Genomic DNA, 115343 nt, shown 5'->3' with positions numbered 1-115343 from the left:
GGGCCAATCGAGGCCGACGCGTTGTTGTCCTTCGCCTTGCCGAGCAGCAGTGCACTCCGGCCTTCGAAATCCCGAAGGTTGACGTCGTTCCCGAGCGCGGCGCCGACGATTTCCGCCCGGCTGGTCACCGCCAGCACGATTTCAGGCTCCGGGTTATTCCACTGCGAATTTTCATGAATTCCGATTTCGCTGCCGGTGCCCACAGCGGACATGGGTTGCGCTTTCGTGAAGATCTCCGCATCTGGACCGATGCCGACTTCCAGATACTGCGACCACATTCCTTCCTGAATTAGCACCTGGCGCACCGCGTCGGCTTGCTCAGACCCCGGGCGAACACTTGCGAGCCGATCGCCCAGCGCCGACATGACGCGCGCGCGCACTTCATCGGCCCGGCTCGCGTCGCCTCCCGAGCGCTCCTCGATCACCCGCTCCAGAAGGCTTTCGACGAAGGTCACACCGCTCGCCTTGACCGCCTGCAGGTCACATGGCGCGATGAGCCAGGGAGTGGAAGGATCGCGTCGATCGAAGGCGGAATTGGCAAGAACCGAGTCTAATCCCGCAAGCCTCGGCAGGTTCGCGGCGGCCTTCTTCAGCCGAAGTCCGATTTCCGGTTGCTCAAGCAGCGTGCTGGTCGTCAGCGCGGCCGGCGACACATCCAGCAGTTCGCCGCCGATAACAGCAACAGGACGCGGCGCGCCGAGATCGGGGCACCACGCGCGCCCGACGAGCACCGCCTGCTCCAGATCGTCAGGCAGCGCGGATCGATCATTTAATAGCATCTCTTTCTCCAACCTCGTATGGGTTATTTGCGGGCGTCGGTGCGGTACATGCTCCACCTATGTTGGACACCGGCTGCTCACATAATTGCGCTGATCTGCCAGGGGACGAATTCGTTTTGTCCGTAACCGTGCTGCTCACTACGGGAACGTGTCCCGGAGGCCACGTCGAGCAGCAGTTTGAACAGCACCGCGCCAAGTTGCTCGATCGTTGTGCTCCCTTCCAGCACTTCTCCGCAGTTCAGGTCCATATCGTCGGACTGACGTTGCCAGAGTGCCGTGTTTGTCGCGAGCTTTACCGACGGCGAGGGCGCGCAGCCGTAAGCCGAACCACGTCCCGTCGTGAAGCAGATCAGGTTCGCACCGCCGGCAACCTGGCCGGTAGCCGACACCGGGTCGTAGCCAGGGGTGTCCATGAACACCAGACCGCGCGCCCTAACCGGCTGGGCGTACTCGTACACCTCGACAAGGTTCGTCGACCCTGCCTTTGCGATGCCGCCCAGGGACTTCTCGAGGACGGTCGTCAAGCCACCGGCCTTATTGCCCGCCGACGGATTGTTGTTGATCTGCGCCCCTTGCCGTTGCGCGTACGCTTCCCACCACCTGATGCGATCGACCAGTTTCTGTCCCACTTCGGGCGTTACCGCGCGGCGGGTCAACAGGTGCTCGGCGCCATATATCTCCGGCGTCTCCGAGAGAATCGCCGTGCCGCCGTGCCGCACGAGCAAATCGACGGCTGCACCCAGCACGGGATTGGCCGTGACGCCCGAATATCCGTCCGACCCACCACATTGAAGGCCGATGGTGAGATGACTTGCCGAAACCGTTTCGCGCTTGACGTCGTTCGCGTAAGGCAACATCTGCCGGATCAGTTCGATACCCTTTGCAATTGTCAGCGTCGTGCCACCAGTGTCCTGAATCGTGAAGGTACGCAAGCGATCGTGTTCTTTGAGTCCCTGGGTTTCGAGCAGTCGCGAAATCTGATTCGTTTCACAGCCCAGGCCGATAACCAGCACGCTCGCGAAGTTGGGATGGCACGCATAGCCGCCAAGCGTGCGCTGGAGCATCGCGAGACCGTCGCCCTCGGAGTCGATGGCGCAACCCGAACCATGGGTGAGCGCGACGACGCCGTCCACATTCGGAAACGCGGCCAGCGCTTCGGGACGAATGTCACGGCGAAAATAGTCGGAAATGGCTCGCGCGACCGTCGCCGAGCAATTCACCGAGGTGAGAATGCCGATGTAATTGCGCGTAGCCGCACGGCCGTCTTCACGCACAATGCCCTGGAAGGTGGCGGGCTCGGTCGACGGGACGGTGGCACGCACGCCTTGACTGAATGCGTAGTCACGGGCGAATTCGCCCATCGCAAGATTATGCGTATGAACATGCTGCCCGGCGCGGATCGGCTGGCTCGCAAAGCCGATGATCTGGCCATACCGATGCACCGCCTGACCCTCGCCGATGTCCCGTGTCGCCACCTTGTGACCGGGTGGGATCAATCCCGAGACCGTCACCGCTTCCCCATCCAGCACCGTGCCGGACATAAGCTGATCGAGGGCGATGACGACATCGTCAGCGGGATTGAGTCGAATGACGCGAACCGGTCTGACCGCGGTCGATGCACCGGGCTTGCCCGCAACAGGGGACGACATGGAACTACTCCTTCGTTTCTCAATGCTTGACGACAGTTTCAGGACCGGCCGACCGGCGTCGCGCGACACGGGCTGCAGGCGTGTTCAGACGACATTTCATCCGGCGCTCCACGGCGTCTTGCAACGCGTGTACTCCAGTTGATAGAGCGTGGAGTCCGGGGCAACCGCACCGCTCGCCTGCAAAGCAGCGAGTCCGGCAATGAAAGCGTCTACCGCTGAGCGGACATAGTCGACGCGGCATCCTTCGATCATCACGATCCATGTCGGCACCTGGGTGCCTTCCGAACGCGCCTTCTTCTCCGCGGTTTCCACCTTGCTGACTGCCTCATCGGCCAGACACAGGTGCACGCCCGTGATGCCGCGCCGGTCGGCGAGCGGCGGCAAGACCTGCTGACGCAATCCCTTCACGACATTGTCTCGTGCCGACGAAGGCACATCAAAGCGCACCGTCGCGAGATTGGCGCCCTGCCCGACACCGTCCGAATACGCCACATGGCAGATCGAGCGGGCCACGCTGCGAAACGACGGAACGACCTGCTTCGTCCATGGCGTCGGCGAATTGAGCCGAAGCAGGTAGTCCTGCGCGCCGAGCACCTCTACGGTGTCGGCTTCATACAGATTGAAGTACTCGGGGCCCGCATCCAGCGCAATGTAGCGGCGGCCGCGCCTGAAGCCGGGAATTCCGGCGCGCTCCGGCATGTGTTCGCGGTTGTGCCACTCGTAGAATTCATCCTTCGCTTCCGGCAGCAGGTCATGCCAGATTGCGACCACGCCCGTTCCAGCAAGGCTCATATCTCCTCCTTCTATAGATCGAATCGTTTTATCGTGCCAACGGATATTCGCCGCGGCCCCACGCCGCGCCAAGCGCATCCGCGTACGGCAAGACCTTCTGGCTCTGCTCGCCGAGTGCGCTGCCGCCGAGGGTCATGGTGTCGCCCGCTTTCAGAAAGACGGGCGGCTTCTGACCGAGCCCGACGCCGGGCGGCGTCCCAGTGATAATGACGTCGCCAGGCATGAGCGGCATGAAGCGGCTGAGATATGCCACGATATGCGCGACGCTGAAAATCATCGTGCGTGTATTGCCCGTCTGACGACGCGTGCCGTTGACGTCGAGCCACAGGTCGAGCACCTGCGGGTCGGGCACTTCGTCACGCGTCACGAGCCACGGGCCGAGCGGGGCAAAAGAGAAGCCGCTTTTGCCCTTGGTCCACTGACCCTCGCGTTCGAGCTGATACGCGCGTTCGGACACGTCATTGGCAAGGCAGTAACCCGCCACATGATCGAGGGCGGCGGCTTCATCGATCTGCCAGGCGGGTTTGCCGATCACCACGCCCAGTTCAACCTCCCAATCCAGCTTTTGCGCGTCTGCCGGCAGGATGACCGGATCGTTCGGACCGCTGATCGAACCCGTATGCTTGTTGAACACGACGGGTTCCCGCGGTATCGGCGTATCGGTTTCAGCGGCATGGTCGGTGTAGTTCAGACCAATGCACACGAGGTTACGGACATTGCCGATACAGGCGCCAAGGCGCGTGCCCGCTTCCACGACGGGCAGGTGATTCAGATCGAGTTCGCTCAGCTTTGCAAGGGCCGCTGGGGAAACAGTCGTTCCATCGATGTCGTCGACGATGCCGGTCAGATCGCGGATCGCCCCTCTCGAATCGATGACACCGGGATGCTCCTGACCAGGCTGGCCGAAACGGACGAGACGCATTTGAAGACTCCTATCAAGACAAAAAACGTATGGGCAACGTGCCGAGATCACCAAAGCCGATCTGCAACTCGCTGCCGGTCGGCAATTCGAGTACGCCCGCGTAAGAGCCCGTGATCACAGCCTGGCCGGCATGCAATCCAAGGCCGCGGAGGCGGAGAAAGTTGGCGAGCCACACGATCGGCGCGAGCACGCTGCGATCAGGGTGGCGGCCTGCAAAGCTGACCGTGTCCTCTCCGGCGCGAGCCAGACTGACGGTGAATTCGACAGGGAGATCGGCCGGCGTCGCGCCCTCGCGCATCTCGACGCGCGGCCCAATGACGAGACCTGCATTGAACAGGCCGTCCGCCAGCAATTCAGGAAACGTCAGCGATTCCGGATGCGCATAGCGACTGCCCAGCAGTTCGAGCGCGAGGTGAACATTCCCGAGGGCGTCGAGCACCTCGGCTTCGCCATAGGCTGCGCTGCGTGGCGGCAGATCGCGAGCTAGCAAACAGGCGAGTTCCGGCTCTGCCCTTACACAGGACTGCCCGGGCACGGCGCGAATGCGGCATTGGGCGCCTCGATGGATAACGGCGTCATAGATTGGCGCAGCGATGAGTTTGCCCGCCGGCGGCAGCGCGCATTTCCACGCGCCGGCCTGCCAACCGAGCTGATCGCCCACTTTTCGCTGGATCGCGAAACCCTCGTCCAGATTCGTGGGCCGCAGTTCGATGGGAAGACGCTCCGCGAGCGTGCCTTGCCGGCGCGCCGCGACGAGAAGACGTGCTGTTTGGTCTTCCAGCGCGGGGAGTCGCTCGAGAGCCGGAGCTGCGGCCGGCGTGTTCATGCCGCCTCGCTCGCATGCGAGCCGACGCTCTGGCGCGGCCACACGGCACCGAGCTTCTCGGTTGCTTCCTGGAGTAGCGCGTAAAAAGCCTCATAACGGTCCGGCTGAACCCGCATGACCGGTCCGGCAATACTCATCGTGCCGACCACCGCGCCGTCAATCAGCGAACGCACCGGCACCGCGAGAGCCACGACGCCGGGCTCGGCCTCTTCGACGACAAGCCCGTAGCCACGGTGCCGGGTCCGCTCCAACTCCGGAATCAGCTGCTCGACGCTGCTGATGGCCTTCGGCGCATACACGCCGCTGGCGGCGGGTTTGCCGAGTCCACCGCGCAGTGCGTGTTCAATCGCCTCGTCGTTGGACATGGTCGCCAGCCATACCTTGCCGTTGGCCGTGGCGTGCAAGACGATGGGCTTGTCCATAGACGGCGAATACATCAGACCAGGCGCCGCACCTTGGGACGACGCCAGCCACGCGAGCGTTCCTTCGTTGACGACCGTCAACCGAACCAGTTCGCGGCACTGAGCCGCGACTCCGTCCAGGATCGGCTGCACCAGGCCCGGCAGACCGAGCCCATGCAGATACCGCTGCCCGAGCAACGACAGCTTCAGGGTCAGCCGGTACTGGGACGTCTGTTCATCCTGTTCCGCCCACCCCTGCTCGCACAGTTGCGCAAGCACCCGGTGAGCGGGCCCTTTTTCCAGCTCGAGTTCGGCGGCGATATCGGACATACGCATCCAGCGCGCCTCACGTGCGAGCAACTCAATCGCCTGAAGCGACCGGTCAACTGCTCCCTTGACAACTCTCATAATTGACGTAACATGATTCTTATTGGAACGGTGTTACAACAATAGACAAGAAACACCGGAAAGTCAATCACAAATGGAGACAGGCATGAACCCTAGTGCACCGGCGAGGCCCGACGGCAAGCGCCAATCGAAGGTTGCAGCAGCCAGCGGCTGGATCGGCTCGGCGCTCGAGTACTACGACTTTTTTATCTACGCGACCGCAGCCTCGTTGCTGTTCCCGCAACTCTTCTTTCCCTCTGACAATCCGACGGTGGGCATCATTGCTTCACTGGCGACCTTTGGCGTGGGCTACGTCGCCCGACCGATTGGCGCCATGGTGCTCGGACACATTGGCGACCGACACGGCCGCAAGACAGTGCTGATCTTTTGCATGTTCCTGATGGGCTTTGCAACGATGTGTGTGGGCCTCTTGCCCACTTACAAGCAGGTCGGTGTGTGGGCTCCGGTGTTGCTCGTCATCCTGCGACTCATCCAGGGGTTTGCAGTCGCAGGCGAGATGTCCGGCGCCAGTTCCATGATTCTTGAACATGCGCCATTCGGACGGCGGGGATACTTTGCGAGCTTCACCCTTCAAGGGGTGCAAGCGGGGCAGCTCCTTGCGGCAGCTGTCTTCCTGCCGCTCGCGCATTTCATGCCCAAAGACCAGTTTGCATCGTGGGGCTGGCGCATTCCGTTCCTGCTGAGCATCGTCGTGATCATCGCCGGCTACATCATTCGCCGTCAGGTAGATGAAACCCCCGCTTTTTCCGAAGAGCAGACACACGGGAAAGTTCCGGCCTCGCCGGTCATCGAGGTCCTTAGCGAGAGTTGGGGCGACGTGTTACGCGTCGTCGGCATGGCGCTCGCCGCCGTCACCGCGCTCCTTGCGACCGTGTTCGGCGCCACCTATGCAGTCCAGCCGGCGTACGGGATCGGCTTTCCTGCCGGCGTCTATCTGTGGGTGCCGGTCCTCGGCAACCTTTGCTCAGTGATACTGATCCCCATTGTCGGCAACCTCTCGGACAAGATTGGCCGCAGGCTCCCGATTCTGGTCGGTGTTGTGAGCTCCGGGATCCTCTCTTTCGGCTACCTGTACGCCATCAGCGTCCACAGTATATGGCTCTCACTAGTCTTCTCGGTGCTCATGTGGGGCGTCGCTTACCAGGGCTTCAACGGCGTGTTCCCGAGCCTCTTCCCCGAACTGTTCCGCACGCGCGTGCGCGTCTCCGGCATGGCGATCGGACAAAACGTCGGGACGACTTTGTGTGCCTTGCTGCCGTCGCTTTTCGTCGCACTCGCGCCTCCGGGGTCCGCCCATATCCCGCTGAAGATAGGTTTTCTCACCTTCGGCATTTGTCTGGTTGCCGCGTTCGCCGCGTTCACTACACGAGAAACGTACCGTATTCGCCTTGACGATCTGGGCGACCGCAATGCGGTCCCCGTACCGAAGGCCGAATATGAACGCCTGCGCAGTGAAGCTATCGCTCGGACGATCAAGGATGCCGATGCAGGCGAGCTTGCCAATGAACTGCGGTCTTAGCCGCCGCGACCGCCGTATTCGTCGCGCCGCGCGCGGGGCGCAAGTCACGCTGGGCCGTCGAGCCGCGCGATTTGCCATCCGCAATTACTGTGAGTACCCGAAGCAATGGAGGAGAAAGGCACATGCACAACGAAGGCACGCCGCGTTACAACGGCCCGCGTGAACTCGCGCAGTCCCTAAGCGCGTTGTCGCAAATCAGCGCGTCCGAGAACCCCTGGACTCAGGAGGGCCTGCGCGCCGACTCAGAGTATCGCGACCTCGGGCTCGCCACCGCCACCAACGGTCGCATCGGGGCGAAGCATATTCGCGCGCTTGAGCCGTTCACCGCACCCACTGGCTGGCACTGGCATGACATGACCGCGCACTACCTCTACGTGCTGCGTGGATCGATCACGTTCCGATTTGCCGGGGTGGACAGCGATGTCACGCTCAGCGCCGGTGACGGCCTGTCCCAGCCCGCCGGCGTTCCGCACAACGTGATGTGGCGCTCGGATGACCTCGAAGTGATCGAGATCAACGAGCCGGCGGTCTTCGGAACATGGGATCTGGCTCAACCGCCGGCACCATGGAAATAGCAAACAGGCGCATCGAGCTTTCGTGAATGCGGGCTTTCTTCATAACGCACGTTGTACGTCGCAACAGGTGGACACCTCGACGCTGTACGCCGTAGCGAATGTGCAGGAATCGACCTTCGTTTTACATTGGATATCAAGCCGCAATGCAATTACATATCTCTGGCACAACGCGACTCTATGGATTGGTAGGCGACCCGTTGAGCGCGGCGAAATCGCCACAATTGTTGAACCGGCTGTTTATCGAGCAGCACGCCGACGCGGCCTGCGTCCCCTTCTGGGTCAAGGGAGATAACCTGCCGGCCTTCGTCGGCGGTGCACGAGCGATGGGCAATCTGTCCGGCATGCTGGTCACCATGCCTCATAAGGAACGGATGCTCGCATTTGTCGACGAGCTCGATGCGACTGCTCGTCAGGTGGGCGCGCTCAACGTCATTCGCTGCGAAGCAGACGGACGCTGGGTCGGCGCGATATTTGACGGCGTCGGCTGCGTCCTTGGAATGCAGTGGGAAGGCAACCATCCGGCAAATAAGTCGGTGCTTCTCGTTGGCGCGGGAGGCGCGGGCCGAGCCATCGCATTCGCCGTCGCCTCCGCGGGCGCTAGCAGGCTGACCATATCGGACGTCGATAAGCGTCGGGCCGACGATCTCGCGGCAGCTGTCGCTGTTGCGACGGGCTGCGATACACGCTCGGCCCCCGCCGATCCACACGGCTTCGAGGTCGTGATCAATGCAACGCCGCTTGGCATGAAAGCGAACGATGCCATGCCAGTCGATCCAGAGCGGCTTGCGCCCGGTGCCATCGTCGTAGACATCGTCAATTCGGCGGAGCCGACGCCGCTTCGCCTCGCCGCGCACGCGCGCGGGTGCCGCACTCAGGATGGCGGTCCGATGCACCAGGGACAGGCGCTGTATGCCTTGCGCTTCCTTGGATTCGACTACCGTCCCGATGGACGATCACTACCGAACGGCGCACTACGATGAATGCCGAGTCAGGCGACATAGCTGACGACGGTGCGGAACATAAGGAAAGCGCCAAGGCTGGTTATCAACTGACTTCTGGTGGAACAGTCGCGAGATATCTCAAGGGAGAATACGTATGAGAGTTGCATTGATAGAGGCTAGCCATTGGCATGTCCCACTTTACCTTGATGCGCTTGAAGCGCCAGGAATTCAGGTCGTTGCAGTGTCGGATGCCGAGCACCTGAAGGGTGAGGCGATTGCCGCACGATTCGGAAGCAGGTTGTACTCGTCGGCCTATGAGTTGCTCGAGCGCGAGGAGGTCGATTTCGCATTTGTGTTCGGTCGGCATTCTGAAATGCCGGCGCTCGCTGAGGCGGTGATCGCACGCAACATTCCCTTCGCACTCGAAAAGCCGTGTGGGATCAACATGTCGCAAGTCACCCGGCTTCGCACCCTGGCCGAGGAAGCCAATCTCTATTGCGCGGTACCGTTGATCTTCCGGATGAGTGAGTTGCTCCGCTCGCTCGAAGATGCGGAGGGCCGCATACCGTCGGATTTCAACTTCATGTCGTTCCGCTTCGTTGTGGGTCCGCCCGATCGATACGAAGCGGCAGGCGCCGGCTGGGCGCTCGATCCCGTCTATTCCGGCGGCGGTTCGACAATCAACGTGGCCACGCACTTCATCGACTTGTTCAGATTGCTCACCGGCAAGGAAATCGCCCGCGTCTCCGCCATCATGAACTCAAGAACCCATCGGGGTGCCGTAGAAGACTATTCGCTGCTGACCATGCAAACCGAAGACGGCGTGATTGGCCTGGTGGAGACGGGGTACAGCTTTCCCAGTACCGTTGAGGAGCAGCGGGAATTTTCTTTTACCCTTGCTTCCGATCGACTGTATGTGAAATCCGGACCGGACCGAATCGAGATTCGTGACAGGAACAACCTTTCGGCCGGCACGCGAAGCCGCCGCCTCCAGCTAGAGACCGACGTCTACTACCCGCTCTTCGTCAAGCGGGTGCTCGCCGAAAGCCAGAGTGGCGCGAAACCGATCGCGTCGTTACGCGATGCGGAGCTGATGATGCAAGTCATGGACGCCGCCTACGCTTCGGCCCGGCAGGGCGGAGCACTTCAGACGTTGAGGCCAATTTACGTGTGACTGAGCCGTCGGATCGTAGTGTTCTAGGCCAAAAAGGATTGCCACACAGGGCACAACTCAGCTCCGTGTGAAAACATCCTGGGAACGCCATCCCGCCACATATCTCGCGCTACGGCCTCCGTCGCGGTGCGAACGTTGCGGCTTTTACGGTCAACGGAAGGATGCAGCTTTCCATCCACACTTTCGGAAATTTTCAAGCTGGATGTCGCCTCAACGGTTTAGATTCAGGCGGCTTTTTGCTCCTCTTGGCGTAGACCGTATTAAAGCTGTCACCGTCGCGTCAATAAAAGTGTCAACAGGCGACCATACGGATCGCTGACGGCGGCAGAGCCTGACTGAGCAACCATTTGCACCGTGCGAAATAAATTTGTAGGCAAACCAGATCCGCGGGCTGACCTCCGAGTACGGCATCGTGGCGCCCAGAGAGATTCTCCAGTTGCGCCGAGCTGTTCCTGTCTGGCCGGAGGATGTAGACAGCGGTCTGAGCGACCGTTTCCGACGTCTGCTCAAGGGGTTGTGGGAGGATCTGCGTTCCCTGGACGACCGGATCCCCGAACTCGACCGCGAAATTGCCGCAATTGCGGCATCCGATCCAGTCGCCAGGCGTTTGCAGCAATTACGTGGCGTCGGACCGATGGTTGCAACCGCGTTGATCGCAACCGTGGGTAATGCCCGACAGTTTGCAAGCGGCCGGCAGATGGCCGCATCGCTCGGATTGACGCCCAGACAAAACAGCTCCGGGGGCAAAGAGTGGCTGCTAGGAATTAGCAAAAGAGGCGACGCTTACGTGCGTTGCCTGTTAATTCACGGTGCGCGCGCAATGATCCAGATGGCCAGACGACGGACCGATGCACTAAGGCTGTGGGTCATGCGTATTGCGGGCAAGCGGCATCCGAATGTCGCCGCCGTAGCGCTAGCAAACAAGACTGCCAGAATCGCCTGGGCGATGATCACGCGGGAAACGGACTATCAGCCGGAACTTGCCGCACATTGAAACTGTAAGTAACCAGCAGTACCTTCATCCACGGTTGCAAAACAAGCCGCACGATGGCCAACAGGTCGAACCTGCGCTGATCAAACCCGTGACTGACCGAGGCCTCGAGCCCGTAGGAGCGATTGGGAGTCAGCGTCAGGGGGCGCAATGCCTCTCGCTATGTCTCCGCCTCGGCCTTACCTGCACGCGTGATAGGCCTTCTTGCGCTTCCTGCTGGCGGGAGAGCTTGCGCACTAGAATGCGTATGCGGGCGGCCTCTGGACGGTCGAGCTAAACTCGCACCACAGGTTGCAGTTGCGTTCGAATGGCGCCGCTATGCGGTTCGTTCTACCCGCCCGCGGTATCTACGACAATGCAAGGTGAACCATGCACAAACTTCGCAATCTAGCCGGGCCCCTACGCGTTTTCGATGCGGTATGCCGCGAGGGCGGGATCATAAAAGCGGCCAACGCGCTGCATGTAACTCCGGGGGCCGTGAGTCAGCAAATCAAGTCGCTAGAGTCCAACTTAGGCATCGTCCTCCTTCGCAGGCAGGGGCGCGAAGTCGAACTTACAGAATTAGGAGAAGCGCTTGGCCTGCGAGTTGCCGATGCGTTCGACAGGATGGAAAAGGGCATTCGGGACGTATGTGCATCGCCGAGCGCCCGCCAGCTTCATCTTAAAGTAACCCCGAGTCTGGCAATTCGATGGTTGCTCCCGCGATTGCCAAGCTTCTACGCGCAGTGTAGCGATGTCGACCTGGTGATTCAGTCCTCGTCAACGCCTGGCGACTGGGGCCTTGACCAGGCTGATTTTGTGGTTCGACACGGGATGGGTGATTGGGAAGGGATGCTAGCTGTTCATCTTTTCGACGACGCATTGACACCGGTATGCGACCCGGAAACAGCAAAGCAGTTACGCAATCCGGAGGATCTTGGCAATTTTAAGTTGTTGCATTCACTTATGAGAGCGGACGCCTGGGACACATGGTTTCGTTCGCTTGGCATCGACCACCGTCCTCCTACCACGAACCTGTCGCTCGCCAATGCGGTGACAAGCTATGAAGCGGCCGCCGATGGACTGGGCGTTGCCATCGCCCAGCTGAGTTATGTCGAAGGCGATCTCAAGACGGGCCGTCTTGTTGCGCCCTTCGATCATGTAGCAAGGCTGTCTTCTGGTTATTACCTAGTCAGCGACCTGTCGCGCGTCGAGACCCCGCCTGTGAAAGCTTTTCGCAAATGGGTGAGTTCGCTCAAGTAAGTTACAACAGTTTAGAAAAACTAAACGGAGGCAAAAACAAATGAAATGACGCGGATGCCAGTCCATTGGAATATGTCTCATGAGGTAGCAAGCCGCTACCACCTATGATTGAGGAGACATCTAATGGCTTGGGCTTTGCAGGACCGAACGTGTTTGGTCGGTGTTGGCACAACAGCGTATGGCTCGTTCCCTGAAAGTAACTCTGACGGCCTGGCCGCGACTGCACTTCTGGCTGCAATTGACGACGCCGGGCTGGACGTGTCGCAGATCGATGGCATTATTGGAAACAGGATACCGTCCACAGAGCGCTTCTGCGAGATGGTCGGGTTGAAGACACGGTTTTCGCTGCAGACCGAGGCACCCGGCCGATTCTCAGCGATCTCGCTCATGCTTGCGGCCCAGGCGCTGCAAGCTGGTGAAGCCAACTATATTGCGCTGGTCTACGGCAACCACGGGCGCTCACAGAAGATGGCCTATGGCGGCGGCGATGGCGTCTGGTCACCTTGGGGCATGACGTCTCCAGGCGCGATTCACGCGATGATGTGGCAACAGCACATGCACCGGTACGGAACGACGTCCGAAGACCTCGCGCACGTCGCAGTCGCGTTTCTGTCGTCGGCGACCTGAAAGTCGTCAAAAACTGACGGTGTGAAAGTGTCTTTTCTTCCTGGTTTTTCTTCTAAGTCGTCTCTCTAAAGGCTGGCTTTTCTTCGGCGACTTCAGTCCCTGTTTCTCCTTGCCTTCCATTGTGGCTGTTCTTCGTGCGATCGGCACGGGGCATTGGCGCGTCGCATGATCGGCCCCAGGGAGGGCCGGTCCATGAAGCGCCAGCAAAGAAAGCGTAAGTGCCTGAATTGCGGAGCGTGGTTCGAGCCCGATGTGCGCAATGTGCGGCACCAGCGGTATTGCTCCGAAGCCGCGTGCCGTCAGGCGAGCAAGGCTGCCAGTCAACGCCGGTGGCTGGCCAAACCCGAGAACCGCGACTATTTCCGCGGCGCCGAGCAGGTCGCGCGCGTGCAGTGCTGGCGTGCCGGGCACCCGGGGTACGGGCGTCGTGCCGGCGCTGCCACGGCTGCTGCGTTACAAGATGACTGCCCTGCGCAAGCGATTGAAAAACAAGAGGAATCGGCGTGTCTGGCAGGAGATGCGTTACAAGATGTCTTGTCGGCGCAACCGGCCGTCCTGATTGGGCTGATCGCGCATCTGACCGACAGCCCGTTACAAGAAGACATCGTCCGCAGCACCCGGCGGTTGCTACAACTGGGACAGGACATCCTGAATGGCAGAGGTGAGTATGCCGATCAAGCGCGTCATCTGCCCTGAGCGGCTGCGGCAGATTCCGGCGCACTTCAGCTGGGTCGATCACCGGCTGGTGCGCGAGCGGTACATCGATCGCTGTGACGCCTGTGCGGCGGCGCTATACCTGTTTCTGGTCACCGTCGCCGATGCCCAGGGCCTGAGCTACTACGCCGACGCGACGCTCGCGCGGCATCTGTCGATGGCGCCGGCGCGTCTGGAGATGGCCCGCAGGGATCTGATCCGCGTCGGCCTGATCGCCTGGCAACTGCCGCTCTACCAGGTGCTGTCGCTGGATACGCCAGCGCCTGAGCCAGCGCCGCCCCCGCAGCCTCAGGTGGATGTGGCGACACAGATCGAGCGGCTGCATGCGGCCCTGGGCAGGCGCCATGCTTGATTATGAAACGTACTGCAGGATCCGCGACTGTCATGAGCGAGAGCACCTGACGATCACGCAGACGGCACGCGCGCTCGGGCTGCATCCGCAAACGGTGTCGAAGTGGCTCAAGGTCGAGCAGTACCGGCGACGACAATCGCCCCCGCGCGCCAGCCGGCTCGACCCCTTCAAGGCGCAGGTGGTGCGCTGGCTCGATGCGCACCCGTACAGCGTGCAGCAGATCTTCCAGCGCTTGCGCGAAGCCGGCTTCGACGGCGGCTACACGATTGTGCGCGACTACGTGAGCAGGATCCGGCCGCCGCGGCATGAGGCGTTCCTGAAACTTGCCTTTGCTCCCGGGGAGTGCGCCCAGGTTGACTGGGGCGAATACGGCTCGATCGCCGTGGGCTCGACCCGGCGGCGGCTGTCGTTCTTCGTCATGGTGCTGTGCTACAGCCGACTGATGTATCTGGAATTTACGGTCTCGCAGACGATGGAGCACTTCCTCGCCTGCCATGAGCACGCGTTCGCGGCCTTCCATGGCTGCCCGCGCAAGGTCATGGTAGACAATCTGAAGTCCGCGGTGCTGCAGCGGCTGGTTGGCCAGGCGCCAGTATTCAATCCACGCTACCTCGATGCCGCGCGCCACTGGGGATTCGACATCGTTGCCTGCAACGTAGGCAAAGGCAACGAGAAAGGCAGGGTGGAAAATGGCGTGGGATACGTCAAAAAAAATCTCCTCAACGGGCTTGAACTCCCCGAGTTCAGTGCGATCAACCCCGCGGTCCGAATCTGGCTCGATACCATCGCGAACGTGCGCGTCCACGGGGAGGCGCACCAGCGCCCTGTCGATCTGTTCGCCGCCGAACAGGCCCATCTGAAGCCGCTCAATCCGTCAGCGTATGACGTTGCCCGCATTGTGACGGTGCGCGCGAGCAGTCAGTTTCGCGTGGCGCTGGACACCAACCACTACTCCGTGCCGGCGCGCTATGCGAATACCCGCGTGACGCTCAAGGCGTGGCCCGATCGGGTATGCATCTACCACGACAGCCTGCTGATCGCCCGCCATGTACGCAGCTACGATCGCCACCAGGATATCGAGGACCCCGAACATCCGAAGGCCCTGCTCGCGCAACGCCGCAGCGCCCGCGAACAACGGCTCATGCTGCGCTTCCTGAGTCTTGGTCCTCACGCCCAGGCCTATTACGAAGGGCTCGAGCAACGGCGTGCCAATGCGCGGCAGCACATGCGCAAGATCATCGCGTTGAGCGAGATTTACGGCGTCGAGGCCGTCGCGCGCGCCCTGCAGGATGGGCTGACGTTCCATGCCTTCAGTTGCGAGTACATCGCCAACATCCTCGAGATGAAGGCGCGGCCCCTGGCGGAGCCCGGCGCGCTGCACCTGCTCCGCCATCGGGATCTGCTGGACATCGAACTGGCGCAACCGGATCTCTCGCGCTACGGACCGGAGGACCCCCATGACGAAAACGGAACGTAACACCACCGTGCACGAGAGCGAAGCCGACACCGATCCGTTACGCACCCAGCTCGCGGGAATGCACATGAGCTACGTGCTGCAACATTACGAGGACGTGGCCACTGAAGCGGCGGCCCAGCACTGGTCGCATGTCGACTATCTCGCCCACCTGATCGAAGGTGAAGCGCAGCGGCGCGAGGATCGCAGCATCGCCCGGCGGGTCGCACTCGCCCGGTTCCCGGTGCTCAAGACGCTCGATCAGTTCGAATGGAACTGGCCCAGCAAGATCAACCGCCTGCAGATCCAGAACCTGTTTCGCCTGAACTTCATCGAGGAGCGGGCCAACGTGATCTTCCTCGGTGGCGTCGGGTTGGGCAAAACCCACCTGAGCATTGCACTCGGCCATACCGCCTGTCTGCGCGGCCATTCGGTGCTGTTCGCCACGGCGATAGATATCATCAACTCGTTGAATGCCGCATACGCGCATGGCGGGCTTAAACGCGAACTGCGCCGCTACGTCAAGCCGCGTGTATTGATCGTAGACGAACTCGGATATTTGCCCGTCGACAAACAGGGCGCCGACGCGCTGTTCCAGATCATTAGCCAGCGCTACGAGCACGGCCCGACCATCATCAATTCAAATCGCGCGTTCAAGCACTGGGCAGAGATATTCAATCACGACAGCACACTGACCTCCGCGCTGCTCGACCGGCTTCTGCATCATGCAGAGACCGTCGTCATCGAAGGCAAAAGCTACCGCATGAAAGACCAGGACGGCACCGATCCCGCTACCCTGTGAGCGCCTTCGCCATGGTGAGTTTCAAACCGTCCGTTTTAGACGAAATTCACGCCGCTGCTAACACGTGGGGCGTAACTCTCCGCAACGCGTGCCTTATGGCCTGTACGCAGAACAACTCTCAGGGACTTCATTCACGGCGCCGCGTCATAACAATCGGCGTTCGTGGTTGTACCGGATCCGGCCAGCGGCCATGCTCTCGCCATTCCAGCGTATCGAGAAGTCGCGCCTGTTGAGCCGCCTCGACGAAGTACCGACGCCACCGGATCAGTTGCGCTGGGATCCCCTTCAGATGCCAGATGCACCGACCGATTTCGTGGCTGGTCTTGTAACCATGGCGGGCAACGGCGCGCCCGATGTAGGGCGAGGATGCGGTATCCACCTGTATGCCGCGAACTGTTCCATGACCGACCGGCCTTTACAAGCATTCTGGATTGACAGATTTATTGCGTTCTACGGTATCCCGTCCTGCTGCCAGACGGGGTTGCGGCGAAGCCAGGCGCGAGGCCGCCGGTGCTTGACGGTTAGTTGCGTCGCGAGCGCCGGACGCCTTGAGTACACACGGGTCGCTGCCCTATCTCTGGCGCGTAGCTGAAACGGAGAAACCGACGGACGTTGCCACTGGGCCTTGTACTGAGCCGTTCGCCTGCGACGATAAGCTGCCGTGAAAAAGGTCCGTTGCGGGGCCTATGAGTCTATGAGCGATGCACCGCGATGCGTCGCGTTCGCATGGCGTCGACTGGATATCTGCGTCTGCCCGTCAGCAGGCTGAGGCGGAGCACATTTCGGTTTTTCTGAAGGACGGTCATCGAGGCCGTGACGGCTTTGCGCGTGACGCCGACGCGCAGACGAACCACCTATTCCTCCCTGAACGATAGCTCTATGCCAATCCCACTCCCTGCCGACGATCGCGTTTCTCGCGATTCGGAGGGCGGGTAGCGGAGCAGTCCGGTCCTCGGCGCCAGCTTCCCGAGTGCGGCATTTCGGCCAGAGCCGTCATTCGTGCATCCGTGCCGGTCAGGCAGGTATGGGGCGCTTTCCTGCCATTCGCAGGTCGGTCGTGGCGAATGACCGGTCCCGCCGAAAGCGAATGAGTACTTGCGACCCAATCCGGTCACAGGATGCGGCTCCAATTGATCGGCCGCTTCCAAGGTGCTTCAGTCGTCCGCGCGCTGCCTTCCCGATCAATTCTAACGAGGTGGGTATCGTGCCGGTCCGGGAAAGCCTTGAGAGTAGCAAGATGACCAGGCCACCTGCGGTCGCGGCGGCCTTCTGGAATGGGTGGCTCAGATGGTCAACCGGCCAGTGCGTTCGCAACACGGACGTATCACAGCGTCCGTCGGGCAGTCAAAGAAGATAGTCTGGGGTTCGGACTTATACCTTGACTGGCCCCGCATTGCTTCAGATTGGCGGTCCCTGTGCCAGGGTCGGTGGCAAGAAGGGGTCTGTCGGTATGAACACCTGCGTTGCGCCGCTCTGCCCATCGAGTACTTCAAAGCCCACGATGACTTTGCACTGCGGTGCCAATACAGACGGCGGTGCGATGCGTTGCACGAGGGGGCGCAACTGTGTCGGACTCACTGCGACCAGGGCCGCGACCGAAACGCCGCCGTGAATGATTTCTCCGGGAGCGTGCACATCCAGCGTCGAAGAAGCGCCCGGAGCCAGCGAGACGTCTGTCACGAGTGGTTGACCATCCGGGTTCAGCGCCGGTTGACCTTGGGCGTCGACGTATTTCAACTGTATGTGGCAGGTGTCATTGGGCGCGGTAGTCGGCGACAGGTTGGCAGCTGTTAGCCGCGCGACCTGACCCGGGCCAACGGTTTTGATACCGTAGAGATTCACCAGGCTCAGTTGCCCCGGAGGAAGCGTCGGGTCCTGCGGCTGCGCGACCACGGAGGCGCCAGAATCGCTCCTGAAGACATCTGCGCTCGCATGCAGCTGGCAGCGCACGGAACTGCTCGTGACCACGGGACGAATCATCGCGCGGTTCTGGGCGCCTACTGCCGTGGTCGGCGCGGGCAGGTCGATAAATGTCAGTGCCCCCGGTGCGAGGGTGACTGCGCTCGACGCGGCGCCGTTCACCGGTATCGGTCGACCCTGATCGTCGGCAAACCCCAGCGTGGCGGTACAGGGCGTACCGGGAATGACCGTCGGGGTGTTGTTGACTACGGTCACGCGCATCGTCTGCCCGGCTATCAATCCCGTCGGCGCGAACGCCACCGGATACGGAATAAACGGGTCCTGCGGCTGGAAGGTGGCTCGCGGCACGGTAGGGTCTTGCGGCGAGAACACCTGCGTCGCTCCGCTTGAGCCATCTATGACCTCGAAGCCAACTGCGAGGTGACATTGGGGCGCCAGGACGCCGGGCGCCGCAATTCGTTGCACGACGGGGCGCATGGCGAGCCTCGAAGCCGGATTGACGTCGCTGGGCGCGCGCGTGAGAAGCGACGTCGAGCCGCCAGGCGCGAGTGCGACCTGAGACACCAGCGGCTGGCCATCGGCGTTGGTCGCGGGCTTGCCGTCTGCGCCCACGAGACTCAGCTGCACCTGACAAGGGTCGCTTCGAGCAGCACTGGTCGAGACGTTTGCGACAGTCAGCATGGCCACCTGTCCTGCTCCGAGCCACTTGACTCCGTACGGGCTAAGTGGCCCGAGTGGCCCCGGAGGAAGCGTCGGGTCTTGGGGCAAAGCAACAAGCGACTGCCCCGAGCCACTGTTGAACACCGTCGCGCTTGCCCTGAAAAGACACAGCGAAGAGCCTCTTAGCACAACAGGACGCACGGCTGCCCGGTTCTGTACACCGCCGACCGCCGCATCAGGGGCCGGCAGGTCAACGGATGTGGAGGCGCCTGAAGTTAAGGAAACGGCGGTTGTTGGCGCTCCATTAACGGGAATCACGCTACCCTTGTCATCGACAAAACTCATTGTCGCCACACAGGGTGCTTTCTGGATCGATGTCGGCGTGACATTGACGACGCTTGTTCGCATCGTCTGTCCGGCGACAATACCAGTCAGCGGAAATGGAAAGGGCGAGTCGTCACTGGCCGCTGCGTGCGCTTGTCCGAATACGACAGACAGCGCAAGCACTACCGTGTAGTTCAGCGGTCTCCTACCGCGCGTTTTGCGAACCACGGATCGAGCTGATCTGGACATAGTTGACATTCCTCTGAATGTCTGCGACGCGAAAGCCGCAGCATTTGAAAAACACGGGTCCACTAACAAGACAACGGGGGGAGTGCGCGAATAACACTGTGGCGATTGCCTAAAGCCCGCAGCGTAACGCTCTTGCCTACGCGCCGTCCCCGACTCTCAAGTCAACTGCAACCGCGAAATTTGCCTATACTTTCGAGCAATTTGCGTCGGCCTGACACTCCCATTTGGGAGGGAAATGGACCTGAGGTAGGAATCGAAAATGACGCGCGTTGAAGCCATCCATCGAGCGATTCGACACATATACGGGGCCGTGCTCGCACCCAACGACTGGCCGGCTGCGCTGGGCTCGATCACGGAGGCAATCGGTGCGCAGAAGGTGATGCTAAATGAAACGGCTGCCGATGCTGCCGGTTTGGCGGTTTCCATAGGCATAGACCCCGTCAATTTGGTGCGACTTCGGCGCGAATTCGAAACCCGTCTCCCGGACTGGATTAAAACCATACCGGTTGGCACACCGTTGCGACAATCGTCAGCGATTTCAGATGCGGACTTCAGACGCTTAGATATCTATAACGAGGTCGTTCGCCCAGAGGGCGGGTTCTATTCAATCGTCGCGCCGCTTGCCCGGTCGCCTCGACGGCAGGCTCATTTTTTGGTGGGCCGGGAGCTAGGTGCGATGGATTTCAGCGACGTCGATCTTGATGCGGCGAATCTGATCGTCCCGCACCTGATGACCGCGCTGGAGGTTCAAGGCCGCCTGGCTGCCGCCGATTTGCGGGCCCAGGGTGCGCTCGACGTTGTCGCTCAGCTGAATGTCGGCGTGATCCTGCTCGACGCGGCGATGCGTCCGGTTTTCGTGAATCCTTGTGCCGAGGCACTCGCCGCACGTAGAGACGGCTTGCTGTTGAACAGGGAAACGGTCATTGCTTCCCAGCATTCCGATACGCAGGATTTGCGCCGCGCCATCGCGACTGCGGCCCGCTGGCACGACGTTAGCCGGGACGGTCGCGAAATGGCGATACGGCCCGCAGTGCCAATGCGTTGCTGTCTGTCGCGCCAGCCACCACGTCCCCCGCTCATCGTCAGCGTTGTGCCTGTCTGTAGGGCCGGTATTCTGGGTGAACGGAGTCCTGCAGCGCGCGTGATTCTTTTTGTGATGGAACCAGACAGAGCGTCCGACATCGATCCGATCGTTCTCGTCAAGACCTTCCAGCTTACCCGGCGCGAGGCTGCGCTTGCCAACCTGCTTGCGGGTGGTATCGACCTTGCGGACGCAGCTTCGCGACTGGGAATCGGCATCGGAACGGCAAGGGGATATCTTAAGCAGATACTTGCCAAGACCTATACGCATAGGCAGGCCGAACTGGTTGCGCTGCTCCTGCGTAGCAGCACGCAACTAACTCAATGAGCCGCTGTGCTAATCAACGCGTAATTTGCAGGCCGCCACGTAACAACAGAGATACGAGTTCAGCCTGCCGGTGGGTGTCGGTCTTCGCCAGAATCTGCTTGAGATATCCGCGCGCCGTTCCGATGCCTATGCCGGATCGCGAGGCTGCTTCAGCCAGTTCCATCCCTTGAGCGAGCAGCGCGGCCAGCGCCGCCTCACGTCGCGTGAGATGAAAAGTCGCGGCGAGGACAATCGGCTCGATCCCTACCGGCTTGTCCAGTTCAATCACGAACAGGACCGCACGGGTGCCCGCGCTGATTCCTTCCCGCACGTCTGATTCACTGACAGGCAAGACGCGCACGACAAGGGGCAGACGTGGTGGTCTGCGAGCCAGATAACAGCGCATCGGCACCTGAGCTCGCATGGCAGTTTCGCTAACGTCTCGGCCGGAGTTGTTCAGGCCAATCGCCGTTGCGATCGCGTCGCGCAGATTTTTAGCATCGGAAGGGCGGGCTGCAGATACACCTTGTCCGGTGAGCAGCAGGCCATCGCAGGAGCGAGCCAGCGCTTCAGCGCAACGATTGGCAAAGATGAGGCGCATTGCCGCATCGAGCAGGATCACGCCGATATTCAATTGTGTAATCACGTCGTACGCGCCCTTCGCTCGAAGGTCCGCTGCGGCAAGCCGATTTCGGACCTGCAGCGCTGTCGTCAAATGCGGGACGATCAGGCTGGCAGCGGCGAGATCGTCGTCACTGAAGTCCGCCTTCCCAAGATCACGCCCCATCGAAAAAAGAACCTGTTGATCCGGATGACGAATTAGCGGCGCGACTATGCCGTAAAAGCCGCCGGCTGGCCGGATTGCTTCCCTATAGATATCCGAACGTCTGAAGTCCGCATCCGATATCGCCGAAGTTTGGCGCAGCGCCTTGCCCACCGGGATGGTCTTGATCCAGTCGGGCAGGCGGTTTTCGAATTCCCGCTGCAGGCGCCGAGCCTCATCGGCATCAAAGCCAACCGAGATCGCAAGAAATGGCATCTCGCCTGCCTGTGCATGCAGCATCGCCTTGTGCGCACCACATACCTCTGCGACAGAGTCGATGGCGCTCATCCAACCGTCCGGCTCGAGCGCTGCCTCATAAACGTGTCGAATCGCTCGATGAATGGTCTCGACGCGCGTCATGCTCGCTCCCTTCCAAGACGTATTTCCCTCCCAAACGGGAGTGCCGGGCCGACGTAGGTTAGTCGAAAGTATAGGCAAATATTCCAGCTGCGCCTTGATTGAACGAGTTGCAGCTCACGCCTCGAAAACGGATCGTGGACGCGTCCATATGGCCGCTGCCGGTTCTTTCTGCGATTTCGGAGTTGCGAGACGCTGTAGCTCGAGGAGAAAAACGATGGCTGGATTACGTCGTCAAATTTCACTGTCCGGTGGAACGGCGCTGGCAGTCGGTATGGTTGTCGGTTCGGGCATATTCGGACTGCCGGGATTGGCATTGCAGCTCAGTTCGCCTCAGATCGCAGCGCTTGGCTGGTTGGCATGCACCATCGCATGCTTTCCGTTGTTATGCATTTTCGCCATTTTAGGTACCCGCTATGCCTCAGCCGCAGGTATCTCGCGATATGCCGAGGTCGCGCTTGGCCCGCGAGCCGAATTTGCAGTCACAGCCGTTCTATGTGGGACGTTCCCCCTGACGGTGCCAGCACAGTCGCTGATTGGGGCGAGTTATGCACTGATCGCGTTCGGGCTCAAGCACGAGGCATTGCTTCCAGTCGCCGAATCTTTTTTGCTGGTTGCCGTGTTGTTCAACCTTGGTGGCATTCGGACGGCCGCACTGATCAACACTTTTGCGTTAGTGTTAATCGTTGCGACCGTGCTCGCTCTTGGTGCAATGCATCCATCCGATCTTCTTCGCGGTATGCGGTTATGGGCTCGCCCCGACTGGTCCAGCATCACGTTCGCTCAGCTATGGAAAGTGAGCGCGCTGATTTTCTGGGCGTTTCTCGGCTGGGAGAACGTGTCGTTTTGCCTCGAGGAGGTTAAGGATCCTCAGCGAACGATCAAACGCGTCTATATTTCAAGCTATATCGTGGTGATCGTGCTCTATTTTTTGTTGGCTGCAACCATGAACGGTGCGTCAGTCGGAGACCCCAGCGTGAACGTGACGGAAGGCATTGCGAATCTGGTCTCACCACGCTGGCGGACCATGTTTTCTCTCATGACAGTCGCCGTTATTCTGGCAACCGCAAACGCCTGGGTTTTCAGTGCAAGCCGCCTGTTTTATGCCGCCGGACGCAACGGCCTGTTACCTGAGGTTTTCGCCAGACTGGACCCTAAAGGCAGCCCGCGCAATGCGGTGTTTCTCGTGGCCGCGTGCTTCGCGATTGTATTGGCCGCGGCGACGTTCCTTCACCTGAGCGCGTCGGATCTTGTGCTGCTCTCGAATCAGAACTTCCTGATTCTTTATCTGGTGTGCATCTGCTGTTCGTGGAAGATCGGGCACGGACTCTCCCGCTGGCTTTTGACACCAGTCGCGCTTCTGGCATGCGGTTTCCTGCTCGCCGGGTTCAACTACCAGGTCTTGTATCCGATCGTCCTTCTGGCGCTGGGCAGCGCATGCTGGCGATCGCGCGACGGACGCCAGATTGCGCACATGGCCGGAAACGATCCACCGCCTGGCTAAGCGGATCCGAAAGCCTTAAGTCGCGATGCCTGAAAAGCAGGTATAGCGGAAGAGCGGTGGCGTTTGCCCTGCAGTCCGCTCCGTTGCACTTCGAGTGTTGCAGCTGCGGCGCCCATCTGGCACGTTTGGTCAGAGTCAGTGCGTGCCAGACACGGACAGATCACAGTAGCCGTGGGTCAATCAAAGGAGTTAGCGCGGCGATCGGACTCATACCATAACGGTCCCCGCGTTGCTTCAAATTGGTGGTCCTTGTGCCAAGGTCGGTGGCAAGAAGGGGTCTTGCGGCATAAACGGTTGTGTTGCCCCGCTCTGCCCGTCAAGTACTTCAAAGCCGACAACGACTTTGCACTGGGGCGAAAATATAGACGGCGGTGCGATGCGTTGCACGAGGGGGCGCAACTGTGTCGGACTCACTGCGACCAGGGGCCCGACCGAAATGCCGCCGTGAATGATTTCGCCAGGTGCATGCACGTCCAGCGTCGAAGACGCGCCCGGCGCTAGCGAGACGTCCGTGACGATTGCTTGACCATCGGCGTTCAGCACTGGTTGACCTTGAGCGTCGACGTACTTTAGCTGGATGTGACAGGTGTCATTGGGCGCGGTGGTCCGCGACAGGTTGGCAGCTGTTAGCCGCGCGACCTGACCCGGGCCAACGATTTTGATGCCGTAGAGATTAACCAGGCTCAGTTGACTAGGAGGAAGCGTCGGGTCCTGCGGCGACGCGACCACCGACGCATCCGAGTCGCTCCGGAAGACATCCGACCTTGCGCTTTGCGAACCACATACCCAGCTGATTTGGACATAGTTGACATGCCGCTGAAGTTTGCAACACGTATGCCGCAACAGTTGACAAACACCCGTCCACTAGCAAGACAGCGGGAGTGCGAATGATCTGAGGCGATTGCATAACAATGCCGCAGCGTAACCCCCTTGCCGATCACTTTCGCGACCGGCGCCCGAGTCAACTGCAACCCAGATATTTACCTATACTTTCCACTAAGTTGCATACGCCCAACACTCCATTTGGGACTGAAAGCTGGCGCGGAAAGGAGGCGAGCATGACGCGGGTTGAAACACTCCACCGAACGATTCGGCACGTTTATGAAGCTGCGCTCGTACCGGCTAACTGGTCTCCAGCATTGGCCGAAGTTGCCGGATCACTGGGTGCGCAGCACGCATCACTGATCGTCCAAGTCGACGGCGCTCCGAGCCTGACAGTGTTCACCGGGCTTGAACCGAAGCATGCGCGCCATCTTCAGCATGAGTTTGAAACCCGCCTGCCGGGATGGATAAAGGCGATCCCGGCAGGAACGCTGCGGCGCCAGACGACGGAAATATCTGAAGCAGATTTTCAACGAACAGATATCTATAACCAGGTGGTCCGCCCGGCTGGTATGTTCTATGGAGTTGTCGCGCCGTTGGTATGTCTTCCCGATCAGCAGATTCACTTTTCCGCCGGCCGTGATCTCGGATTGACTGATTTCAGCGATGATGATGTCGACACGGCCAGTCTGATCATCCCGCATCTAACGACCGCTGTGCAGGCGCGCAATCGTCTTGCTGCTGCAGAACTTCGGGCTAAAGGCGCATACGAAGTGATCGCGCGACTGGATTTCGGCGTGATCCTGCTCGATGCGCGGATGCGCCCGATCTTCGTCAATCCCCGCGCCGAGGTCTTGGGACGTGCCGGCGACGGCCTGTCGCTCAAACGCAACGAAGTATCCGCCATGCTGCAATCCGAGGCCAAAGGCCTTCGCGATGCGATTTCAATGGCCATAGGCATGAACGCGGCCGGTCGGGACGCAAGCGAAGCCGCCATGGCGCGTCAGGCGTCGATGCGTTGTTATCTGTCCCGCAGACCGCCACGCCGGCCGCTCGTCGTCCGTGTGTTGCCCGTTGATGCAACAGACTTTCCCGACGGAATCAGTGTGGCCACACGTGCGATCCTCTTCGTGATGGAACCGGACGGGCCGTCAGGGATCGATCAGATGGCCTTGGCCACGACCTTTCATCTGACGCGCCGCGAGGCGGTCCTTGCAACACTGCTCGCCCGCGGAATGGATCTCGCTGAGGCCGCAACACAACAGGGTATCGGCCTAGGGACAGCGCGCGGATACCTTAAACAGATCTTGGCCAAGACCGACACGCACCGGCAGGCCGAACTGGTATCGCTACTTCTGCGCTCAGGCATTCAAATCGTGTCTTGACCATCGGCGATCGCTCGAAATCAGTGAAAGCGGCCGACGACACGGTGACTTTGGCTGCCGCGTGGCCGGCTGCTTGTTGATGTAGACCCGACATCTGAGAGTCCAGCCACGCGCTTGGTCCGACGACTGGTGTTGGCCGGCTTGCGCCTGCCAGGAATCGGCGGCACGCGACCCACTGCCGCCGGTCGCGCGGTCGGACATCGAAGGGCAGCTTAAGATGTGGTCCAGTCATCCGAGCCGGCGGCACGTGGTCAGTTTCTGCGAGCCTGAACGGCGCCCCCCGGCGTAGGCCTACGTTCTACGACGAGAGACCCGACCGCTTCTGCAGCGCGGCCAGCTCGGCATCCCGTTTGGCCTGAACCGAAACATAACCACTCGACTTCATCTTTTGGCCCTCGGCTAGCTCCTTCAGCACGGTGCCAGGTATTGCGCCAATCAGGAAGCTGATGACGAAGAAGGCGAACGACGGCTCCTTGTTCGCCGGCAGTGACAGAAGCAGGAGGGCCGAAACGATAGCTCCGCCCATCAGCCAGAAGACGTAAAAACGCGGTACGCGCGAGAGAGTGGCAAGCTGCGAGGCGTATTTATCGAAGATCGCCTTGCGGGAAGCCTCATAGGCTTCCTTGCGTGCTTGTGCCTCCAGCTCTTGTCGAAGCCTCTGTTCGTTCTCTCGACGCCACTGCTCGTGAACAGCGCGCTGGCGTTCCTCCTCGACGGCGCGGTCTTTATCCGCCTTGACCACGCTGCCTGCAGCCGCCTTAACTGTCTCGATGGCCTTTGTGCGCGAGCACTGGAACCACTCCCGGTTCTGGCTGACCCTGAGGGACGCCAGCCGCCGGTGAACCTCGCGCTCGACGACAGCGGCATGGTCAACTAGGACCGAATATTCGACGACTGACGGATAAGGCAGCGCGGTCCCGCTAAGTTCCGCGGCCCGCTCGTCCGGCGAGCGCGTGGTAAAACCGACCTTGAGAAGATCCGGCATGGCCTTGTTCGAGATGATATAGACGTACCCCTGCATGCAATCCCCCGATTTGGTCGCCCTGCCTCGTGCGGGGCAGTCACGGGAGTTTAGCGGGTGTGCGTGCAAGATTCCCTAGTGGACACAGGCAAAATGTTCACCGCCGAACAAAAACGCGGTCCTGGGCGAGCGGTCCATCACGTCGCGGGGGCTTTTTTTTGGCTAGGCGCATGGACGTTCCGGCCTCCCCCAATTCTGGCGGCCGCGGTAAGCCGTCGCATAGATCGACGTGGTATTGCGGCCTCTTGCCCCACGCCTCATCGCGCCGCTACCTGCCGCTCACGAACCGCCTCAGGCCAACGCTGCCGTGCTCATTCCTCGCTCGGGCTCGCGCGAACACTCACGTCGAACATATGGCGGGTTTCGGAGTCGACAAGTCGTTCTAGCGGCAGCTCTATGCGACGGGCGAGCTCAGAAAATGGCCGACCTCGGTCGGGCGATGAATCGCCGAAGCGCTTGTGCCGTTAATGCTTTCACTACGGTCAGCAGTCGACCCGTTGCGGCCACCGAGCGTAGACTGTCTTGGGTCCCCTAACGGCTCATAAGCAGACATCGACTCGTCTAGGTTACGGCGACAAAATCAAACGGCTCTTTCTTCATTTCAGCCGCAATGAAATCCACAAACGTGCGACCCGCCATGCGAGTCGTGCGCCCCATTGGAAAATAGGCATGCACGGGCAACTCGGCCATTTTCCATTCGGGCAGCAAGTGTACGAGCGTCCCTTGGTCGACCTCGGATCGGCACGCCCATGAAGTCGTCGAGACAATGCCCAGACCGGCGACGGCCGCTGAAAGCGCGCCTGACGTGTCGTTAGTCGACACGTGAGGTTGTACGTCGACCGAAGTCGTCTTGCCATCGCGCTGGAATTGCCACGAAGACGGTTGCGCCCCGGCGGGTCCCCCGACGACGCGATGCGTCGCGATGTCCTCCGGTATCGCCGGCATGCCATGCCGGTCGAGATAAGCCGGCGATGCCACGACGACGCGATGCATTTTGCCGATCAATCGCGCTGTACCTGCCGAGTCCGGCAGACTGCCCACCCGGATGCCGACATCGACCGCTTCACGAATCATGTCCTGCCAGCGGTCGTCGAGCATGATCTCCAGCCTGAGCAAGGGGTGATGTTCGGTAAATGCTGAAAGCCGTGGCATGACCACACGCATGGCCATGGTCGAAGGCATCGCAAGACGCAACACGCCGCGCAGTTCTCCTGTTTCGCGGACACTATTCTCCGCATCGTCGATCGCCGCGAGGATCGGCTCCATGCGGCCGAGAAATTCCAGCCCAGCTTCAGTGGGCACCACGGCGCGCGTTGTGCGCGTGAGCAGGCGAGCGCCGAGAGACGCTTCGAGCTCGGCGATCATCCGCGAGACTTGCGATTGCGCCAGCCCACATTCCCGTGCGGCCGCCGAAAAACTGCCCAGCCGGGCAACGCGGGTGTAAAGCCTGAACGTCAGGACGTCTTTCAAGCACCCTCCTTGTTTCAGCGGACGACAAGCCCGATAAGGCGCAGCGTCACCGTCATCCCATCGATGCTCGGTCAGCATAAATCTTAGCCGAATTCGATGGCTACCCAGCCGTAAGCGAAACCGCGACATTAGCGCCGTGGCCTGGCATCAGAAGCCGACCGTGATCGGAACCATGCAAGGGCATTGGCTCCGATGCCTCGATAGCCCTGCAACTGAAGCCCGGCGCTACGAACGAGCCGCAGCTTTATATCTGGAGAATGATATGACCACAATAGTCCTCGTAACCGGCGCATCTGGCGACACGGGCCGGCCGACCGTCGACCGCCTGCTTGAAAAAGGTTTTCATGTGCGCGCGCTGGTGCGCAAAGACGATCATCGCGCGCAACAGTTGCGCAACCTAGGCGCCGAAGTGGTAATCGGCGACATGATGAGCTTGCGCGACATCCGTCTTGCCATGGCAGGCGTTCAGCGGGCTTACTTCTGTTTTCCTCTCGCTGAAGGACTCGTCGAAGCGGCCGTGATCTTCGCTCAGGCTGCAAAAGAGCAGGACCTGGAGTTGATCGTCAACATGTCGCATAAGCAGTCACGCCCGGCCGCGCGCAGCAAGGCGACGCAGAACCACTGGCTGTCCGAGCAGATTTTCAACTGGTCAGGCGTGCCGTCGGTGCACCTGCGAGTCACATTCTTTGCCGAGTGGCTGCTTTATATCGCGCCTCAAATCCGCTACGGACGGTACGTCATGCCCTATAACAAAGAGAGCCGCTTCGCGCCCATCGCCGGTAGCGACATCGCACGCATCATCGCGGGTGTAATCAGCAATCCGGCCCCACATGTCGGTAAGGCGCTGGCGCTGCACGGCCCGGTTGAGTACAGCCATGAGGAACTGGCCGCTGAAGTGGGTCGCGTACTCGGCAAGCACCTTCCCTACGAGCACGTCACCGTATCGACTTTCCTGGAACTGTTCGGTTTGCAGAATGCCGATGCCATGCGGCGACATTTCGAGGCTGTCACGATCGACCAGCAAGAAGGCCTGCTGGCCGGCACCGATAGCACCGGAACCCAAATCATCGGCCAGCCGTTGACGACGGTCGAGCAATTCATCAAGGCGAACCTGTCCAGATTCGTCATCGAGTATCCGCTGGCGGCGTCAAGGCACTAATCAGGGGCAGCAGACTGGAAGCGGAAGTTCGTCTTCCGGTCGACGCTCCAAACTGATCCATGCTGTTCGAAGATAGGTCATAGCCTGAAACGAGGACTACCGGGCAGACCCGCAATACATGATAGTGAGAACAACGGAAACGAACCGGCGATTGCGAAGGAAGCGATATTCGAGGTTGGCCGTTGCGACACGTGACGTTCTCCGGTTGTAGACGGAAATACTTCGACATCGTTAAAGCTCATTTACTAAGGAATATTAATCATGTTCAAGAAAGTTCTGATTACTGGCGCTACCGGCGATACGGGTCGCGCAGCTGTTCGCGAGTCCATCGCGCTGGGTCTCGACGTACGTGCGATGGTGCATAAAAAGGATGACCGCTCCGCCGCATTGGAGGCGCTGGGCGCTGAAGTGGTGGTCGGCGACCTGCTCGAGATCAACACCGTCCGCGACGCCATGAAAGACGTGGATGCTGCGTACCTGGTATGGCCCGTGCAACCCGGACTGATCAACGCGACGGTGAACTTTGCGCAAGCTGCAAAGGAGACAGGCGTCAAGACGGTCATCAACCTCTCGCAGCGCTCGGCTAACCGCGAGTCAAGCAGCGATTCCTGCCGCGATACCTACCTTGCCGAGGAAGTTCTCAACTGGTCGGGCCTTCCCGTCATTCATCTTCGTCCCACCTATTTCCTCGAGTGGTTGCTCTACCCGTGGCAATTGCCGTATCTGCAACAAGGCGTTCTGCGCATGCCGGTTGGCAAGGGCCGTCACTCGCCGATTTCAGCGGACGATCAGGGCCGGGCCATCGCCGCGCTGTTGAAGAGCCCGGAAGCGCATATCGGCACGACGATCCCGCTCTCAGGTCCGGTCGAGATGGACCATGAACGGATGGCCGCTGAATTATCCGAAGCGCTTGGTCGCAAGATCGTCTTTCAGGACCTGCCGATCGACGAGTATTGCGACTCGATCACGGCAATGGGTGTGCCGCCCTACATCGTCCAGCATCTGCGCGGCGCCATGGCCGACTACCAGACGGGTCACATGTCCGGCGCAGACACCAACATCGAAAAACTGACTGGCCGCAGGTCGATGACCGTTGGTGAATTCGCTCTTCTTCACGCCGACAAACTCAACGGCTAATGACATGTGTCGGATCCGGTGACTCGTCGCGAACCAGATCCGACACCTCTCTCTCATCAAATTCAAAAGGACATCATCATGGAAATCTCTAACTCTGTCGCGCTCGTTACTGGGGCAAACCGTGGCATCGGGCGGGAATTCGTCGCCGAATTGCTGAACCGTGGCGTGGCGAAGATCTACGTTGCGGCGCGGGACACCGCTTCGCTGAAAGACCTTCTCAAGGATGGCGACAGCCGGCTCATTGCATTGCCGCTCGATGTCACTGATCCTGATCAGGTTGCCGCCGCAGCGAAGATTGCAGCGGATGTTACGCTGCTGGTCAACAACGCGGGCTACGCGGCCTTCGAAGGTGCGATCGCCGCACCCGACATGGACGACGCCCGCCGTGAGATGGAAGTCAACTACTTCGGCACCCTGTCGCTGACCCGGGCCTTCGCACCGGTATTGGCAAAAGCGGGCGGCGGCGCATTGGTCAACATGCTGTCGATGCTCGCGCTAGTCAGCTTGCCGATGGCCGCGACGTACTCGGCTTCCAAGGCAGCGAGCCTCTCCCTTACCCGGAGCCTGCGTGCCGAATTGTGTGCACAAGGCACGCAGGTGGTGGGCGTGCTTGCAGTTCAGACGGAGACGAACATGGGTGCAAAGCTGCCCGAGCCGCGCATGACGCCGCAAGAAGTCGTCACTGACGCACTCGATGCGATCGAAGCCGGCACCAACGATGAAATCGTCGCCGGCAACCAGACGCGGGCCATTCACGAGGCGTTCGTCGCCGATCCGAAGGGGCTACAAGAGAAGATGTCTGCACGCTTGCCGCAACGCGCCTAATCCACTTTCTCACGTTAAAAAATAGAGGTCATCATGGACTTTCTTGAAGCTCTTGCTAGCCGCAATGCCGAATTTACACAAAATGGTTTTTCTGCCGATCTGAAAATGATGCCGTCGCGCAAAACGATGATCATCGGCTGCGTAGACCCTCGTGTCGATCCGATGGATGTGCTCAAGCTAGAGCCAGGCGAAACGGCAGTGATCCGCAACGTTGGAGGACGCGTGAATCCGGCGCTGCTTGAAACGATGGCGCTTCTTGGTGCCGTTTCGCGAGCGGCGGGACAGCCAGTCGGTGACGGCTGGAATCTGGTCCTCCTCCACCATACCGATTGTGGGATCAATGGTTGCTATCATCACGCCCCGAAGCTGCTGTCGAAGTATATGGGTGTCGCGGATGACAAACTCGACGATCTCGCGATCACCGATCCGTACAAGGCAGTCGCGATCGACGTGCAGGCGCTCAGAGGCAACCCGAATCTTCCCGGTGGCTTTACAGTGACCGGTCTCGTGTATGACGTGAAAACCGGCCGGATCGAGACTGTCGTCCAGCCTGTCACGCTGCGGCCCGAATAGGGTCATAGGCGATACGATATGGCGAGGGCGCTGCAATGCAGCTTCACATGCGAACGGCAGAGCGAAGTTAGTGTCCGTCACTTTCCGAACGGCCGTTGTTAAGTTCGTAAGGGACGCTGATAGATGTGCGCCGGGTGACTGCAGTTGGCCGTTTGCACGCCTTGACCCAAGTCGTCTGCCGTCGGCGCAGGGAGAACGGTTTCGACTGGCGGCTTCCGGCGAAAGGCTGAAGGACAGCCACTCCGATCGGGCAGATGGACTCAGTTAGTTCGACCTCTTTGCGTTATCAAGGCTCGGGCAGGAACCCGACGTCTCCGTACCAGGCGCGCGTAGTAGTACCGGTATTATCGGTATCGGTCAGCAGCCCGTAGCCGGTGATTCGTCCAGGCGGTTCGTGAAAGACCCGTTCGTAGTCTTGCACGATATTGCGGCGCAGGCTTTGCCAGTGACCCGCATCGCTGGACAGACCAGAGACCACAATCATCTGTACGCGGTTCGTGTGAGGATTGGCAATGACGGTGCCTGGCGCAGCGGTGGTTGACCAGATATACATCAGCGTGGCATAGGGCAGCTCTTCGCCACCCAGGCGCTTTGCCAAGTCCATCTTGGCCCTGTCAAAAAACGATAGCTTGCTTTTATCGCCGTCAAACAAGAACACCAGTCGCGCTGGCGCGTCTTCCTTTGATCCGACGCGGTTGTCGGCACCCTCGATCGCTCCTTTTGCTTTCCAGCGCCACGCCGCGACGGGTGTGCGGACGAGGTCGATATTACCCTCGTGCATGAGCGCCGAAGCAGAGCGGTTCGCGTCCGCCTGCAGGACGGTGGTGTTGCCGTCGTGAACGAGCGTGTACTGCGTCAGGGGCTTGCCGTCCGCAACTGGCAGGTTCTTCCAGCCTGCGGGCAGTGGTTCGCCGGGTTCGATTGCGGAAAAGGCAATACCCGGTTTTTCGTCCTGGGCAACGAGGGCTGCCGGCAACAGTAGGAGCGCGACGCACGCGGCGAGCCAGACTGGCCGTGCTGTTCGCTTCCGCGCTTGATGGATTGAGGTAAGAGGCATGGCTGGTCGTATTCGTCTTTTGGCCAGGATCCATTGTAGTCGGCTCAGCCGACGGCATTGCAGCGGAGCCTTTACGCCGGCGGTTAATCGAGCAAGCGGGGGCCGAAGATGCGGCATTCACTTTCGTGTGTGGAGCGGCCGCTCATCGATGCGCAGCTGCCGCTCGGGCGGGCACATGCGGGCGACTTCGAACGGCTGGAACTGGCCGAACCCCGTCCCGCAGTCAACGGGCCAGGCCGGGATCGATCTCATTGCGTGTCACTACTGTTTCGCAACCACCTGCGCGCGAAGCGGGCGTAGTCGTCACGCCGCTTCGTCGAGCAGGGAAATCAGATGGCGCTGCAATTCCATACGGCACGCCATGAAACCGGCGACGATCTGGTCGACCATCGCGATCCGCACATAGGTCTTCGGGTTATCCAAGACCTTGACGTTCTTCTTGACCAGTAGGAGGTCATACCTGCCGTCGCTCGCGTCGATGGCAAGGTAGAACGCGCCTACGTGCTGCACGAAGTTTCGGCAACTGGACAACTGCACAATCCACTTCGAATCGATGCCCTTCTGCCGCATCCAGTCGTTTATCAGACGCTTGCGTTGCTCATCAGCGATTGGCTTGCCAACGTGCTCGTGTATTGCGTGCATGAACTTCTTCATTGCGTCGATGCTGGCATCGAGCTCCGAGACAAGGGTGTGCAGGTCTGCGATCACCAGGTACTTCAGGTCGTTGTCGACTGGCAGGGCGACGCCCTCGTGGTCGTGCGTGAATATATGCTCGTCCTTCACGTTGGCAATGATGTCCTTCGCCAGTGCGCCGAAATCATCTTGTAGGCGCTTCGTGATACGCGGCAGCAGGCTCAATCGGGTGCTGATGGCAAGCCCAGCGTCGCCAATCGTGGACGGAAGTGGCGGCATGCGCTTCTGATCGGCAGCCCGATGCCATGCGGCGTAGATCGGCAACACCCACTGGTCGCTGCCAAGTTCCTGGATATGCAGCCACTTCGTAATCTTCATGTCTCTCAGCCCCTGGCTCCTTACGGTCGAAGTGTACTTCGTGGGCGCAGTTCCGTTCCGAGTCTTGCCCCTACAGGCATCAATCCCGGGGTGCCGTCAATAAAGGATTTTTTCGTACGCCAGGCGCGGGTAGCAACTCAGCCACTGTCGCCATTCGGTCCTCGACGCTCTATAGTGTTGTCCACAACCAAGCATAGGCGAGCACGGGGATCAAAATGAGAAAGCTAGTTGTATGCTGCGCGGCAGTGCTGGCCTTGCAGGGGTGTGCCACCTATGACCTATCGTTGATGCCGCGCGGAGCGGGGCCGATGGCACATGGCATGGCCAAGCAGATAGACAAGTCTGTTTCAGTCACCTTGGACGGCGAAACCTACTTCGGCCACTATGTTTATGTGCAGGGCGGCGCTTTCTCCCTCGGGACGGCCTTTGGAAGCGGGCAGGTGGCGACAGGTAGTGCCATCGGCGTTAGCGTTGTTGGTAACGGCAACGTCCTCGCACAGTCCGCTGACGGCCAGCACAACCTGCGATGCGTATTTAATTTCAGCGGGTGGACGCAACAGGGCACAGGCGCGTGCCTAACCGACAACGGCAGTATGTACGATTTGCAAATAACGCGGTAGGCGACCTCTTCGGGGGCGCCCATGCGGTTCATGGAAATCGTCTCGCGCATCACCGGGTTCACCGTGCCGGTGTTTTGGCATCCAGTGGAATCCCGGCGAGGCCGAGGGAGCAGTAGCTCGCCGCGTCCTGACATTCCTGGACGATCGGCGCGTGTTGCACTCGCCATCGCAAATTTGCGCAAGCTCACGGCACACACGTGCGGCCATTCGCCTCGGCGCATCGCAAGGCCAGGCTGACGAGCAACGTCCAAGGGATCAAATGAACAGTATTCAAATAGCCGCAGCGTCCGCGCTCCTCGCCATCTCCGCGTTTGCACACGCAGAGGATTGGAAAATTCTCGGGAGTGGCCCCAAAGGCGCAATCGCATACGACGCAACATCAGTGCGCCACGACGGCCAGTACGTATCGGTTTTCATGCGCACGACGTACACATCGCCCCAAGCGGGGAGTGGCATAGCCCACGACATGAGTATTTGGCCGTTACGCATCAACTGCGGGGACGGTTCCATTCGCGTAATGAACGCTTACGATTATCTTCGCGGTAATTTAGTTTTCACGGCTAACGCTTATCAAGACCTGGACGCGGGGGTACCTGGATCCCCTATGTATGAGGTTACCCAAGCCGTCTGCCCACGCCCATAGATGCCCCTCGCTTAGTCGGCCCAATACGGGTACTCGCTGTCTGTCGTCCGTCCTTTGTTTTGATGATTATCACAATGTCTTTATCCAGTGAAGTGGATATTTTCGACATCGTGATCAATAACGCCGCCGACCATCCGGTCGAGTGGCCGCACAACTTTCACATCGGTTTCGAGCTGGCGTCCCTCGACGAGGTTCGCGCGCTATACGAACAGATGGCCGGCGCCGGCGTCGTGATGAAAAGCGGCGTGTTAATCTTACTGTGTCATAAAATAAAGACGTCTTCCCAGCCTTCGGCAGCATGGACAGGCGTCGAGCCCCGCGACCAGTCGCACCGTAAGTTCGTAGCGGATGGTGGCAATCGAGTCAGCCGTGTGGCGCTGTGCGCGTCGGACTTCCCCGCGCAATGTAATCGTCGGGAACCGCAGGTGTCTGGCGTGCTGCGAAGTTTTTTTTGGCGCTGACCGGGGTACCGGTAGCGAGACGCTCTGAGAGAAGGAACCCGTAGGCCGCGATCGCCAGTGCAGCGTGGTGGTGAAACCCACGCCATCCCCGGCCTTCGTAGTGTCCCAGCCCCAGCTCCTGCTTCAGATCCTGGTAATCACGTTCGATACGCCAACGCATGTGTGCATGCGCCACGAGTTGCTCCAGCGCAGTATCAGCCGGCAGGTTGGACAGATAGTATTTCAGCGGGTCAGCGTCGCCGGCGGGCCACTCGATGAGCAGCCATTGCTCGGGGCGCAATCTCGCCTTGCCGGTATTGCCGCCCGCGTGACGCACGCGCACCGCGGCGAAACGTCCGCTGAGCGTTTCGTTCGACCCCTCCCGCCAACTGAGCGTGGTGAAGGCAGTAGCAGGCAGTGAATGCGCCAGGTCCTTCACGTTCACCGGCTGTCGGGCGCGTGTGCGGCGCGGTACCACAGGCGGGCGGCCCATGCCGCCATACGGTTTGGGCGGCAATGGTTCGACGCCCGGTGGCCAGACCACGAGAGCCGATGTGATGCCGACCACATAAGACAAGCCCAGATCGTCCAGACGTTGCCGGAAGGCGTTATCTATTCCATAGCCTGCATCGGCCAGTACGCAATGTCGGGGCGCACCCGCAGCCAGCAGAGCCTCAATCTGTCGCAATGCAATCTGCGCCTTCGTCTCAAACCCGATCTGCGCGGGAATGCCGGCTTTCTCGCGCCGCTCATCATCCTCTGCCCATTCACGCGGCACATAGAGCTGCCACGCAACCGGAATGCTGGCCTGCTCGCAGGCCAGTGACACACTGACCGCGACCTGGCAATTATCCTGTTTCCCCAGCACCCCGCAGTATTGACGCGCCACACCTACGGAATGGCGGCCCTTCTTTGGAAATCCCGTGTCGTCCACAATCCAGAAGCCGCCGCCGGAAAAATCCATCCGCGGCACGACCCACTGGCTGACCCGGAGAAGTAGCTCGTCGTCTGACCAGTCGGCTTTGGCCACAAAGTGGTGCAAAGCCTGATGCCGGGCGCTGGCGTGAAGCGGATCCACGCTTGCGGCCATCGGCTCGACGCTCTTGCGCGTCAACGGCAACATCAGGCCTGTGCAGTAGCCCCTCAGTCCTGAGTGGCGATCCGCATGACCCAAGCCGCCAGACAAATGCTCAATGTACTGCTCAAACCGCATTTGTGCGTCCATTGCTTCTCGCTCTATGCCTGGGTATCCTCATTATATGAGGACAAACAAAGCAATATCGCTATTGTTAGTTTTGTGACACAGTAAGATTAAGGAAGGTCTGCACAACCCGCTTTTTGAAGCGTTATCTTTCACATCCTGCGCGGCCTCGGCGTTCAGATTTTTGTCGGTGAGTTGATTGCCGGAGTTTTTTCCGCGCACCGGAGCGCTCCAACCAGATATATGGCCTTCATCGGCCCGGTGTTTCAAGCTTTGCGCAAAGCTCTACGTGCCATCCATAGATTGCCCAAAGCAAACAGCGTGGTGATCTGGGCGGTGTTCTTCATCAAACCACGATAGCGGGTCTTCATGTAACCGAACTGCCGTTTGAGGATGCGAAACGGGTGTTCGACCTTGGCCCGGATACCCGCCTTCAGGCGTTCGATCTGATCGTATATCGCGTCCAGCGAATCACTCAGATCCAGTTTCCTTCGCTTTGCCGGTCGCATTGCAACATGCCAACGAACCGCGTCAGCCTCACATCGCTTTTCGATACCCAGATATCCGGCGTCCGCGTACACATCCGTTTCTTCACCATGCAGCAACGCCTGGGCTACCGTGATGTCGTGAACATTGGCCGCCGTTCCAATGACCGTATGGACAAGGCCCGAGTCGGCGTCCACGCCGATATGCATTTTCATCCCGAAGTACCAGTTACCACCTTTCTGCGTCGATTGCATTTCAGGATCGCGCGTGCCGGAGCCATTCTTTGTCGAACTGGGCGCGGCAATCAGGGTGGCGTCGACTGCCGAACCAGCCTTGAGCATCAGGCCTTTCTCCGTCAGGATTTCATTGACCAGCGCCAGCATTTGCACCGCCAGTCCGTGCGTTTCCAGCAGATGGCGGAACCGAAGAATCGTGCTTTCATCCGGCAAGCGAACCATCCCGCCGTCGAGACCCGCGAACTCGCGATACAGCGGCACGTCATAGAGTGCCTCTTCCATAGCAGGGTCTGACAAACCGAACCATTGCTGCATGAAATGAATCTGCAGCATCGTCGCAATCGGGAACGGCGGCCGACCGGTTTTGCCCGTGGGATAGTGCGGCTCGATCAGCGCAATCAGCTTCAACCAAGGCACAACGCGTCGCATCTCATCGAGAAATTCCCGCTTGCGCGTGCGCTTCGTTGACAGATCCAGACCAAGACCAAGTTGCGTCATCACACTGCTCCGCACCCAATTAGCTCTGTTTCCAGGATAGCTCAGCAGCAACACAATGCCAGGACTTCTGCAGACCTTCCTTAATCTTACTGTGTCATAAAATAAAGACGTCTTCCCAGCCTTCGGCAGCATGGACAGGCGTCGAGCCCCGCGACCAGTCGCACCGTAAGTTCGTAGCGGATGGTGGCAATCGAGTCAGCCGTGTGGCGCTGTGCGCGTCGGACTTCCCCGCGCAATGTAATCGTCGGGAACCGCAGGTGTCTGGCGTGCTGCGAAGTTTTTTTTGGCGCTGACCGGGGTACCGGTAGCGAGACGCTCTGAGAGAAGGAACCCGTAGGCCGCGATCGCCAGTGCAGCGTGGTGGTGAAACCCACGCCATCCCCGGCCTTCGTAGTGTCCCAGCCCCAGCTCCTGCTTCAGATCCTGGTAATCACGTTCGATACGCCAACGCATGTGTGCATGCGCCACGAGTTGCTCCAGCGCAGTATCAGCCGGCAGGTTGGACAGATAGTATTTCAGCGGGTCAGCGTCGCCGGCGGGCCACTCGATGAGCAGCCATTGCTCGGGGCGCAATCTCGCCTTGCCGGTATTGCCGCCCGCGTGACGCACGCGCACCGCGGCGAAACGTCCGCTGAGCGTTTCGTTCGACCCCTCCCGCCAACTGAGCGTGGTGAAGGCAGTAGCAGGCAGTGAATGCGCCAGGTCCTTCACGTTCACCGGCTGTCGGGCGCGTGTGCGGCGCGGTACCACAGGCGGGCGGCCCATGCCGCCATACGGTTTGGGCGGCAATGGTTCGACGCCCGGTGGCCAGACCACGAGAGCCGATGTGATGCCGACCACATAAGACAAGCCCAGATCGTCCAGACGTTGCCGGAAGGCGTTATCTATTCCATAGCCTGCATCGGCCAGTACGCAATGTCGGGGCGCACCCGCAGCCAGCAGAGCCTCAATCTGTCGCAATGCAATCTGCGCCTTCGTCTCAAACCCGATCTGCGCGGGAATGCCGGCTTTCTCGCGCCGCTCATCATCCTCTGCCCATTCACGCGGCACATAGAGCTGCCACGCAACCGGAATGCTGGCCTGCTCGCAGGCCAGTGACACACTGACCGCGACCTGGCAATTATCCTGTTTCCCCAGCACCCCGCAGTATTGACGCGCCACACCTACGGAATGGCGGCCCTTCTTTGGAAATCCCGTGTCGTCCACAATCCAGAAGCCGCCGCCGGAAAAATCCATCCGCGGCACGACCCACTGGCTGACCCGGAGAAGTAGCTCGTCGTCTGACCAGTCGGCTTTGGCCACAAAGTGGTGCAAAGCCTGATGCCGGGCGCTGGCGTGAAGCGGATCCACGCTTGCGGCCATCGGCTCGACGCTCTTGCGCGTCAACGGCAACATCAGGCCTGTGCAGTAGCCCCTCAGTCCTGAGTGGCGATCCGCATGACCCAAGCCGCCAGACAAATGCTCAATGTACTGCTCAAACCGCATTTGTGCGTCCATTGCTTCTCGCTCTATGCCTGGGTATCCTCATTATATGAGGACAAACAAAGCAATATCGCTATTGTTAGTTTTGTGACACAGTAAGATTAACTGGTCCCACGTCTTACCGTGCTTGTAGTAAAGTGTACTGAGCAAGTCGGTTGCTCGGGCCACTCGAGAGAATTTATATGCGCAATGACCTATCCGTCTTCAGGTTCCGGTAATTCAGGACCGTCCGCTTCTCTTACGGACATATTCGAGAGCTGCTGAGCTATCGTCACCCGGAGCAACTGCTGGGGGAGGCAGATGTGGGGGCTGGCAGAGAACCGGTGGCAAGCGTGCTGCGGTTGAAGCCCCATCTAATGACTTCAGGATGTCCTCGAACTGAACCTTGTCCTCTATTTTGTGAACGAGGACGGCTTCGATAGCATCGAGTGGAAGCGCGATACGTTCTCCCGAAGTGCGTAGCCCTCCCGTAAAGCCGTGTTCTCCGGCTATACGCCACTCGGTTTCAATGAGCTGGTTGCGCCCTTGTACGTACGCGAGCAAATCAAGGATTGGCTTCAGAGTGTCGTCGTTGAATAGCAGTTCACCGCCGTCAGCGTGTATTCCTGCGACTTGGTGATCAATGAAGAGACGGTGCAGGCGCTGAGTGACGGCAGAGTTGGGACCTGTGTAGAGCACACGATCCCCGCCGTTTGACTCCAGCCATGCTCGGCTAACGACCACGCCATAAGTACCGAAATTCAGATAGTGAGCAAGGAGGTCGCGCCCCGCCTGTACTTCGCTGAAACAGATCATCGGGATCTTTCCCGATATCAGGCCCATCCCGTAGGTCAACTTGTTAAGATTAAGCTCTTTCGTAGCACCGAGAGCCTCCGCCCGCTTCAAAACCGCGGTTAGAAAATAATCATGCATTTCCAATGCGGCGGCGTCGGTGAAGTCGATCGGACCGAAGGTCACTGGGTGGTCGGTGAGCATCAGCCCCTCTCTAAGCGCCTGCTCCAAGTAGGTTCGATCTCTCATGACATGGAGAAACTGGATGCTAGTAGTCATTGCGTGATTTGCTGTCGAAAAATGGGGGTTGACCTTCGCCATGCCAGCGTAAGAAGCGGGACCGCACCGTCGAGTGCCCCTTCATGGCTGATCCGGCAGCGTGTCGCCTATGCGGGCGGATGATATCAGCAGAATGATCGCATTAAGGGTTGCCGCTGACGCTTGAATATCACGAAGGACCTTCCCGCAAATGGCTCATGCTTGGCCGCACACTGTCTCACGCAACTCGCAATGGCGGCGCGTTCTCTACTGGTTTTGATCGACGACACGCGCCCTCGAACAGACTTCCACGTGCCGGTAAACGGATGTCCGTTTGCGAGAGGTACAGCGGCGGTAGGGCCGTCGATGTTGTCGGTGGTGCACGTCACTCAAGGAAACTCACTGGTGAGTCGGCCGGTAAGTCGGATGCGGCTGGGGCGGCGGTTGATATAACGGTACGCATACTTATCTCGCGGCGACAGATGCCCGTGCAAAGATCGGCGTATCGATCGACCAACATCAACATTTTCGTGCTTGCAGTCCGCCCGTTGGGGTGACTACGATTACACACCCAGCGGAGATCACAATGAGAACGACCTACAAAGCACTACAGGCAAACGTGCGGGCGTCGCACGGGCGCGTCATGTCGTCGTGCTGGATCGCTCATCGAAAGGTAGTGAGCGGACTGCCGGAGAATTCCCGGCGTACAGGCGAGCGGCGAAAACCCTCCCCGCCACAATGGGAAACCGTGATCGACCACGCAATGAGGGAACTTGGATGGCTCTGACGGGCGTAAGTAATCAACCTCGAACGGTGCCCATCGCATGACGGACACGAAAACCATTCAAGTGGGTAATGCATCCGATTCGACGTATGTGGCCTTCGGCGACGATTGCCAGTTCAACGACATTTGCGGATACGTGCTGATCGGCCTGCGGCGCTCGCGTATCGGGGTAATCACCCGGGAGCTAGATCGCATAAAGGACGGCTTCAAGATACCGCGTAGCACGCCGCTTCATTGCCGCGTACTCTTTGGATTTCATCAACGGGAGAAGGCTGGGCTAGGCCATCTCACGCGGGAAGACGCGCAGAACACCGTGCTTCGCTGTTTGCTGTTGCTGAACAACTACGGCATGCACGTGAAGTTCGCTCACGCACGTCCTAGCGAGTTCTCCGCAAAACTGGGCGATACGCTAACGCTATCTGATCAACAACAGGCGAATCCAATAGACCTTGCGGTCCACCACGACCCCAAAGGGCTTATTAGCCTACTCTCGCAAACGTCCATGATTGTTCCCTGGGCTGATCGCAAGTTGTCGAGATTCAATGCCGTGGAAATCGTTGCCTCAGCGGATAAGACACAAGCAAAACTCTTTGGCAATGGCAGTAGGCAGGCGCACAACCTGCTGCAGGGCTTTTCCGACATCGGAGCCGCGCCTGGTTCAGTGTTTCAGTTTTCGCCACGAATCAGTACTACCGCTGAGGATCCGCTGTTGCAACTTGCTGACGTGGTGGTTTATGCGTTGTGTCACCAGCTTGACGAAGAAAAAGGTCAGTCGTTTTGGCGCACGCAACTGCCTCCCATCAAAAATCTGCAATCTATCCCGTGGGGTTACCCGCCAATCGCGAATGGCTGATGTCGGAGCCGAAGCCGCCGCACAAACGGCCCGCCGATTGCACTGGCGACCGTCCTTTCCTGGCCGATTGGGTGAGGTCGCCAACGGCCGCTTAGTGGCACTCCCGTTTGCAAAAACTGAATTTGGCTGACTGACCGGTTTGGAGAAAGTTGTCTGACCGGAGTGGGTCGAGAAGACTCATTCACGGACAGGGACAGCCGACATTCGCCGACGCCGGTTAGCGAAAGTCAGCAATGTGATCTACAGCAGCCGAACGACTCCGATCGGCGAGCGTCGGCTCTGGCCGAGAAAGCGCGTTCGTCTTTGATAGCCGGATGGCCGGTTACAGGGTGCACGTGACACCTGACGTCCGATCGAAACGCATGTGAGCGGCGGGTTGTGGCCGGTCCTTGCCGGTCGATGGCCAGCGGCGCCCGACCCTCAACGGACCGTGGGGGCAGATGCGATCAAATCGGCAGTTTCGAGGGGCGCGTCTGCCGCAACCTCGAGCGGGCGAGCGCGCCGCTGCGCCAGCGCAAGCCGCGCGCCGGGCGGCCTGCGCAAACCACAGCGGCAAGCGTCGACTTGTCCAGTCCGTCCGCCTAACGGAATCCGTAGGCGAGCACCTTTTTGCCCTCGAAACTGATTTGCACCGCTTCGGAGCACGGGTTCCCACACGTGCCATCGACGGTGGGAGGCGCAGCAGCGAAGGGGACCGTCTCACTGGTCATTTCGCCGATCACCAGTGTCGCATCCGACGAGATAACGATATTCACGACGAGCACCACGCCAGCGGGACTCGCTTTCGTGCCGTAGTTGATCGTCATCGTTCCCGTGCAATCGCTATTTACCTTGTAGGTGCCGAACTGCACGGAATTGAAGGCGCCGCCCGTTTTCGGCAAGCCGCCGACATTGCCCGCATCGTTGCGCGTGAAATTGCCGTTACCGTCGAAGACGACGACAGCGACGTCGTTGAGCAGCAGCCTCGACTTCGCGTAGTGAACCGCACCATCCGTGCCGATGATGCCGAGTATTTCGCCTTGGGCGCTAAATCCATACAGGCCTCTCAGCGTTTCATTGGAACAGGTGGGGCCGTTGGCATGCGCCGCACCGCTCAACGACAGAAGGGTGGCCGCAACGGCCGCCGCACAGGTCAAACGCTTGCTTTTCATGTTCATCTCCTTGTCATTGACCGTGGCCGCTTCGCTGGCGTGCGCGTGATGTCGGGGCGCATGCACGGGCACAGAGCGTCGGGCAGAGGCTGGCCAGCGGCGGCGCACCGCGCCGCTCACGTTGACCTGTTTCATGGTGTCAGAAGCGCGAGCCAGTGCCATCGACAGAACATGAAGAAATCGTTAACCGTGCGTCGACGGTATGCGGAAAAAATGGCGCGCATCGGGCGGGCGGCGCACATCGCCCTGGTCGCCTGCGTCAGCCTGCCCGGCCCGCGCGGGAGGCGCGGTGGAAACGAGGGAAAGCGCGTCGCCACGTGCCAGAGCTGCTCGCTTGACGACAGCACTCATCAGCGACCGTGATGTTTCCGCACGGCCCACGCAAACGATGCGCAAGTTTGTTCGAACATTTGGAATGGACGCGGAATCGGACTTTGGCGCCGATAATGCGAAAGGCTTATCTTGGCCCGACCCACGTCTGAAGCGGTCGGTGTTGATTTGCACGGAATCCTGACCCACCCTACGCAGTAATCGTGGGTCAGGATTCCGTGCAAATCAACATCTCGCGGTCATCGAATCTGCGTTTGCCGTCTGCGTTGACGCCTATTACTCGCAGCGGCAGGAAATCGTCCAGGTTGTCCTGCATGAGGGTGTGCCCACTGATTTGGTTGCGGACACACATGCTGCGCTTTCGGCTTACGAGAAACTACGTGTGCGAGAAATCGCGCTTACACTTGACGCACCAGACGGCGCTCTATGTACGGGTCGCCCTGGAACAGGTACTTTCACGACTGCCCGCAGGCCGGCGATCGCCCGTACCATCCGGCCACGCCGGACCAACTTCGGGGAGCGCCAGCATGGACGATGTAGAACAGTTCAGGGACGACCTCGAAAACAGCGCGGACTGCCTGATGGGCGGCAGCCGCGACGACTTCATTGAAACGCTGGGCGAAGCGGTGTATGCGCGCGTGGGCAGTGACCAGCAGGACCGCATCATTGCCGCCTACACAATGGAGCGTGCCAAGCGTTGTCTGTTCGACAGCGGCAATACATACCAAAGTCGAATGGCAAGCAACGCCCTGAGATGGCCGCGGGACGAAGATCGTCCCGCGCGCGGTGGTGGGGACGGGGGCTGAATGTGATCTGCCCGAGGAGGAGTTTCTCGAGTTCGGTCGCTTTCCGGCCAAAGGGTCGTTCGCTACCGCCCTAGTTCGGACATCCGGACGTCAATTCATCACCGCAAGCGGCCGCGTGGCTTCCTTTGACGGTCTTGGTCAACACCTGTGTCAGGCGGCCGTCTGTAACGGTTGGACCTCGACGGTGACATGAGACAAACCCATGAAGCGCCCAAGCACCGCATGATAGAAGCGAGAGTCTCGCTGGGTTTCACCTGTTGCCACTGACACCACCGCGCTCATGTGACCGGGGCCCACCCGCCATACATGCAGGTCAACCACCTTGTCGCCGAGGTCCTCGATCGCGTGACGAACATTCTCTGCCATCCGCCGGTCGCAGTTCATGTCTAGCAGGATTGCACCGGTGTCCCGCATCAAGCCGTACGACCAGTTTGCAATCACCAGCGCACCGATGATGCCGGCGAGCGGGTCCATCCAGAGCCAGCCAAATGCGCGTGCCAATACGAGGCCGATGATGGCCAGCACGGAGACCGCCGCATCCGCCATCACATGGATGTACGCGGCCCCGATGTTATGGTCGCGAGTCGCTGCTTCATCCGCGTCGTCGTGGTGTTCATGTTCTTCGAATTCGACTCCGAACTCGCCGTCCGGCATCCGAACGATGGCTTTGAAGGAGTGTGGCTCCGGAATGTCTTCCTTCGATTCCAGATAGTCTCCGCGGTCCGCCAGCGCGAACACTTGTTGTGTCCCATCGGGCTGCACCGTGGTAACGGACACCGCAGTAGCGTCCAGTCGTGAAGTCTGCGTCGCTGGCGTAATGCGGAAAACGGGTGGCACGCCGTCCTCGAAGATGGAAACGGCAAACACGCCGGATGGGGCGAAAATCTTCTGGACTTCCTCCTCATGAGCGTGGTCATCATGACCATGATCGTGATCGCCGCCGTTCAATAGCCACACGCTCGCCAGGTTGACAAACAGGCCGACCGCCGCGATGGGAATTGCCTCACCAAAATGGATGGGTACCGGCGACAGGAAACGCGATGCCGCTTCGTAGCCAATCAGAAGCGCAATCATCGCGAGCACGATGGCACTCGTAAAGCCCGCAAGATCGCCGAGCTTACCTGTACCGAACACGAAGCGGGAGTCGGTGGCGTGTTTGCGCGCATAGCTGTACGCAAGGGCTGCAATGAGCATTGCGCCGGCATGCGTCGACATGTGCAGACCGTCGGCGACAAGCGCCAGCGAACCGAACATACTGCCGCCGACGATCTCAACAAGCATCATAGCGCTGCACAATGCGATCACGGCCCACGTCTTGCGCTCGTTCTTTTCGTGACCAACACCCAGAAAGATGTGGTCATGTCCTGCGCCGAATGCGGCGTCTTTGAAATCAACCATTTCTGACTATTTGAAATAGCTGTGAACAACTTCGATGAGTTGTTCCGTCGCGGTGGCACCATCCTCCTCGCCGTTTTCCGCGTCGATGAGGTGGTTCCTGATGTGGTCTTCCAGCACAACCGCGAGAAGACCGTTCATAGCCCCGCGACAACTCGTGATCCGTTGCAGCACGTCCGCGCAGCCGTGCTCTTCCTCGAGCGCCCGCTCAACGGCTTCGACCTGTCCCTTGATACGGCGGACCCTATTAAGCAGTTTCTGTTTTTCCTGAACCGTGTGACTCATAGTGTTCTCCATATACCCCTTGGGGTATACAATTTCAGGAAGTCTATCATAGGGGGTAGGGGTATCGAGCACTATCGCAGATTTTAGTGCCAGCGGGGTTGCCAGCTATTTATCGGTACGATGCGAATACGACGGGTATCGTGGCACGGCGGCCGGGTGGCCACTCAATCGGATCCATCACCGGATCAGGACAGCGGGAACCAATGCATGCGCTCCAATGACCGTTTTGACCGTCGGCGATTACTCCAGCTTGGCTTTCTCCTTTTTTCCATCGTTGCGTTCTTCATCTTCCCGGCGAACGCTCAGGCTGCAGCCCCCGATTGCAGCGCTGGAACCGCCGTTACTGTCGTCGCACACCTCGACGACGACCTGCTCTTTGTCGAACCAGCAATCAGTGAGCGGTTGCACGCGGGATGGTGCGTTACGGTCGTCCATCTGATCGGTGGGGCGAACGGCGCAAGCTTTGACTACGTGCAGAAACGCGAGGAGGGAACGCGGCTTGCCTATGCCCGTTTGGCGGGCGTCGTCAACGACTGGGACGAGTCGACCATCCGGATTGCCGGCGAGCCGGTATTCGAGCTCCGGCTGAAACAGCAGCCGCGCGTGCGGCTGCTTGAACTACGCCTGCCAGGCGGTGCTGTCCGGGGCGGCCGCGTCCCGCTCGGGCTGCTGTGGGACCAGGGCGCAACGCTTACCACCTATCCGATGGGACACGGCGAGATTGCGCCTGGTCGCTACACGCGCGACTCGCTTTCCGCGACGCTCAGATCGATCCTCGAAGGTGCCACGCGCATCTACACGCTTAATCCTGATACGGTCCCCTTCATCGAACACCCGGATCACATATACGCCGCGCGCATTACCCGGCACGTCGCCCAATCCCTTGCTCACGCCGTCCCTATCTCGTATTTCGTCACCTATCCGACGGGAAACTGGCCGGTCAACCTGTCGGGAGAAGATGCGCAACGCAAACGTGATGTGGCCGCGACCTATTTCTCCGTCGACGGTGGGGATGTGGCGCAGGTGTTCGGCGAATACGAGTGGAATGGCGATTGGGTGCAGCGCCAGTACGCGCACGACGACTCGACGGCGCATGTCAGGCCGGATTTCGTCGGCACGCCGTCAGTACTCTTCAACGCCGCATCGAGCCGGTGTCTGGCCTCAGCAGGCAACGGGCGCGAGCCGGTTCTCGCACCATGTAATGGTTCGATGCAGCAGCAATGGACATGGGAACCCAGAACGACCTATCCGGGCAACGAGCACGACGCCGCCCTTGTTTCGGCGGCGACAGGACAATGTGTTGCCGAGCACGACGGCACGCTCGCCGAAGCGAGGTGCGAGCAATGGGAACCGTCACAACGGTGGACGCCATGGGACTTCGGTCTGATCTTCACGCCTTCGCGGCGCTGCCTCGGAGAAGAAGACGGGCGGCTGAACCTTCGTGGCTGCGCATCGCTGACGACGCGATACCGGTGGTCGGCGTTGCGACCAGCGTGGCCCACTGATCTGCGACTCACCGGCGCAATGTATGAGGACGTGACCGGGCAGGGCGCACCCTCCGCCGTGTATGTACAGCGGCGAGCCGACGGCCCGGGCTTCGACGTCTACGTGCAGAAATTGCAGGCCGGAGAGCGGCCTGTACGCTGGTATGCCAATGCTGTCCCGTTCGACAGCCGGGCGATCACTGCAACCTGTGGCGAAGACACGCTGTGCTTCGATAGCGCCCGGTTCGTGCTCGGAGATTTCGACGGCGACGGCCGCGCGGACCTGATGGTTATCACGCCGCGCCTGGGCGGCACTGCGTTCTGGTTGCTGCGAAGCACGGGCCGCGATTTCGAAGCGCCGGCACTGTGGTTTCAGAGTGACCAGCGGATACCCACTGGACGCACGCAGCAGTACATCGCGTTCTCGAACAATGCGCAAATGCGGCGGAGGATACTGCTCGCGATGCAAAAGTCCGACAAAGGCGCCGAATTGTGGGCGGTAGGCGACGACGGGACCGGCCACATTCAACAGGCAAGGGTGCTGGAAGATGATCGGTTCCGGTTCGATCTGCGTCTGCTCGCGGTGCGCGCCCAAGGGACGGATTCGGCATCCTTTCTCGCCGTCCAGCCCGCCAGCGAGGGGGCGCGCATCGCCGTCATCCCGTTCGGCTTTTCCAATGGACACTGGCATGCTGGCAACACGTCGCTTTTGCCGCCGGTATTCCAGCCTGCCACAACGAAGTTCTCTACTGACCACCATCCGGGGGACGCGAACAACGCAATTGTCATGACGGTGCCCCGCTTTTCTGAACCGGGCGGTGTCGACGTATGGGAATCGTCCGACATCGAAGCAGCGCCAGTTCTGCTTGTTTCCCTGCCCGACGAGCCGTGGCAGGACTCGAGTCCCGCCCTGCTTTACAGCGGCAGTCATACGACGCTGGCCTTCTACCGGCGCACAGACGCGATACTCGACAATACGCATTTTTCCGGTGGCCAGGCGACGCTTTTGCAATACGACATCGATCGACGTGAGGGCAATGACCGTCCGGAAGCACAGTTGCAGCTACCCGCCATCTACTCGGAAACGCTGTGGCTCGAGCGGCTCAGTCAATGACGCGTCACAGACAACCCTCGTGCGCGCCATCGATACAGACATGTTGTCAATTGGCACCGCGTGTTCATTCGCGGTTCTGGCGAGGCGATAATGCGGCTGCTCCCGTGCACCGCTTCGCTCCGGGTGGCATCGGCACACGAAAGGCTCTTCAAAGTCTGCAACGCTCCCTGGCGCGACACATGACCCGACCCTTACGATTTCCTGTATCGACGATCAGGCACTGGCTGGCGATGCTTGCCATTCTGAGCGCATCGGCTGCCGTGGCGCACCCCCACGTCTGGATCATGTACAACGCAAAGATCCGCATGCGGGGCGTGACGATTACCGCGATAACGGAGACCTGGCGTTTTACCGAGGGCTTTCCGGTCATGCTGGTCGGGATCGATCATCTGCCGTCAAGCGGCCCGCTGGGGCCGGCGCAAACGGCGATTTTCAAAAAGCAGGCGTTCTCGTCCCTGGGACCAGCCGACTACTTCAGCCATCTGCTCGTTGACGGCGAACCGCAGCATTTCGCGGAGCCTTCGGATTTCAGGGTATCGGTGGAAAACGGACGGATCGAATACACCTTTACACTGCCACTGGTGAAGCCGGTTACGGTCGCAGGAAAGCGGGTGCAATTCGGAGTCTGGGACGAATCGTTTTACGTCGACTACGACCCGGGGTCGGATCCTGCCGTTTCGCTCGACAGCGGCGCTGCCTTGACGTGCAGGACCCGGAACTTCGCCGACCAGCATCACCCTGTCTTTTATGGAACTGTCGTTCCCCAGGCCACGGCACTCACATGTTGAAGGCTATCTGTCGGATTTATGCGGCCACTTGCGTCGCGCTGCCAATCCGGGGCGCAATCGCCTCCGTGATTTTTCTCTGCGTCGCTGTGCCGGTTGCGTCCCAGGCCCAAGGCATCGATGTCTTCGGCCAGCCGATTGCAGCGTCAAGGGCCGCTGCTGCGTCACCCGTATCACCACAGGGATCCGTAGCGCAAGACACCGATGTCAACCCGGAACGGGACTGGATTCCGGGTCCTGTGCGGCATGCAGTCCTCGCCGCCGTCCGTCTTCAGGGACGCTGGAACGCCCGTATCCAGGATATGACGGTGCGCCTCGGCACAGAGCGTGATCCGGCTTTATGGATGGTACTGCTCGGACTGTCTTTCGCGTACGGCGTGCTACATGCACTCGGGCCAGGTCATGGCAAGCTTGTGGTCGGCACCTTCCTGGGATCGCGCGGCGCACGTCTTCGCGAGGCAATACTCCTGAGCGGCTGGACCGCCGCTGTGCAGGCTGCCAGCGCGATCGTCGTGGTCATGGGAAGCATTCTGGTAACGCGGGAAGGCGCTCAGGGCATACTCGCGCGCGCTGTTTCGCTTGAACTGGTCAGCTACGTGATGCTTTGCGTCGCCGGAAGCTGGACCGTCTGGTCGATCGCCACGCGGCGCGACTGCTGCTCCGGCGGCCGCAAGGTCGTGCTGGTTCCGCGACGCTCGAGCACCATGAATGACCAGGGCGATCACGACCGCGGTTATCTCGGCCACCGGCTGCCGGTGCACTTGCGCCCCGCACTTCGTCTGCCCGTGCAGGCGAAGGCAACTCGCATCCCGAAGACGAATGGGATGCTATCGCAGATCTGCCTGACCGGGCTGGGCGCGGGCATGCGGCCGTGTGCGGGAGCGATCTTTGTGCTGGTCGTCTCGGTGGGCGCGCACGTGCCGGAGGCAGGCATCTCAGCCACAATGGCCATGGCGCTGGGCGTCACGGTGACCGTCACGCTTGTCGGTCTTGGCGCATCCGGGCTGAACCGGGGCGTTGGGCGCCTAGCACTACGTTATGGCCCGCGCGTCGCGGACGTGCAGCGAAGGGCGGCTCTGCTCGGCAGCATCGCTATCGTCGCGTTTGCCGCACTTCAGATCGCTTTGCAGATCGGCGGTGTACTGACGCCGTCCCTGTCGTAGGAGCGGCGGCATCACCAAACATCGCTGGTCACAAGTGCGAATTGATTCCTGCCGCCTTCCGGCTATCTGTTTTTCTGTTCGGTGTTAATGCACGCGTCGAGTCCCTGCCTGAGAAGGTCCTGGGGCAACTGCCGACCAATAAAGACAATCTTTGTCTCCCGGGTTTCGTCGGATCGCCACGGCTTGCCGACGTCGGCGCCAAAGATCATATGGACGCCCTGAAAGATCATCCGGCACTCCACTCCAGCGAGATTCAACACGCCCTTGTAGCGCAGCATGGCGGCGCCATAGATCTGCACGATCGAGCCAAAGAACTCCTCGAGCCGGTCCGCATCGAGCGGGACTGTCGAGCGGTAAACAAAGGACGACACGTCATCATCATGTTCGTGGGACACGTCTTCAAGGAAATCCGGCTCAATCTCGAGGATTGCATCGAGATCGAAACTGCGGATATCAAGCAGCCTGCTGATATCAGTCCTTCCGAAATCTGAATGCTTGATGGGTGCACGCGCGTTCATCTGGCGAAGACGTGCGGTAATGGCCTCTGCATCGTCGGGCGTGACGAGATCGGTCTTCGACAAAAGGATACGGTCAGCGAAACCAACCTGTTCCTGCGCTTCGTGATGTTCGTCGAGCTGTGCATTACCATGCCTGGCGTCGACGACCGTAACGATCGCGTCGAGCAGGTAGTTCTCCTGCACTGTCTCGTCGACGAAGAATGTCTGGGCAACGGGAGCAGGGTCGGCGAGTCCGGTCGTCTCGATGATCACACGGTCGAAATCAAGCTCGCCTGTGCGACGACGTTCGGCAAGCGATCCCAGGATCCGCACAAGGTCGCCCCGCACCGTGCAGCAGATGCAGCCATTGTTCATCTCAACGATCTGCTCGTGGCCGTCCTGCACGAGCAGTTCATTGTCGATACCCGCTTCACCGAATTCGTTTTCGATCACAGCGACGCGTCCGCCATGATGCTCCGTCAGAACGCGGTTCAGCAGCGTGGTCTTGCCGCTGCCGAGGAACCCGGTAAGGATTGTCGTCGGGATACGGCCTTCATTTGAAGCAAGCCTGGTCATGATTGATTCCCTGTCAAATAAGGTTGCTCGGCCCTGCGGGGTATAACGATCAGACCGCCTTCGCGCATCGTGTCGTCCAGCGCGGAGAAGTGCGCGGCCTCGGCTGCCGGACAGCGAACGTGATGACTCTGCACGCAATGTCAGCCGCCACCGTCGTCGACGATGGACGGGAAAGAGCGCGGCCCGGGCATCAGGTGAGCGGATCTGTAGCCTTCAAGAGGCTAGCGCTTCAGTGCGGCTGACAATGCGTCGAGTTGCGAACCCATCCACTGCTGGAAATCCTTTCCAGGGGGTAAAGTCTCGGTCACGCTGATCGCTGGTACGTGCGAGTTGCTCGCGAGCTTGAGCATGTGCCGGGTCATTGCACTGCTCGCCTGGCTGTTGTATATCAGGACGTGTACGCGGCGAGCGGTCAAATCCGTCTCGAATGACGCGATATCCGCCGCACTCGGCTCTGTATCGTTCATCGTTGCAAGCTGGAAGCGCTCGTTGCGCATGTCCAGACCGATTGCACTGGCCATGTAACCGAAAACCGGCTCCGTCGCTGTCACCGGCACGTGCTCGTAGTGCGCTTTCAGGGCAGCGACCTTGTCGTCGACCGGTTTGAGCGAGTTGAGAAAGCGGTCCAGGCGAGCATCGTAGTCACCTTTATGCGCCGGATCGGTGGTTACCAGATACGTATTCACCGCCTTCGCGACGGCGGGCATCGTCTTCGGGTCGTACCAGAGATGCGGGTTATCGCCGGACTTTCGTCCCGTGAGTTGTGCCGCGACAATTGTCGTGCGGTCCAACCTTTTCGAGGCCGCCAGCAGCTTTTCCATCCACGGGTCGTAATCAGCGCCGTTGTACACAACGAGCGCCGCATTCTGCAGCGCCCGCGCCGTCTTCGGACTGGCTTCAAACAGGTGCGGATCCTGCTCGGGATTGCTCAGGATGCTTGTGACCTGCACGTGGTCGCCGCCGAGTTGCCTGACCACGTCACCGTAAAAATTTTCTGCCGCCACGACCGGGACAGGTACCGACGGTGCCGCTGCCACCGTTTGGCCGCAGACGCCAAGTGCAAGTGCAAGCACGACCGGGTACAGCACGTTAACAAGCCTGTTCATGAATTTCCTTACTCATAGATGTAAAAGAATGCCGGTGCTTTGGCAGAATCATCTTGTCGGCGGCCGACTCGGATCGCTGCCGTCACGTCAGCCGCGCAGTGCGCGCAGCAGGAAAAGATTCTCGACCGATGCAGCAATCACGTTAAGGCTGCGTTAGACGAACCGAGCCTATGCCTCGATTGCATCGCTGTCCGTGCGGTCACTTTCCGTCGCGCCTTGCGTCGGCCAGACAGGAAACGGATCGTCATATTTTTCCCACTCATGCGAACCCGCGCTCATCTCGGCATCCGTCAGAAGACACGCATCGAACGCTGCACGCAGCGCAGCTTCGTCGATGCCGGTGCCGATGACGACCAGTTCCTGCTGGCGGTCGCCAAATGGCGCCGACCAGCGCTCCGAGATCATCGCGCGGCTTTCAGCATCCTGCGGCCAACGGCTTTGAGGTACCGCGGCCCACCATCTGCCGGCCAGACCGTGTCGGGAAATCGCTTCGGCCTGAGACCAGGTCCCGACCAGGTCGTTGCGCGATGCGAGCCAGAAATAACCTTTCGAACGTACTACACCCGGCCACTCCATCTTTATCCAGTTCCAGAACCGCGCTGGATGAAAAGGCCTGCGCGCCCGATATGCAAAGCTCGTGATACCGTATTCATCACTTTCGGGGATTCGTTCGCCGCGCATCTCCGTGAGCCATCCGGGTGCCTGCGACGCAGCGTCGAAGTCAAAGCAGCCGGTCCCCATCACGGTTTCAAGCGGTACCTGACCAAACGACGAGATGACGATTTCCGCGCGAGTATTGAGGCCGCGCAGTACGCCCTTCAGTTGCGTCAGCTTCTCCGGCTGGACGAGATCCGCCTTGTTGAGAAGGATCACGTCGGCAAATTCGATCTGCTCGGTAATGAGATCCACGACGGTGCGCCCGTCCTCATCACCCATCGTTTCGCCCCGGTCACGCAGGTGGTCGTGTGAGCTGTAGTCGCGCACAAAGTTGTACGCGTCGACGACGGTGACCATGGTGTCCAGTTGCGCCACGTCGGAGAGGCTAAGGCCGCTCTCATCACGGAACGTGAACGTCTCGGCAACCGGTAGCGGTTCCGATATACCCGTCGACTCAATCAACAGATAGTCGAACCGTCCTTCCGCTGCCAGCCTCCTTATCTCGACCAGCAGGTCTTCCCGCAGGGTGCAGCAGATGCAGCCGTTGCTCATTTCCACCAGCCGCTCCTCGGAGCGCGACAGCTGCGCGCCACCTTCGCGTATCAGGCGAGCATCAATGTTCACCTCGGACATGTCGTTGACGATGACGGCAACGCGTCTTCCCTCCCGGTTATTGAGCACGTGATTGAGCAGGGTTGTCTTGCCGGCGCCGAGAAATCCCGAAAGGACCGTGACAGGAAGTTTGTTCATAACGGATCGCGCGAGTGATTTGGTAGTTATGTTATAACATTGCACATATCTCATGTTGTTTTTTTACTTCCACACATACCGCTAATGCGACATTTGCGACCATCGAGAGTCGGCAGGCACACAGCAGCGAAGCCCTCGCGGTTCACGCCTCTGCGACAGCTGGTGCTGGGGCTTCTGAATGCCCGCGGAGGATCTGCAACAGCCTATGAGCTACTCGAAGATCTACACCGGCAGCGTCCGCATGCCGCGCCACCTACCGTTTATCGCGCATTGCAGTTTCTGATCAGGGAAGGTCTGGTCAGTCATGTCTCAACCACAAGCACCTTTCGCATGACTGAACAGAACGGCGGCCGCCACGAGATCCTCGCCGTCTGCACCCGCTGCCATTCCGTGCGCGCACTGCATGACGCAACGCTCGAGCAGGTCCTGCTCGGTGCCGCACAGACTGCTCACTTCCGCGTGGACGGACAGCAAACCGAGATCAAGGGCGTCTGCGAGGACTGCGCGGCGCTCGCGACGGATCGTACCGTCGGCAAAAAGTAACGGTATGTTTCAATCTGTTGCGTAATAATATAACATTGCATTCGATGTGCAAGGTTTATCGCCGCGACCCGCATGAGTTGCCATCACGGCAGCACGGCCCGCTCGCCTTTGCCCACGCCTGGAGTTCGTCGCCCGAGCAGCAACTACCTGCTGCGGTGAGGTTTCTGATTCGTAGACCTAACAAATACCTGACAAGATGAGACATCGTCACCGCCTCGCCCACGCCGCGCTATGGTCATTCGCGCTTGCCGCCCGCGCTCACGCCGCCCCGGCCGACGCTTCGGTCGGCGGCACCATCGCCGACAGCGCAGGCCAACCCGTTGGCAACGCCAAGGTCACTCTTCAGGATTCAGCGGGCGCGTCTGTCGGGGAGGGAGACACTGACGCGATCGGGCATTTCACAGTCGGGCACGTCGCGCCTGGAACTTATGCTGTTGTTGTTTCCGCCCCCGGATTTACCAGCGGAAGCAGCGTTGCCACTACCAGTCCGGGGCAGGAAAGCTCTGTGTCGATTGCACCTTCAAAAAGCGATACGCTCGATGTGCAGGTTAATGCGCAGCGGCTGAACCGGGCACGCAACGACCTGTTGCCTGAAACGGGCAGCAGCGTCTACCGCTTCAGCCAGAGCGACATCAACAACCTGCCGGCAGGGCAGGACACGCCGCTCAACCAGGTCCTTTTGCAGGCGCCCGGGGTTGCCAGCGACTCCTACGGCCAATTGCACGTGCGCGGCGATCACGCAAACCTGCAATACCGGATCAATGGTGTCATCATTCCCGAGCCGATCAGCGGGTTCGGGCAGTCACTCGACAGCCGCATCATCGACCAGCTGAATTTTCTGACGGGCGCGCTTCCTGCCCAGTATGGCTATCGCACAGCGGGCATTGTCGATATCAGGACCAAATCGGGCGATACCGGTAATGGCGGTTCCATCGATGTGTTTGGCGGCAGCCATCAGACCATCAAGACGAGCGGTGACGTATTCGGCAGTCAGGGGCCTTTCAGCTACTATTTCAGCGGCTCGCTCGGCGAGAACAATCTGGGTATCGAAAACCCGACGTCGAGCGCCAGTGCGATACACGATCACACGCGTCAGGGCGACGCTTTCGGTTACATGTCGTACATCATCAATCCGCTCACGCGCGTGAGTGTGATGTTCGGTACGACCAGCAATCAGTTTGAAATTCCCAATACGCCAGGCCTGCCCACTGCATTTACGCTGAACGGCAACACGAGCTTCGATTCGAGCCAGCTCAATGAAACCCAGTCAGAACTCAACCAGTTTGCCGTAGTAGCGCTGCAGGGAACCAACGGGGCGGCACTGGACTATCAACTTGCCGTTTTCACCCGCTATTCACGCACCCAGTTCAACCCCGACCCGGTCGGCGACCTGCTGTTTAACGGTGTCGCGGCAAGCGATTTTCACAGCGATCGGGCGAATGGGGTTCAACTGGACACAACCTACCGGCTAAACGAAAAGCACACGATCCGCGCGGGCATCTTTTTCCAGCAGGAACACGCAATCTTTGACAACAGTCTCGCTGTCTTTCCGGTTGACGCCGAGGGCAACCAGTCGTCCGATCAGCCGGTTACCATTCCTGACTCCAGCAGCAAAACCGGCTACCTGTATAGCGCCTATGTGCAGGATGAGTGGAAGCTCACCGACAGGCTCACCATTAACTATGGCTTGCGCTACGACAAGATGGACCAGTACGTCAGCGCGAGCCAGGTGAGCCCGCGCGTCGGGTTGGTGTACGCGCTAACGCCGTCCACCACCGTTCACGCGGGTTACGCGCGCTACTTCACGCCGCCCGCGTTCGAACTCGTAGCCGACTCCGACATCGCGCGGTTTGCGGGGACCACAGCCCAGGTGTCCGGACAGAACGATCCGGTTCAACCCGAGCGCAGCCACTACTTCGACCTGGGCGTCATCCAGCGGCTGACGCCGTCGCTGACCGTCGGGCTTGACGCCTACTACAAGAAGTCGACCAATCTGCTCGACGAAGGCCAGTTTGGCACCGCGCTGATCTTTACCCCCTTCAACTATCAGTACGGCCGGACCTATGGTGTCGAGTTCACGGCCAATTACAAGCAGGATAACGTTTCCGCCTATCTGAATCTCGCGTTCAGCCGCGCACAGGGCAAGAATATCAATTCCGCGCAGTTCAATTTCGGCGCCGACGAACTCGCGTTCATCAGTGACCACTACGTATTTCTCGATCACGATCAACGCGTGACCGCGTCATTTGGCGGCACGTACGAACTCGGCCGTACCACATTCACGTTTGACGGACTGGTTGGAAGTGGCCTGCGCAGCGGCTTTGCCAATACCGATCGTCTGCCGGTTTACGCACAGGTCAACCTTGGTGTGATCCAGCACTTCAACGTCAACAATCCCCTGATTGGCAAATTCGACGCGCGACTGCTTCTCGTGAATGCGTTCAACCGCGTGTACGAGCTGCGCGACGGCTCTGGCATTGGAGTGGGCGCTCCGCAATACGGACCTCACATCGCGCTGTACGCGGGTATTTCCAAAAAGTTTTGATGCCTGACCAAAGGATGCTGGAATGAAAGACTGGATGAATCTTATGGACGCCGTGCAGCTTGGCGGGTGGGTCATCTACCCGCTCAGCCTGCTTGCGATCGTGGCGATCGCGATTGTGGTTGACCGATCATATGTCTTTACGCGTTTCGCCCGCCGGCCCGGCGCAAGTCTGTGCGCCCCGGTTACCGCCGACGCGTCGCCCGGCGCAATCGTTGAGGCATTTGATTCGCTGCCGGCGGAGCATGTTTTCCGACGCCTGAGCGAGCCGCTTGCGCGCCAGCCGTCTGTGCCTGTCTGGTATCGCGAGGCGAAGACCGAAGTGATCGCCTCAGCGATCGAGCGGGATATGAGCAGGGGCTTCTGGGTACTCGAAACGATCGTGACCGCTGCGCCACTGCTTGGGTTGCTGGGTACGATCGTGGGCATGATGCATTCGTTCCAGCTCTTCGGCGCAAGCGGTCTGGTCAATCCGGGCGGCGTCACCGGCGGCGTCGCCCAATCACTGGTGGCGACAGCGGTTGGCCTGGTCGTCGCATTGTTCTCGCTGTTCGCCTTCAACTACTTTTCCCGGCGCCTCGAGCGGCTGATGGACGAACTCGAAGCGTTCGCAAATGAACGCCTTAGCGGGATCCGCCTCGCTTCCGAAACGGGCGGTAATACGCCGTGAAGTTTCGTCGCTCCCGTGCCGCGAAGCGCGGCCGCATCGAAATCATTCCGATGATCGATGTGATGTTTTTCCTGCTCGCTACGTTCATGCTGACATCGCTCGCCATGCAACGGCTGGACGCCGTGAAGGTCAACCTGCCATCGGGTCATGCGCAACAGATGGCGGTGGAGGGTCCACCCACTTTGACGGTCGACCGCGGCAACGGGATTTTTGTCAACCGCGAACCGGTTCGGCTCGATCAGGTGGAGCCTGCCATAAGGCGCGCACTGCGCCCAGACCATGACGTCATTGTCGCCGCCGATGATGCAGCGGGGCACGGCGTTGTCGTGCGGGCAATGCTGGCGGCCCGACGCGCCGGCGCGGAACATTTTCTCGTTGCAGTTCATCGTGAGTAGACTTTCGCGACTCCGCATCGAGGCGTGTGACAACCGGAAAGTCAGGCTCACGATTGCCGCGGCGCTGGGTGCATTTGCATGGGGATTTTTTCTTGTAGTGCTCGGACGCGGCCTGGATCCTGGACCGGCACGCGAGCGGGTGCTGCAGCAGCCGTTGGAGGTGAGCGTCGTTGACGTACCAGAACCCGGTCCAACGCCGCCCATGGTCAGAACACGCTCATCACAGGCGAGCACTGAGCTGCACACGGTCGCCCCACCAAAACAACCGTCACTCAATCCAGCACATACCCCCACGCTGCCAGTTCGCACGCCGATGCCTGCTGCGAAGGCTCCCCTGACGATGCACGCCCCGGAATCCGCGCCGGTCGCGAAGCCCGAGACCGGTTCGCCGGGACAGACGGCGACCGCGGCGCTATCATCGCCGTCGCCTGCCATCGGTGCGCCAGGCACTCAGGAGACATCTGCGGGTTCGCCTACCGGCAACTCACCCGCGCGGGCAATCGCGCAGCCGCTGCCCCCGGTTCCCGACGAATTGCGGGAGCAGGCCTACCAGACGGTCGCCACAGCCCGCCTCGTCATCCATACGGACGGATCCGTCGCGGTCGAACTTATCAAGCCTACGCAGTACCCGCGTCTCAATCAGATTGTTCTCGAGACCTTGCGAAGCTGGCGTTTTTTTCCCGCAATGCAAGACGGACGCCCGGTTGAAACCCGGCAAGACATTCGCGTGCACTTTAACGTGAGTTGATGCACAGCGGCTCTCCGGCAGTAGCGCGAGGCGACCGGCTTCGAGGCCGACCAGGGGTCGGTGTGCGTGCGCAGCAGGCGACTCTGCTATGCGAACGGCCGAACGAGCACGGTGAACGGCCATAGCGAAGTGAATGGACGAACGTCGGCTCCGGCCGAATTGTGCGGGTAGTTCGTTCGTCGGGTCAGGAAGCTGCAGGCGGTCCAACGACAGGCCTCTCTGCTCACCGAACGGCAGGCCGTGGACGCACCGGGAAATTGGAGGGCAAACTTTCAACTCGCATGGGGTGTAAGCAATGGCTATCCGCAGCCGACCCTAAGTTGACTGGCGCGGGACAGCACGTCTTGCATGGTAAAACCGGAACTTGCTCGGTGCAGTGCGCTACTTTTGCGCAACGAAGCTGGCGCAGATCTGGTGAATATCGCAAACGATCGGCGACCGGTAGTCGAGCCTCCATCCGTCGGCGAAGAGCGGCGCGAGCGAACGTTCCGTAGTTAGCGGGAATATCTGAAGGACGCTCGGCGCCAGTTCGGCGGCAGCGGCCGCCAGCGCAATCCGATCCTCCCAATGACATGTCGCTCCATTCGCTTTCAGCCAGATACGCGAAGACTCGACCAGGTGATCAGTGCGTAACCAGCTGCCGGTTCGCGCCATTGCGACAAGCTCCCCAATCACCAGGTAGCAGAGGAGTTCAGCGCGTGCCTCATCATCGAGCTTCTCAGGGAGTAACATGTCGAACGACGTTTCGGATCTGTAACCGGCCACCAGGTGGCGCATGGTCGGGACGTGCGGCGACAACTGGCCGCCGCGGTGATGGGTGCCACCTGGTGCCGATTGACGGATGGTCAGGTCTCACTGCTCAGTCTGCATGGGGTTCGTCTGCATTGGATGCGCATTGAATGCGCTGGACGATGGCGTTGAACCGTTCTTCGCCACCGCGCGTGTGAACGCACTTCCCGTCGGGAGCATCGATCGTGCTGACCGCTGCGCCGCCACGACCCCGCCAATGCAGTCTGCTACAGAGGCTTGTTTTCGCATCCTGAGCACAACGCGCAGCGGTGCGAGCCGGGACACTATTGCGCCGCGGTCAGTTTCAGTCCGGGCCTCAATGCCGGCGACGGTTCCTGCAGGCCTTTGCGCTCGTCGGAGACCTGCTCGATGCCTTTACTGGCCACCTCCTCCAGAAAGGTCAGCCGGGCCCGATAGTAATCAACGCGTAGCTGTGCATCGAGCACGTGCTGCTCGGCCTGGAACAGTTCCATGCGCAGGTCATTAAGTGCACGTTCCGCCTGTTTCTCGGGAGTGGGCGCGTGATGTGAAGCCCAGTTTGCAAGCCATCGCAGCATGGTGAAGCCCTCCTGTCGTCGGGTGCCCGGCCACGACAAAGGCTATCAAAGTCTGGAACGACTGTCTGTCAAAAAACGCCAGCGCGACACATGTTGCATAAACGGCACAGCGACGCCTGAGTGCGACGGAGGTGTGATAGCACCAGTTGGCGCATGCGCCACACCCTCCCCAAGGGAATGTCCGGCGGTCCGCATTGGCTGCCCCTGCACGCGTGCAAGTGTTGAATCCTTGGTCTGGCGACCCCGCTTAAGCCCGCTTGCCCCGCAACAAAGGTCGTCCCGGATCGTCCGCCTGCGGGACGTGCGATCGAACGCTAGGGTTGCGCAATCAAAGTGCAGCAAGAACGGCCTTCGGCTCAAGAAACGCCCTCCAGCCCAAAACGTACCGTATTCGCGGCCGATACCGGATTGCTTGAAGCCGCCAAACGGCGCGGCCTCGCGTGCGCGCTTTTCATCCGCCGAGAACGCGTACGCCTGCGAGCCGCAGTTCATGTCGCTGGCGATGGTGATCGCATCGTCAGCATCACGGTACGTGATGATCGACAGCAGCGCGCCGAAAATCTCTTCGCGAGCGATCATCATGTCGTTCGTCACGTCGCTGAACACGGGCAGATGAACCATCCAGTGTCGACGCCATCCGGCCGGCCTTCGTCGCCCGCGATCAGGCGCGCTTATTCGTCGACTCCGATGCGGATGTAGCGATGCACGCGCCCCACTGCTTCTGGCGGCATCAGGCCGACGCTCGTTTGCGAATCGCGTGAATCGCCCGGACTGTGTGCGCGCGACTTCCCGCACCCGCGCCCGAATTCCGCGAGCCGCTGTTGAGGCACGCATGCGCGTGCCCGCGATTCAGGCCTGGCCGCTGTTCATGAAGCCGGCCTGAATCGCAAGCGGCGTCACGTGGTCGAAGTTCGTATCGTCGAGCACGGCCACCGGCGACTTGCCGCCGAGTTTATAGCGTCACGCGTTGCAACGTATCGGCGCCGGCATGCAGATTCGTCTTGCCGACTGCCGCAGGGCCGGTGAACGGCAGTTTCGCCACAGACCCGCGGCACCTATCTGCGAATGTCAGCATAGCCAGCCTTCCACCGTCGCACGCTGCTCGACTGTCGACCGTCGGTTATGGCCGATTCGGATCAAGAGACTGCTTGAGCGGACACCGCGAGACAATGTAACTCCCATCAACTCAAGGGGAGTCTGTCATGGGAAGCAATCAAAGCCGTGAGCCCTGGAACAAAGACAAGTTGATCGGTCAGAAGCCGCCGCTGAAACCGAAAGACGTCTGGGCAATCCGGATTCACCTCCAGAACGCGCACGCGATTCGCGATCTGGCGTTATTCAATCTTGCGATCGACAGCAAGCTGCGCGGGTGCGATCTCGTCAACTTGCATGTACGCGACGTAACCCACGGCAATCAGATTTTGCCGCGTGCGATGATAATGCAGCGAAAAACCAAACGACCCGTTCAGTTTGAGGTCACAGAGCCGGCTCGCGCTGCAGTCGCTGCATGGATCGAGAAGGCCGGGCTGAGGTCTGACGGGTATCTTTTCCCGAGCCGCCTTTCTCGGTTTCCACATATATCAACGCGACAATACGCCCGCATGGTGCATCAGTGGGTGGCGGCGATCGGCCTTGATCCGACCGCTTACGGCACGCACACGATGCGCCGGACGAAAGCGACCTTGATTTATAAGCGGACGAAAAATCTCAGAGCTGTTCAACTCCTGCTTGGTCATAGCAAACTTGAAAGCACTGTTCGATATCTCGGTATAGAGGTCGACGATGCGCTCGAGATCTCGGAGCAAACAGAGATCTAAGAACAGGCCGCGGCCGTACGATACGCAGTTTGTCTCTGCGGCCGCATTTCGTGATGGGCAGCAGCATCACCGCTCGAGGCCAGGAGCGGCAGGTGGCCGATCACGCTGTGACGGTCATTGACGTCTGTCTTCGAACGTGGGCAGCAGGCCCTGATTCACTCCTGATGCTTGTTGTACCGCACGTCGAAGTGCCAACAGCCATGCGCCTCGTGCGTGGTTTGAAGGCTGCGGCGAGCTCCCTGGTTTTATGTGACCGGCCTGTCACAGCTTGAAAAGTCAATTACCAGCATCTACCGCCCTTCGTAGACCCCGAGGAGAGAGACAAACGAAGGGCCGCTTCCAGCCGTGAAACTGACCTTCGAATGTCCGCGTGACGGCGCGATGAACGTCAGAAGCTGGCTGTGAACGCCAGTTCAATGAAGGTGGTGTAGAGCAGCCGTTGAAATCTTCGACGGCTGCTCGCAAGCAACATCTGTGGATGAGTACAGTCGGCCAAGAGGTGTCGTTCGCATGCGTCGCCTGCCGGACGTTCAGGCGTCGGCTCCACCACTGTAACCGGCCATCCAATCGTAGAGGACGGACGCTCGCGCATCGGCCATTGCCGACGTTGGAGAGGACCGGGTTCTACGTCGGCAGTGGGACGGATTGCCGACGGTGGCGGCATCGAACCGCCGGGCGGCAGCTTCCTGCCTCAGTGAACTCACACTCCCGACCCGGAGCGGCCGTTCAGGCCATCGTGGCTTCAATGGCTGCTTCCGATGTGCATCGGACGCACTGCACTTACGCATCTTCGGCTTGGGCACAAGCTCCGTCCGGAGTCTAAGTCTCAATGGCTTCCCGTTCAGGAGCACGAGCACACGATACAGATCGACGAGTCTCGTTAGACGCCGCATCCTCGCCGTGGTCATCGGGTGGCGCAAAGCGAACAGGTCATGTTGAGCGGTCAGCACCGACCGAAACCGGATTGTCGTTGCGCGTTCGCCCCTGCATAGATCGCAGCGTGGCGATGAGGCTGGATCCAGCCACGTGCTGAGCAATCGGGCTGGCTGAACCGTAGCCTTCCGCCGTGATGAGGATGTCCGTCAGTTCCTTGTCGAGTCGCGTTTCGGCGTTGGGCGTCACTGCGGTTTCGTGTCACAGTGCATTAATTTGCATTGATCACAGGTGTGGCGCTGTCCCTGCTTTCAGCTTATTGGATGTGCCCATAATCAGGATTTACTCGCGCGGGTGAAAATGACAGAATCACCTTTTCTCAAGCAATTTCAGACGCGAGAAATGGCCATCATCCGCATCTGGGTCTATGACGGAATCCTCGCGTCCGGCGTCGCAGGCCCGGTTGACGTCTTCAGCGCGGCCAATCAGTTTCATGCGCGCAAGGCTGCGACGGGCACGGCACTCGCGCCCAAATTTGTATGGCGCGTCGAATCCCTTGATGGGCAACCTGTCAAGGCTGCCTCGGGCCAGACCATTCAGGTCGACGGCAAGATCGACCCACGCAAACGCGCGGACGCCATTCTGCTGACGGCACCGTTTTTCTCGAATATCGACGAGTTCATCGGGGACCGCGGGCAATTGAACGAGCTGACTTCGGCGCTGAGGCGCCAACGCAAGGCAGGGGCAGTGCTGGCGGCTTACTGCACGGCCAATTATCTGCTTGCGGAGGCCGGCCTGCTGGATGGCCGCGCAGCTACAACCCACTGGGCGAGAGCTGCGGACTTCGCGCGTCGCTATCCGCGTGTCGAAGTTCGTGCACAGGAAGTGCTTGTCGCGCAAGACGGCATCATCTCGGGCGGTTCCGTGACGTCGTATTTGAATCTCGCGGTGCAACTCGTCGAAACACTCGCCAGCGAAGAACTCGCCACGATGACCGCGAAAGCGCTGTTGATCGACATGAACCGGACTTCGCAGGCGTCCTTTGCAACGCTTCTTCACGACCACGGACATAGCGACACGCTCGTTGCGCGCGCTCAGCAGCAGATGGAGGCGACACTGCAACAGGGATTCCGGTTAAGCGATCTGGCTGCATCGCTTGCGGTCAGCGAACGCACACTCAATCGCCGTTTCAAGGAGGCCGTCGGTCTCGCACCTTTGACGTACCTACAGAATTTGCGTATCGAGGTCGCGAAGCGTTTATTGGAGACGCGGCCCATTGGGCTCGAGGCGGTAAGCCAACGTGTCGGTTACGGCGATATCAGCACATTCAGGCAATTGTTCAAGCGCAAGACCGGGTTGTCTCCGAGCGAATATCAAATGCGGTTTTCGCGGGCCGTAGCGGCACAGGTGGAAGGCGAGCAAGGCAGCAAACGCGGCTGAGGCGGCGTCTCTCGGCACAACACGCGAGCGCCCGCGTCATTTTATCCATTCCGCAACCTTGTTTGATACACCAGAACTCGCCCCCGAAGCTGCGGCTCGTCCGCAGCAGGTCAGATATCGTTGAGCCTTTCAAGCATAAATCTGCGCGGCGGCGGCATTCATGAACGCCGCCGCCCTCTCTACACTGACTCCCATGCCATACGACATGGCTAGCCAATCAACCCAGCTTCAAGGAGTCAGCAATGTCCCGTCTTACTACGATTAATCCCCAAGCCGCTACCGGCGTAACTGCCGAAATTTTCTCGCAGATCAAAAAAGCAGTCGGCAAGGTGCCGAACGCTTTCGCCACGATTGGCACCCACAGCCCGGCTGCCCTCAGCGCCTTGTTGTCACTGGACGGCGTAATCAGCAGCGGCAGCCTCAAGGAAGCGGATATCGAAACCATCAAGCTTGCTGTCAGCGAGGCTTCTGGTTGTGATTACTGCGTGGCCGCCCATACGCTGATGGGAAAGGTCGCCGGTCTGTCGCAGGAAGCGATGAAGCAGATCCGCGCTGGCGCCGCAACTGGTGACGCAAAGCGCGACGCACTGGTAAGTTTCGTCCATGCGCTCGTGAAGACTTCCGGAACGGTCGACTCCGCCAAACTGAATGCAGTGCGTGATGCCGGCTACTCGGAACAACAGGTGATCGAAGTGTGCCTCGCCGTTGCAGCCATCACGTTCACGAATCTCGTGAATCGGGTGAACGATACAACGTTGGACTTTCCCGCTGTCGCGTAAGCGTCACCAAAGCAACGTCGACTATGGTTGAATCGCCGGTCGACGGTGAGCAGGGCGTCAGCTCGGCGCCCTGTTTGCGATGTTTGCGTTCCATCGGTCACGGCTGGCGTGTCGGGCGTCAGCCATCGCGATACCCGGCTCCGAAGACATCACCGAGATTGGCACGCGGCGTGGGTTCCCGTCCCGATACAAAGTGATCGCCTGTATTCGCCTCTGCGAACTTACGGGGCAGGTCTGACCATCGAATACGTTGTCGTGGGCGATGGCATGCGCCTGGCGCATTCAACATATCGTCGGAACGCAGAGTGTCGATCCGGCTGCAGTCACCATGCAGCGCATCCTTGACATGAGCGGGCGCAATAAGCCAAGGGCAGTACGTTCGCGCGGGAATGCAGGTGCTCAGGTAGAATCTTTTGTCTCTCGTTGCAACCAGCGAATCCCGAGGCGCTCACAGCGCCAGTTGCCGACCGGCGCAAGAACCTGCTCAAGCGGCTCATATGGATCTGCTAAGTCGAGTCCTCTCCCTCATTCCTGTCAGCGGACGTCTGGATGTGCGTTGCCATCTGGGCGCGCCGTGGGCGTTCGCTCAAGAGACTGCCGCCATTCGTGAGATTCCTTATCACGTGCTCTTGTCCGGAAGCGCGGTGCTGGAATATGGGAGCGCCGCGCCTGAACAGATCATTGCCGGCGACATCATCATTTTCCCAGCTGGTGGCGCTCACCGCATTCATGATGGCAGTGGAGAGTCGGCGATGCCGTTGATCGCACGGCAAAATGGGTCGCTTGTGATTGAAGAGAACGAAGGTTCAGGAGCCAAGGCCGACATCCTGTGCGGCCGTTTCCTGGTGGGTGCGGTGCCCGACCGCTTGCTGCGAGACCACCTACCGGACCGCCTCGTCGTGCGCACAACAAATACCGCACCCGACGACCGGAAAGGCGCTGCACAATCAGCGGCGAGCATCGCCGGCACGCGTCTGGGCCGCCTGATCGAACTGATGAGGGAGGAGGCACTAGACGAGGGTCCGGGAAGTGAAATGCTGGTTAGCCATCTGTCGGCCGCACTGTTTGCACTGACTTTGCGCTTTGCGAGCGCAGGCCCGCAGGCACCGCACGGATTGCTGGCGTTGGCAGGACGCCCACGGTTGCAGGCGGCTGTGTCGGCCATGTTCGAATCGCCCGAGAAAGACTGGACGCTTGACCAGTTTGCGGCACTCTGCAATATGTCGCGGGCTACCTTTGTACGTCAGTTTCAGGAAGCGATTGGCCGTTCCGCCACCGACGTGCTGACCGAAGTACGCATGACGCTCGCAGGCCGTACCCTGTTGCAATCCGGGCTTTCCATTGCCGAGATTGGCGAGATGGTCGGCTATCAGTCGGATGCGGCATTCCAGCGTATTTTCAAGCGACTTATCGGCGTTACTCCAGCGCGCTACCGCGCCGCGGGCGGCAATATGTCTGTTTCGTAGACACTTGCCCACGCCGCCGTTCAGGCGGCGGACTACGCTCTGGCGCTTTCTACTGGGGAGCAGGGTTCAATAGCTTACTTAACGGCTTCAATGGGCCTATTGGAAAGAGCGAGAATGTCATTAAGTGCGCTTTCCCCAAGGGTAGTGCCTCAAGCATTTCATGTGCTTGATCTACGTCCGTAACGTTCAGGATGAACGCTACGCCAGCCCGGTCTTGCAATGAATACCACTGGTCAATCTTGCCCTCGAGGTAGAGCTGCGCCGTCTCGCGAACTTCGTTCGGAAGAGTGTGCTGGACAAGTTGCATATCCGTGCCCGGTGGAAAAGTACCAATCGCCAGGATCTTCGTGGTTGGCGTAGTTGGCATCGGAGTAGTTTGCGACATGGAAACTCCAGCAGATGAGAACAGCACTGAGGCTGTTACCAGGTTAAGAAAAAGGCGTTTCATCAAACCTCCACCATCGGCATGTAGGCGGAACCTTCGGCCAGTTGACCACGATGTTTAGTAGTAGCAAGCCCACGCGCGTGGAAGTAATCGAGGACGTCCGGGTGCCGCGACGTGAGCGGCTGATCCTCCGGTTCGACGGCGGCAAGCACGATCGTCAGTCGCGCGGCCGGTCTGGTCGTGCAATTGGTGTTCGCGTACGCCATCTGGTGCATTCTTCATTGCAAATCCTCACTGGTGAATTGCTCATGCCCGAGCCAACGGCCGCGGATAGGCTGACATCGTAAAAACTGGAACGCGCATTAGCGGCGACTGCGTCGATGCAGCCGATGCCCTTTTCCCGCTTTCCAAGGCCGCTGACAGATCCACGAAGTCACCTTCCGTCCGCTACCCGCGCAGCGGTCGCAATCCCGCGCGGACCTCCTGCGCAAACAGAAGCGGTTGCTCCCATGCCGCGAAGTGCCCGCCTTTCTCAGGCCGGTTGTAATAGATAAGGTTGTGATATGCCTGCTCGGTCCAGCCGCGCGGCGCCTGATAGTTTTCACCGGGAAACGCACTGATGGCGGCCGGAACGGACACATCAGCGGCGGCATAAAAATTGGTGTGCGATTCCCAATAGAACCGCGCGGCCGAAACGCCCGTGTTGGTCAGCCAGTAGAGCGTGATGTCATCGAGCACGTCGGTCAGTGTCAGGTCGCCTGCCGAATGTCCGTTAACTGTTCGTCCAAGTACCGCCGACGTCATCGATGCTGCCGGTTGTCCGTAGCCGTCGGGGTGATCGACAAGCCAGCTGGCGAGCGCAATCGGCGAGTCCGCGAGTCCGTATAGCGTTTGCGGGCGAGTACCCTGTTCGAGAGCGTACGCACGCTTCTTTGACAGCGCGCTCAGTTGGTCGTATGCGAGTTTTTCCTCTGCGGAGAGTCCGGCCGGCGCAGGTGCGTTGACTTGCAGCGCTTTGGCGATATCCGCCGGAACCGTCGCCGGAAAGTTGACGTGAATGCCGATCAACTCGGGCGGCGCCTGCTTGGCCATCACGTTCGCGAGAATGCCGCCCAGATCGCCGCCTTGCGCGGCGAATTTCGGATAGCCCACGCGTTTCATTAGCGTCACCCACGCACGCGCCGTCCGCTCCGGCCCCCAACCCAGTTCCCTCGGTTTGCCGGAGAAACCATAACCGGGCAATGACGGAATCACCAGATGGAAGGCGTCCGACGCGCTCGCCCCATAGGCCGTCGGATTGGTCAGCGGATCGATGATCTTCAGTTGCTCGATGACCGAACCCGGCCAGCCGTGCGTCACCACGAGCGGCATCGCGTTTTCATGTTTCGAGCGCACGTGGATGAAATGGATGTCCACGCCGTCGATCTCTGTCACGAAATTTGGCAGCGAATTCAATTTCGCTTCGACCTTGCGCCAGTCGTAATCGGTAGACCAGCGATGGGCGAGTTCTCGCATCAGCGCGAGCGGGACGCCTTGTGAATCGTCGCTGACCGTCTCGCGATCCGGCCATCTCGTTGCCTTGATGCGTCGCCGCAAATCGACGAGTTCAGATTCAGGTGCATGAATTCGCAGCGGACGAATCGCGGACTTGTCGCCACTGCCTGCCTGGGCGGCATCAGTAATGGCCTGATTCGTGTCTGCGAAAGCAAGTCGGCTAAATGAGCCTGCAGCGACGGCCGCCGCGGCCACACTCACGAAGCGGCGCCGGGAAAGCGATGGGGGAAGTATCTTGTCTGACATAATTTTTCCGATTGTCGATAAAGCGATGTTCTCGATGGTCGCGTTGTAATCTCACGCGCGACCGATTGCGATCGCGATAGAACTTTTTCTGCGTGACAGCGAATGCGTTACGTAGCGATCTTGCCGCGAGTGAATTCGGCCGCGTGCAGTTGCACGAATTGCCGCATGTCCATCGGCGCCTGACCAGTGAGCCGCGATAGATCGTCGGTCATGCGGTCGTACCTTCCTTGCGTATGCAGCTCCGCCATCACGCCGAGATGGTCGACGAGGTGCGCCGGTACACCGGCTTCCCGCAGCGTGGTGGTCCATGCGGAAAGTGGCACGTCGCGGTAACGGATCGGCCGGCCCAACGCGTCGGAAAACGCGCGCGCATAGTGTTCAAGATCGGCCGACTCGGGGCCGGTCAAGTTATAGATCTGTCCGATGTGGGGAGCAGGATTGTCGAGAATGACGGAGACGGCGCGTGCCACGTCGACGGCTGAGATCGGCGAAGTGCGGCTCGCGCCGAGGGGCAATGCCAGCTCGTCGCGATCACGCACCCCCGCATCAGCAAGCCGCAGGAAGAATCCTTCGAGAAAAACCGTGGGCCGCATCGTGACCACCGGCAACCCGGACCATGCGAGCACTTGTTCCGCCAACCAGTGTTGTTTGTGCTGCGGGCTGTTGGTGCTCGCAGTGATGCTCATTTCCGTGACTGTCATTTGCGACATGTTCACCAGGGCTTCGATTCCGTGATGACGCGCCACGGCGGCGACGTTGGCCGTCGCTTCCAGATAGTTAGCCGAAATCGACATGCCGAAATAGATCCGCGCGCAACCCTCGATTGCGCGATGCATCGCGGCGAGATCCGTCAGATCGCCGATCACGACCTCGGCGCCAAGCCGACGCAGATCTTCCGCGCGTTCGTCTTCGCGACGAACCAGAGCGCGTACCTTGTGCCCTTTGGCGAGCAGCATTTCCGTGACATTGCGCCCAATGCCGCCGATCGCGCCGGCCGCACCGGTGACGAGAATACGGCGTTGCTGGCTGGTTTGAATGTTCATGGTTTTTACCTCTGCATCAGTACTGGACAATTTATGCATATGCACACTTAAGGGCGATCGGGTGTCGGCGGAGTGCTTGTTCAGATCAGCTTTTCAGTGCTTGCTGATGATGGCCACAGGCCGGACCATCTAACGACGTACGGCATTGACAAACAACGTGCCGCAAGCCTCGTTCTGGAAAGTAGTTGAAGATCCACACCTGTTCCACCCGGATTCGCCTGCGAGCAGCGTTTTCGCTACATCTGATCACGCAACCGTGGTGCGCAGATCGTCCGTTGCCTGTTCCGCAACCGGATTGGCGTGAACGGTACGTTCGTGAAAGTGTGCGGTCGGTGTGCGGTCGATCATCAGACTCAGCAGTTCTGGCCGGTTATAGTGGCCTACGGAATCCATCAACAACTTGCGCCGGTCAATCATCGTGAAGTCGAGATCGGCAATCACCTCGCCTTCGCCCGAGCGCAGCGGTTCGTTAATCAGCATGCCGTCCGGTGTCACGATCGTGGTGAAACAGCCGCCCGAAATGGGGCCGATTGCGCAACCCGTATCTTTCATGATTTGCGCCTGCTGATCCGCGTCGAGCCATGCCGTCGCATTGACGACGAAACAGCCCGACTCCAGCGCGTGCTGACGGATGTTGATTTCCATTCGTTGCGCAAATCCTTCGCCGAACGCCGAACCCGGATACATCGCTGAATGAATCTGCTCGCCGTCGGCCATCATCGCGTAGCGCGCGAGCGGATTGTTGTGTTCGAAGCAGGCAAGCTGGCCGATGCGGCCGACCGCGCTATCCACTGCGCGAAGACCTGACCCGTCGCCCTGGCCCCAGACCATCCGTTCGAAATGCGTGGGCGTGATCTTGCGGCGGCGCTGGATCAGCGTGCCATCGGCATCGAAGAGCAATTGTGTGTTGTAGATGGTTCCACCATCACGCTCGTTGACGCCGATCGAAACCACCATGCCTGCCTTTCTCGCCGCCTCGCCAATCGCCTCGGTTGCGGCCGACGGCACGGTCACCGACTGTTCAAGCAGTCGCAGATGCTCGGTGCCGGAAAGAAGCTGGATGCCCGTCTGGACGGCCGCGAAGTACGGGTAATAAGGCACCACGGTTTCCGGAAAGGTGGCGAACTGCACGCCCTTCTGACCCAGCTCGTGAATCTTTTGTACGACCTTCGCGACGGTTGCATCACGGCTATAGAGCACTGGGCTGATCTGTACCGCGGCGGCTTTGACGACTTTCATTGCAGACTCCATGACAAAAGAGGATGGGCACGAAACGCCCGGGTGGTGTTGCATATGCAACATTCGTGATAAAAAATTAGCTCGTGCGATACGGCAACATTCCCGCAATGCCCATCAGCGCGTCTGCGCCGACCGTGCCAACGAGCGCCTTGGCTTGTGTTTGTGCGGCCAACCATCCGGGGGCGGCGTCGCGCAGCAATGCGTGACCTTGTTGCGTGACCGAAAGAAGGCGGCTGCGGCCATTGTCTGCTGGTGCATCTTCGCGAACCAGTCCGCGCAACATCAGAGGCCGCAGATTTCTGGTCAGCGTCGTGCGGTCGTGGCAATTGCGGCGCCCGAGATCCGACCGGCTGAGCGGCCCGAATTCGACGATCAGCACAAGCAGCGTGAATTGTGACGCGTTGATGTCGAACGGCCGTAGTGCGTCGTCGTAGATCGAGGTCAAAACCCTGGAAATCTGCCGCGTGCGCGTGAGCAGACAGTTCCGTGCGATCTCGCCGCTCTCGGCGTTATTCGCTGCATGCTGAACATCTAATGACATGTCGGGTCCGTGTTGCATATGCAATGTAGTGAAGGTCAAATTTCAGAGTGCGTCGACGACCACGTGCTGTGAATACGTTGTTATTTCGCTGCCACATTCATTGCGTCGGCTTCGGGTCCGCTCAGATAGAGATCGCGAAATCGCTCATCGACCCTCTCCCGCATAAGCTTCGAAAACAGCAATGCGGCGTTCAGCGGACGATGATTGATCACCACGGAATCTGCTTCACCCTGTTCGTTCAAATGCGCGACAAGCAGCGTCTCGATCGGCACGCCCTGAATCTGCGAGCGATATGACTCCATGTAGAGCCGTTCACCTATTTCGCCCTTGTAGCTGTGCTGCTGGAATTCGTAGAGCGAAACGGCATGCTGAATGACCGCGAGGATGTCAGGCCGTCCTTCGACCGGCCGCTTCAGGACCGTCGCTTCAAGCGTCGCATTCGCGGCCAGTCTGGCAAGCCAGAACGGCAGGCCGCCGGCCGGCGTGAGAACTGGCGCTGTATCGTTGAATCTCATCTTGAAGCTCCGTCGATGTTCGGTGAGGCGATCATCGGTCTTTACGGAGGGTCGTGGCAGTGGCAGCATCGCCATTATTCGAGGAATAACGGACATCTGCGCAAATAATCACAATCCGCATCTGGGTCTAATGACGGGACGCCGGCGTCGGGCGTCGCGGGCCCCAGCGACGTTCAGAATGCCGCCAACCTTCTGAACCGAAAAGCGTTGGCGCGCGGGTCGAAACCGAGAGCAAGGGTTCCGGCTGAGCGCCCTTGCCAAGTGGCCTGCGGTCAGCGAACGGACGCTGAACCGCCGGTTCAAACAGGCGGGTGGCCTTGCGTCTGTGACGTATCTGCAGAGCCTGCGCGTCGAGATCGCCAGACAGTGCTGGAGTCGCAGCCTATCGGACTCGAATTGGTCAGTCAGCGCGTGGGCTATGGGAATACCAGTACGTTTCGAGAGCTGTTTAAGCGCAAAACGGGTTTTTCGCCGTACGAATATCAAATGCAATTTGCGCGCGCGTGACAGACGGGCGCGAGTCGCATAGCGCTGCCGATTGACAATCTGGCAGGCCGCGGACAGCAAACCCCTTAGCGCACAACTGCCGACAGTACCTCCAATAGCCGGCGGTGAACTGTCGTCTGAGCTTCCCGGAGCAGGATGCGTTCACCCCGGCCCTTGAATGGCCGTTTGCGGAGGCGGATGCGACATCCGAACGTCCAAACGGTGAGATTGGCGAATGACGATTCCTGGCCGATAGCGCTAGTTCGTTGAACGTGCCGCCGTTAGGATGCTGCAATTTTCAATGGCGGCTTTCCGGCGGTTGGTGCGAAAGCGTACTTCCGGCCAGTGGATAGGGGTAGGAAACGGCGATCGCCGTCCCCTCCCTCCGAACCCGGTGTGCAGTTTTCCCGCGACGGGCTCTCCAGTCAGTTGTTTCCACATCGGGATTGGCGCGCCAATCGAAGGGCCTCGGACATCGTGAACAGCCCAAGATTAGCGAAGAAGGCGTTTGGCCATCGCGTGTGATCGCGAAGGCAGTGACCCTGACCCGGACGATGAAGCTGCCGGCGCAGGATCGCTCGCAGACGCCGACGAACAAAGCCGTCGACGGACGAGAAGGTGTAGCGGTGGGCGTGCTGGAAGTAGCCGAACCAGCCACGCAGGATCGGGTTGATCGACGCAATGATGGCCTCGATCGAATCGCCCCTGTTGCGCCTGGTCAGGGTGCGGATTTTGTCCCGCAGCCCCATAAGACTCTTCTTGCGCACCCAACGCTCGCCAGCTTCGAACCGGTAGCCCAGAAACTCGAACCCTTCACCCTCCAACCGGCAATCCCCGACGTGGGTTTTGTCCGGGTGCAGCGTCAAGCCGTTCGCATCGACCCAAGTCCGCATGCGCGAGAGCGCAGCTTCCGCTTCCTCGCGTGTACGGCATAGCACCACGGCATCATCCGCGTAGCGCACCATGACCAGCCCGGCTGCGCGCATTTCCACGTCAAGCTCGTGCAGGTAGAGGTTTGCCAACAGGGGGCTGATCACCGCCCCCTGCGGACTCCCAGAAGTGGGCGTCCAACGCGTCATGTCTTCCATGATGTCTTGCTTGAGAAAGGACTGGATGAGTTCCAGAACCCGGCCGTCCGCGATTCGCCCGGCCACTCTCGCAAGAAGGGGCGGGTGCGGAATCGAGTCGAAATAGCTTTGCAGGTCGGCATCGACCACCCAGCAGTAGCCCGCTTTCACATGCCGGTCCACTTCGCGCAGCGCATCCTTGCAGCCCAGGCCCGGGCGGAAGCCGTAGCTTCGCGGCTCGAACTCGTGCTCAAAGATCGGCTCGATCACCAGCTTCAGGGCCGCTTGAACAACGCGGTCCTTTACAGCGGGTATGCCGAGCGGGCGACGTCCTTTACCTTTCGGTATGTAGACGCGCCGCACCGGCTGCGGGCGGTAGCTACCATCCTGCAATGCATGCGCCAGTTCAGCGAGGTAGCGGTCCCGCGCCTGCGCGAATCGCTTCACGCTCATGCGGTCCACTCCTGCCGCCCCGGCGTTCTTCTCGACCTGAACCCATCCCAGCGCGAGCGTGTCCAGTCGAAACACCTTGTCAATCAGGCTGTGCCATTTACCTCCTTTAACTCCGTTTTGTAGAGCAGCCAACATAGCGTCCGTCCAGATTGAAGCTGACGCGAATTTCCGCTGCACGCAGCTTCCCAGCGCGTCTGCATCTCGTCTAGTCGTTTCCGACACTGGCGATGCTTCGATCTTCATCTCTGATTCCTTCCGGTCTTCTGCTATCAACTTTCCTGCCCCGCTTCCCTAGTGCGCCTTTTGCTCTGACGCAGGTTTCCACGGCTTGACGCCTCCGTGTGCAGTACTATCGGGACTCTGACTCCTGCCAGCGTTCACCTCGCCGGCAGGTCTCCCCGCTTGCTGCGTGCTACCGTCCCATCGTTCCGTCCTCAACCACGTGGTACGCCACCGCACCGCTTTATCCGCCACGACAGCGTGCTGTGTTACTTCCAGGCTTCGCCACTTTAGTGCAGGCTCGCCGCCATACCCCGCCGAAACAGGTTCGTTAACCTACGGACCGACAGTTCGCATCCGGTTACTCCCCACCCCGCCTCACGACGACGCAGTTACCTTCAGCTACGGAGCTGTGGCCAACTCCGGCGGGGACTTACACCCCGCAGATAGCACGCCATCACGGGCGTACACTAAACCGCTCGCGCGGTATGGGGCTTCGGTCCAATGCTAGTGGTTCTGGAGAGGAAGCCGACTCTGTTTTCATGTTGAAGGGCGAGGCAATCCGCCTCGTCGTTCAACGGGAGCAGAGTCATGACCCACACACCTCAGCCCATCAGTCCCCTGCGCCAGCGCATGACCGACGACATGCGCATGCGTCAGCTCGCACCGAAGACGCAGGCCGGTTATCTGCGTGTCGTACGCGAGTTCACGCGTTTTCTCGGACGCTCTCCTGACACCGCCACCGTCGAGGACCTGCGGCGCTACCAGTTGCATCTGGTCGACCACGGCGTGTCACCCGTGTCGCTCAACGCGGCGATCACCGGACTGAAGTTCTTCTTCGAGATCACGCTCCACGAGCCCGACCTGATGGCACGCATGCAACCCGTGCGCGTGCCTCGCGTCCTGCCGGTCGTGCTCAGCCCGGACGAAGTGGGCCGCCTGATTGCCGCCACCGGCAATCTGAAGCATCAGACCGCACTATCGGTCGCCTACGGTGCCGGCTTGCGCGCCAGTGAGGTGGTGGCGTTAAAGGTCGGCGACGTCGACGGCCAGCGCATGACCCTGCGCATTGAACAGGGCAAGGGCCGCAAGGATCGTTACGCCATGCTCTCGCCGGTGCTGCTTGAACGCCTGCGTGTCTGGTGGCGAGTGGCGCACGCGCAGGGCCGGATGCTGGAGCGCGGCTGGCTGTTTCCGGGCCTCGATCCGGTCGATCCGCTCAGCACGCGGCAGCTCAATCGCGCCATCCATGCCGCCGCCGAGGCCGCCAACATCGACAAGCGTGTCTCGATGCATACGCTACGTCACAGCTTTGCGACCCACCTGCTGGAGCAGAAGGTCGACATCCGCGTGATCCAGGTCCTGCTGGGGCACAAGAAGCTGGAGACGACAGCACTCTATGCGCAGGTCGCCACCGACCTGCTGCGCGAGGTGATCAGTCCGCTGGAGAAACTTCAGAACAACGGCTGAACACGGCACACAGCCGTGCCCGAAGTCGCGGACGTCTTCCGCGCGCATGGGCCCTTGTGGCGACGGACCGTACAGCTGAGTCTGGGACAGCTGAAGGTCATGTCGGCGATCGAACAGTGCCGCAGCGCGGCGCTGGGTGGACATGTGTTGCGGTGTTCCGGTTGCGAACAGATCGAGGTTGCCTACAACTCCTGCCGTAACCGCCATTGCCCGAAGTGCCAGGCGAGCGCCGCACACCGGTGGCTCGAGGCACGCCAGGCCGATCTGCTGCCGGTTGAGTATTACCACGTGGTCTTCACGCTACCTGCTGCGATCAGCGCGATCGCCTGGTACAACAAGGCGGTGCTCTACGGCCTGCTGTTCGATGTTGCCGCCGAAACCCTCCGAACCATCGCCGCCGACACAAAGCATCTGGGCGCACAGATCGGCGCGACACTCGTGCTGCACACCTGGGGCTCGGCGCTCACGCACCATCCTCACGTACACGGCATCGTTCCCGGCGGAGGCCTTGCGCCAGACGGTGAGCGGTGGGTCGCCTGCCGCCCCGGCTTCTTCCTGCCAGTCCGTGTGCTCTCCCGGCTGTTCCGGCGGCGCTTCCTGGAAGAGCTCACCCATGCACATCGCCGGGGCCAGTTGCGCTTCTTTGGCGAGTACGCCGGGCTTGCCGATCCCACTGCCTTCGCACGGTGGCTCGCGCCGCTGCGTACGTGCGAATGGGTCGTATATGCGAAGCGCCCGTTCGCGGGACCGAAAGCGGTGCTTGCGTATCTGTCGCGCTACACGCATCGCGTGGCCATCTCCAACCAGCGGCTCATCGCGCTCGACGACCGGGGCGTGACCTTCCGGTGGAAGGACTACCGGGCCAACGGCCGCACGCGCCAGAAGACGATGACGCTTGAGCCACAGGAATTCATGCGGCGTTTCCTGCTGCATGTACTGCCTGTCGGCTTCCATCGGATTCGCCACTATGGTCTGCTGGCCAATCCCGTGCGTCGGCAGAATCTGGCTGCGATACGGGCGCTGCCAGACGTGCCAGCTTCCATTACTGTGAGCGAAGGTCCGTCACCGGGCACTCCCGCCCCGAAGTTCGTCTGCCGGCATTGCAGCGCGCCGATGATCATCATCGACATCCTCCTGCGCAGCCACCCAATTCGCGCTCCGCCCACTTGCCGAAGCAACGTATGAAGATGAATCACCCTGGCTGTCCAGACCGACCGTCGGCTCTTCGGCAACGAGCGGGAGGAGACGCTTGTGCCTGTCGCTACCAGCAGACCTTGCCGCGCTCGCGACACCTCTACAGACGTGCAGCATGGATGCAGCAGAACATTTACGTGACCACCAAACCCTCGCTTCGACTGAAGGTTGTGAGTCTCCGCAGTTCATGAGAGCACTTAAATCCCCATAGCTGCGTAAATTTCTGCCGTCCTGGTCCACTCCGCGGTTTCCTCCCTCGAGCGTTGTCCAACGCCTGCCCGCATGCGTCGTCGTGTACTCACGCGGTGGCAGACATGGGCAGGCGTCGAACAACGCTTAACAAGAGCAGTCGGTCACTGTCAGCGCGATACAGGCATTTGAGTGGCCGCTCCGCATCGAACAGCGGACCTACACCAGTAGCCTTGCCGCTGGGCGCGACGTGGCGCTGGAGGGCATCTGCGTAACGCGAGGGCATCATATTGGTTGCAGCCGATTTCGTACGGGCTCGCCCTGGTATCCGCAGTGGATCCGCCTTCACGGCCCATCTCCCTCCATTCCCAGTTCCCGGCAGTTGCGTCATTTCGTCATTTCGCGGGCCAGCACGCATGGATATTGACGGCAACGGTGGAAAAGTTCGAGTTGGCAAGGTCATGCAGCGCGGCGGCCGATAGCTCGCTCACGCGGGTCATGTCGTCATAGGAGTGCTTCTGCAACTTCCCATCCGGCGACGCCGCCTTGTCCGTGCCGTTCAGCGGCGGGGTGCCGGCCACGGCCGCCGCGCTCGCCGGCAGCGTCGGCACGTCGGCGGCAGACGCCACGGGAAGCCTCCCGTTGATCCCGCGTTGCGACGTATGGTTCCAGCGGGTCGCCGACGGAAATTTGGCGTCCAGCCGATGCGTCGCACATCCTTTCGATGAACTTCCGGGTTCGGTAACTTCCTGCCAGGCATACGACCGAAAAACGCTTCGTGTTGTCTCATTGAGAATAGCGATGCTAATTAATCTGCACGTAGCAGACACCATGGGGGGCCATCATGAATGCGAGGGTCGCCGTGCTCGCTTTATCCCTGCTATGGATCGCGCCCATGAGTTTCGGACAAGATAACTGCTCTTTGCGAGCGTCGGACCGATTCGGTTCAACTCCACTATTTGACTATGGCGGTGGCATTGCCTTCACCGTTCCTCGATTTGAAGTAGACGCGGACGGTGCGCCCGACTCATACCGCGTTGATGGGAAAGGGCTCTCTTATACGTGCGACGGCATAACTGCGCTTGATGCCAAAGGACGGCGTATCAACAAAAAGACAGATCCGGTTCACTGGCAGGAGCGGTGTAGGGCGGCATGGGCGCACGCAACGACGACAAAGGACTACTCCCACATTGCAATTTTCGGATTTTTGACGGATCGAACAACAGGCCAACCTTTGGTTCAGAAAGACGGGGATCCGCTTCCAGGCGTAGCCTACCTGACGACCACCTCTGTCTCAATTCCTGGCGTGTCTGGAAATGTGCAGAGGAAGTGGTTAGATGCCAACTTGATTCCGTATATCGTATTGCCCGTCAATTTCGTCAGTCGGTATCGTGTGAAGCCGGGCGCTATCGCGCTCGTTTATCGGCCGAAAACGGACGTGCTCACTTTCGCCGTATATGGCGACGGCGGCGATCTAGGTGAAGGTTCCGTGAATCTTCATCAAGCATTAAAGAACGATCCAATTGTGGTAAGCGACGGAGTTCGGCGCGCCAAGCAAAAGATACCGGATAAGATAGTCGTCGTCTTGTTTCCCAGTCAAGCGCCTCGCATTTCCGCGCACGCTGCAGCTTGGAACCGCGCTATCGAGGATGAAGGAAACAGGCTTCTGACTCGGCTTGGAGGCGGAGCTACCGTAAAGGAGTGCCTAAAGAAGTAGCTACCCAACACGACGTCTGGATGTCGGCATACGAGACGCAGTTGTTAATAATATAAGTCGCGAATTAAGAGATGGCTTACATAAAATATTTATGCTGTTGCATAAATGCAAATGTGCGGAAACGCGCATTTACGCATATCTCCCTTTAGCTACTGTCTCGTATGGTCATAACATAAATCATGAGACGCCGATTGACCAAAAGATATCCCCATAACGCCATGTTTCATCGCGTTCCGCGAAGTCGAAAGTGATCGGGGGCCGCGTCAATTCACATTTTAAGACAAACCATAAAAAATGAAACTCGGGATAGTGGATGACACGGCGGATATATTCTAGCCGCTCATACAAATCGGAGTGCGCACCAAGTAGGTGAGATCGATCACTGTCATCGACCGCCACGTGCAACCCGCAGGTAATTTCAAAGGATCTGGCGTGATGAGTCCGTTAATTCTACGAGTAGTTAAGATTGCACTAGCCGCCGCTCCTTTCATCTGCACATGCCAGGCGATCGCACAGTCTTGCGAAAAGCAAGTCGCTCCGATGAACTTCCAATTCAGAGCCGATCCTAGCAGTCCCAAAGGACGTCCGGTCAACGTAGGGATAGTCGCTAAAGGCTTTGTGGACATCAGCGGCCTTGAAGTTGTGCATGGCGTCGACGTCTCTAAATGGCAAGATCAGACGGACTTTACTAACCTTCGCAGTTGCCTTGAGAGCACGGGCCATAGATCTGGTCAAGGACTGATGCATGCCCCCTTCGTCTACGTGCGACTGACTGCTGGCGAAGACACCGATAACGAACTGCTGTATCGCGCTCATTGGTACAACGCGCGCAGCGAGAGCCTACTGGTTGGCCCCTATCATGCTTTCGTGGTGCAAGACGTTTCAGTACCTCTCACCTCCGTGGACAAAGCGAGAGCAGTCCGTCTTGAGCAAGTCAATCTCAGTTCCGCGGACAAGCAGGCACGTGCTTTTAGACAGCGTCTCGGCGAACTGCTTCTAGCCGATCCGATCCAAGACACCGCGCACGGCGAATATGGCAAACCTTATTTGCCTATTGTCCTTGCGTTGATTGAAAAACCTCAACAGAAGTTCAGCGACGACGATAGGCGAGCGATTGGCAAATTCTACGGTGAAGCGGCATGCAGATGGATTGATCAGGTCCGGTCCCACCCTAGTTTCCGCGGCCAACGGATCATCGTATTCACTTCCGCTAGCGTATTCGCTGACTACGATCTAGCTTCTGCGCCTTGCGATCTAGGTGCCGAAGGTATCTGGATTTCTCAACACACACTAGACGGTTCACGGTATGGCGATCTTTCTGACGACGAGGACCGTATGCGAGTTCAGGAACTCTGCAAAGGTACTGGCGAAAAAAGTCGTTGCATCATTCAGCAATACACATCTTATGGCGGATTCGCGCTTTTTAGTAAGGATACTCCGTTAGATCTTGATCGCTTCTACGGCAGCGAGGCCGACCTTTTGTCACTGCTGCAGCATGCAAAACACCCGGAGCTGTGGAAATGAAACCTTTCTGCGACTATCACCCAGCATTGTCGTTGTCACAACGAGGTCACGTCGGATGGGTCAAGCGTATTGCTTTCCTCATGTTTTTATCCGGTCCGGCGTTCTCGCAACCGAATTGCCCACTTCCCAAATACATGGCCCCGCTGCCAGCGTCGATTGAGAATCCAAACAGGCCATGGGGAAAGACAGATACTGGCGCCATCGTTGACGGTTTTGTTGGCCTGAAGACGGTGCCCGAGCTGATACACGGCATTGACTTATCCTCAAATAACGTAATCAAGGACTACGGTAAGTATTCCCGATGTGGCGCGAAATTCGCGTTCATCCGTCTCGACTCAGCGTTCACGCGCCACTCGCAGGCCTTGGCGACACAACAATGGACCACCATACCCTACGTGTTCATGCCGATTCCCACACAAATGAGGCACTCGGCGTCCTACTCTCGGATCCACAGCGACAATTCCGAGCTGATCGACCGCGAACTGAACAGTTTTGCCGAGGCCGGGACGGCGAACGCAGACGAACTTCCCGATGCGCTTCAGCAGGTCGGCCTGAAGGAGGTACCTAGAATCTCCTTCGCGGGTCTGTCAGGACGGCTCATTGCTCTCGATGTCGAGCAAAAACTCGATGTGGAGAACAATGCGACTGCGAGACTCTACTATGGTCGCTTTTATGCGCGGTCCATTTGCTCATGGATAGCCAAGACAAAGCTGCGCTATCCCGACATCATCATCATCATCTATTCGACGCCTTCCGTGTTTGGCGACTACCTAAACTTCGCATACCAGCAAGATGACAATTGTCTACGGGGTATCCCAATCTGGATGGCGCGCACGACGAGGGACGGCGGTGACCTGATCGGCGTATCCGGTTCAAAAGAGGTAAATGACCTTTACTCCCAGCGCACGTGTTTGCAACCAGCCGGCAATAGATGCATCGTCCATCAGTATTCGCATCGAGGCGTGGTTGGCGCAGTCCTTCCAGTGAGCGATCCGTCAACTCCTCACGTCGATTTCGACCGTGCCTTTCCAGTCAAGACGATACAGGATAGTAAGACAACACAGTACGTACGGCGTTGATCTCGACGTCTGTTCTCATCCTTCCTACGGGCGAGCATGCCACGATTTAACTCGATCACCGTAACAACGATAGTTGCATCGACTGGTCGAAGGAAGGCAAAACAAGAAATCGACGAGCAATTCCGCGGGCGGCAATGACCGTTCTACGTTGATTGTGTTGAAAAAGTCGCCCGATGTTGAGATTGTTGGGTATCCTGGAAGACATCGATCGACGGGAGTGATTCGTCATGATGGGGCAACTGGGCAGCGGACAGGACAAACTCTTCTACTCGTTTAACATCGATAATCACGTCCCTCGCGAACACCTGTTGAGAGGCATCGATCACTTCCTTAATCTGCGCGATCTACGCCAGCATCTCGCGCCGTTCTACAGTCCGATGGGTCGGCCGTCGATTGATCCGGAGCTCATGATCCGCATGTTGATCGTCGGCTACTGTTTTGGCATCCGGTCCGAGCGCAGGCTATGCGAAGAGGTGCATCTGAACCTGGCGTATCGATGGTTCTGTCGCCTGGGCCTGGAGGACGCCGTACCCGAACACTCGACATTCTCCAAGAACCGCCACGGTCGTTTCCGCGATAGCGATGTACTACGCCATGTGTTCGAGTCGGTGCTGGGTCGGTGCATGTCCGAAGGGCTCGTAAAGGGTGAAGGATTCGCGATTGACGCAAGCATCATCAGAGCCGACGCGAGCTCTGCACGCGGTGTTCCGGGTTCTGGGCCTATCGACTGGGGTTGCGTCAAGGGACAAAGCCGCGCGGTGCGGGAATATCTGGAAGCATTGGAGAAAGCGAATCCAGCGGGCGCAGACGCCGCCGAGGAGGCAGAGACATCGACACCTCCAAAGAAGATATCCCTGACAGATCCCGCTGCAAGCTGGACGGCCGCCAAGGGTAGCCCGGCGTTCTTTGCCTACTCGACCAATTATCTGATTGACCTGCAGGCAGGGATCATCGTTGACGTCGAGGCGACGCCCGCGAACCGCTCGCACGAGGTGGAGTCAACCAGGACGATGATTGACCGCGTTGAGCGGCGGCATGATCTCAAACCTCGACGTCTTGCAGGCGACACCGCGTATGGCTCAGCAGCGATGCTTGCCTGGATGATCGAAGAGAAGGAAATTGCACCACATGTTCCGGTCTGGGATAAGACGACGCGCAAGGACAATACATTGTCCAGCAGCGAGTTCCACTGGGATGAACTGGCCAATGAATATCGCTGTCCCACCGGACATGCACTGCGCAGTGATCGGCGCAAATTCAGGAATCCGCGCTCACGCGTCACGAAGGCTGACACGATCATCTATCGGGCAAGCCAGCTCGACTGCGAGAGCTGTTCGATGAAGGACTGCTGCTGTCCGAATACACCTTTTCGCAAGATCGCCCGCAGCATCCATGAAGCTGCGCGCGACGAAACGAGGCGTATTGCGAAGACGCCCGAATACAAGCGATCTTGCCGTGAGCGAAAGAAGGTGGAAATGCTCTTTGCCCATCTCAAACGCATCCTGAAACTGGACCGTTTGCGACTGCGAGGTCCAAGCGGTGCTCATGATGAGTTCCTGATGGCAGCGACTGCGCAAAACCTGCGAAGAATGGCCAAGCGGTTCATGTCAGGATGCAAGCAGATGAACCAGGCAGTTGCATGACGAGAAATAAGGATCGTTGCCTCGCCCAAGTTAACCGCTTCGCCGATCGTCACAACTCAAAAACGTGCTGTCGCCCCCAGTGCCCCGAACCAAAAGAAGACTTTTTCAACAGTATCCGTTGGCACCGGCCGATCGGGCGGGACCAAGTCCGTTTTCCGCTTCGGGTCGAGTTGAGTCGGCACACACCGATCGACGGCGGGTTATTTATCTATTCGGCATCGGATCGTGCTCGACTCAGAAGACGACATATGCAGTTTTCCTCGACAATGATGGTTCAAGAACGGCTGGGTAAGAGGTTAAGACTGGACGCGGATCTCGCACAGTGCGTGCAACAGGGACAGCGTCAGCACGCAAGCAGTGGTCGCTGCGCTGAATGAACCCGCTGGCTTGCCGCGGCAAGTACCTACAAAGGCCAGTTCGCCCGTGCCCAGTCCACCAGATTTACCAGATTGTCTCCGCCGCTTACCGAATTGTCGGCGTCGCCGTTGAAACTCACCTCGCTCGATACAACGCCACACGCACGAACTTGACTTCCATTTTCAAACCAGGCGAAAAATGGTCCGCCAGAGTTTCCATGATTGAGGCTCGCCTCCGTTTCCAAGGTTTGACCGTCGTCGTCTTCATAATCGTCTTCGAAGGACTGCCAGCTCTGCACCGCCGGTCGCTCCCCGCTTGCGACATCGAATGGATAACCGACGTTCTCCCATACATTGAGCCCCCTCCATCCGTCGTCAAAGCTCGTCGTGCCGATGTAGCCCAGCCGGTTGCCCATCGGATCAAACAACCGCAAGACCGCATAGTCATGAGACAGATTGAAGTCTGAGTCGTCAGTCCCGTAGTGGCGGGCGTCACTCACATAGGAAGAGCCGAACGGTTCGGTGCCGTCAAAGTAGTAGGGAGTGAACTTCATCCACCAGTTACCGGTTGCGATGCTATTCCAGGGCATGACGTGACGAGCGGTCAAAACGAGGCGGTCGCCTATCAGCACGCCCGATCCAGACGTGCCGTCGCTGGTAACAATCTTTCCGGTGAGTAGCCATGGCCAACTTGTGTCGAACAGGACCTGGCGGGCATCTCCGGGAAATACCGTAAGCGGCTTCACCTTGCGCCCCTTCCCGTCTCGCATCTGCGGCCGCGGTCGCTGAATGCCGGTCTTCGGGGTGAATCGGACGCCCATCCATTCAGGCCTGAACGACGGATGGCCGGAGATCTTGCCCATCGTATCAGTCTGCTCGTGTCTCTGGACCGTGCCGCCCATCGGCAGCGCCTGGATCGATCCGACACTCTTCTCAATGGTGATTTTCCACAGGCTTTGATCGTCGGGGCGTACGTCGATTCGCTGACATCTCACTTTCGGCGAAAGCTCCACGCCGGATGGAACAGTTACGTAGATCGCCGGTCCGATAGATTTTGAGGGTAGATGAGGGTTTTCTTTGGTGGCGGAGAGCGGAGTGAGGGACTCGAGCTCTTCCCTTGTCATTGGGCGCGGGCGGTTTGCGTGAGAAGGCATCTCGATTCTCCCGAAGCGGTTGATGGATTTGACGCGAGCAGGCAATTGAAAACTTTTCTCTGCACTTAAAACGAACTTTGCGCTTCCGTTTTAAGAGCAGTGCCGACTGCCAGGAAGTACCAAGGTAGCCACTCGGGCTAGGGAACGCTTGCAGTGGAAGTTCGATCCACCCTTGAAGCAGGTGAACGGCGGAGACGGGTCGACAAACGTTAGCGGCCGTCGGGCGGCGGACGGCCAGTTGCGGTCCTTCGCACTTCGGAGGCGAGCGTCTGACGGCAAACTCGACAAACGAGCCAGCTCCGTTTTCCAGTGCTGCGTCCAGCCGCGCAGTTCGATGGCCCATTCCGGCCGACCCATGAGTTCTGTTCGAGAAATCTCAGCATGTGATTCTTGTCAAGACAAAGCTTGCTGACCACGGCCTATCATTCCATTGTCATCTTTAATGGTGGCCCTAGATCTGATAGGTCACGTTGTCACAGACAAAATATCTTCAGAAAACAACGAACACTTCGCTGTCCGTATTTCGAATGTGCGGTAGACCACGTATTTGGTCCGAAACGCCATGTGAGATTGTTATACGATTTATCAAGGCAACAAAATCTTCCCTAGTCCAACGAAGTCCTGAGATTACTTTGACCCGGCTATGACCGCCGGACGGTGCTTCGCTAGGGCATCGATACCGTCAAATACAAACTTGTAACGCCGTCGATCTCGATGAGGGGATGTCATGCGACATCTACGCCATGCCTGGCTGGTAATAGCCCTCGCCATACTTCCGATCTCGTGCAACGCGACTGGGTAACCTAGTACGCTGATTCGGAGAAACCATGTCATTGTCTTTCGATCCCGGCTACGACCTGATGCCATTCCAAGAGTTGGTCGATCGGGCACCGGACAGCACCGTCTATCCCTTCGACTCATTTCGTACAGAATGGGGACCGATCTTTCACCGCGGTCGCCTGGACGGCACGGCAAGGATGCTGTGCATCGGGCAGGATCCGGCGCAGCACGAGGCAATCGCGCGGCGTATTCTGATTGGGACCGCCGGACACCGAGTCCAGGGATTCCTCTCCAAGCTCGGCCTGACTCGCAGCTATGTGCTGCTGAATACGTTCCTTTACAGCGTGTATGGCCAGACAGGTGGGAACCAGCACATCAACGATCCGGCGATCACCGTCTATCGAAATCAATGGCTTGCCGCCATCATGGGAACGAGGATGATCGAAGCGGTCGTCGCGTTCGGCACGCTCGCCGATGCCGCTTGGCAGAAGTTCATCGCCGACCCATCCGGCACGAGCTTCGCTCAAGTGGCATATCAGCACGTACCTCACCCCACGTCTGCGGAAGGACACGGAGGGACACCGGAGCAAGTCGCGGCAGCCACCAAGGTGTTGTTGGAGAAATGGAATTCGGCGATCCAGGCTTTGCGGCCGGCCATCAAGCATCCCGATGCCAGTCAGCCTTTTGTTCCTTACGGCATTAATTTCGCACCCGCTGACCTGATCACTATTCCCCGGTTCGATCTGCCCGCAGGCATGCCTGCCTGGATGTGCGGAGACGACGGCTGGGCGACGCGTACGGGAGTCTCTGCCGGTGACAAGCGCAAGACCATCACGATTGAGGTCCCACCGGGAGTAATTCCCTAATATGAAGCTGATTCTTACCGGGCGCATCGTTACCATGGACGCTGCCAGAACTGTGCTTGCGACGGGCGCCGTATACGTCGATGGGAACGCCATCGTTGCCGTACAGGACGCCCAGGAGCCGGTACCGGCAGGGTTCGACGCTGCGCGCAGGATCGACACCCACGGCATTGTCTTCCCGGGGCTCATCGAACTCCACAACCATCTGAGTTACAACGTTCTACGACTTTGGTCGGTTCCTGCATCTTTTAAAGATCGTGGGCAATGGCAGCGCCATCCGCAATACGTTCGGCAGGTCAATGGCCCGATGCTCAAACTTTCGCAATCGTCCGATCCGAGGGTTCTTGCCGCCATTGCCCGTTTCGCTGAGACGAAGTGCATTTTGGGTGGAGTAACGAGCAGCCAGGGGATTTCCCTCAAGTCGGATCATCTCCAGAAGTATTACCAAGGGGCGCTCAGAGTGGTCGAGGCCCCACGCGATGCCGATTTCTTCAAAGCGGCCACCCATATTCCTGATTTGCATGCAAAGGACTGGGACGCTTTCAATACGGAGCTACATAAAGCTCACTGTTTGCTGCTGCATCTCAGCGAGGGATTCGACCGAACCGCATTGGACGCTTTTAAAGCGCTGCAGAACCCAGCCACCGGCGCATGGGCCATTAACGAGGCGCTTGCGGGCATCCATTGTGCCGCGCTGGGCCAAGAAGAGTTTGGCGTGATGAAAACCCACGGGGGGGCGATGGTGTGGTCGCCGCTCAGCAATTTCATGCTTTATGGTCAAACTGCAAAGGTGGACCTGGCGAGAACGCGAGGTATTCCGATCGCCCTTGGGTCGGATTGGTCGCCGTCAGGCAGCAAGAACCTGCTCCACGAGTTGAAAGTTGCCAAGGTCGCGAACGATGTCCGGCGCTACGGGTTTAGCGACGCCGATATCGTCAGTCTGGCGACCAGCAGTGCTGCCGCAATCGTCAAATGGAATAACCAGGTCGGATCACTGGAGGTAGGCAAGCGTGCCGATATCGTTGTGATCACAGCCCCGGCAGCAACCGATCACTACTCGGCCATTATTGGTGCGAGCGAGTTGGATATTCAACTCGTCCTGATCGACGGAAACGCTACAGTCGGCACGCCAACCCTGATGAAAGCAATTGGCGCCTCGGGCGAAAGCATAACGGTTGGTGGCGCTTTGCGGATCGTCAATTATGGGCAGCCGGATCCGGAGATCGCGCCGATCCCTTACACCGAGGCGGTCCAAGTGCTTACCGATGCGTTAGCTAACCTGCCAAACATTCCTACGGCTCCACCTGGACTAATACAAGCTGTTTCTGCGAGACCACAACGCCGGTGGACGCTGGCACTGGATGAGCAACATGACACAGGTTACTCGCTTCGCCCCATGTTACCGTTCATGGGGCAGCCGACGGGTCCTGATGTCACCAGGGTGGCTCAGGCCGGTATCGTGACCGCCCCCATCGGGCCGGTTCCCCTCGACAAGGCAAGTGTCCCGGACGATCACCAGTACGCTGCCAATCTCAACGGTCAGTTCAACATCCCTCAGGACATCAAGGATGGTCTGAAAATCTACTACCCCGTCTAGAGGAGAACACCAAGAAATGGTGGTAATCAAAGGCTGCTTTCTAAAACGCCACTAGCGGTAGCCACACGGCCCTTCAAGACTCTGTCGTCCGACGGGACTAAAGACAGTACTGCGGCGTAACTGGCCATCTCAGAGGAACCCGGATAGTCAAAAAACATTTATGCAACGGAGGCGCCAGTATCGAAGGCGGCGAACAGTGCAGTGCCGTGGATTTTCGAGGTACGACCGGGGAACAACCCAACAAAGGAGCAATGGATCATGGCCAACAATACTCACGTCATCCTTCCGGGTAGCTACCGGGCGGCTGCTAAGGGTGCGACTCGTGTCGGCGACGTCGATCCCGATCGCCGTATCGAATTGATTCTCGACCTGAAGTCGCGGGAGGCTCTGCCTGATGGGGCCGTCACGTCAACCTGGTCGCCGGAAAAACTTGCGGCGGCCTATGCGGCAGCTCCCGATACAATCGCGAAGGTCAAGGAGGTACTCAGTCAATATCACCTGCAGGTGGAGCAAAGCCCGACGCACACGCCCTCGCTATATGTCTCGGGGCGTGCTGCTGATGTGGAGAGCGCGTTTCGGCCGGGGCTGTCCATCTACCGCGAAGCCGGCCAGGGCGCCTACGTCGGTCGACGCGAGGGGACATATTCGATCCCAGCCGAATTGAAAGATCTCGTGCTGGGCGTACACGGCTTGGACGGCCGCCGGGTGTTCCGGCGTGCTACAAGGCCGCGCCCTTCTGCAGCGGCAGCCGTAGCAGCCGCAACGATCCCGGGCCTGTCGCCGGTGCAGTTGCAGCAACATTACAAGTTTCCCGATGGGGATTGCAATGGCCAACGCATCGGCATCGCGGAATTCGGCGGGGCCGTCTTCCAGCAGGACCTGGCCACGTTCGCTCAGCGATTTGGTATTGCTACCCCAAAGATCGAGATCAAGGCCCTGCTTACGAAGCAGGACCCAACTGACCTGGACACCAGTTCGGAAGTCAACATGGACGTCCAAATCGTCGCGGGCCTGTGCCCCGCAGCGGAGATTACCGTCTATTTTGCCAAGTTCACGCAGCAGGGATTCATCCGGATGATGGACGCGGTGATCGCCGATCGACCCGTGGTGCTATCGGTTAGCTACGGGGTTTCCGAGGATGACCGTCACACTTGGTCGACCACGGCCCTCGGCGCCATCGACCGGCGCCTGAATGCTGCTCGCCTGATCGGCATCACAGTATGCGTTTCCACGGGCGACGACGGGACCGGTTGCGACATGTTCGACGGCGGCGTCCACGTCGAGTTTCCCAGCACGAGTCCGCATGTACTCGCCGTTGGGGGAACAATGATCAAGGACGGCGTGGAATCGACCTGGTGGGACGCTCCGGGCACGCGCTTCGAGCCAAATAGCGAACAGCAGACAGGCGGTGGGTCGACTGGCGGCGGTGTTAGCGATCGCTTTGCGCGGCCCGACTGGCAGAACGGGATCCAGGTAACTTCGCTCAATCCCGTCAGCACGAATGGCCGCATCGTACCCGACGTCGCGGCGCTCGCGGGGGATCCGGGGTCGAGCTGCTTGATGCGGTTCCAGAAGCAAGATGGCAGCATAGCCGTGGGATGGGTGCCCGGCGAGGGCACCAGCGCAGCGACGCCGCTGTGGGCCGCACTGATCGCGCGCACGAATGCCAAGTTACCGGCGGGCAAACAGCAGCGCTTCATCGCTCCTCTGCTATACAAGGCGCTCCCCAGCGGCGGCACGGTGGGTGCCACTGCCTGTACGGCGGTCAATTCAGGCCACAACAACGACTCGGACCCCGATCCCGGCATCGGATATCCGGTGATCGCCGGAGGCTTCAGTGCCGTTACGGGTTGGGGCATCCCCGACGGCCAGAAGCTGCTCGCCACGCTCATCCAGGTGAGCTAAGGCTGCAAGCGCCACGGTTCGGCACCCAACGTATCCTGGCGGCGCTGGCGTCGTTAGGCCCTTCGGAACAAGCTGTCGGATTCGAAGGGCCGGCCAATCCAGACGACAAGCCTGTGACGTGAACTGCCTGTTGGCAAGCGTTTAGTTTATTTGAAGAAAAACCGAGTACTTCATTACAAAATAAAAATGAGGTGAGAAACATTGCATGCCGCGCAGCCTCGCTACAGGCAACTACTTAAGCTGTTACCGGCAGATCTTGCTGGGATCGAGCGAATACTTATGCACACGGGGCGACAAAGGCAAAGAATAAAACAGTGTGCCGTATTTCAATTGAAATAATGGACTCGCTCGTCGTTCTGGGTAAGAAGGGCCGCCCGTGTGTCAAAGGAGAATTGACGTGTCCCGCTATCACGCTCGCATCACAGGAAAAGATTTCGCAGCCTTGGTAGATCTCGTAACGAAGTACAAGATCACGGTCGCGCGCCACACGATCGAAAAGGTTTCCGACGGCTATTGTGTCGACGCGCACTTAACCGATGAGCAAATCACCGCGCTCACGGCGGCTGGCTATAAGGTCGAGCAGTTAGAGGACGCGGACGCACAGGGTAAGGTACGGCAGTCGGAGGTACGCGCACGGAACGCGGCGCCGCACATGGCCAATGCATTATCGGTGGCTGCGGCCACAGCGTATCTCGATGTCATACAGGTGGAAGCCGCGCTTGCCGCCGAGAGCGCCGCGCCCAACGACAGCTTCACTCAACTGATCAAGCTGCCTCATCCGACTTGGGAAAAGCGCACATGTCACGCGCTGAAGATCGCAAAAGGCAGCGGCGCGAAGCGTCCCGGCATCTATTTTTTGGGCGGCGTGCATGCACGCGAATGGGGAAGCCCAGACATCCTGATTCATTTCGTGCAACTGCTTTCGAATGCGTATCGAACGAACACGCCGATCACAATCGGCACGCGCACATTCGACGCGGCGGATATCAGGAACATTATCGAAACGAAAGACGTTTTTGTGTTTCCACAAGCCAATCCTGATGGGCGCCATTACAGTATGACTGCGGAGTCGATGTGGCGCAAGAACCGGCGGCCCGCGCCTGCGGGGCATACAGAGCAACAATGTTGCGGCGTCGATATCAACCGCAATTACAATTTCCTGTGGAATTTTCCGCAGTACTTCGATCCGCAGTGTCCTATTCAGAATTCCACCGATCCTTGCGACTACCAGGTTTATATTGGACCGTCGGCTGAGTCGGAGCCGGAGACGAAAAACGCCGTGTGGATGTTCGATACGTATCCGCACATCCAGTATTTCGTCGATCTGCACAGTTTTTCGGAAGACATTCTGTACAACTGGGGTGATGACGAGGACCAGAGCACTCATCCCGACATGAATTTCCAGAACCCGGCCTACGACGGCAAACGCGGTATCGCAAACGACCAGGCGTATCGCGAGTACATCGAAATGGGGGACAAGAAGATCGCGGTCGAACTAGCCAACGAGATGCGCGACGCGATCAAGGCGTCGCGCGGACGCGTTTACAAGACCGAGCAGTCGATGAGCCTCTATCCGACGGCAGGCACCTCCGACGACTACGCGTACAGCCGCCACATCATCGATTCAAAAAAGGCGAAGGTGTTCTCTTATACGATTGAGTGGGGTAGCAAACATAATTCGACGCCGTTTCATCCCGTGTATACGGAGATGAAGCAGATTATCGATGAGGTCACTTCGGGCCTGCTGGCGTTCTGTATTGCAGCCAAGTGAGATTGCCCAGCGCTGCGCGCTGGTGCGCCTTCCCGAACGGCGGTTTTTGCCGAGATGGAATGGACACCGCCCTCCCTTAAGGGACGCTGGGTCCCGCAGATACGCTGAGGCCCTCCAGACCCGATCGGCATCAATGCGAGAGTGGCGTTTCGACACGGTTTCGACACGTCCACTTGAGGAACGGAGCGCCAAAATGAATTCTTCGATAGAGGCTGACATGGACTCAATCACGGCCGCAATCGTTGCGGTCCTACCTGCGCTCGCTGCTAACACGGTCAAGTCTGGCGTTGAGGATGCCTACGAGGGCCTGAAAGAAGTGATCCGCCGTAAGTGGGGCGACGCCAACCCGATCAGCAAGGCGATAACAGCGGTCGAGGAAGACCCTCACTCGAGCGCGCAGGATGCCGCTCTCGAAGAGAAGGTTGGCGCCGTCAATGCCAGTGAGGACGCCGAGGTGCTGCAGGCGCTTCACGTGTTGGTCGAGCAGATGAAGATTCACGGCATCGGGGGTGAGGCCGTCGCCCGCATCCAGCTCAACATCAGCGGAGGCACCCAGACCGGCATCATCGGAGCGCAGAACGTGAGCGCGGGATCGATGACCTTTGGCAAGACCTAGCCGCGGGAGGCGCTGCGATGACTGAACCGACGGTCAGAGCGACGATCTCAGGGGGCACCCAGACCGGGATCATCGGCGCGGCCACAGTCACGGCCGGGCAGATCATCATGTACAACTATCCGCCGCCCGTCGCGGAGCCGGCGGCTGTTGCTGAGGCAATCGACCCATGCCCGTATCCGGGGCTGGCGTATTTCGGGCCGGATGACGCGGACAGGTTCTTCGGTCGCAACGAGGCAATCGGCAAGCTGGTGACGGCGGTGGGTCGGCAGAGCTTGACGGCCCTGGTCGGTGCTTCCGGCAGCGGCAAGTCGTCGGTCGTCCTGGCGGGTCTGGCCCCGCGCCTGCATCTCGCAGGCGGATGGTTGTTCAGCTACTTCAGGATCGGAAATGAACTCGATGGCGACCCGTTCCTCGCGCTGGCCCGAGCCTTGGTGCCCTTCTACGTCGCGAGCAGCGATGAGACCGAGCGCCTCGTCGACACCAGGAAGCTCGCGCAGAAGCTGCGGTCAGGCGAGCTGACACTGCGCGACGTGTTCGCGGCCTGCCGCGCTCGGAACAAAGGCAGCCGCATCCTGCTGATTGCCGACCAGTTCGAGGAAGCCTTCACGCTGGTTCCGGACGACGCGATTCGCAACCAGTTCATCGACGTGCTGCTGGCTGGCTTCCTCGATCGGGGATCCGGCGCCCCCGATATCAGTCTGGTCTTGACCTTGCGCGCCGACTTCTACGGCCGCGCGCTGCTGAATCGGCCGCTTGCCGATGCTCTGCAGGACCGCGTGGAGAATCTCGGCCCGATGAGCCGAGAGGAACTGCGGCTCGCGATCGAAAAGCCGGCTGAGAACGCCACAGTGTCGTTCGAGCCCGGCCTCATTGAGACGCTGCTCGACGATGTCGAGAGCAAACCGGGCAGCCTGCCGTTGCTGCAGTTCGCGTTGCGGGAGATGTGGGGGCGTCAGACGCAACGTAAGATCACCCGAAAGAGCTACGACGATATTGGCGGTGTCGAAAGGGCGGTGGCGCAGCGGGCCGAGACGATCTATGGGGCGATGACCGAGAATGGCGCGAACCCGCAAATGGCGCAGGCCTTTCAGCGCCTCTTTACCCGACTAGTGGCGCCCGGCGAAGGCCAGGAAGACACCCGGCGCATCGCCGACCGGCGCGAGCTCGGCGATGACGTCTGGGCGCTGGCGCAACACCTCGCCGGCGAAGACAACCGGTTGGTCGTGACCAACGCGCCGGCATTTGCGCGCGAGACCGCCGAGGTGGTCCATGAGGCCTTAATCCGCCACTGGCCCAAGCTCGTCGACTGGATCAATCGAGACCGCGCTTTCCATTCTTGGCTACGGCAGATCAAGTCGAACGTCGAGCTTTGGTCTACCGACCCGTCCGACGACGGGCCGCTGTTGCGCGGCGGCATGCTGGCTCAGGCCAGGGACTGGCTTGCTCGGCGCCGTGACGATCTCAGCACGGCAGAGAAGTGCTATATCGAAGCGAGCCTCGCGCTCCAGGAGCAGGTGGAAGGGGAGCGGGAGACCGCACGTCAGGCGGAGATCGGGCGACAGCGGGAATTGACAGAGGCAGCAGACAAAGTCGCAAACGAACAGCGTCGGCGCGCGAGGGCCTGGAAGGTAGGCGGATTGGCCGCTTTTGTGCTCGCCGCCGTCGCGGTATTTACCGGCTACGAAGCTTTTATGGCTAAAAAACGAGCCGATCTGGCGGCCATCCAGGCTTTGCAGGAGCGCGATCTTGCGAGTTTTACTGCGGATACGACGAAAAGGGTGTCTGGTGCCACGTTCGCCAAGGCTGCGGAGTTGGCGTCCATCATGCAAAAAGCCGTTGCGTCGAATTCGGCATCCGATAGAGCAGAAGCTTTTGATCAATTTGCGCTCTACTACAACGATGCCGGAGATTGGCAGCTTGGCCGCCTCGCGCGCCGGGAAGCGGAAGGCTTGTTGCGAGGGAGCTCTGATCGTGTCGCGGTTGCTCGCCATCACGAAGTATCCGGAGATCTCCAGTGGGGCGACCCCGCCTCCGCGCTGAGTCAATATGGAGCAGCCCTAACCCTTCTTCAGGGCTCTGGGGATTTTGCCACCGAGCGTGCCAGAGTCATGCGAAAAATGGCTCTTGCGCTGATTAATCAGGGAAAGCTTGACGAGGCAGTAAAAAAAGTCGACCAGGCCAATTCTATTATTAAGGACAAGGTACCCTCTTCCGAGCGAGCCTTCCTACTCTCCGTGTTGGGGCAAATTGAACTGGCTCGGCAAAATGACTTGGTTGCGATAGGATACTTTCAACAAGCAGCAGATCGTTTTGCTGACGTACTCGGCGCCACCCATAGAGATTTGCTCGCCGGGCTGAGATTAGGTCAAACTCTCCAAATGATGGGGGATGCGGAACGCCGAAAGGGATTGGCGCATGCTTACGATTCCTATGACGGGGCGATACAGTCTTTAGAGCCAGTGCTTGCCGATGATCCGGCACTCCTTGACGCCCTCCGATCCACTGAGTTAGCGCGTCGCGGGCTTCGCTTGATGTCAATGACCAGTAGGAATGATGCAGCAAGAGTAGCGTCATTTGATCGGGCGAAGTCCGATTTCGAAGCCAACTTCGGAGATGGCATAGGAAAGTTCCGATATGGCATGACGACTGCGGCAGTTAACCTCTTGTTGAAGCCACCGTTTGACCAAACGACGCTATCCAATCTGGACCGGGCTTGGGAGTACAGAACAAGCGATGTCCGGTATCTTTGCCGGTGGTTCGGAGGTCGCCCTCCTGACGGAGTAGGCTGTGGGGCCGGGATCCCTGCGGAAGACCTGACACTGTTGCTGTTTCCGAATGGGCCGGCCTGCATGTTAAACAATGGGTATGCGGTCTTTATGTTTGCCGACAATACCCTGTTCAGGATTGTGGTCAGGTTTTCCCGGAGCTCCGATGCCTGCCCGGAAAGGCTGGAAAGTATTGAGGAGTTTGCTCGCCGCTTTCGCATAACGGCGTCCGGCGGCTACGGTACGCGTCGCCTGCGGTATGAGACCGACAAGGTCGGACTTGTGGCATTTTCGGATGACGACGTAGTCGAATTTGATTTCGAACAGCGGTGAGGTTAGCGGTCATTCATGGGGCAGCCATGTCAAAGGGGGCGGGCGCGTGGTGGCGCCGCGAATTCAGACAGTGGAATAAGTGGAGCGACTGGTCTCATGCCCTTTTTAGGCGCATCTTGGCGGAGCGGGGCGGTCGGCGCATGTAACGCTTCTCAAGCGGTACCTGGCCTAACATCGCCGGGCTTCTACCGCCACCTTTCACGCGTTAAGCGGCCGAGCAATCTACGCTTAGATAGCACGCATCGAGGTGCCTTGCATGCACGGTTTGAGGTTGACCCGGTTCGACGGATAGATTTGCAGTTGAGTTCAATGCGGTGTGGCACCTCCCGATAAGGTCGAATCGCGGGTTGTCCACGGCCGGGCGGCGGGTCGCCTGTCACGACCACGACGCTGCCCGGCGGTGGGCAACCCGCGCGGCGATAAGCTTTGACCTTGCGCATGCAGGTTTTCGAACTCGAGCGGCGAACAGTAGCCGATGCTGCTGTGCAGGCGGCGTATGTTGTACCAGCTCTCCAGAAACGAGAACAGACGCCGCCGTGCCTGTTCGTGGGTCGCGAAGTGTTCGCGACAGAGCAGTTCGGCTTCGAGTGTGCCGAAGAACGACTCGCACATCGCGTTGTCATAGGCATCGCCGGCCGTGCCCATCGACGGCTGTACGCCTGCTTCGCACTTCGTCCCATGCAACACCTCCTCGATCAAAGGTGTTGCGACGACCGGTTGAATCCGCCTTGACAGCCTTGATCGGAATGTAGAATCACACCGTCATGGCGTCGTTGCTGCAACGCCATGTCCAGCGCGCGTACCATCAGTTCGGTGTACAGATGGTTGGACATCGCCCAGCCGATGATGCGACGGCTGAACACATCCAGCACGACCGCCAGATAGAGGAATCCTTCACCCGTGGGTACATAGGTCGCATCTGCGACCCACAGCACGTTTGTCGCGTCGGCACTGAAGTGCCGGCGCACCAGATCAGGCGCACGCCGGGCGCCTGCGCGTGGCCGTGTGGTGCGCGGCCAGCGCCGCCGGCTTGCCCCGCACAGACCCGCCATACGCATGAGGCGCGCCACCCGCTTGCGCCCCATGTGTACGCCTTCGCGCGCGAGCTGCGCATGGATACGCGGTGCCCCATACGTGCCGCGCGAGCTCGCATGTAGCGTGCGGATGCGCGCGAGCAGTTGCGCATCGCTACGTGTGTGCATCGCGGGCTCTCGCACCAGCCAGGTGTAATAGCCGCTCGTCGAGACGCCGAGCAGCCGCGCCATCATCGCAATGGGCCGTGCCCGGTTCGCTTTCATGAATCCGTACCGCCCTTCGGTGGAATGGATCCCGTCTCCCTCGCGAACCAGGCTGCCGCGTGAGAGAGTATGTCGCGCTCCATCTTCAGTTGCCGGACTTCACGACGCAACCGTGTGAGCTCCTGCCGTTCGGCTGTGGTCAGACCGTCATGCCGCACACCTGTGTCGCGATCAGCCTGCGCCACCCAGTTGTAGATGGTCTGTGCAGTCGGCTCGAACTCCTTTTCCAGTTCCTCCGGCCTGCGTCCGGCCTTCACCAACTCGACCATTTGCGCCCGAAATTCCGCCGGGTACGGGGTACGATGCTTGCCCATAATCGGCACCTCCTTCTCCAAAGGATAGATGTCCGTTTTTCTGGGTCAACTTCAGTTCCGTACGGGAGGCGAAGTCTTGCTTCTTGGAGTATGTATTCGTTACAGCCAATGGCCGTTGTGCACTCGTCACCACCCGTTCGACGGGTCGCTCGGCGAACGTCTCAGAAGGGTCGCGAGTACTCATTCACTCGCATCGCACCTGACATTCGAGGCTACGACGGCGCGAACGGCGGCAAAGCGCCTATCAGCTGCCTCACAGTGGCCGACACTCCAACGTCCGCAATGGCCGAGTTGCGCGCGTAGCGCGTCCGTCAGGTTCCGGAGCATTGCGGCCGCTTTAGGGTAGCCCGTAGGAAATGTGTCACAGCTTCGCCAGGAAACGGAGAACTTTCGTTCGACGCCGCCGGCCAACCGTTTGGTCCTGTCGCGGAATCCCTCAATGGGTGGCGAGAAAGACGGCAATACCGGTTTCCGGTTCGCAATGAGGCGCGCCAGCACGCACCGCCGGTTGTCGAGTTTCGTGGTGAGCGAACAGTCGACGCGTTCCCCGCGGCCATATCGAAGCCGCGGGGCCGCACTCTTCTCCTCACTACCCCGATCACGCCTGTTCTTTCGTGACGTGTGAAAGAATACGCCTATTCTGAACCCCGCCGTTACGCAATCTAACGGGCAAAACAGCCTCTATTCGTGAAGACAGGACGAAGCTTGCAACGGGGGGCATCCTCATGGGCCAGTATGGAGCCAAGGCGATCCTCTCAACGAACGGCGAACCCCGCCAATCAATTGCCTTTTGACAGGTTGCGGACGGCGTCCTCAGTCTGGATCGTCGAGGTGCCTCGTCGTCGGCAGACGCCCGAACGTACCGCGGCATGGTGCAGAATTCGGTGATAGGTCATTGCGCCATAGCCCCAACCGCGCTCATGGTGTCACGCAGCTGCGTGACACTCAATTCGATGCCGATCCTCCGGTTTGACGCTCCAGTCAGAACAGCGACGCCTGACGCGGATCGCGCGCGGGCGGTCGCGATGCGGTGGCCGCCTTGCGGCTGCGCGCGGACGCGCGCCGCTGTGCGACACGGCGTAAATGCGCGATCAGGGGCACGGTCTGCATGCCCGCCGTAAGCGTAAGTACAAAGTGTCCGATGTCTCCCGGCGCACCCGGGCGACAGGCGCGCAGCGACGGCCGCAGTGAAAGGCGTCGGGCGCGGGCGATTAACTGGCTGCGGCTCATACCGGGCCAGCAATCCGCGACGAACTGGCGGACGGTGGCGGGCAGTGACTCGGGGGCGACATCGCCGGGCAACGCCAGGGCAACGAGTTCAAATGCATCAGCCATCGTGGGACACTCTCCTTCTCCAACGTCGTGCGAAGCAGGCCGGCGAACATTTCTGCCTATGGGCTCCCGAACCCGTATCTGCCATCCGGTTCGGATCTTGCCACAAGTCGCGATATGAATACCGCCGCTATCTATGCCTGATCATCCACTACGGTCTGCGCCACGGCCTTGATGTTGCAGGAGGCGCCAATGCCTGCAAACGCTTCGTGACTCTGTGCACGACTAACAACCGCGACGGATCACAGCAACAAGATCGAAGCTTTACTCAAAATCATCATCTCACCGGGACGTGGCGACGGTGCCAGCCCTCCATCTGGCGAACGCATGCGACGGGACGCACGAACTCTGAACAATGCACAAAAGGTGAGCTAGAATCAGGTGCATTCTTCACCAAAGGATCGCTCACCATGCAAATGCAAAGCTGGGTAGGAACGATCGAGCGCGAATGGCATCAGTTGCGTCGCGCCGACCCCACCCTCGACGTCGAAAAGTTTTCCCGTCACGTCATTGCAGCAAACAAGACTGGTTTCCTGTCAGCCGAGTCGATCGCCGCCATCGCAAATGCGCTTCTCACCAGCACGCTCAGTCGCGCGCCGGACCTGGGCCGCTGGCTGCTGGAGCGCATCGGCACGAACCGGCATCCGGCCTGGCGAATGGCAATGGCCATTTCTCTCGTCACACCAACGGGAGGCGAGGCGGACCTTGAGAAGGGTAATGTGATTTTCGAAGATGTGATGAAGGATGAGACCGCGGACGGTCATCTTCGCGGCATGGCCGCCGCCGCGCTGGCCGATAGCGCCCGACTCGGGCGGGGCATGCAGGCCGACGTGAGCCACGCGCTCTCGCTTTACGAGCAGGCCATCAAACTGGGGCATAAGGCCTCAGCTCACAATCTCGGGCTGTTCTGGGAGGGCGCGTGGGGTACAGAAGGCAGGAGCGGTATGCCGGACCGCACGAAGGCTATACAAAGTTATCGACGCGGTGGAGATGACATGCGTTGCCAACGCCGTCTGGCAGCGCTGCGGTGAAGCAGCCACCGCCTGCGAGACGAGCCGGAGGACGAGGTTAAGAGGTGACAACGCGTTGAGTTGGCCGCACATATGCGCCGGCAGGCAAACTGGTGCCGCGTCTGTTGGCGCCCGGACTGAAGCGTTCAGATCCATACGTAGTCAGAACCTCACGCTCCACCGGGCGCCTTCGTGATGACGCAGGCAGTGTCACTATCGGCGGCCTCTCCCCTTGGGACTTGCGTCAGGGATCGCCGACATCCGGCGCTCGACAGACTCTCCCGTCAATGGATACGACGACGTTACGGAGAAGAGACTCCTCCTGATGCGAGGGCGCGCATGGTTTGAACGCAGGTCTGCGCGAAATGAAAGATGAAGGGATCTCCGCGTCAATCGGCGAGCGGGCTTTCCGGATCGATACCAGCGATACGATTCTGCGAGGCGCGTGTGAACTTCCCTGGCGCTTCGGATGTCGGCAGGCAAATACGTCACCGACGGTATGAGCGCAAATAATGCCTGGCAGTTTGAACGATTCCGGCTTGGAAAAATCCAACTGCGCTTTTGCGCGGCTTACCGTGCAAGTGACCCATCCCCTGACCGCGGACAGATCAACCGCCGGCGGGCGCTTTTACGCTGAATGTGAGAGAGCCGGCGAATCAATCTTCCATCGCCTGCCGGATATTTGGAGTTGTCCCGCGATCGGCACAAGGGAGACCATGCGATGCCTCACAGGTCGAGCGCAATCAGACTGAGACTGGAAGATGCGGACGTGGGCGCAGTATTGCGTTGTGGCCCGGCTCCCGCGTGTATTTCGCGGCAGACCGTCGGTGACGCGCCAAATGCCAGCATCGCCTCATTTATAATTCAAAAGTCAGCACGCCAATCATCGCAGGAGCCCTACTTTATGAGTCAACCCCGCGGACGATATGCGGGATCTCGGGACAGCGGCCAGCGCCAGCCTCGTCACCCAAAAAAATCTCCGTCCACCCGGCCGAGACAACCATACGTCAATGCACCTGTCCGGGACTCCGCCCAGACTGCCTCCATTTTCAAAACGCGATCGTTCCAGTTTCTGGTCGATACGGTGGGTGCAGAGAATATCGCCCTGGGACTTGGATCGAACATGGCGCGAGTTGCCGAACTGACGAAGGGCGAAAGGTTCACGCCCGAGACCGCCTTTCACATGGAAACCACGCTTGGGCTGCCTCACGGGTTTTTCGACCAGCCCAATCCTGCGCTTGCGGCCGAAACTATCGCCCGCCTGAAATCACCGCTCGACTTCATTCAAACCGACGACGAACCGGAAGCAGTGTTGAAAAAACCTGAACCGGATTTCGCCCTGAGCGGCGACCAGCAACCCTATCCTGAAACCAGTTTGTCCGAGGAAGCGCAAATGCCGAAGAAAGCAACGGGCGGGTCGCCCAAGGCCGTCAGGAATGGTCGAAACCGGATGGCCGGACAGCCCTCCCCTCGTGCGCCGCAAAAAGGCTCACCCCCGAAAACCAGGACGTCTCCCGGAATAACGCAACAGCAAGCGCTGGCGCTGGACGACAGCGCCGCAGTTGAGAACATCCGGCGCGCCAACCTCCACGTTCTCACGGGTCGCAACGGATCGAAAGCAAGACTGGGTGTAGTCATGGCGATGAGCGGATCCAACATGGCCCATCGGCTATATGGCAAGAAACGCATGGACGGTGTCGAAGCAAACCGTTTCACGGAGCAACTTGGTTTGCCAACTGGCTGGCTGGATACGCCGCGCGCCGAAGCCGACATTCCGGAGTCGGTGTCACGTTTGCTCACGCCCGCTTCGCGCGGCCGTGCTTCCGTTGAACAGAACGAGCCGCACGCGGCCGCGACGAAGGATGGCGTGCCAGCGAAGCCCGCCGATGCGAAGGCGCGCACGGGGCGCGCACGAGCGGGCGTCCGGATCGAGCCGGAAAGAGCATCACCTGTTTCGCCCGGGATCGCAGCAGAGAAACAACCGGTAGCCGTCAGCCAGCAGGATGATGACAACGACGCTCCGGGGGTGCTTGTGGGGCGCTCAGCAGAAGAAGGTAATGGCGACGCGCCGGCAGCCACACTGGCAAGCCTTGAGTCGCTTCCAGCCGCTGAAACCCCGCAGCAATCCCCCATCCCGCTCCCTGCTTCCGTGACCAGCCTTGAGAATCTTCAAGGTATCGCGCCGATCGCGGAAGCGTTGATCAAGACGCTGGCAGGTAAGGCGCGCACGGGTCGACTGGACGAACTGAAGGCGCTGCAGCTTTTGCAGCAGGCAGTCCTCCTGTGAGTCGGCGGTAGCGTGCTACGACAGATTCTGCAATGACGCGTGAAGCGCATCGGGATAGCGTGGCCCCGGTGCGCGAAGAATCGCCCTGTTCCTGAACGACGGTGGAGCGTAGCTCAATGGTCGAGAAATTGCCTTAGCTTGTCGACCCGACCCGGGAGCATCCGTTTTCACACCGCCCTGCTTTCGATCTGCCGGATCCGTCCGCGTGCCAGGTCGAGCTTTGTGCCCTGCTCCTCGAACGTATGGTCGGACGCTGTTTTGAGCGCGGAACGCGTCCGGCGCACCTGCGCTTACGCGGCAAACGTGCATCGAGCGCCTCATCGATCGCGACAAACGTAGAAAACATGCTCGCCGCACTCCGGGATGAAGACGGCCATCAACGATCAGGTATCCTGACTTTATACCTTCAATCTTTTCGCGCTGTCCCGACAAAGGTTGCTATGAAAGTTGCTCCGGATCTGCGTCTGGAACAGGCGAGCTGGCAGTGCCGGCGAGGAATTGCCGGAGGCGGCGTTCTGCGCTGATTATTTTGTGGAGGGGTGCGGTGGCGAGTTGCGCATCGCGCAAAGCCAGCAGGCTCTCAAAAACGGGAACGGCGTCTTTAGCGAGCACCCACTCGTTTGCTGCATGGGCCAGTTCCAGGGCGGCCTCCACGGCATGTTCCGCAGTCTTGAAGCGTCGGACCGGTTCGTTTCCGTAACCGTCCTCCTGGAGAAACCATGCGAGATACACGGTTCGCATCAGTTCATTAAACAGGTGTCCGTTGCCATGACCGTCGCGGCAGGCAACAAGCGCAAGATGGGAGGTCAACGATTGCTCCCGAACCGACGCCTGGTCCATCGGCAATAACATCGCTTTCGTGAGATGTTTTCGTGGTCGCGAAACACCTGGCCCGCCTCGCCTTGAACTCATATCGTCTGAAAATGTATGTGTGACAGTGCGCTTATTCTAACGAACTCTTCTCCGCGATCGGCGATTCTGGTGTCGCGAGTCCCTCGCCTTCCGTCTTCTCTCCGCGATAGTCCGTGCTACCCGAGCAGACCTTATCCGGGGGACGACGCTGGCGTAATGTGGTGAGTTACAAATTCACTGAATTATTTTCGCCGCGCAATAAAGTGCTATGTGTGGCACGGACACGAGGACGGGTGATGAGCGGAAGCGGACGGCCCAAACGGGAACTCGTGCTGAGCACATCGGAATTCGTGCAACTGAAGGCGCTGACGTTGCGAGCGCGTATCGTGCTGGCCTGTGCTGAAGGGATGGAAAACAAGACGGTCGCGGCGAAACTACAACTTACCCTGCATACTGTCTCCAAACGTCGCGCGCGAATTGTCGCTGACCGTGTGGACGGACTGTTTCACGCGCCACACCCCGGTGCACCCAGGACAATGGAAACATGCATGTCGGCGCGGCTATTGCGATGGCTCAACCAGGTCGAACGGTGGTTCGCTACGCTTACCGAAAGGTGCCTTCGTCGCGGCACGCCTGGTTCGACGCGCCAGCTCGAAGATGCAATCCGGCAATACCTTGACGTCTTCAACGCCCACCCCCAACCGTTCATCTGGAGCAAGTCGACCGACGAGATCCTGGCTAGTCTCGAGCGGTTTTGTGTGCGGGTTCAGAAGGCCGCGGGATGAATGTCATGAATATCGATACCGACGCAATCGACGAAGTCGCCCTGGCACTTCTCTACCTGACGCTGCACGATCAGTACCGCGCCTGGAAGGGCTTCGACTGGGAGGTGCTGAATCGCCTTTACGAAAAGGGCCTCATCTGCGACCCGGTCAACAAGACGAAGTCGGTGGTCTTTACCGAGGAAGGGTTATGTGAGTCCGAGCGCCTATTCAGGCAGCATTTCGTTATCCCGGACCGCACGAACGGTTGATGTAACGAACTTCTAAGTAATGACCGTAGCGACTGAACGGGAATTGCGACGCAGGAGCGCGGCCGTGTAATCCAGCCGTGAGAAAATTGGCGGACATCGGAACGGTTTCCCCGTGGGTCTGCGTGGGCGAGCACTCGCTACGCAGACCATGGCAGCGTCTTTGAAACGGAGAAAGAATGACCTCGGTAATCAGGTACGGCGTGTTCCTTCTGGCAATCGCTTTCCCGGCGTTTGCCGGCGCCCGGTACGTAGAAGTGTGGAATCCGCCTGAGGCACGAGGCGACACGCAGCGGGTACAACCGGTGCGCAAGGCACCGAAGCACCGACGTGCGAGTACGCGCACCGGGCATAGCCAGTTGCAGCACCGCATCGTTGCTGCGCCCGGCCCAAAGGCATCAGTCGCCGCGGTCGGGCGCCGTACGGGAGAGCCACGCTATGACGACATTCCCCGTCAGATCACGCCTGAGGGCAATGTCCTTCGCGTAGGCGGGCGTCATGCAGAGGTCGAGGTCGAGCACTGATGCAAAGCGAGCAATATAAGGGCTGCATGCTGTGGCGCCATGCCATTCTGCAGCAAAAGGAAATCCTGCACCCCGAACGCTACGCCGCAAGCGGCACCATCAAGAAAGACAACAGGGTCGTTGAAGCGTTCCGGCGTATTCGGCCCATTTGACACCGGGGCAGAGGTGGAGCTGGCGGGTATTCAATGGGCACGTGCATGGCTGGACAGTGTCGATTGAATCGAAGCCGGTGCTCGTCTGAATGATTCGCCTTTGTCATTCCGCGCCCTCCTCGTGACCATGAACATGGTTGTCGACGAAAGGGGTCCCGCTCGAGGCGAGCCTGATACAAACGATGCAAGGACGAACGCGCGAGCGCTTACGCGGACCGGAGTCTTGATTCCCCTCTATCTGGCGGCTTGTTGTTCAGCATCTGTCCGTTGGCCGCCCTGAAGACCCCGTTTGTCGGGATCCGCGAGCGGTTCAGGGTCACCGCCTTTGGCGGACGGGTCGCGATCGACCGGTAGTTGCGTAATACGCACGGCGCCCCGCTCCCGATCGCCAATTTTCTGCTGCGCTTCGCCTGCCGCATTTCCGACCCGGCTCCCATCATCAGCCGGTTCATCTTCTTCAACTGTTGCAGCGACAATCCAGGCTCGCCTCGATATCGGTCAGCTTTGGCGGTTGCCATCGGTCCGCTGCGGTCGAGACTACGATCACGGCGCTGCAGCCGGATTTATGGCCCGAGCCGCGGGCCAATGACGCCGCATCCCGAAAACCTTTCGGGACTTAGCTGCACACCCAGGCGCTCGCCGAACAACGCAGGTTGCTCTTTTTATCCCGCTGCGGACATGGAACTAGCCGCAGACGACTTTGCGCGCGCTTCCGTCCGTGGGATTGCAGGCGGGCGTGCGACCAGTTGCTGGGGCAAGGACCGCGATAATGTTCCCTCGTACCGGCAAAGGCGTACTATGAACTGTGTCCAGCGGCGGCACGCCATACCGCGCCCGCGGTGCTGACTGCATCGACAATATTGTTCACGCCGGCTCGAACATGCCTCTGCGCACATTCTCGCCGGTGCAGTAGTTCCGTTTGCAGGCACGGACGCAAGCTGACTTGTTGCACACAGCGAGAACGCGACCGTGCCCGAACCGACGTGCCGCCGCGCGTGAGAATCCAGGAGGTGCCATGAATGCGGTGTGCCAACTGCACGGGCCAACAACCATCGTCCGCACCAATGCGTATGGGTTCCCAGTCTATGCATGCTGCTGCGACGACCTGCCACCTGTAGTCGCAGACGCATGTACTAGGACGCCGACGCAGCGTGGATCCGACCAGCAGAAGCAACCCTGGCAACCCGAGGCAAAAAAAGAATCGCATTGACGTCACCGACAGAAATAACCCCTCGCCAACGCCTGTAGCGCCGCTGAAGTCAGGTGGCCGTGGCTGGTTCGACGGGCTCGATATCGACCTTGCGCTCGCGCTAATAGGGGCGGTGCAATGCTGCCCACTCCTCCTCGTTGACCAACCGCCCCGAACCCCCAACGCAATGCTAAAGTTCTGGTACAAAACGCAGGCTGTCGATACCGTGCGTGCCGTCGTGGCTGGCTGGGACGGCCCAAAGACGTAGGACGTAATGAATCTGTCACCGGCCCTCGCCAGTAACCGCGGGCCAGAACGCGCGCGAGTTGACACTTTTATGTCCCTTCGAATCGGCATAAAAGTGTCAACTCGCATGTGTCCGTATTAAATTTGCCAATTCACCTCCTACACTTCGAATCCCGTCCTTAGGAGGCTGACCTCATGGCGGATACCCTTCAGGTAACCAGGCCGATCGCGCTTGCCCGTCCACGCGGCGCACATCGATTTGAAGCCTTCAGCCCCAAACTCGCGCGCCGCGTGATGTTCTACCGTCGTGCGTTGCTTGAACAATGGTTACTACTCGAGGCGAACCCGAATGTGATCACCTTCTGCGAGCGACCGGGCTATGTGCTGATCAACGAAGACCGTCACGTCGCTGATTTCTGGGTGCGCCACGTTGATCGCGAGGAGTTGGTTGTACTAAGCGAATTGCTTCTTGGATCCAATGCAGACGGCTCATGCGCCGAGCTTGACGCTTGCACCGCAGAGGTCCGGCTTGTCGGATCGGCTGATCTCGCCGCGGCGCGTGCATGTGCGGCTACCCAGAAAGGTATTGGATGCATCGTTGATCGATTCCACTGTGCATGAGCGGTATCACACGGTCTTCCGGTATTGCAGGCAGTGCGCGGCGCACGGCTACCACAGTGTGTTGCATCAGCTTGAGGAAGAAGATCACTGTCCGGCGCATCGACAACCACTCCTGACTCGTTGTCCGCAATGCATGCGCGGGAGTCCATTCATCATTAACAGCAATGCGATCGGCGCTCCCTTCCGGTGCGTATGGTGCTGTTCGCACTTCTGCTATGGCCGCTTGTCGATTCTGTCGACCACACCTGCGATGTGCAGGCGAGACCGCCTCGCCATCAGGCGTTAAGTGCTTCTACGACTAGGCAGTGATGCCCCGGGTGTGTCGAACGGGTAATCGTCACGGTCGGAGGTAGCGGACTGCCCTTCCCTTGCCGACCTGGTTTGTGGCGAAGCGATTGGGCGAGTCTGCTATGGCAGACGGTTAGTTGCATTTCTGCACCGCTGACGCGAGGATTACGGTAGGAATGCCCTACCTTGGGTGTTTGACGGCAAATCGCTCGTTCGGCCCATTGCTGAGCACCCCCGCGCAGATCCCGGCGTGCCCAATTCGGGCACCGGGCTCCACTGTCCGGCGCATCGACAACCACTCCTGACTCGTTGTCCGCAATGCATGCGCGAGAGTCCATTCATCATTAACAGCAATGCGATCGACGCTCCGTTCCGGTGCGTATGGTGCCGTTCGCACTTCTCCTATGGCCGCTTGTCGCTTCTGTCGACCACACCTGCGATGTGCAGGCGAGACCGCCTCGCCATCAGGCGTCAAGTGCTTCTACGACTAGGCAGTGATGTCCCGTGTGTGTCGAACCGGCAATCGTCGCGGTCGGAGGTAGCGGACTGTCCTTCCCTTGCCGACCTGGTTTGTGGCGAAGCGACTGGGCGGGTCTCCTGCGGCTGACGGTTAGTTGCATTTCTACACCGCTGACGCGAGGTGACACATTTGATGACGCAACAGAGACAGAATTAATACGTTCTACGCCCGGCGACATCGCGCGCACGCGCTGCCGAAAAGCGATGGCCCGCTTATCGCCTGAAAGCGCAAAAAGTATCCGTGTAGGGATACTACATTTTACGTAATGAATCATACAGTCGGTGGGCCAACTCGCGCCCCGTAGCTTGAACTCGCAGGAAGACCTCAACCAAACGCGTCCAGGTCGCAGCATGCCGATTTTCCCGTGAAACATTTTCGTGCAAGCGCCCGGCAAAGCCTTGGCCGACGGCGACCCGGCGGATACAGCTTTTGTTCGCCAATGTTTCACGGAACTGCGAGCCCGCTATGGCAATGCAGGTGAGGCGCGCGTCGAGGCCGCAGCACAGCGGCAGTCATTTAATACTCCTAAGTTTATTACATTTAACTCGATCTTTCGCGATTTCAAACTTTTGCTTCGTTTCGACCGCAAGCAAATCTGGAAGCACGAGGCCGCGGAAGCCTTATAAATAGGACGTTCGCGCATCCGACGGTGCTGCTTCCTTTACGTCAACGGACGGCAACGCGCCAGGCGCGGGCTGGGTCACGAGTTATCTGCGACAGATGCAAGCCGATCTCGCGGAACTCGCACCGAGCACGGCTCACCCGTCCTCGCTGACCACCTGAAAGCGTCGGCGCGCATACGGCAGCGCACGGCTCACGTCGGTCAGTCTCGAAATGGTCGAGCAGGGGCCGCGCTCACCGTGGCGCAGCCCGACGCGCGGCATCCGGTTGGCATGTGGTTCCGTCCATCGGTGTCGCGGCGGCACAAGAGCGAAGGGCTTAGCACGCTGGGCGACCTCCTCGGCTTCTGCAACCGGCGCGGGGGCCGCTGGTGGCGCCCATTACCCTGCGCCGGCGCTGGCCGGGCCCGGCACATCGTCGCGTGGCTGAGGCAGCACGAGGCGTCGATCGGCGAGCGGGTCGTGGACGAGGTCGAGCTTGACGACCCGCTGATCGCGACTGAGGTGGTTGTCATTGACGGGTCGCGCAGCGCCTTCGGCGCCGCTTGACCGGATGGCGTTCGGTACCGCGCTGTCCGGCGCGATGGACGCCGACCGGTCCGCTGTTTTCTCGTTCATTCAAGCACGTAACGATTTCGACGCGGTGCGCGGCTGCCTGAACCGCTAGCGGGATCAGCCGCAAACGCTACGCGCGTACACGAAGGAGTTGGAGCGCTTTCTCCTGTGGACGGTTGCTCGTGCGAGGCAAGCCGATTAGCGCGTTCCTGGTCGAGGACTGTTAGGCCTACAAGGATTTCCTCACCCTGCCCTCCCCATCGTTCGTCTGTAAGAAGCCCCCCCCGAAGCTCGTCACCGCTAGCGGCCGTTTTCGACCGACGCATTGACGCTGGAGTCACAGCGCTACGCGACGCGCGCCCTGCGCGCTGCGTTCACCTGGCTAGTTGATGTCCGCTGTCTGGCCGGGAATCCATGGAAGGCGGTGAACGACCCACGGGTTGTCAGGGACGAGGCAAGTATCAGCATCGACCGGGCGCTGGATAGAGGCTTGTGCGAGCGTGTGCGGCAATTGATGGATCGCGCGTGCGAACCTGCCGACGCGACGCAGTGGCAGACTGCACGCGGGTTGCTGCTGTTGATGGGCGAGTCGGGTCTGCGGCGCGAGGAGGTCACCAGCGCGCGATGCGATCGACTCATGCTGTCACCGCATAGCACGCGCCTGGACGGATCTGGAAACTGTCTGTGATTGAACGGACGGCGGCCGCGCGTCCCGCCACGGTGGTGGCGCCTCGTGTTCACTGGCGCGACAGGGATGAATCTTTCGATGACCCAAGCTCGACGGCCCCGCTCTTGCCCCGTTGGTCGTCCCGCACTCCCCGGCGGCTGAGGCCCGACACCATGGCTATACGACGCATGGCATGTGGAAGCTGGTGCGACGGGCGACGGACGGGATGCTGGTGGAAATCGAAAGTCTCTTGGACGGCGACCGGATGTGCTCCATCAGGCTTCGCCGCATGCCTTTCGGCACACGTTTGGTACCCATGCCGCCGCAGAAGACGTGCCGATCGACGTGATCCAGCGCGCACCCAGAAAAGTTTCAGATGCAGGCGCCGTCTGCCGTAGCGCCGCACACCCGGCATGGAAACGTTGTCGGCAACCCTTTGATTTTAAACAGTATCCAAATTGGATCAACGAGTGCACCACTTAACGTATAGCTCTAAGTGCTTGTTTTTAAACGACATCCAACTTGGATGCTTTCCTACTGATCATCAAGTTCCGATCGAATAAATCGCGCAATTCGTTCGCCCCACTCCTCAGCCGCAGCCTCGGCGTCTTTGCCGGCAAATCTCAAGCCCACGACGCCGCTGCGGACAGTCACTTCACAAAACTTCCGCTTTCCCAGGTTGATGGCAGTTGCCGTGGGTTGTGCTGCCTTTACGCGTGTCGGTAATGCCAACGCCAAAGCGCGCTCTTGCGTCATATCTGTCGATTGAATCAACGCCGCGATGGCTTTTGTCACTTCTTCGGCACGGCCCTGCTGAGCCAACGCCGCAAACTTGGCAGCAGCCGTGCCTCCGAGTCTATGAGGTTTGCGAGCAATGATTTCCTTTGCAGCATCCGGCAAGCTTTCGAATGACAGAACCCGAGCCACATGACTTTGAGCCAAGCCAGACATACGAATGATGTCTGCCTGAGAGAGCCCCAAGTTATTCTTAATCCTCTCAAACTGCCTGTATTTCTCGAAGTCCGGCAGCGAGGGCGCTAGCAAGTTTGAGAAGGCCGCGCCCAACTCGACCTCGGCATCCGTTCCCTCAAACGGGACTGCGCGAATGTAGGACCGATTCAAGTCACGGTAGATCGCAACCCGATTATTACCCGAAATGATCTCCTTTCGACCATCACTTAACGGACGATAGACGATCGGATGAATCAACGGATTGCTCGCAAGGTTTGTCCGGAGTTCCTCGTATTCTTCGTCTGAGAGAACGCGGCGTCGATCGGGAACTTCGACAAGCGACGCGATATCAATCTCCTCAGAAGATCGAATGCCTGTCGCTTCGAGCTCTTCAATACGTTTCATTGCCGCCTGCAGCTCCCGCTCCTTTTCCGCAAGCAGCGGGAGTGAAGCCATCAGTTGCCCTGGGGCTGTCTTCGGCCGTGCCGTCTGATCGTCATTCGGTTTTTGAAGTCGGGGAGAGGTTCCGATCGAGGCGGACTTAGCCGCGAGTCTGTCTTTGATGCTCATTTTGCCTCCTGCTCTGCATACCAGAGCGCAACGATTTGCTGATCGATAATCTCGGCGAACCGATCGTAAGCCTCGCGCGCCCGCTGGTAAGTTTTAAGACTGCCCTGATATCGAGAAATGTCGTAGACGGTTCCAAACTCCGCGGCTGCCGTCTGCGTGACTGCAGTCGTTGGAATCTCGACTGGAAGCACCAACCCCTCATAAGTCTTGTTTATCCAGTCCCGAACAATTGGGGTGGCTGCCTGACTCTGATCAACTTTTGCGAGAAGCACATGGATAAAGTCGAAGCTTTTATCGAGCTCAGGCGCCACTTGCGTCATGCTTTCTGAAAGATCCGAAAAAAGGCTCCAGAACTGCGTGGAGGACGCGTAATCCAGTGCGCTCGGAGGCGTCGGGACTATCAAGCCGTCAGCGGCCATGAAAGCATTGATGGTGAGATATGAGAGAGCAGGGGGGGTATCAATTATGACCACGTCGTATTGATGGAGAAGGGGTTCAAGCCCATTGTTCAATACCTTCCAAAATTGGAACGACTGATCCTTCGATTGCTTAAAGGGAAGAAAAAATTCGGCGCCAAATAGGGCCGCACTGGCGGGAATGAGGTCCACACCGTCCCAGTAGGTGGATTGGACGGCATACTGTAAGTCCTCAACATCGCCATAAATCAGCGGAAGTACAGTTTGCTCGTCAGACACTTCGCTGTCTGCCAGTATTCCATTGAGGGCCGATAAAGAGGCTTGAGGATCAAGGTCAACAAGCAACACTCGGCGACCAAATAAGGACAGCCCCTGAGCAAGTGTCATTGCAGTCGTGGTCTTGCTGACGCCGCCCTTGAAGTTGCCGATCGCAATCTTCTTTCCTTTCACTCCGTCCGGTCGTTTTGCGAACGGCGCGATCCGGTCAATCCATACCCTAGCTTCCTCAAGGGTGAATTCTCGGCTTCGGCTGTGCCGTAGCGTACCCTGTGGTAGCTGAGAGTCCGATCGAGAAAGGTAATTCATACGCTGCCTATCTATCCGACAAAGGTCTCCAACTTGTGCAGTTGTAAAAACAGGAGGATTCTTACGCGGATGCGGAGCAAGCATGCTCTCGCGAACGTCGACAAGCATGCCGCTCGCGTTGTCGGCGATCGCCTTAATGGCAGACAGCGGCATCGGTTTCGGGGCGTGCTTCAAGTGGATCGACATAATTGGCTTGTCAGAACGCGCACGCACTGCTGTATTCATCAAGGACTCCAGGTTTCGATAGCGCACTGAGCAATGTGCGCGGTGTGATGTTTTCAACACAGAAAGCAGAAAAACCAGCTATGTGTTGAATTCTGCGGAAGCTTAGTGGTGAAACATGCGGCGCGCAAGGTACTTCAGCGAAAAACTTCTCCGCAATCAGGCTATCAAGAAGCATTTCGCTGACTATCGCCTACGCTAAGGGACCGGGCAAGGTCATTCTTCGGCGCTGTAGCGCAGTTGTTTGCCGACCTGGTCGCTCGAAAGGTCACCTTTTATGGGGGCTTAGCCCCCAGCGCCTGCTCGAAAGGTCAGGGTTTGTGGGGAGCTTTTAGATCGACGCGACGTACGGTCATGGTTTGTGGGGAAAGCAGGGCACCGAGCGTATGTCGCTCACCCATAGCAGCGGCCAATGCAGCCCGCGGCGTCTATCTTGGTAGAGCGGACCTGCCATCCTTGCCTCATTAAGAATTCGATTCCAAATCTTGTAGGAACAGCGCCGGGGGGAGATCGAACTTCGCACAACCACCGAAGCAAAAGTCATGGTTCGTGGGGGGAAGTGGCTGCGCTCTCATTTCCCAAGGCCGTCCTCCCCACAAAACCTGACCATTCACCGGGTACAGCTTAAGACATCTTTATATTCAGTCACTTATGACGAGTTGTATACAGCCCCACAGACCGTGACTTTCCCCACATACCCTAACTTTCCGCCCCATAAACCCTGATCTAAGATCGGCAAATTCCCCCACAAACCCTCACCGCACACCCCACAAACCATGACCTACCCAGCCGCAAAGTCCCACCAGTCAAGGCTTTTGTGGCTGTAAACGTTTTAAAGTCTTTTTGTTTTTTAAAAGAAAACAACAAACAGACGTTGTTCCCTTAGCAAGTAACCTTTCCAAACCCTTGCCGACCTTCCGTCCCACGAGACATGACTGAACGCCCTTAAAGTCATGGTTTATGGGAAGCTGCGACTACAACTCGTATCGGCAGACTAAAAGTCAGAATGAAAGGGGTTGCCGACATGACCTTCTCCTCCTAGAATCTCGCCAATCATGGAGACCTCATGCCAAACCTGAAGCCGCTCAACATGCCGCCGAGCGAGTTAAAAAAACACGTCGCCACGGTTCACGTGAGCGGCGAGCTTTCCTTGCTCGAGCGAAAGATCGTAAATGTGCTCCTCCTGAACGCATATGACGAGCTTCTGACGAAAAAACGGCACACACTGCCTGTCGGCATTCTCTGCACGATGCTGGGCTTCGACAGCAAGAATCACGATGCGTTAAAGCGAGCCCTGCTGAAGGTCATGTCAACACCCATATCGTTTGATCTTCTGCAAGACGGAGGCAAAACCGACTGGGAAGCCTCCCCTCTCATTGCGTACGCAAGTATCAAGAGCGGGACATGCGCGTACGAGTACAGTGACTGGCTCGCCGAAAAGCTTGCCAACCCTGACATCTACACGCTCATAAATATCAACGTCCAGCGACAGTTCAGCGGTGGCTATGCGCTTGCTTTATACGAAAATTGCCTTAGGTTCAAACGGACAGGATCAACCGGTTGGATATCCGTTGAAACTTGGCGACGCCTTCTCGGTGCAGACGCGAGCATGTATGACGAGTTCAAACACTTTTCAAGTGAAGTCATTAAAAAGGCTGTGAAAGAGATCAACCAAGTTTCAAATATTATTGTCACGCCAGAGTACAAGCGAGAAGCGAGACGGGTGGTGCAAATTCGATTTCTTGTCGAGGACAATCCTCAGCGGTCCATGCTCGACAACGAAGAAGACGAAGGACAGAAGGCAATCCGGAACTCAGACGCTTTCAAACGCCTCACGAAACTCGGCGTCGGAGATCGACTCGCGATCAGCTGGATCCAGCAAGAACCTGATAGGGCGTTGCAAACGGCGATCTACGTCGAAGACCGTGCCAAGCGAAAGCAGATCCGCGGCAACGCCGGAGGTTATGCGAGGACGGTATTCGAGAAGGGCGCTCGAATCGAGCTTGCACCGAAGATCCCCGAAATAACACCGGACTCCTCAGTAAAAGACGAGGAGCAGGCGTCGGCAGATGAGAGAGCACGCCGCACTTCGGACAAGATCAAAGCACTATCACTTTCCGAAAAGCAGCGGTTCGCCGCCGAATATATGGCCCAAGGCGGAAAGGGCAACACATATCAACCTGAAATCGGAACTTTTAAAAATGCCTTGGAGCGAACGGCATACACTTCATGGCTGCGGACAAAAATTGCAGCGCAGTAAAGTCGATCGGTGCGGTATGAAAGATTGAACGCTTTGGCGCAATCGGTCTAGACGGTGCTCAAAATAATCGTTCTGCTTATCGCCTTCGCGTGTGCCGCGGTCGCGGCTGGTGCGGTCTGGCGCGCCAGCCGCCGACGTCTGTTACGCGCGTGGTCGGGGTGGCGGACGACGTAAGCGGTCATCCAGTGGTGACGGAGCTCGTCGCCTGCAGGCCCGATTCAACGCCAAGTCATATGGGCTGACCCTGCGCTACCAGATCGTCGCGCCAACGGCCGACGCGGCGCTTACCGCGAATCGCTTCAGCATTTATATCCCATCCTTCCGCCTTGAGCGGACCGGTGAAGTTTGGCCAGCAGATCTTCAGACTTCAGCGGCTGACTCTCGGCCTCCTTGTCCTACTCGCGGCAACCGCGTTGCCGATGACCGTAGCGAACGAAAAAAAGGCGACAGACTCCGGCGGCCGCAATCGTCGCAGGCGACCCCGTGAGCCCCATCAATCCATTCAACGGTGGGTGCGATCCGCTCACGATGCCGGGCGACGCCCGCATTGCGGTCTTCCCCTACAGCCGCGACCAGTTCTTTCGCATGCTGACAGCGCCGCTCAACCTCACGACCATCGAGCTTGAATCGGGCGAGAGCTGATCACCGATCCGCGATGGACGACAGCGTGCAGTGTGAAGTTGACGACGACAAGATGAACCACGTGTTCATCAAGCCACACAAGGCTGACATCGTCAACGCCCTGCACCTGACGACCAACCGGAGCGAGTACAACTTCACGCTGATCGCGTTGCCTGCCGGTGTATGGTTTCAGTATCCGCGCGCGCCGATGGCCCGGGTGCGCCCGACAAGCTCAAACTGGGACTACTCGGTCGACGGCAGCGCCGAATTCAAGCCCGAGGTCATCTTTGACGACGGTCACTCGATCTGGATGCGCATGCCCGCGAAAGCGTAAACGTGGCCGGTGCCGTACAAGGACCACGGCGATCGCGTCGTCGGCAATTTCATTCGTCGAGCTGATTTCCTTATTTTCCAGCGGCTGGCCGACAAGATTGTTCTCGTCTCGGGAAAGGATGAAGTGACGGTGGTGTGTGGACGCCGGCGCGAGTTCGGAGTGTATGACCGTGGCCCAAAAAAAACTAACGGTTGGCCTTCACTCAATGCCAAACCTGGTCTTCAGCATTTCAATCATGAACTCGAGCGCCTCTACGCTGTTAGCGTCCGACTCTTGAAGCTGCAATTCAACGATTAGGCGGCGCTTTGCATTCTTTCCTGGCGCTTTCCTAACC

The 115343-nt window shown here is 59.4% G+C and carries 96 protein-coding genes and 6 pseudogenes (1 of these 102 running past the window's edge); 57 read left to right on the top strand and 45 right to left on the bottom strand.

Annotated elements, in window-relative coordinates:
• The 6 genes from B0G82_RS36310 to B0G82_RS36285 form a co-directional block, all read right to left on the bottom strand.
• Positions 1–779, bottom strand: partial view of a fumarylacetoacetate hydrolase family protein gene (locus B0G82_RS36310; protein WP_241975155.1) — the 5' portion only. The gene continues 472 nt to the left of window position 1, outside the view; 779 of the gene's 1251 nt are visible here — the first part of the coding sequence; the start codon lies at positions 777–779; its stop codon lies off the left edge, out of view.
• 77 nt (positions 780–856) lie between these two features.
• Positions 857–2428 carry an altronate dehydratase family protein gene (locus B0G82_RS36305; protein ID WP_121311149.1) on the bottom strand — a complete coding sequence of 524 codons (1572 nt, stop codon included), beginning with the start codon at positions 2426–2428 and terminating at the stop codon, positions 857–859.
• A 96-nt stretch (positions 2429–2524) separates the two neighbouring features.
• Entirely contained in the window at positions 2525–3220 is a 696-nt protein-coding gene (locus tag B0G82_RS36300; RefSeq protein WP_121311148.1) for a hypothetical protein, read from the bottom strand.
• 28 nt (positions 3221–3248) lie between these two features.
• Entirely contained in the window at positions 3249–4142 is an 894-nt protein-coding gene (locus tag B0G82_RS36295) for a fumarylacetoacetate hydrolase family protein (RefSeq protein WP_121311147.1), read from the bottom strand.
• A gap of 13 nt (positions 4143–4155) precedes the next feature.
• On the bottom strand, positions 4156–4968 hold the full coding sequence (locus B0G82_RS36290) for a fumarylacetoacetate hydrolase family protein (protein WP_121311146.1): 813 nt from the start codon (positions 4966–4968) through the stop codon (positions 4156–4158).
• Positions 4965–5777 (bottom strand): IclR family transcriptional regulator, encoded by an 813-nt coding sequence (locus B0G82_RS36285; protein WP_121311145.1) that lies wholly within the window; start codon positions 5775–5777, stop codon positions 4965–4967. Before B0G82_RS36285 ends, B0G82_RS36290 begins: the two co-directional genes overlap by 4 nt.
• An 85-nt stretch (positions 5778–5862) precedes the next feature.
• Between B0G82_RS36285 and B0G82_RS36280 the strand changes: the two genes are divergently transcribed.
• From B0G82_RS36280 to B0G82_RS36225, 12 genes and pseudogenes are all read left to right on the top strand, one after another.
• A complete protein-coding gene (locus tag B0G82_RS36280; protein ID WP_121311144.1) occupies positions 5863–7296 on the top strand; it encodes an MFS transporter in 1434 nt (477 codons plus the stop codon).
• 122 nt (positions 7297–7418) lie between these two features.
• On the top strand, positions 7419–7871 hold the full coding sequence (locus B0G82_RS36275) for a cupin domain-containing protein (RefSeq protein ID WP_121311143.1): 453 nt from the start codon (positions 7419–7421) through the stop codon (positions 7869–7871).
• A gap of 143 nt (positions 7872–8014) precedes the next feature.
• Entirely contained in the window at positions 8015–8851 is an 837-nt protein-coding gene (locus B0G82_RS36270; protein WP_121311142.1) for a shikimate dehydrogenase, read from the top strand.
• Between the two features lie 115 nt (positions 8852–8966).
• The gene (locus tag B0G82_RS36265) at positions 8967–9986 is read left to right on the top strand and encodes a Gfo/Idh/MocA family oxidoreductase (RefSeq protein WP_121311141.1); all 1020 of its coding nucleotides are present in this window, start codon (positions 8967–8969) and stop codon (positions 9984–9986) included.
• A gap of 382 nt (positions 9987–10368) precedes the next feature.
• A complete protein-coding gene (locus tag B0G82_RS36260) occupies positions 10369–10980 on the top strand; it encodes an IS110 family transposase (RefSeq protein WP_277872822.1) in 612 nt (203 codons plus the stop codon).
• Positions 10981–11346: 366 nt separating this feature from the next.
• Positions 11347–12219 carry a LysR substrate-binding domain-containing protein gene (locus tag B0G82_RS36255; protein ID WP_121311140.1) on the top strand — a complete coding sequence of 291 codons (873 nt, stop codon included), beginning with the start codon at positions 11347–11349 and terminating at the stop codon, positions 12217–12219.
• A 123-nt stretch (positions 12220–12342) separates the two neighbouring features.
• Entirely contained in the window at positions 12343–12846 is a 504-nt protein-coding gene (locus B0G82_RS36250; protein WP_121311139.1) for a hypothetical protein, read from the top strand.
• A gap of 192 nt (positions 12847–13038) precedes the next feature.
• Positions 13039–13542: a hypothetical protein gene (locus tag B0G82_RS36245; protein ID WP_147439638.1), complete on the top strand. Its 504-nt coding sequence runs from the start codon at positions 13039–13041 to the stop codon at positions 13540–13542.
• Positions 13499–13912 carry a hypothetical protein gene (locus B0G82_RS36240; RefSeq protein WP_147439636.1) on the top strand — a complete coding sequence of 138 codons (414 nt, stop codon included), beginning with the start codon at positions 13499–13501 and terminating at the stop codon, positions 13910–13912. Before B0G82_RS36245 ends, B0G82_RS36240 begins: the two co-directional genes overlap by 44 nt.
• Complete coding sequence (gene istA, locus B0G82_RS36235) at positions 13905–15389, top strand: IS21 family transposase (RefSeq protein WP_121311530.1); 1485 nt, start codon at positions 13905–13907, stop codon at positions 15387–15389. Before B0G82_RS36240 ends, istA begins: the two co-directional genes overlap by 8 nt.
• Positions 15370–16167 (top strand): IS21-like element helper ATPase IstB, encoded by a 798-nt coding sequence (gene istB, locus B0G82_RS36230; RefSeq protein ID WP_121311136.1) that lies wholly within the window; start codon positions 15370–15372, stop codon positions 16165–16167. The genes istA and istB overlap by 20 nt, the downstream gene beginning before the upstream one ends.
• A 64-nt stretch (positions 16168–16231) precedes the next feature.
• Positions 16232–16579: pseudogene (locus B0G82_RS36225) on the top strand (homogentisate 1,2-dioxygenase); the annotation flags it as partial.
• Positions 16580–17565: 986 nt separating this feature from the next.
• On the opposite strand, the gene B0G82_RS36220 reads toward B0G82_RS36225, so the two are convergent.
• Positions 17566–18768: a hypothetical protein gene (locus tag B0G82_RS36220; protein ID WP_147439635.1), complete on the bottom strand. Its 1203-nt coding sequence runs from the start codon at positions 18766–18768 to the stop codon at positions 17566–17568.
• A gap of 811 nt (positions 18769–19579) precedes the next feature.
• Between B0G82_RS36220 and B0G82_RS36215 the strand changes: the two genes are divergently transcribed.
• On the top strand, positions 19580–20728 hold the full coding sequence (locus B0G82_RS36215) for a helix-turn-helix transcriptional regulator (RefSeq protein WP_121311134.1): 1149 nt from the start codon (positions 19580–19582) through the stop codon (positions 20726–20728).
• Positions 20729–20741: 13 nt separating this feature from the next.
• On the opposite strand, the gene B0G82_RS36210 is transcribed toward B0G82_RS36215, so the two are convergent.
• Positions 20742–21890 (bottom strand): helix-turn-helix transcriptional regulator, encoded by a 1149-nt coding sequence (locus B0G82_RS36210; RefSeq protein WP_121311133.1) that lies wholly within the window; start codon positions 21888–21890, stop codon positions 20742–20744.
• Between the two features lie 214 nt (positions 21891–22104).
• On the opposite strand from B0G82_RS36210, the gene B0G82_RS36205 reads away from it, so the two are divergent.
• On the top strand, positions 22105–23391 hold the full coding sequence (locus tag B0G82_RS36205; RefSeq protein WP_158608220.1) for an amino acid permease: 1287 nt from the start codon (positions 22105–22107) through the stop codon (positions 23389–23391).
• Positions 23392–23625: 234 nt separating this feature from the next.
• Here the strand turns inward: B0G82_RS36205 and B0G82_RS36200 are convergent, their stop codons facing one another.
• A complete protein-coding gene (locus tag B0G82_RS36200; RefSeq protein ID WP_121311132.1) occupies positions 23626–24120 on the bottom strand; it encodes a hypothetical protein in 495 nt (164 codons plus the stop codon).
• Positions 24121–24449: 329 nt separating this feature from the next.
• Here B0G82_RS36200 and B0G82_RS36195 point away from each other — a divergent pair, with 329 nt between their 5' ends.
• A complete protein-coding gene (locus B0G82_RS36195) occupies positions 24450–25598 on the top strand; it encodes a helix-turn-helix transcriptional regulator (protein ID WP_121311131.1) in 1149 nt (382 codons plus the stop codon).
• A 298-nt stretch (positions 25599–25896) separates the two neighbouring features.
• Here B0G82_RS36195 and B0G82_RS36190 read toward each other — a convergent pair whose 3' ends face one another.
• Both B0G82_RS36190 and B0G82_RS36185 read right to left on the bottom strand, forming a co-directional pair.
• Entirely contained in the window at positions 25897–26619 is a 723-nt protein-coding gene (locus tag B0G82_RS36190; protein WP_121311130.1) for a GIY-YIG nuclease family protein, read from the bottom strand.
• A 561-nt stretch (positions 26620–27180) separates the two neighbouring features.
• Positions 27181–28167 carry a LysR family transcriptional regulator gene (locus B0G82_RS36185; protein ID WP_241975093.1) on the bottom strand — a complete coding sequence of 329 codons (987 nt, stop codon included), beginning with the start codon at positions 28165–28167 and terminating at the stop codon, positions 27181–27183.
• 82 nt (positions 28168–28249) lie between these two features.
• On the opposite strand from B0G82_RS36185, the gene B0G82_RS36180 reads away from it, so the two are divergent.
• The 4 genes from B0G82_RS36180 (at position 28250) to B0G82_RS36165 (ending at position 31783) form a co-directional block, all read left to right on the top strand.
• Entirely contained in the window at positions 28250–29248 is a 999-nt protein-coding gene (locus B0G82_RS36180; protein WP_241975092.1) for an NmrA family NAD(P)-binding protein, read from the top strand.
• Positions 29249–29509: 261 nt separating this feature from the next.
• The gene (locus B0G82_RS36175) at positions 29510–30385 is read left to right on the top strand and encodes an NmrA family NAD(P)-binding protein (protein WP_121311127.1); all 876 of its coding nucleotides are present in this window, start codon (positions 29510–29512) and stop codon (positions 30383–30385) included.
• Between the two features lie 6 nt (positions 30386–30391).
• Positions 30392–31210, top strand: a complete 819-nt coding sequence (locus tag B0G82_RS36170; protein WP_241975091.1) for an SDR family oxidoreductase — start codon at positions 30392–30394, stop codon at positions 31208–31210.
• 33 nt (positions 31211–31243) lie between these two features.
• Positions 31244–31783: a carbonic anhydrase gene (locus B0G82_RS36165; RefSeq protein WP_121311125.1), complete on the top strand. Its 540-nt coding sequence runs from the start codon at positions 31244–31246 to the stop codon at positions 31781–31783.
• A 286-nt stretch (positions 31784–32069) separates the two neighbouring features.
• Here the strand turns inward: B0G82_RS36165 and B0G82_RS36160 are convergent, their stop codons facing one another.
• Complete coding sequence (locus B0G82_RS36160; protein ID WP_121311124.1) at positions 32070–32840, bottom strand: DUF3047 domain-containing protein; 771 nt, start codon at positions 32838–32840, stop codon at positions 32070–32072.
• Between the two features lie 303 nt (positions 32841–33143).
• Positions 33144–33851 (bottom strand): hypothetical protein, encoded by a 708-nt coding sequence (locus tag B0G82_RS36155; RefSeq protein WP_121311123.1) that lies wholly within the window; start codon positions 33849–33851, stop codon positions 33144–33146.
• Between the two features lie 215 nt (positions 33852–34066).
• Between B0G82_RS36155 and B0G82_RS36150 the strand changes: the two genes are divergently transcribed.
• Positions 34067–34471 carry a hypothetical protein gene (locus tag B0G82_RS36150; protein WP_241975090.1) on the top strand — a complete coding sequence of 135 codons (405 nt, stop codon included), beginning with the start codon at positions 34067–34069 and terminating at the stop codon, positions 34469–34471.
• Positions 34472–35489: 1018 nt separating this feature from the next.
• Here B0G82_RS36150 and B0G82_RS36135 read toward each other — a convergent pair.
• The 4 genes and pseudogenes from B0G82_RS36135 to B0G82_RS36120 form a co-directional block, all read right to left on the bottom strand.
• Positions 35490–36779, bottom strand: a pseudogene (locus B0G82_RS36135) (IS701 family transposase); the annotation flags it as partial.
• A 242-nt stretch (positions 36780–37021) separates the two neighbouring features.
• Positions 37022–37975, bottom strand: coding sequence for an IS5 family transposase (locus B0G82_RS36130; protein ID WP_116149560.1), 954 nt, complete (start codon positions 37973–37975; stop codon positions 37022–37024).
• A 207-nt stretch (positions 37976–38182) separates the two neighbouring features.
• A pseudogene (locus B0G82_RS36125) lies at positions 38183–39472 on the bottom strand (IS701 family transposase); the annotation flags it as partial.
• Positions 39473–39676: 204 nt separating this feature from the next.
• Entirely contained in the window at positions 39677–40507 is an 831-nt protein-coding gene (locus B0G82_RS36120; RefSeq protein WP_158608218.1) for an abortive infection system antitoxin AbiGi family protein, read from the bottom strand.
• Between the two features lie 803 nt (positions 40508–41310).
• On the opposite strand from B0G82_RS36120, the gene B0G82_RS36115 reads away from it, so the two are divergent.
• Positions 41311–42123 (top strand): hypothetical protein, encoded by an 813-nt coding sequence (locus B0G82_RS36115; protein ID WP_241975089.1) that lies wholly within the window; start codon positions 41311–41313, stop codon positions 42121–42123.
• 581 nt (positions 42124–42704) lie between these two features.
• Here B0G82_RS36115 and B0G82_RS36105 read toward each other — a convergent pair.
• Positions 42705–43274 carry a hypothetical protein gene (locus B0G82_RS36105; protein WP_116149987.1) on the bottom strand — a complete coding sequence of 190 codons (570 nt, stop codon included), beginning with the start codon at positions 43272–43274 and terminating at the stop codon, positions 42705–42707.
• An 857-nt stretch (positions 43275–44131) separates the two neighbouring features.
• Here B0G82_RS36105 and B0G82_RS36100 point away from each other — a divergent pair.
• Positions 44132–44410: a hypothetical protein gene (locus B0G82_RS36100; RefSeq protein ID WP_116149525.1), complete on the top strand. Its 279-nt coding sequence runs from the start codon at positions 44132–44134 to the stop codon at positions 44408–44410.
• A gap of 150 nt (positions 44411–44560) precedes the next feature.
• Here B0G82_RS36100 and dmeF read toward each other — a convergent pair whose 3' ends face one another.
• Both dmeF and B0G82_RS36090 read right to left on the bottom strand, forming a co-directional pair.
• Complete coding sequence (gene dmeF, locus B0G82_RS36095) at positions 44561–45808, bottom strand: CDF family Co(II)/Ni(II) efflux transporter DmeF (RefSeq protein ID WP_121311120.1); 1248 nt, start codon at positions 45806–45808, stop codon at positions 44561–44563.
• Positions 45809–45814: 6 nt separating this feature from the next.
• Positions 45815–46090: a metal/formaldehyde-sensitive transcriptional repressor gene (locus B0G82_RS36090; protein ID WP_121311119.1), complete on the bottom strand. Its 276-nt coding sequence runs from the start codon at positions 46088–46090 to the stop codon at positions 45815–45817.
• A 207-nt stretch (positions 46091–46297) separates the two neighbouring features.
• On the opposite strand from B0G82_RS36090, the gene B0G82_RS36085 reads away from it, so the two are divergent.
• The 3 genes from B0G82_RS36085 to B0G82_RS36075 all read left to right on the top strand — a co-directional run bounded on the left by B0G82_RS36085 (position 46298) and on the right by B0G82_RS36075 (position 50636).
• Positions 46298–48688, top strand: coding sequence for a PIG-L family deacetylase (locus B0G82_RS36085; RefSeq protein ID WP_121311118.1), 2391 nt, complete (start codon positions 46298–46300; stop codon positions 48686–48688).
• A 179-nt stretch (positions 48689–48867) separates the two neighbouring features.
• The gene (locus B0G82_RS36080; protein ID WP_241975088.1) at positions 48868–49476 is read left to right on the top strand and encodes a DUF1007 family protein; all 609 of its coding nucleotides are present in this window, start codon (positions 48868–48870) and stop codon (positions 49474–49476) included.
• Between the two features lie 236 nt (positions 49477–49712).
• The gene (locus tag B0G82_RS36075; protein WP_158608217.1) at positions 49713–50636 is read left to right on the top strand and encodes a high frequency lysogenization protein HflD; all 924 of its coding nucleotides are present in this window, start codon (positions 49713–49715) and stop codon (positions 50634–50636) included.
• A 62-nt stretch (positions 50637–50698) separates the two neighbouring features.
• Here the strand turns inward: B0G82_RS36075 and B0G82_RS36070 are convergent, their stop codons facing one another.
• The 3 genes from B0G82_RS36070 to zigA all read right to left on the bottom strand — a co-directional run bounded on the left by B0G82_RS36070 (position 50699) and on the right by zigA (position 54222).
• Positions 50699–51709 carry a GTP-binding protein gene (locus B0G82_RS36070; protein WP_121311116.1) on the bottom strand — a complete coding sequence of 337 codons (1011 nt, stop codon included), beginning with the start codon at positions 51707–51709 and terminating at the stop codon, positions 50699–50701.
• A gap of 221 nt (positions 51710–51930) precedes the next feature.
• The gene (locus tag B0G82_RS36065) at positions 51931–52815 is read right to left on the bottom strand and encodes a metal ABC transporter solute-binding protein (RefSeq protein WP_121311115.1); all 885 of its coding nucleotides are present in this window, start codon (positions 52813–52815) and stop codon (positions 51931–51933) included.
• Between the two features lie 168 nt (positions 52816–52983).
• Positions 52984–54222 carry a zinc metallochaperone GTPase ZigA gene (zigA, locus tag B0G82_RS36060; RefSeq protein WP_121311114.1) on the bottom strand — a complete coding sequence of 413 codons (1239 nt, stop codon included), beginning with the start codon at positions 54220–54222 and terminating at the stop codon, positions 52984–52986.
• Positions 54223–54306: 84 nt separating this feature from the next.
• Between zigA and B0G82_RS36055 the strand changes: the two genes are divergently transcribed.
• From B0G82_RS36055 to B0G82_RS36035, 5 genes are all read left to right on the top strand, one after another.
• Positions 54307–54765 (top strand): transcriptional repressor, encoded by a 459-nt coding sequence (locus B0G82_RS36055; protein WP_121311113.1) that lies wholly within the window; start codon positions 54307–54309, stop codon positions 54763–54765.
• A 196-nt stretch (positions 54766–54961) separates the two neighbouring features.
• Positions 54962–57310: a TonB-dependent receptor gene (locus tag B0G82_RS36050; RefSeq protein ID WP_121311112.1), complete on the top strand. Its 2349-nt coding sequence runs from the start codon at positions 54962–54964 to the stop codon at positions 57308–57310.
• 22 nt (positions 57311–57332) lie between these two features.
• Positions 57333–57977, top strand: coding sequence for a MotA/TolQ/ExbB proton channel family protein (locus tag B0G82_RS36045; protein WP_116120350.1), 645 nt, complete (start codon positions 57333–57335; stop codon positions 57975–57977).
• Complete coding sequence (locus B0G82_RS36040) at positions 57974–58372, top strand: biopolymer transporter ExbD (RefSeq protein WP_116120352.1); 399 nt, start codon at positions 57974–57976, stop codon at positions 58370–58372. The genes B0G82_RS36045 and B0G82_RS36040 overlap by 4 nt, the downstream gene beginning before the upstream one ends.
• Positions 58353–59120 (top strand): energy transducer TonB, encoded by a 768-nt coding sequence (locus B0G82_RS36035; RefSeq protein ID WP_241975087.1) that lies wholly within the window; start codon positions 58353–58355, stop codon positions 59118–59120. The genes B0G82_RS36040 and B0G82_RS36035 overlap by 20 nt, the downstream gene beginning before the upstream one ends.
• Before the next feature lie 381 nt (positions 59121–59501).
• Here the strand turns inward: B0G82_RS36035 and B0G82_RS36030 are convergent, their stop codons facing one another.
• The 3 genes and pseudogenes from B0G82_RS36030 to B0G82_RS36020 all read right to left on the bottom strand — a co-directional run.
• Positions 59502–59897 (bottom strand): hypothetical protein, encoded by a 396-nt coding sequence (locus B0G82_RS36030; RefSeq protein ID WP_116149541.1) that lies wholly within the window; start codon positions 59895–59897, stop codon positions 59502–59504.
• Between the two features lie 296 nt (positions 59898–60193).
• On the bottom strand, positions 60194–60466 hold the full coding sequence (locus B0G82_RS36025; RefSeq protein ID WP_106307971.1) for a hypothetical protein: 273 nt from the start codon (positions 60464–60466) through the stop codon (positions 60194–60196).
• A 328-nt stretch (positions 60467–60794) separates the two neighbouring features.
• Positions 60795–61508: pseudogene (locus tag B0G82_RS36020) on the bottom strand (aldehyde dehydrogenase family protein); the annotation flags it as partial.
• Between the two features lie 160 nt (positions 61509–61668).
• Here B0G82_RS36020 and B0G82_RS36015 point away from each other — a divergent pair.
• Complete coding sequence (locus B0G82_RS36015; protein ID WP_116149543.1) at positions 61669–62283, top strand: tyrosine-type recombinase/integrase; 615 nt, start codon at positions 61669–61671, stop codon at positions 62281–62283.
• A 930-nt stretch (positions 62284–63213) separates the two neighbouring features.
• Here the strand turns inward: B0G82_RS36015 and B0G82_RS36010 are convergent.
• The gene (locus B0G82_RS36010) at positions 63214–63405 is read right to left on the bottom strand and encodes a hypothetical protein (protein WP_121311111.1); all 192 of its coding nucleotides are present in this window, start codon (positions 63403–63405) and stop codon (positions 63214–63216) included.
• Between the two features lie 153 nt (positions 63406–63558).
• On the opposite strand from B0G82_RS36010, the gene B0G82_RS36005 reads away from it, so the two are divergent.
• The 3 genes from B0G82_RS36005 to B0G82_RS35995 all read left to right on the top strand — a co-directional run bounded on the left by B0G82_RS36005 (position 63559) and on the right by B0G82_RS35995 (position 66841).
• Positions 63559–64596: a helix-turn-helix domain-containing protein gene (locus B0G82_RS36005; RefSeq protein ID WP_121311110.1), complete on the top strand. Its 1038-nt coding sequence runs from the start codon at positions 63559–63561 to the stop codon at positions 64594–64596.
• Between the two features lie 242 nt (positions 64597–64838).
• On the top strand, positions 64839–65375 hold the full coding sequence (locus B0G82_RS36000) for a carboxymuconolactone decarboxylase family protein (protein ID WP_121311109.1): 537 nt from the start codon (positions 64839–64841) through the stop codon (positions 65373–65375).
• 497 nt (positions 65376–65872) lie between these two features.
• Positions 65873–66841, top strand: coding sequence for an AraC family transcriptional regulator (locus tag B0G82_RS35995; RefSeq protein WP_121311108.1), 969 nt, complete (start codon positions 65873–65875; stop codon positions 66839–66841).
• Between the two features lie 49 nt (positions 66842–66890).
• On the opposite strand, the gene B0G82_RS35990 is transcribed toward B0G82_RS35995, so the two are convergent.
• From B0G82_RS35990 to ltrA, 8 genes are all read right to left on the bottom strand, one after another.
• On the bottom strand, positions 66891–67289 hold the full coding sequence (locus B0G82_RS35990) for a hypothetical protein (protein WP_236597770.1): 399 nt from the start codon (positions 67287–67289) through the stop codon (positions 66891–66893).
• On the bottom strand, positions 67289–67501 hold the full coding sequence (locus B0G82_RS35985; RefSeq protein WP_121311106.1) for a hypothetical protein: 213 nt from the start codon (positions 67499–67501) through the stop codon (positions 67289–67291). The genes B0G82_RS35990 and B0G82_RS35985 overlap by 1 nt, the downstream gene beginning before the upstream one ends.
• A gap of 172 nt (positions 67502–67673) precedes the next feature.
• Entirely contained in the window at positions 67674–69026 is a 1353-nt protein-coding gene (locus B0G82_RS35980) for an epoxide hydrolase family protein (RefSeq protein WP_121311105.1), read from the bottom strand.
• Positions 69027–69133: 107 nt separating this feature from the next.
• The gene (locus tag B0G82_RS35975) at positions 69134–70069 is read right to left on the bottom strand and encodes an NAD(P)H-binding protein (RefSeq protein WP_121311104.1); all 936 of its coding nucleotides are present in this window, start codon (positions 70067–70069) and stop codon (positions 69134–69136) included.
• Between the two features lie 246 nt (positions 70070–70315).
• A complete protein-coding gene (locus tag B0G82_RS35970) occupies positions 70316–71308 on the bottom strand; it encodes a carbon-nitrogen hydrolase family protein (RefSeq protein WP_121311103.1) in 993 nt (330 codons plus the stop codon).
• Between the two features lie 76 nt (positions 71309–71384).
• Positions 71385–71849, bottom strand: coding sequence for a MarR family transcriptional regulator (locus tag B0G82_RS35965; RefSeq protein ID WP_128596579.1), 465 nt, complete (start codon positions 71847–71849; stop codon positions 71385–71387).
• An 80-nt stretch (positions 71850–71929) separates the two neighbouring features.
• The gene (locus B0G82_RS35960) at positions 71930–72364 is read right to left on the bottom strand and encodes a hypothetical protein (RefSeq protein ID WP_121311101.1); all 435 of its coding nucleotides are present in this window, start codon (positions 72362–72364) and stop codon (positions 71930–71932) included.
• A 911-nt stretch (positions 72365–73275) separates the two neighbouring features.
• The gene (ltrA, locus tag B0G82_RS35950; RefSeq protein ID WP_121306687.1) at positions 73276–74613 is read right to left on the bottom strand and encodes a group II intron reverse transcriptase/maturase; all 1338 of its coding nucleotides are present in this window, start codon (positions 74611–74613) and stop codon (positions 73276–73278) included.
• 567 nt (positions 74614–75180) lie between these two features.
• Between ltrA and B0G82_RS35945 the strand changes: the two genes are divergently transcribed.
• Together B0G82_RS35945 and B0G82_RS35940 are read left to right on the top strand one after the other, a co-directional pair.
• Positions 75181–76059, top strand: coding sequence for a site-specific integrase (locus tag B0G82_RS35945; RefSeq protein ID WP_116147360.1), 879 nt, complete (start codon positions 75181–75183; stop codon positions 76057–76059).
• A 15-nt stretch (positions 76060–76074) separates the two neighbouring features.
• Complete coding sequence (locus B0G82_RS35940; RefSeq protein WP_121306688.1) at positions 76075–77244, top strand: IS91 family transposase; 1170 nt, start codon at positions 76075–76077, stop codon at positions 77242–77244.
• A gap of 593 nt (positions 77245–77837) precedes the next feature.
• Here the strand turns inward: B0G82_RS35940 and B0G82_RS35935 are convergent.
• Complete coding sequence (locus B0G82_RS35935; protein WP_121311100.1) at positions 77838–78071, bottom strand: hypothetical protein; 234 nt, start codon at positions 78069–78071, stop codon at positions 77838–77840.
• Between the two features lie 266 nt (positions 78072–78337).
• On the opposite strand from B0G82_RS35935, the gene B0G82_RS35930 reads away from it, so the two are divergent.
• The 4 genes from B0G82_RS35930 to B0G82_RS35910 all read left to right on the top strand — a co-directional run bounded on the left by B0G82_RS35930 (position 78338) and on the right by B0G82_RS35910 (position 83405).
• Positions 78338–79159 (top strand): glycoside hydrolase family 75 protein, encoded by an 822-nt coding sequence (locus B0G82_RS35930; protein WP_158608215.1) that lies wholly within the window; start codon positions 78338–78340, stop codon positions 79157–79159.
• Between the two features lie 540 nt (positions 79160–79699).
• A complete protein-coding gene (locus B0G82_RS35920) occupies positions 79700–80683 on the top strand; it encodes a hypothetical protein (RefSeq protein ID WP_147439631.1) in 984 nt (327 codons plus the stop codon).
• The gene (locus B0G82_RS35915; RefSeq protein ID WP_147439629.1) at positions 80680–81762 is read left to right on the top strand and encodes a hypothetical protein; all 1083 of its coding nucleotides are present in this window, start codon (positions 80680–80682) and stop codon (positions 81760–81762) included. Before B0G82_RS35920 ends, B0G82_RS35915 begins: the two co-directional genes overlap by 4 nt.
• Positions 81763–81989: 227 nt before the next feature.
• The gene (locus tag B0G82_RS35910; protein ID WP_121311095.1) at positions 81990–83405 is read left to right on the top strand and encodes a transposase; all 1416 of its coding nucleotides are present in this window, start codon (positions 81990–81992) and stop codon (positions 83403–83405) included.
• 403 nt (positions 83406–83808) lie between these two features.
• Here B0G82_RS35910 and B0G82_RS35905 read toward each other — a convergent pair whose 3' ends face one another.
• A complete protein-coding gene (locus B0G82_RS35905; RefSeq protein WP_121311094.1) occupies positions 83809–84915 on the bottom strand; it encodes a serine protease in 1107 nt (368 codons plus the stop codon).
• Between the two features lie 827 nt (positions 84916–85742).
• Here B0G82_RS35905 and B0G82_RS35900 point away from each other — a divergent pair.
• The 6 genes from B0G82_RS35900 to B0G82_RS35875 all read left to right on the top strand — a co-directional run bounded on the left by B0G82_RS35900 (position 85743) and on the right by B0G82_RS35875 (position 95545).
• Positions 85743–86561, top strand: coding sequence for a uracil-DNA glycosylase (locus B0G82_RS35900; RefSeq protein WP_121311093.1), 819 nt, complete (start codon positions 85743–85745; stop codon positions 86559–86561).
• A gap of 1 nt (position 86562) precedes the next feature.
• Complete coding sequence (locus tag B0G82_RS35895) at positions 86563–88155, top strand: amidohydrolase family protein (RefSeq protein ID WP_121311092.1); 1593 nt, start codon at positions 86563–86565, stop codon at positions 88153–88155.
• A 258-nt stretch (positions 88156–88413) separates the two neighbouring features.
• Positions 88414–90060: a S53 family serine peptidase gene (locus B0G82_RS35890; RefSeq protein WP_121311091.1), complete on the top strand. Its 1647-nt coding sequence runs from the start codon at positions 88414–88416 to the stop codon at positions 90058–90060.
• A 397-nt stretch (positions 90061–90457) separates the two neighbouring features.
• On the top strand, positions 90458–91831 hold the full coding sequence (locus B0G82_RS35885) for a M14 family metallopeptidase (protein WP_116120787.1): 1374 nt from the start codon (positions 90458–90460) through the stop codon (positions 91829–91831).
• Between the two features lie 193 nt (positions 91832–92024).
• A complete protein-coding gene (locus B0G82_RS35880; protein ID WP_116120789.1) occupies positions 92025–92447 on the top strand; it encodes a hypothetical protein in 423 nt (140 codons plus the stop codon).
• A gap of 17 nt (positions 92448–92464) precedes the next feature.
• The gene (locus B0G82_RS35875; RefSeq protein ID WP_121311089.1) at positions 92465–95545 is read left to right on the top strand and encodes an ATP-binding protein; all 3081 of its coding nucleotides are present in this window, start codon (positions 92465–92467) and stop codon (positions 95543–95545) included.
• A 447-nt stretch (positions 95546–95992) separates the two neighbouring features.
• On the opposite strand, the pseudogene B0G82_RS35870 reads toward B0G82_RS35875, so the two are convergent.
• Together B0G82_RS35870 and B0G82_RS35865 are read right to left on the bottom strand one after the other, a co-directional pair.
• A pseudogene (locus B0G82_RS35870) lies at positions 95993–97157 on the bottom strand (IS3 family transposase); the annotation flags it as partial.
• A gap of 981 nt (positions 97158–98138) precedes the next feature.
• Positions 98139–98492, bottom strand: coding sequence for a hypothetical protein (locus B0G82_RS35865; protein WP_121311087.1), 354 nt, complete (start codon positions 98490–98492; stop codon positions 98139–98141).
• Between B0G82_RS35865 and B0G82_RS40815 the strand changes: the two genes are divergently transcribed.
• On the top strand, positions 98480–99520 hold the full coding sequence (locus B0G82_RS40815; protein WP_241975086.1) for a hypothetical protein: 1041 nt from the start codon (positions 98480–98482) through the stop codon (positions 99518–99520). The two genes, B0G82_RS35865 and B0G82_RS40815, sit on opposite strands and share 13 nt — an antisense overlap.
• Before the next feature lie 883 nt (positions 99521–100403).
• On the top strand, positions 100404–101786 hold the full coding sequence (locus tag B0G82_RS35855; protein ID WP_121311083.1) for a hypothetical protein: 1383 nt from the start codon (positions 100404–100406) through the stop codon (positions 101784–101786).
• Between the two features lie 167 nt (positions 101787–101953).
• Here the strand turns inward: B0G82_RS35855 and B0G82_RS35850 are convergent, their stop codons facing one another.
• Positions 101954–102070: a sigma factor-like helix-turn-helix DNA-binding protein gene (locus tag B0G82_RS35850; protein ID WP_241975085.1), complete on the bottom strand. Its 117-nt coding sequence runs from the start codon at positions 102068–102070 to the stop codon at positions 101954–101956.
• Between the two features lie 154 nt (positions 102071–102224).
• On the bottom strand, positions 102225–102596 hold the full coding sequence (locus B0G82_RS35845; RefSeq protein WP_241975084.1) for a hypothetical protein: 372 nt from the start codon (positions 102594–102596) through the stop codon (positions 102225–102227).
• A gap of 338 nt (positions 102597–102934) precedes the next feature.
• Here B0G82_RS35845 and B0G82_RS35840 point away from each other — a divergent pair, with 338 nt between their 5' ends.
• The 4 genes and pseudogenes from B0G82_RS35840 to B0G82_RS35825 all read left to right on the top strand — a co-directional run bounded on the left by B0G82_RS35840 (position 102935) and on the right by B0G82_RS35825 (position 104411).
• Positions 102935–103423 (top strand): helix-turn-helix domain-containing protein, encoded by a 489-nt coding sequence (locus tag B0G82_RS35840; protein ID WP_121311081.1) that lies wholly within the window; start codon positions 102935–102937, stop codon positions 103421–103423.
• Positions 103424–103428: 5 nt separating this feature from the next.
• Complete coding sequence (locus B0G82_RS35835; RefSeq protein WP_106286387.1) at positions 103429–103671, top strand: DUF6429 family protein; 243 nt, start codon at positions 103429–103431, stop codon at positions 103669–103671.
• 176 nt (positions 103672–103847) lie between these two features.
• Positions 103848–104192, top strand: a complete 345-nt coding sequence (locus B0G82_RS35830; RefSeq protein WP_199730234.1) for a hypothetical protein — start codon at positions 103848–103850, stop codon at positions 104190–104192.
• A pseudogene (locus B0G82_RS35825) lies at positions 104192–104411 on the top strand (hypothetical protein). The gene B0G82_RS35830 and the pseudogene B0G82_RS35825 overlap by 1 nt, the downstream one beginning before the upstream one ends.
• 139 nt (positions 104412–104550) lie before the next feature.
• Here B0G82_RS35825 and B0G82_RS35820 read toward each other — a convergent pair.
• Entirely contained in the window at positions 104551–104862 is a 312-nt protein-coding gene (locus tag B0G82_RS35820) for a hypothetical protein (protein WP_147439627.1), read from the bottom strand.
• A gap of 1112 nt (positions 104863–105974) precedes the next feature.
• Between B0G82_RS35820 and B0G82_RS35810 the strand changes: the two genes are divergently transcribed.
• Together B0G82_RS35810 and B0G82_RS35805 are read left to right on the top strand one after the other, a co-directional pair.
• Complete coding sequence (locus B0G82_RS35810) at positions 105975–106400, top strand: hypothetical protein (protein WP_347237583.1); 426 nt, start codon at positions 105975–105977, stop codon at positions 106398–106400.
• Between the two features lie 1185 nt (positions 106401–107585).
• Entirely contained in the window at positions 107586–107834 is a 249-nt protein-coding gene (locus tag B0G82_RS35805; protein ID WP_147439626.1) for a hypothetical protein, read from the top strand.
• A 375-nt stretch (positions 107835–108209) separates the two neighbouring features.
• Here the strand turns inward: B0G82_RS35805 and B0G82_RS40810 are convergent, their stop codons facing one another.
• From B0G82_RS40810 to B0G82_RS35790, 3 genes are all read right to left on the bottom strand, one after another.
• The gene (locus tag B0G82_RS40810; protein WP_241975083.1) at positions 108210–108446 is read right to left on the bottom strand and encodes a hypothetical protein; all 237 of its coding nucleotides are present in this window, start codon (positions 108444–108446) and stop codon (positions 108210–108212) included.
• A 1138-nt stretch (positions 108447–109584) separates the two neighbouring features.
• Positions 109585–110571 carry a ParB/RepB/Spo0J family partition protein gene (locus B0G82_RS35795; RefSeq protein WP_121311072.1) on the bottom strand — a complete coding sequence of 329 codons (987 nt, stop codon included), beginning with the start codon at positions 110569–110571 and terminating at the stop codon, positions 109585–109587.
• Positions 110568–111797, bottom strand: a complete 1230-nt coding sequence (locus B0G82_RS35790) for an AAA family ATPase (protein ID WP_121311070.1) — start codon at positions 111795–111797, stop codon at positions 110568–110570. The genes B0G82_RS35795 and B0G82_RS35790 overlap by 4 nt, the downstream gene beginning before the upstream one ends.
• A gap of 1063 nt (positions 111798–112860) precedes the next feature.
• Here B0G82_RS35790 and B0G82_RS35785 point away from each other — a divergent pair.
• The 3 genes from B0G82_RS35785 to B0G82_RS40800 all read left to right on the top strand — a co-directional run bounded on the left by B0G82_RS35785 (position 112861) and on the right by B0G82_RS40800 (position 115009).
• Positions 112861–114054: a replication initiation protein gene (locus B0G82_RS35785; protein WP_121311068.1), complete on the top strand. Its 1194-nt coding sequence runs from the start codon at positions 112861–112863 to the stop codon at positions 114052–114054.
• A gap of 483 nt (positions 114055–114537) precedes the next feature.
• Positions 114538–114696 carry a TrbG/VirB9 family P-type conjugative transfer protein gene (locus tag B0G82_RS40805; protein WP_241975082.1) on the top strand — a complete coding sequence of 53 codons (159 nt, stop codon included), beginning with the start codon at positions 114538–114540 and terminating at the stop codon, positions 114694–114696.
• A 13-nt stretch (positions 114697–114709) separates the two neighbouring features.
• Positions 114710–115009: a TrbG/VirB9 family P-type conjugative transfer protein gene (locus B0G82_RS40800; protein ID WP_241975081.1), complete on the top strand. Its 300-nt coding sequence runs from the start codon at positions 114710–114712 to the stop codon at positions 115007–115009.
• Positions 115010–115343 lie beyond the last annotated feature (334 nt).

Origin of the sequence: Paraburkholderia sp. BL17N1 (genome assembly GCF_003634175.1) — a bacterium.
Taxonomy (GTDB): Bacteria; Pseudomonadota; Gammaproteobacteria; order Burkholderiales; family Burkholderiaceae; genus Paraburkholderia.
This window is presented reverse-complemented; position numbering and strand designations above follow the sequence as displayed.

What these genes read in the sequence shown, in the direction of transcription:
- B0G82_RS36305 (WP_121311149.1), bottom strand. Translation starts at nt 2,428, where the DNA reads ATGTCGTCCCCTGTTGCGGGCAAGCCCGGTGCATCGACCGCGGTCAGA.
- B0G82_RS36300 (WP_121311148.1), bottom strand. Translation starts at nt 3,220, where the DNA reads ATGAGCCTTGCTGGAACGGGCGTGGTCGCAATCTGGCATGACCTGCTG.
- B0G82_RS36295 (WP_121311147.1), bottom strand. Translation starts at nt 4,142, where the DNA reads ATGCGTCTCGTCCGTTTCGGCCAGCCTGGTCAGGAGCATCCCGGTGTC.
- B0G82_RS36290 (WP_121311146.1), bottom strand. Translation starts at nt 4,968, where the DNA reads ATGAACACGCCGGCCGCAGCTCCGGCTCTCGAGCGACTCCCCGCGCTG.
- B0G82_RS36285 (WP_121311145.1), bottom strand. Translation starts at nt 5,777, where the DNA reads ATGAGAGTTGTCAAGGGAGCAGTTGACCGGTCGCTTCAGGCGATTGAG.
- B0G82_RS36280 (WP_121311144.1), top strand. Translation starts at nt 5,863, where the DNA reads ATGAACCCTAGTGCACCGGCGAGGCCCGACGGCAAGCGCCAATCGAAG.
- B0G82_RS36275 (WP_121311143.1), top strand. Translation starts at nt 7,419, where the DNA reads ATGCACAACGAAGGCACGCCGCGTTACAACGGCCCGCGTGAACTCGCG.
- B0G82_RS36270 (WP_121311142.1), top strand. Translation starts at nt 8,015, where the DNA reads ATGCAATTACATATCTCTGGCACAACGCGACTCTATGGATTGGTAGGC.
- B0G82_RS36265 (WP_121311141.1), top strand. Translation starts at nt 8,967, where the DNA reads ATGAGAGTTGCATTGATAGAGGCTAGCCATTGGCATGTCCCACTTTAC.
- B0G82_RS36255 (WP_121311140.1), top strand. Translation starts at nt 11,347, where the DNA reads ATGCACAAACTTCGCAATCTAGCCGGGCCCCTACGCGTTTTCGATGCG.
- B0G82_RS36250 (WP_121311139.1), top strand. Translation starts at nt 12,343, where the DNA reads ATGGCTTGGGCTTTGCAGGACCGAACGTGTTTGGTCGGTGTTGGCACA.
- B0G82_RS36245 (WP_147439638.1), top strand. Translation starts at nt 13,039, where the DNA reads ATGAAGCGCCAGCAAAGAAAGCGTAAGTGCCTGAATTGCGGAGCGTGG.
- B0G82_RS36240 (WP_147439636.1), top strand. Translation starts at nt 13,499, where the DNA reads ATGGCAGAGGTGAGTATGCCGATCAAGCGCGTCATCTGCCCTGAGCGG.
- istA (WP_121311530.1), top strand. Translation starts at nt 13,905, where the DNA reads ATGCTTGATTATGAAACGTACTGCAGGATCCGCGACTGTCATGAGCGA.
- istB (WP_121311136.1), top strand. Translation starts at nt 15,370, where the DNA reads ATGACGAAAACGGAACGTAACACCACCGTGCACGAGAGCGAAGCCGAC.
- B0G82_RS36220 (WP_147439635.1), bottom strand. Translation starts at nt 18,768, where the DNA reads ATGCTGACTGTCGCAAACGTCTCGACCAGTGCTGCTCGAAGCGACCCT.
- B0G82_RS36215 (WP_121311134.1), top strand. Translation starts at nt 19,580, where the DNA reads ATGACGCGCGTTGAAGCCATCCATCGAGCGATTCGACACATATACGGG.
- B0G82_RS36210 (WP_121311133.1), bottom strand. Translation starts at nt 21,890, where the DNA reads ATGACGCGCGTCGAGACCATTCATCGAGCGATTCGACACGTTTATGAG.
- B0G82_RS36205 (WP_158608220.1), top strand. Translation starts at nt 22,105, where the DNA reads ATGGCTGGATTACGTCGTCAAATTTCACTGTCCGGTGGAACGGCGCTG.
- B0G82_RS36195 (WP_121311131.1), top strand. Translation starts at nt 24,450, where the DNA reads ATGACGCGGGTTGAAACACTCCACCGAACGATTCGGCACGTTTATGAA.
- B0G82_RS36190 (WP_121311130.1), bottom strand. Translation starts at nt 26,619, where the DNA reads ATGCAGGGGTACGTCTATATCATCTCGAACAAGGCCATGCCGGATCTT.
- B0G82_RS36185 (WP_241975093.1), bottom strand. Translation starts at nt 28,167, where the DNA reads ATGCTGACCGAGCATCGATGGGATGACGGTGACGCTGCGCCTTATCGG.
- B0G82_RS36175 (WP_121311127.1), top strand. Translation starts at nt 29,510, where the DNA reads ATGTTCAAGAAAGTTCTGATTACTGGCGCTACCGGCGATACGGGTCGC.
- B0G82_RS36165 (WP_121311125.1), top strand. Translation starts at nt 31,244, where the DNA reads ATGGACTTTCTTGAAGCTCTTGCTAGCCGCAATGCCGAATTTACACAA.
- B0G82_RS36160 (WP_121311124.1), bottom strand. Translation starts at nt 32,840, where the DNA reads ATGCCTCTTACCTCAATCCATCAAGCGCGGAAGCGAACAGCACGGCCA.
- B0G82_RS36155 (WP_121311123.1), bottom strand. Translation starts at nt 33,851, where the DNA reads ATGAAGATTACGAAGTGGCTGCATATCCAGGAACTTGGCAGCGACCAG.
- B0G82_RS36150 (WP_241975090.1), top strand. Translation starts at nt 34,067, where the DNA reads ATGAGAAAGCTAGTTGTATGCTGCGCGGCAGTGCTGGCCTTGCAGGGG.
- B0G82_RS36130 (WP_116149560.1), bottom strand. Translation starts at nt 37,975, where the DNA reads ATGACGCAACTTGGTCTTGGTCTGGATCTGTCAACGAAGCGCACGCGC.
- B0G82_RS36120 (WP_158608218.1), bottom strand. Translation starts at nt 40,507, where the DNA reads ATGACTACTAGCATCCAGTTTCTCCATGTCATGAGAGATCGAACCTAC.
- B0G82_RS36115 (WP_241975089.1), top strand. Translation starts at nt 41,311, where the DNA reads ATGACGGACACGAAAACCATTCAAGTGGGTAATGCATCCGATTCGACG.
- B0G82_RS36105 (WP_116149987.1), bottom strand. Translation starts at nt 43,274, where the DNA reads ATGAAAAGCAAGCGTTTGACCTGTGCGGCGGCCGTTGCGGCCACCCTT.
- B0G82_RS36100 (WP_116149525.1), top strand. Translation starts at nt 44,132, where the DNA reads ATGGACGATGTAGAACAGTTCAGGGACGACCTCGAAAACAGCGCGGAC.
- dmeF (WP_121311120.1), bottom strand. Translation starts at nt 45,808, where the DNA reads ATGGTTGATTTCAAAGACGCCGCATTCGGCGCAGGACATGACCACATC.
- B0G82_RS36090 (WP_121311119.1), bottom strand. Translation starts at nt 46,090, where the DNA reads ATGAGTCACACGGTTCAGGAAAAACAGAAACTGCTTAATAGGGTCCGC.
- B0G82_RS36085 (WP_121311118.1), top strand. Translation starts at nt 46,298, where the DNA reads ATGCGCTCCAATGACCGTTTTGACCGTCGGCGATTACTCCAGCTTGGC.
- B0G82_RS36080 (WP_241975088.1), top strand. Translation starts at nt 48,868, where the DNA reads ATGACCCGACCCTTACGATTTCCTGTATCGACGATCAGGCACTGGCTG.
- B0G82_RS36070 (WP_121311116.1), bottom strand. Translation starts at nt 51,709, where the DNA reads ATGACCAGGCTTGCTTCAAATGAAGGCCGTATCCCGACGACAATCCTT.
- B0G82_RS36065 (WP_121311115.1), bottom strand. Translation starts at nt 52,815, where the DNA reads ATGAACAGGCTTGTTAACGTGCTGTACCCGGTCGTGCTTGCACTTGCA.
- zigA (WP_121311114.1), bottom strand. Translation starts at nt 54,222, where the DNA reads ATGAACAAACTTCCTGTCACGGTCCTTTCGGGATTTCTCGGCGCCGGC.
- B0G82_RS36055 (WP_121311113.1), top strand. Translation starts at nt 54,307, where the DNA reads ATGCGACATTTGCGACCATCGAGAGTCGGCAGGCACACAGCAGCGAAG.
- B0G82_RS36050 (WP_121311112.1), top strand. Translation starts at nt 54,962, where the DNA reads ATGAGACATCGTCACCGCCTCGCCCACGCCGCGCTATGGTCATTCGCG.
- B0G82_RS36045 (WP_116120350.1), top strand. Translation starts at nt 57,333, where the DNA reads ATGAAAGACTGGATGAATCTTATGGACGCCGTGCAGCTTGGCGGGTGG.
- B0G82_RS36030 (WP_116149541.1), bottom strand. Translation starts at nt 59,897, where the DNA reads ATGCGCCACCTGGTGGCCGGTTACAGATCCGAAACGTCGTTCGACATG.
- B0G82_RS36025 (WP_106307971.1), bottom strand. Translation starts at nt 60,466, where the DNA reads ATGCTGCGATGGCTTGCAAACTGGGCTTCACATCACGCGCCCACTCCC.
- B0G82_RS36015 (WP_116149543.1), top strand. Translation starts at nt 61,669, where the DNA reads ATGGGAAGCAATCAAAGCCGTGAGCCCTGGAACAAAGACAAGTTGATC.
- B0G82_RS36005 (WP_121311110.1), top strand. Translation starts at nt 63,559, where the DNA reads ATGGCCATCATCCGCATCTGGGTCTATGACGGAATCCTCGCGTCCGGC.
- B0G82_RS36000 (WP_121311109.1), top strand. Translation starts at nt 64,839, where the DNA reads ATGTCCCGTCTTACTACGATTAATCCCCAAGCCGCTACCGGCGTAACT.
- B0G82_RS35995 (WP_121311108.1), top strand. Translation starts at nt 65,873, where the DNA reads ATGGATCTGCTAAGTCGAGTCCTCTCCCTCATTCCTGTCAGCGGACGT.
- B0G82_RS35990 (WP_236597770.1), bottom strand. Translation starts at nt 67,289, where the DNA reads ATGAAACGCCTTTTTCTTAACCTGGTAACAGCCTCAGTGCTGTTCTCA.
- B0G82_RS35985 (WP_121311106.1), bottom strand. Translation starts at nt 67,501, where the DNA reads ATGCACCAGATGGCGTACGCGAACACCAATTGCACGACCAGACCGGCC.
- B0G82_RS35980 (WP_121311105.1), bottom strand. Translation starts at nt 69,026, where the DNA reads ATGTCAGACAAGATACTTCCCCCATCGCTTTCCCGGCGCCGCTTCGTG.
- B0G82_RS35975 (WP_121311104.1), bottom strand. Translation starts at nt 70,069, where the DNA reads ATGAACATTCAAACCAGCCAGCAACGCCGTATTCTCGTCACCGGTGCG.
- B0G82_RS35970 (WP_121311103.1), bottom strand. Translation starts at nt 71,308, where the DNA reads ATGAAAGTCGTCAAAGCCGCCGCGGTACAGATCAGCCCAGTGCTCTAT.
- B0G82_RS35965 (WP_128596579.1), bottom strand. Translation starts at nt 71,849, where the DNA reads ATGTCATTAGATGTTCAGCATGCAGCGAATAACGCCGAGAGCGGCGAG.
- B0G82_RS35960 (WP_121311101.1), bottom strand. Translation starts at nt 72,364, where the DNA reads ATGAGATTCAACGATACAGCGCCAGTTCTCACGCCGGCCGGCGGCCTG.
- ltrA (WP_121306687.1), bottom strand. Translation starts at nt 74,613, where the DNA reads ATGAAGATCGAAGCATCGCCAGTGTCGGAAACGACTAGACGAGATGCA.
- B0G82_RS35945 (WP_116147360.1), top strand. Translation starts at nt 75,181, where the DNA reads ATGACCCACACACCTCAGCCCATCAGTCCCCTGCGCCAGCGCATGACC.
- B0G82_RS35930 (WP_158608215.1), top strand. Translation starts at nt 78,338, where the DNA reads ATGAGTTTCGGACAAGATAACTGCTCTTTGCGAGCGTCGGACCGATTC.
- B0G82_RS35920 (WP_147439631.1), top strand. Translation starts at nt 79,700, where the DNA reads ATGAACTTCCAATTCAGAGCCGATCCTAGCAGTCCCAAAGGACGTCCG.
- B0G82_RS35915 (WP_147439629.1), top strand. Translation starts at nt 80,680, where the DNA reads ATGAAACCTTTCTGCGACTATCACCCAGCATTGTCGTTGTCACAACGA.
- B0G82_RS35910 (WP_121311095.1), top strand. Translation starts at nt 81,990, where the DNA reads ATGATGGGGCAACTGGGCAGCGGACAGGACAAACTCTTCTACTCGTTT.
- B0G82_RS35905 (WP_121311094.1), bottom strand. Translation starts at nt 84,915, where the DNA reads ATGCCTTCTCACGCAAACCGCCCGCGCCCAATGACAAGGGAAGAGCTC.
- B0G82_RS35900 (WP_121311093.1), top strand. Translation starts at nt 85,743, where the DNA reads ATGTCATTGTCTTTCGATCCCGGCTACGACCTGATGCCATTCCAAGAG.
- B0G82_RS35895 (WP_121311092.1), top strand. Translation starts at nt 86,563, where the DNA reads ATGAAGCTGATTCTTACCGGGCGCATCGTTACCATGGACGCTGCCAGA.
- B0G82_RS35890 (WP_121311091.1), top strand. Translation starts at nt 88,414, where the DNA reads ATGGCCAACAATACTCACGTCATCCTTCCGGGTAGCTACCGGGCGGCT.
- B0G82_RS35880 (WP_116120789.1), top strand. Translation starts at nt 92,025, where the DNA reads ATGAATTCTTCGATAGAGGCTGACATGGACTCAATCACGGCCGCAATC.
- B0G82_RS35875 (WP_121311089.1), top strand. Translation starts at nt 92,465, where the DNA reads ATGACTGAACCGACGGTCAGAGCGACGATCTCAGGGGGCACCCAGACC.
- B0G82_RS40815 (WP_241975086.1), top strand. Translation starts at nt 98,480, where the DNA reads ATGCATCAGCCATCGTGGGACACTCTCCTTCTCCAACGTCGTGCGAAG.
- B0G82_RS35865 (WP_121311087.1), bottom strand. Translation starts at nt 98,492, where the DNA reads ATGGCTGATGCATTTGAACTCGTTGCCCTGGCGTTGCCCGGCGATGTC.
- B0G82_RS35855 (WP_121311083.1), top strand. Translation starts at nt 100,404, where the DNA reads ATGAGTCAACCCCGCGGACGATATGCGGGATCTCGGGACAGCGGCCAG.
- B0G82_RS35840 (WP_121311081.1), top strand. Translation starts at nt 102,935, where the DNA reads ATGAGCGGAAGCGGACGGCCCAAACGGGAACTCGTGCTGAGCACATCG.
- B0G82_RS35835 (WP_106286387.1), top strand. Translation starts at nt 103,429, where the DNA reads ATGAATATCGATACCGACGCAATCGACGAAGTCGCCCTGGCACTTCTC.
- B0G82_RS35830 (WP_199730234.1), top strand. Translation starts at nt 103,848, where the DNA reads ATGACCTCGGTAATCAGGTACGGCGTGTTCCTTCTGGCAATCGCTTTC.
- B0G82_RS35820 (WP_147439627.1), bottom strand. Translation starts at nt 104,862, where the DNA reads ATGGCAACCGCCAAAGCTGACCGATATCGAGGCGAGCCTGGATTGTCG.
- B0G82_RS35810 (WP_347237583.1), top strand. Translation starts at nt 105,975, where the DNA reads ATGGCGGATACCCTTCAGGTAACCAGGCCGATCGCGCTTGCCCGTCCA.
- B0G82_RS40810 (WP_241975083.1), bottom strand. Translation starts at nt 108,446, where the DNA reads ATGAACGAGAAAACAGCGGACCGGTCGGCGTCCATCGCGCCGGACAGC.
- B0G82_RS35795 (WP_121311072.1), bottom strand. Translation starts at nt 110,571, where the DNA reads ATGAGCATCAAAGACAGACTCGCGGCTAAGTCCGCCTCGATCGGAACC.
- B0G82_RS35790 (WP_121311070.1), bottom strand. Translation starts at nt 111,797, where the DNA reads ATGAATACAGCAGTGCGTGCGCGTTCTGACAAGCCAATTATGTCGATC.
- B0G82_RS35785 (WP_121311068.1), top strand. Translation starts at nt 112,861, where the DNA reads ATGCCAAACCTGAAGCCGCTCAACATGCCGCCGAGCGAGTTAAAAAAA.
- B0G82_RS40800 (WP_241975081.1), top strand. Translation starts at nt 114,710, where the DNA reads ATGGACGACAGCGTGCAGTGTGAAGTTGACGACGACAAGATGAACCAC.